Genomic DNA, 113,716 nt, shown 5'->3' with positions numbered 1-113,716 from the left:
TAGCCCTCATAATTCCGCCGCCGAGGATACTTGATCCCTTGCCGGAACACTGTCGCCTTATGAAGGTCCAATCCTGTGGCCCTGCTGTCCGCAGGAGCCACGTGTCCCACACCCTCGGCGTCGATCCAATGGAAGACGTCCCTGCCAAATGTCTTAGGTGGCGCCTGAGCGCGTACGGAAAGCCGCCTATTTCCGGGGAAGCTCACGAAGACCACTCTTCGCATGAAAACGAAGTCGTCCGGTTCCTGGTTGGGTTCATCCAAACCACCCGCAAATCTTTTTGATCTCAAACGCCCTATGCAATGAGAACGGCATGCGCGGCGGGCGAGCGAACCACGGGAGCCGACTTACGCCTACGTCCGCAGGGCGTGCGTCCGCCCGGCCGACGTATCGGATGAATAGTCGAGAATGGACCGACTGAAAGGGAGTGGGCAACGCAGGAAAGGAATCCTGCCGTCATTCGCGACATCTTGGAAAGGTGGTACGGCTAGCGTGCGACCTTCATCACGCTCAGCGACCGCCAAGGGCTGCTGGTTAAGTGCACTGAAATGATTCGCCTACATGTCCATTATACGGCTGGGCAATAAGGTTGTACCGCCTACGTACATAACTCTCTCTCTTTGCCTATGGGGAGTATCTTCATTGTCATGGGGAAGCCCAGCCAACAGAGACCCAGGACGGGCCCGAGGTATGAGCCTCGCGCCATGCTCATCAACCCCCGAGAGTTTGGCATGAAGCTGCATCCGGAGTTCGTAAAGGAGACCGGGGCGAACGTTACCCAGGTTTCCGGCGCGATGGTTCAGCACTTATTTGCCAAGGGGATACGCGACGCCCTAACGGAGCGCGGCATGAGCGTAGTGACGTTGTCGGAAATGACGGGCTTGAACTACCAGAGGCTTACGCGCATGCTGCGTGGGTCCGTCCTCATGCGCATGGACGACATTGGAATGATTGCGCGCGCAGTGCCGGAGGCATTCGACGCCGTCGTCGGCAGGTACGACCCGCGAGACCGTTTCACGAGCGGCAAGAAGTCGAGACTGGCACAGATTTACGAAGCAGCTCGGCCTCTGAGCCACTCACCAACCCAGGCACCCATGACGCGGAAGCCAAGCCAAGCAACAGACCAGAATCACACCGAAGAATCACAACCCCCCAACGCGTCCCGCCCACCAAGCTACTCGCCTATCATCTGACAACCCCTCAACGGGCGACTCGCGGACTTCCAAGAAAGCTATCTCCCCAAGGCAAGATGTCCCGCCTAGTTACTGGGCCGACCACGTCCGACCGCTCGAAGACTGAGGACTTGCCTTGCTGCTCTTCCACACCGGAAGGATTGGATCCGAATGTAGCCATGCCCAACCTGGGCTGAACCCAGTACCCACATCTCCGTATGCTGGACGGATGTCATCTTCTCCCCTGGCAGTCTTCGGTGACTGGCATGGCAACGCCGGCTGGGCGCTGACCTCCATTAGGTCAGCTGCCCGCGAAGGCGTCCGCACTGCCATTCACGTGGGAGACTTTGGATTTGATTGGCCGGGTGCCAAACGGGGACGGTATGAGGCGAAGCTGAACAAGTACCTGATGGATCTGGGAATCACCATTGTCGTCTCCGGGGGAAATCACGACAACTGGGACACTCTGGAAAAGCTCCTCGTCGAAGACGACGGCTTGGCAACCATCCGATCAAACGTCCGGGTCTTGCCCAGAGGCAGTCGAACCACGATCGAGGGCCTTGCTGTCGGTGGCTTAGGCGGCGCGTTTAGCGTCGATTACGAGCACAGGACCAACGGGAAGGACTGGTGGCCCAATGAAGAACCCACTCGCGAGGAAGCCGAAGCACTCATCGCCGGCGGCCCTCTGGACATCCTGATTTCCCACGACGCGCCTGCAGGCGTTCCGCTGACAGGAGACTTCCAACTCAGCCCAGAACTGATTGAGAAAGCGAACAAAACTCGCGTCCTGCTCAGAGAGGTCGTCGATTCGTTGGCCGTGCCTCATCTGTTCTGTGGCCACTGGCATCAGCGGCGCATACACCAGCTGGTACATCCGAATGGAATGGTTACGAGAGTGGACGTGCTCAATATGGAGAACTCCCGTCATGGGAACGGCGTCCTCGTGTGGCCTGGCCAAGTTCCTCTGCGTATTGACCCGCTTGAAATCCGGAACGCATAGTGAAGTGCTTCCCCGCCGTCGCTGATTTAGAGTATGAGCATGGACGCGGCCGAGTGGGCGACCGAGCTGGCTTACTCCCTTGCCGTTGGGCCAGGAGCACCGTCCTTGCTGACGGTGGCTACTTGTTCCGGACCTGCTGCCAGCAGGGAAGTCATAGAAACGGCCAGGCGAGTAGTCGGCGAGGCAGGATGGCCCGTCTACGAGCTGGTCGCCCGCGAAGTGGCCCCGGACCCGTCTCTTCTGCGTAAGCGCGGCTTCCTGATTCTTCGCGACGTTCGCCAACCGTTGTCCCCGTCGGTGCCAGTTCTCATCGGCGCCCACCAACTGCATATCCGTCGAAACCTTCCCGTCGGTCTGCTCATAGTAGGGTCGCCCGCCGGCATCAAAGCTCTGCGTAGACATACCGGCCTGGGCTTTCTCAGCCGCGCCGAGTGGGTGGTACAGAACTAGCGCGAACCAGCCTCCGATAAAGCCAAATCCCTTGTCCTTGGCATTACGAAACCACTCGGCATTAGCTCGGGGCACGGTTTTCCGCGTCGTCGGTGAGGTACCAGAGCCGTGTCAGGCTGCGGCTACACTCTCACCATGGTGCAGGAGCTACGCAATGACGACGCGGGCCGCTACCTCGTGACCACCGCTACAGGCAGCCATTATTTGCTCGATCTGACAGCCAGAACCGTCAAGCGGCAGATGGCCGCAAGCGCGCCTCTCATCGATTATCTGGACGCGGGGTTCTCGAAGTTGCGCCGCGACGGGGAAGCACTCGAACTGCTCATGCTGGAGTCGTGCGCCGTCGGGGCGTCCGCCCGCTATTGGATCCAGGTCCGCGACGACGAGATCCCTACCCTCAGAATGACTTCGCCTGTGGTGCGGATCGATGCTCTCCTAACTCCGGATGTATTAGCATGACCGCTTCGCCAAACTCGTGAGACATACCTGTTCTACACGCCTAGAGGAGGACCCCGCAAAACTGGCAGCTCGGGTGCCAGGCTGCAAGGTATCAACCCGGCGGGGGCCATCGTGTGGCCCGGCCAGTTTCCTTACGGATTGATCCGTTTGAAATCAGGAGCGCTTAGTGGGCGGGAGCGAGGAGGTAATCGAGTGGGCGCGTGAGATGGCTGACCCTCCTCGCCGTGGGTCAGGAGCACCGTCTTGTTGACCTTCAATACTTGCACGGGACATCCCGCTACCAGGGCATCAATAGAAACGGCTATCCGAGTAGCGTGATTAACGATGCAATGGCGGGAACGCACCGGGGTGATCCCGCGTCCTTCCTGGTAGTTGATCTCGGCGACCGAGGCTTGCGGGATGGGGAATCTGGCGGCCCGGATGAGCTTGTCGATCCGGTGGGCCCAGCGCTGTTGGAGGGCGTCGTCCACGGCGGTGAGGAAGATCTGCTCGGGAGTGAGCTCGTCATTGGCCTCGTCGGTGATCAGTTCCTCGAACCGCACGGCCAGGTGCGCGATGCGCAGGGTCCGGAATTTCTCGTGGTCCTCGCTGGTGAACATCAGCCCTGCCCTCCCTGTCCGCCGCGCCGGTAGTGCTCAGCCGAACGCACGTGCACCGCCGCCCCGATGCCTGCGCCGGAGTCAACGCCACCCGCGGGTTTGCGGGTGGCCGCCGCCGGTGTGACCGTCCTGGGCTTCTTGGCGTCCGAGTCGATGGTGGCCATGATCCGCTTGATCGTGCTGTAGGTTCCCGGGCCCTGACCGGTGTCGAGCAGAACCTGGCAGGCGGCCTCCAGACGGGCCTTGTTCCGCTGGCCCAAGGACTCCAGGATGTTCTGGCAATCCAGATAGCCTTGGGCCTCCACCGCGTGCCGGTCGATGATCCCGGCGATGACCGCCGCGGTGGCTGGCCCGAAGCCCCGGGCGCGGTCCGTGAACCACCGCTTGGACCACAACCCGTCGATACCCCGGTGCCGGGTCGGGGCATGCGCGACATCGGTCGAATACTGGCCCTTCCGGCCTTGCCGCCGGACATGCTCACAGATGACCTGGTCCCCGTCGAAGACGGTGACCGTCGTGGAGGTGACCCGGACCCGCAGGAGCTGCCCGGCATAGGTGTAAGGCACCGAGTAATGCTGGGAATCGCAGCTGACGTGGTAATTCCGTCCGACCTTGAGCTGCTTCCATTCCACCGAATCGAACCCGTCGGCCGGCAGCGCCTGGAGCAGGCCGGACTCATCGGCGGTGAAGCGTTCCCACCGGGTGCTCCCATCGGCCCGGGGAATCCGCTCGTTGATCTCGACCAGCCGGGCCCCGATTGCCGCGTTCAGGGACTGCACCGTGGTGAAGACCTCCTCGGCCAGATAGCCGATCACCCGCTTGTTCACCACGTTCACCGCCGACTCGGCCGCGGCCTTGTCGCGGGGGCGTTTCACCCGGGCCGGCACGATCCCCGTCGAATAATGCTCGGCCAGCTGCTGGTACCGGGCGTTAAGCACCCGGGCCGACTCGCCCCGCTTCGGCCGGTGGGTCGAGGTCGCCGGATTGTCCGGGACCACCAGCTGTGGGACCCCGCCGTAGAACGAGAAGGCCGCCACGTGGGCGGCAATCCAGGACGCCGATGTCATGTCCGTGTACCCGTGGCAGAACACCGCCCCGGAATACGGAAGCACCGCCACGAACAGATAGACCCCCGTCACTTCGCCGGTGACCGCGTCCACGACCCCCAGGGTGTCCCCGGCCCAGTCCACCAGCATCGCCCGGCCCGGCTCGTGATGCAGTGTCGCCACCACATCGCTCACCCGGGCATGCTCGGCGAACAGGGCGCAATACTGTGAGTACCCCTACTTCTTCCCGCCGTTCCCGGTACTCGAAGCCAAATACCTGCTCCAGGCCTGCTGAAGGGTGAAGTGCCGGTTCTCCCTCATCGAGGCCAGCACCCGATCAAAGTCCGGTCGCTCGTAAGACTCCGTGACCCTCTTCCGGCCATCGGGAAACAACCGTGCGATCTCCTGCGGGGACATCGCCCCGATCTGTCCCGCGGTGAACCCGTAGGCCGCGATCATCTTCTTCGCCACGGCCACGTCACGGCGTGAACACCCCGCCCTCGCGACGATCTCGTCATAGCTGCGACCAGCAACGGCCAGGGTCATGATGGCCTTGAAATCGGCCATGCTGCCTCCTCACATAGGAAGAGACGGCGCCCAGTGCACCGCCTCACCCACAGCGCAGCACCCACAAGCCACGACAGTACCAACTCACCGGAACAGCAGTACCAACAACCCGGAACGCCAGTACCAACTCACGCTATCTGCCAGGGCATCAGGCTAAGTAGCCGGATTTTAACACAGCGTAAGTGTTCAGAGACCAAATGTTGGCCATAGTCCCGATTAGCAGGCACGCTCCCGCCAGCCAGACTTCCTCAGCTCTGGCACCACAGCAAATTTCGGTACCTACGGTCGGTTCGCGGCGGCTATCCGGAACAAGAACCCACCCGACTACTCGCTTCGCATATCTGCCTCAGGGACTGTCCGATAAACGGTGTGTCGAGTCCGGCCGGTTTTCATTGTTGAGTGGTTCTTTCGAACCGGCCAGCGAAGGTAATAGCGAACGCGTTTAGCGCAGGCTTCCACCTCATCACCCAGCGTGCACGGCCACCGCCGGTTGGATCAAGAGATCTGGTGACCAGGTATAGGCATTTCAGGGCAGCGGTCTCGTTCGGAAAGTGCCCGCGGGCCCTCACCGCCCTTCGGTAGCGTGCGTTGATCGACTCGATCGCGTTCGTCGTGCAGATGACCCGTCGGATCTCCACGTCGTACTCCAGGAAGGGCACGAATTCGGCCCAGGAGGATTCCCAGAGCCGTACGATGGCCGGATACCGCTGGCCCCACTCGGCAGTGAATTCGGCGAATCGGTCCTTCGCCGCCTGCTCGGACGGGGCCGTGTAGACCGGCTTGAGCGCCTTGACGATGCCGTCGCGGTGCTGGCGTCCGGCGTAGCGGAAGCTGTTGCGGATCAGGTGCACGATGCACTGCTGCACCACCGTCCGCTCCCACGTGGTCGTGATCGCCTCCGGCAGGCCTTTGAGCCCGTCGCAGACGGCGATCAGCACATCTTCCACGCCCCGGTTCTTCAGCTCCGAGAAGACCTGCAGCCAGAACCGGGCACCCTCGCCACCGTCGCCGGCCCAGATGCCCAGGATCTCCCGCTCCCCATTGGTGGTGACGCCCATAACGACGTAGAACGGGGTGTTGCGCACCTGCCCGTCACGGACCTTGACCACGACCGCATCAACGAACAGCACCGGATAGATCGGATCCAAAGGCCGGGCCGACCATTCGGCCAGTTCTCCGGCGACTTTCTCCGTGATGCGGCTGATGGTGTCTTTAGAGACTCTGGCCCCGTAGACCTCCTCGAAGTGGGCGGCGATTTCCCCGGTCGTCAGCCCCCGGGCAGAGAGGGAGAGCACGATCTGGTCGATCCCGTCCAGACGCCGTTTCCGCTTGGGCACGATCACCGGTTCGAACGACCCGTCCCGATCCCGGGGCACCTCAATCTCGACCGGACCGATCTCGGTCAACACGGTCTTTGACCTGGTGCCGTTGCGCATGTTGGCTGCGATCGGTGTCTGGCCGTGCTCGTGGCCGAGGTGCTCTGTCAGCTCGGCTTCCAGAGCGGTCTCCAGCACATTTCTCGTGAGTTGGTTCAGCAGCCCGCCCGGGCCTACCAGGCTCACGCCCTGTTCCTTGGCCTGCGCGAGCAACCGCTCCGCAAGCTCCTTCTGATCGATGATCTCTCCCGTCACAGGATCGATCATCACCCCTGCCATCTCGGACGTGGACTCTGACACGGCCGTCTCCTTTCGGATCAGGCCGGACTCCACACACCGTTATTCAGACAGTCCCCTGCCTCAGCCCTGGAACGCCAGGATCCGTAACGATTAGCGGCCGCGGTCCAACATGGCGCGTTTTCCGATCAGCTAGTAGAGAGTGAGTGTGTGCGTAAGGGCCACCAAAGCCCTCAGCTGCACTATAAGTGGAGTACTAGAGCACTACCCACGCTTTTCGATACACACCGAGGCATCGCCGGGCTTGGTGCGATGGTTTGGTAGCTAGGGCGTAGAAAGATACGCTTTTCAGGTCTCTTTGGAGAGCCGCCACCAATAAGGCAATGCACTCCGTATTTCGGATTGCCATCATGGCCATTGATGCATGATCAGTTGTGCTCGGCGGGAACGGCAACGGATGAGTGTGCCACTCACCAACGTATCCGATCATCGGGTCCACCTGATGCTGTAGGTATGCCGCAAGTACCTCTTGGCCTTTCCTAGAACGACGCACATACCGTCCGTGCGAAGCCCACTCGTCAGCAACCGTTAGAGCGTCCTCGACTACCAGCCCGGCCATTGTCCGGTACCCCACGAGGATGCCTCCTTGCTCCCTATTTCGGGATGCGCGCGCGGCGGCCCGTAATCGATCTCCTGCCTGATCACTGAGTCTCAGCTCAGGCGCCGCCGGCCTCACTTGAATTCCCTGACTTCTCCAGCCGGTGACGCCGGTTCGCCGGTCAAATACCCAACAATGTGACGCACGGCCATGGCAGCCGCTTCCGCAACTGCAAATGGAGGCGTCGGAGAAACCGGTTCGCCGCAACCTCCCTCGAAGACTTCAGATCCCAGGTGTGGGAGCACCTTGGTCATCGGAATAGGGGGTGCTTGCGCAAGGGGCGGTACGACGTCAACGCGCTGCGTTCTGCCGTCATTCTGCAGGCACGTCGTGAGGAATCTGATGCCGGTGATATTTGCGGCCGCCTCAAGCATCGCAGTGACCGCACCGTCACCCGTTGCATCGACAACAAGATGGTCCCCCTCAAGCACCTGCAGTGCTTCCTGAGGTGTAAGGAGACCGTGCTGAACATCGATGATTTCAGCCCAGTTATATAGGCGCTTGCTAAGTACACTCTTCACTGCTGAGGCTTTGTTGACGCCGAATTGATCCGGCTCAGCGACAAAGTGTCGGGTCATATTGCCAGGTGTAAGGTAATCCGAGTCTTGAATCGTTAGGTGTCCAATACCCGCGCGCGATAGCCCGTCGCAGATGTGGGATCCAAGAGCCCCCGCGCCAACTATGTAAACGTGTTTGCCCCCCAGTTCACCGCTCGCTGGGCCGGAACGCAGCCGCATTGAGGATCGGTCGAATCCTGCGGAGGGCGCGAACCAAGGGTCGCGGCCCGCGTTCGGGAACGTAATCGCCACGACGCCCTTCTGCGCCGACCGGTGGTATTGGATGAGCAGGACGTCGAGACGGCCGCGTTCAATCTCTTTTCGCAACGTGGCGGACTCTGCGAGTCGGTCAAAAAGACTGTCCCAGTCCTGAGGCGGTGCAGTCAGCTCGCCGAGGTTAGCCACGAAGCCCGTTAGTTCTCGGGTTCTCTTCCTTGCGGCCTTACCAGCGCCATGAAGACGAATCGCCCTTGCGCCCTCGCTCCGGAAAGTGACATAGCCTCCGACAAACCGATCCAAGTCACCATAAACAATTAGCCTCTGGTCCGCAGGCAGTCCAAGGTATGCTTCCAAGTCCAGTGCCGGTGGATCGTCAGGCCAGCCCTGGCTGTTCTTCTCAAACCATTGATCGATGCGTTCAAGGAACGCATCTGGGTCAAGCCACGGACTTCGGTTACGGTCACGGCTCGTGTAGAGGCAGAGTCCCCCATCAGGTTCCTGATGCCATGTCCTCGGATGGAAAAGGCTTGTAGTAACTTTCGGCGGCAGGTAAGGAAACCCTTCTGTCAGTGAGACGGAAAAGTCGCTGTGTACGAGAACAACCTTCATTGTCCCTCCCGCTGACACCTCGGTGGTCAATCGCATCCCACGTTGCACGAGATTGTCTATGAAGGTCTCGCGTACGTACCCGATGTAGTCGTGCCACTGCACGTGGTTTTCGGTCAGCCGAATCGTAGGTCTCCCGCGGTTGTTTGCTGGTTTCCCGGCTTGCTCCCCTCGGCGTAGTTCCGCTTATTGCCTTGTTTGTCGTATCCGGAGGGCATCGGAAATACGTTAGTGAAGTCGTCATTGGACCCCAGGATCCCCTGGAGGAGGAGGGCAGCCTTCCCCGCTTCGTCATCACCCATGTTGTAGGCTGCGCGAGCATCTATGGCTGCGGACGAGAACTTATCGCGAGCTGTTTCAAAGTCCGCGTCCTCATCGAAGACTAGGACCTCCCCATCTCTGGAGGGGTCAGGCATCTGGAAACCTTCATCAGCCATGCGACGAAAAACCTCCGCGACGCCTTCAAGAGCTGACGCGAAGAATTCGCCCATGGAGTTTCCGGTAACGAGTCCGTCTTCGCAGGCAGTAAAAAGCGCCATTTCGACTGTGAATCCGCCGAGTTTGGCCCTGCCTAACAAGGTGCGCCGAGATTGACGAAGCAGTTTTACGCAGGGAACATACATCTCGCCATATTCGGCGTTCTTATCTTCCTTCAGCTCTGTCATCTTTATCGGGTTGGTCTCAATCCAGCCTCCGTTACGAACCGGAATTTCCCAGGCGGTTCCAGCCTTGCGGGCTGGAACGATGTCTACAAACAAACCGTCCGAGTCAGGCATGAGCACGGTGACGGACCGATCGAACTTCGTCACGCTCGGGGAGCTGTACTGGTCTCTAAGGACGTCGTAAACGCGGTCGATCACATCAGACGCCGCGAGTCCAGTCGGATAATCTTCAAGGCGACAAAACATATCTACATCGAAGACTCGCCGAATGGATACACGGCGGCCGTACGAGCCGATGAGAATCGGGGAGATGCCCCATTCCGAAAGTTTTTCGTCCTCGGCGAGAACCCGGCCGATCTCGTCATGGGCGGCCGGGGCGTTTTCCCAGTCCCCTTCGCTCGGTTCGACGTTAGACTGAGCGGTTTGGAAGGCTGTAGCAAGTTCAGGCATCTCTATTTCTCCTTCATGAGGGTGGATTTCTTAGCCCGATCGATTGCGTGCGACTGTCCCCCGTTGCGGATGTTGCGTCCAGCCAACTCATAGAAACGGCTGGCCGGGGCGTCGGCGGTATGCCGGATTTCCGAGTATCGGTCCGAAAGTGCCCGGAGTTCATCGCGGGCAGCACCAATCTCCATAGTGGCCAGGTCGACGAGAAGCAAGCGGCGAGCGTCCTCCTGAACATCAAGGAAGGCGTTCGCGCAGGACTGCGCTCGTTGGGCGCGGCGTTCAGCCGTTAAGACCGTCGCGGTGCCACTAAGGAGGGCGGCGACTAGCGCCGCCCACCCTACCCATTCAATCGGCAAAGCCTCGCTGATTCCGGCACCACCCGAGGCGACACCAAGAACGCCCGCAGGGATCCCGATTGCGAGGTTACATCCGCGCCAATATTTGCCCTGCTCAAATTGCGTTTGGGAAGACCACCGCGCATTCTCTTCGATGCGTGATAATTCTTCGCCAATAGATACGAGTTCTTGAGGCACATTCCCTGGCACAGCAAAGTGGGAGTCGGTGCCTGGCGACAAGGACCTACCCCTGCGCTTGAACGGGTTCAATAGCCACATCCTCGCATTCAGTCTTATAGAGAGACCCAGGACAACCCTCAAGAAAGGCGGGCAGAGGCTGGGTCAAGTGCAATGGAACGTTGGGTCCAACTTGAGTGAACCAAATCAACCAGCCTGAAGCCTCTCAGTGGCGTCACGCAACTGCCCGAGCGTCAGTATCGGCAACTAGCCCGGCCGACGCCAAAATAGCGGGACGGGATCGCCAACTTGGCGAATCGCCACCAAGCCTCCGATCTCCCGCCAAGTCAGCCGACCGTGCGAAACATCTGGCCAAGTACCACGAAACATGGCCATCTAAGTTGGAAAATGGCCATGTACCGCGGAACCTCACAGGAGTCCCTTGTGTCAGATCCGAAAGGTATCGCGGCAGGGGTCCTAGAAGTCCCAGTCCTCGTCTTCGGTGTTAACAGCCTTCCCGATCACGTAAGACGAACCTGACCCGGAGAAGAAGTCGTGGTTCTCATCAGCGTTCGGGGACAGTGCCGAGAGGATGGCCGGGTTCACGTCGGTGACGGACGCCGGGAACATCGCCTCGTACCCCAGGTTCATCAGGGCCTTGTTGGCGTTGTAGTGCAGGAACTTCTTGACGTCCTCGGCCAGGCCCACGCCGTCGTAAAGGTCATGTGTGTACTGGACTTCGTTCTCGTACAGCTCGAACAGCAGCTCGAACGTGTAGTCCTTGATTTCCTGGCGCTTCTCCTCGGAAACCCTCTCCAGGCCCTTCTGGAACTTGTAGCCGATGTAATAGCCGTGCACGGCCTCGTCACGGATGATCAGGCGGATCAGGTCTGCGGTGTTCGTCAGCTTGGCGCGCGAGGACCAGTACATGGGCAGGTAGAAGCCCGAGTAGAACAGGAAGCTCTCCAGGAGCGTGGAAGCGACCTTCCGCTTCAGGGGGTCATCACCCTGGTAGTAGTCCATGACGATCTGGGCCTTCTTCTGAAGGTTCTCGTTCTCGGTGGACCAGCGGAAAGCCTCGTCGATCTCCTTGGTGGAGGCCAGCGTGGAGAAGATGGAGGAGTAGCTCTTGGCGTGCACGGACTCCATGAAAGCGATGTTCGTGTACACGGCCTCTTCATGCGGAGTCAGCGCGTCCGGGATCAGGGAGACGGCGCCCACAGTGCCCTGGATGGTGTCCAGCAGGGTCAGCCCGGTGAACACGCGCATGGTGAGCTGCTGCTCGGCCGGCGTCAGCGTGTTCCAGGACTGGACGTCGTTGGACAGCGGCACCTTCTCCGGCAGCCAGAAGTTGTTGACCAGGCGGTTCCAGACGTCGACGTCCTTGTCGTCCTGGATGCGGTTCCAGTTGATGGCCTCGACGTGGCTAAGCAGCTTGACCTTCTCGGTCATGTCATCCCCTATGCGTTGGGTGGTTTTCTCTAAGTTAAAGCGTACGACGGCGGGCGGGCACCCGCCGTCGTACTGGCACATTTAGTTGAAGACTAAAGCATGCAGGAAACGCAGCCCTCAACCTCAGTCCCTTCCAGCGCGAGCTGGCGGAGACGGATGTAGTAGATGGTCTTGATGCCCTTTTTCCAGGCGTAGATCTGGGCCTTGTTGATGTCGCGCGTGGTGGCGGTGTCCTTGAAGAACAGCGTCAGGGACAGGCCCTGGTCCACGTGCTGGGTGGCGGCGGCGTAGGTGTCGATGACCTTCTCGTAGCCGATCTCGTACGCGTCCTGGTAGTACTCCAGGTTGTCGTTGGTGAGGTACGGCGCCGGGTAGTAGACGCGGCCCAGCTTGCCTTCCTTACGGATCTCGATCTTGGACGCCACCGGGTGGATCGAGGAGGTGGAGTTGTTGATGTAAGAGATCGAGCCGGTAGGCGGCACGGCCTGCAGGTTCTGGTTGTAGATGCCGTGCTCCATGACCGAAGCCTTCAGCGCGCGCCAGTCTTCCTGCGTGGGGATGTGCACGTTCTTGAAGAGCTCACGGACCTTCTCGGTCTGCGGCACCCATTCCTGCTCCGTGTACTTGTCGAAGAACTCGCCGGAGGCGTACTTGGACTTCTCGAAGCCGCCGAACGTCTGGCCGGTCTCGATGGCCAGCAGGTTGGAGGCGCGGATGGCGTGGTACACCACCGAGTAGAAGTAGATGTTGGTGAAATCCAGGCCCTCTTCGGAACCGTAGTGCACCCGCTCGCGGGCCAGGTAGCCGTGCAGGTTCATCTGGCCCAGGCCGATGGCGTGGCTCTGGTCGTTGCCCTTGGCGATGGACGGCACCGAGGTGATGTTGGACATGTCCGAGACTGCCGAGAGGGACCGGATGGCCGTCTCGATGGTCAGGCCGAAGTCCGGGCTGTCCATGGTCTTGGCAATGTTCAGCGAACCAAGGTTGCAGGAGATGTCCTTGCCGGTCTCGTCGTAGGACAGGTCATCGTTGTACGTGGTGGGCTGGGAGACCTGGAGGATTTCCGAGCACAGGTTGGACATGATGATCTTGCCGTCGATCGGGTTGGCCCGGTTCACGGTGTCCTCGAACATGATGTACGGGTAGCCGGACTCGAACTGGATCTCGGCGAGCGTCTGGAAGAACTCGCGCGCCTTGATCTTGGTCTTCTTGATCCGGGAGTCGTCCACCATCTCGTAGTACTTCTCGGTGACCGAGACGTCGGAGAACGGCATGCCGTAGACGCGTTCGACGTCGTACGGGGAGAACAGGTACATGTCCTCGTCCCGCTTGGCCAGCTCGAACGTGATGTCCGGGATGACGACGCCGAGCGAGAGGGTCTTGATGCGGATCTTCTCGTCCGCGTTTTCGCGTTTGGTGTCCAGGAACCGGTAGATGTCCGGGTGGTGGGCGTGCAGGTACACGGCGCCGGCTCCCTGGCGGGCACCGAGCTGGTTGGCGTAGGAGAAGCTGTCTTCGAGGAGCTTCATCACGGGGATGACACCGGAGGACTGGTTCTCGATCTGCTTGATGGGCGCGCCCACCTCGCGGATGTTGGTCAGCGCGAAAGCCACACCGCCGCCGCGCTTGGACAGCTGCAGGGCGGAGTTGATGGAGCGGCCGATCGACTCCATGTTGTCTTCGATGCGGAGCAGGAAGCAGGAGACCAGCTCGCCGCGCTGCTTCTTGCCGGCGTTCAGGAAGGTGGGAGTGGCCGGCTGGAAGCGGCCCTCGATGATCTCATCCACCATCTGGAGGGCAAGCTGCTCGTTGCCGCGGGCCAGGTGCAGGGCAACCATGCAGACGCGGTCCTCGTAGCGCTCCAGGAAGCGCTTGCCGTCGAACGTCTTGAGTGTGTAGGACGTGTAGAACTTGAACGCGCCCAGGAACGTCTCGAAGCGGAACTTCTTCTTGTAGGCACGGTTGAACAGTTCACGGATGAAGTTCATCGTGTACTGGTCCAGCGTCTCGCGCTCGTAGTACTGGTTCTTCACCAGGTAGTCGAGCTTCTCTTCCAGGTCGTGGAAGAACACGGTGTTGTTGTTAACGTGCTGCAGGAAGTACTGGTGGGCGGCCTCGCGGTCGGCCTCGAACTGGATCTCGCCGCTGGGACCGTACAGGTTCAGCATGGCGTTCAGCTCGTGGTAGCCCAGGCCCTTGTAGGCGGCGGGCATCTCGGGCTTCTGGGCCCTGGTTACTTCTGTGTCTGCGACAGTCGTGTCCAAAACGTATCCAATCCTTGGTTGACCCGGGTGACGTCTTCCGGCGTTCCCATAAGTTCGAATCTATAGAGGTGGGGTACCTGGCATTTGGCGGCGATGATGTCCCCCGCCATGCAGTAGTTGTCCCCGAAGTTTGTGTTGCCGGCACCGATGACCCCGCGCAGCAGCTGCCTGTTCTGCGCGTTGTTCAGGAACCGGATGACCTGCTTGGGAACGGAACCTTCTCCCCCGGTGCCGCCGTAGGTGGGCACCACCAGCACGTACGGCCGGGTGGCGAGCAGGGGTGCGTCCTTGGCCAGGAGCGGAATCCGGGCCGCGTCGCGGCCAAGCTTGGAGACAAAGCGGCTGGTGTTCTCGGACGCCGAGGAGAAATAGATAAGCTGGCTCTCCGTAACAACCGCCGGGACCGGCCCTGAAGATGCCACGCGCTGAGCCACGTGGAAATCCTGGACTGCTGGTGCTGCCGTAAGAGTCACCTCGGCTGGTTGTTGTTTGTCGGCAGGGAAAGGCCTTAAGCCACGGAGGAAACGGCGGAGAGGGCCAGTTCCTCGATCTTGTCCGGGCGGAAACCCGACCAGTGGTCCTGGTCCGTGACCACAACGGGTGCCTGCATGTAGCCCAGTGCCTTCAGTCGCTCGAGGGCTTCGGCGTCCTGGGAGATGTCAACGCTCTGGTACGTGATGCCCTTTTTGTCGAGAGCCCGGTAGGTGGCGTTGCACTGAACACAAGCAGGCTTGGTGTAAACCGTTACGGTCATGATTCCTGTCCCCTTTTCTGGAAAAACTTGCTCGTCCGGTGTTCCCGCCCAAGCTGTATGTAGATACTACATCTAGTGCAGTCGCCTCTTCGGAACCCCAAGATGATGTATTACAAGTATGTCATTTAATGCACCGTTAATCCACAGGCAAGGTCCCTCAAAATGTCCGGAATCCCGCCAAATTCGTGGACTGAATCCACACCCTGTGGAGTACTTAGCCACATTTAACGCCCAGCGTGTCGCTGGAAAGACGGCGTGTCGCGGCCCCTGCCGAGGGGCTGCTGGAGGGGTCCGTGGCACAGGAAAGGGGCCCCGAAGTGACCTTCGGAACCCCTCCTGGTGATGAAACGCACGACGACGGCCGCCGCCTTATGCATGAAGCGCTAGAGCAGCGCCTCCCGGCGGTCCAGCACGATTTGCTGCACGTCCAGGTAGCCGGACTGGAATCCGGCCCGCGAGTAGCAGAGGTAGAACAGCCACATCCGCTGGAACACGGCATCGAAGCCCAGCTCCCCCACCTCGCGGGACCGCTCCAGGAACCGTTCCTCCCACAACCGCAGGGTGGCGGCGTAGTGGTCCCCCATGCCCATCCGCTCCCGCACGCGCAGCGAGGTGTGCTGCTGCGTCACGCCCTCGATGGCGCGGACGGACGGCAGGAACCCGCCCGGGAAGATGTACTTGTGCACCCACGTATACGCGTTGCGGGTTGCGAGCATGCGGCCGTGCGGCATGGTGATCGCCTGGATGGCCACCTTGCCGCCGGGGGCCAGCACCCGGTCGATGGTCTGGAAGTAGATGGGCCAGTACTCGTAGCCCACCGCCTCGATCATTTCCACGGACACGACGGCGTCGTACTCGCCCTCCACCGCACGGTAGTCCTGGAGGGCCACGGTCACACGGTCCGCGTAGCCGGCCGCCGCGATCCGTTCCTGCGCCAGCGCCTGCTGTTCGCTGGACAGGGTCACGGAGTAGACGGTGGCGCCACGGGCTGCTGCCCGAAGCGCCAATTCACCCCAGCCGGTGCCGATTTCCAGGAGCCTGGTCCCGGCTCCGACGCCGGCCTTGTCCAGCAGCCTGTCGATCTTTGCCTGCTGGGCTTCGGCCAGCGCCTCCCAGCCAACCGAGGCGAGCGGCCCGGCGTCGGACGGAAACAGGGCCGCCGAGTAGCTCATGGTGGTGTCCAGGAAGTTGGAGAACAGGTCGTTGGACAGGTCGTAGTGCCGCGAGATGTTGCTGCGCGTATTCTGTTCGGCGTTCCGTTCCTGACGGGGCGTGCGCGGCAGGTACAGCGAGCGCAGCTTCTGCAAAGGAGTGGGGATGAGCGTGTCCACCGACGCCGCGAACACCTCAAGGACGCCAGCCAGGTCGCTGGCTTCCCAGTCTCCGGCCATAAAGGATTCGCCCAGCCCGATCAGGCCGTTGTCGCCGATCCTGGCTTCGAACGCCTCCGGCCGCATCATGGTCATGACCGGCGCGTCCGGACAGCCGGTGCCCAGCACGGTGCCGTCCGGGTACTCCACCCGCAGCGGCAGCCGCTTCACGGCTCCTTTGAACAGGAGGCCGGCGGCTTTGCCGGCCACGGCAGCCTTGGCGCCCGACGGCGGCTGGGCCACTTCCGGCCACAGGTCCGGATCGATGGTGGCGGGGGACGCCGGCACGCCGGCCGCGGTCCAGGCTGCGGGTGAGTGCGCGGGGGCTTTGCCGGCAGCTTCGCCTGCTGCCATGAGTCCAGCCTTATCGGCGGATGTGCCTGCTGCCTTGCCTCCGACATAGGCCGCAGTTGCTTGGTTGTCGTCCGTCATTGTCATTGAACTGCCTCCTGTGAGGGGTGGTGTGGCCGGGCGACGACGGGCAGGCGTCTTGCCCAGAGTGTAATGCCCTGCACCCTGATGAGTGCGGAAACCAGCAGCGGCGCGGCCGGCACCGCAAGGGCGGCCGCAAGGATGTTCCGGAGGGTGGCGGGCCGGCGGATGCCGTCCATGCTGGCCACGAAGGGCCGGTGGCCCTCGCGCTCCAGCACGATGGACACCGCCAGCCGCTCCCCCGGCGCAGGCAGCTTCATCCGGTACTGCCCGCTTACGTCGTTGAAGGGTGAGACATAGAACGCCTTGGGCACCGAAGCCCGGCCGGCCGCATCCGTCCGGAGCAGGTAGCAGTGGCGCTCCCCGTACGTGTTGTGGACCTCGGCCACCACGCACTCGAGCTCACCGCTGGTGCGATAGCACCAGAACAGCGTCAGGGGGTTGAAAACGTAACCGAAAACCCTGGCGCTGGTCAGCATGTGGATAGCGCCGCCGTCGGGCTCTATGCCCTGGGTGCGCAGGTAGCGCTCCACGTTGCTGCGGATGCTGGCATGCGGATCCCCGAGATGGTCACCGGCCTTGAACACGGCCAGCGGCCGGAGCAGGAACGGTAGCCGCGGGAGCTCGTCCACATCCACGAACCAGCTGTAGTTGCGGTACGAGAACGCGTTCTTCAGCGGTGTGCGCCGCACGTGTGAGATGGACGTGCGGTAGAGGGCTGGGGCAGTGGTCATGCGGGTTCCGCCGCGGACAGCAGTTCCCGTTCCCCGCCGTCGCGGGAGCCGGGCAGATCGGCAGCTTGGGCAACGGGCCAGGAACGGCCCAGCGCCTCGGCGGCCCGCACGCCGGACAGCGCGCCGTCCTCATGGAAGCCCCAGCCGAGGTAGGCACCGGCGAACGCGATGCGGTTGTCACTGAGGCCCGCGATTGCCTGCTGGGCCTGCAGCGACTCGGGGGTGTACTGCGGGTGCTCGTACACCATCCGCTTGAGGACCCGGTCATCCGCAATCAGCTCCGACTCCCCCAGGCTCACCAGGTAGGGCATGCCGTCAGCCGGGCTGAGCCGCTGCAGCCGGGTCAGGTCGTAGCTCACCAGGACCTTGTCCGGCCGGGCTTCGCAGGACGGCAGGCGGTAGTTCCAGGAGGCCTTGGCATTGTCCGAGGCGGGCAGGACGGCCGGGTCCCGATGGAAGACAGTGTGGTTTACGGAGTACGGCATCCCGCCCAGCGCTTCCTTTTCGGCAGGCGTGGCATCGGCCAGGAACCCGAGGGCCTGCGCAGGATGGGTGGCGATGACAACCGCCTCGAAATCCTCCACGCCATGTTCCGTCACCAGCTCGACGCCGAGCTCGTGGCGCCGGACGGCGGTCACCGGCGTGTTGAGCCGGACATCTGCCAGCGTGGCCGCGAGCTTCTCGACGTACCTGGCCGAGCCGCCGCTGACCGTCCGCCACTGCGGCGAGCCTTTGACGCCCAGCATGCCGTGGTGGCCCAGGAACGTGAAGAGGTAGCGGGCGGGGTACGCCAGCGCGGTGGTGGGGTCGCAGGACCACACTGCGCTGACCACCGGGGTCATGAAGTGCGAGATGAAATAGGAGCTGAATTTTTCGCGTTCCAGGAACTCGCCAAGGGTCTGCTCAGGTGCGGCCAGTTCCGGGTTGACCGCGGAAACGGGTGTGGTCTCCAGGAGGGCCCGGGCCTTCCGGTAGAAGCGGGTGACCTCGAGGAGCATCAGCAGGTAACGGCCCCGCAGGAGGCTGGAGGGGCGGGCGATGATGCCGCGTCCGCCCTCGCGGGCCCCGGCGTACTCCAGGCCGCAGCCGTCGCACCGGATGGACATGCTCATTTCAGAATCCTGCGTCTCTACCCCCAGTTCGGCGAACAGCCGCAGCAGAGTGGGGTACGTCCGTTCATTGTGCACGATGAAGCCTGTATCGACGCCCATGGAGGACCCGTCCGGCTGCGGCAGGTCATGCGTGTGCGCGTGCCCTCCCAGCCGGGAATCCGCTTCGAACAGCGTGACGTCGTCCTGCCGGTTGAGGACGTAGGCGGCAGTCAGGCCGGCCACGCCGCTGCCAATGACGGCCACCCGCCGTCGCCCGCCTCCGCTTACTGCTGGGTTAGGTGACAATGTATGCTCCTCTGCTGAACATTTGCCGTTGGGCTGGGTATGCAGAGGGCAATTCGGCACCAGGTGCCCCGCGGATGGGTGGGATGGGCGGCAGTTTTTTCGGCGGGTGCCGGCGGAGTACTGTGGGCGGGTGGTAAACCCGGTACACCTGAAGACCCTCCTGGAGGTCACCCGGCTCGGTTCATTCGCAGCCGCAGCGGCAACCCTGGGCTACACGGCCTCGGCCGTCTCCCAGCAGATGTCCGCCCTGGAACGCGACACCGGCGTCGTCCTGTTCCAGCGCTCGGCGCGCCGCGTGGTGCCCACGGAAGCCGCCGTCGTCATGACCCGCCACGCTGCCAAGGTCCTCACGGACATTGAAGCCCTGATGGCCGCTGCTTCCAGGACGCAGGATTCAGCCAGCCAGGAACTAAGGCTGGGGATCTTTCCCAGCCTGGCCACCTATGTCCTGCCACGGATCCTGAAGAACCCGTCGTGGAAGAACCTGGGCATCGACCTGAAGGTGTCCGTGGCTGAACCCGGGCAGACCATCCAGGGGCTGCGCACCGGCGGTGACCTGGACCTCGCCGTGGTCTTTCAGGTTGGCCAGACCGGTTTTGCGTGGCCGAACACCATCAACCGGCAATGGATCGGCGACGACGACTTCCGGGTGGTGCTGCCCGCCGGATGGGGCTTCCGCTCCGATGCCAAGGTGGCGGCTGACCATCTCTCCGAGATGCCGTGGATCATGCACCACCCGGGCACCAGCGACGCCATGGTGATTGAGCGACTGTTCGCCGGCTGCAACCTGCATCCGCGGGTGGTGGCGCACAGTGACGATTTCCACGCGAGCCTGGAGATGGCCGCCGCGGGGCTGGGCGCGGCTTTGGTGCCGGAACTCGCGCTGCGGAACAAGCCGGCGGGCGTGGTGGTGCTGGACGTTCCCGAAATCCGGCTGGCCCGGAACGTCTTTGCGCTCCTGATCAATGAGCGGAAGACCGCCCGGGTCCAGCTGTTCGTCGACCTCCTGGCCGAGACGCTCGCCGGGATGCGCACCGCGGTGAATTAGGCCCGAACGCTGGAATGCACCGCTGTTCGGGTCTATGTTGAAACTATGAGCAAGGTAGCGAGCCGGCACTTTGGAGAGATTGAGCTCAACCACGGCAGGGATCACTTGATCGCCGCGAAGCATGAACTGCGCGGCCACCCGCTGGAACTCGACCTGAACGTGACCGCCCACGACCACTTCGACGAGGCCGCGCTGCACAAGGTGGACTACCGCCTGCGGTTCCTGCCCGAGCTCGTGGACGAGGTCCGGGACATGATCGCGGAAGAACTGGAGCAGGAAGGCACCAGCCCGCAGGAGTACCTGCACTTCCACTGCAACGCCCTCAAGGATGAGCACCTGCAGAAGGTCTTCGGGATATCAGACCGCAGCCAGCTCACCAACGAGGTGTTCCTGAAGGCCCTGAAACTCGGCCACGTGGGCATCTACCCCGGACAGCCCGAACGCTACTTCGTCCTGGACTTCACCCTGGGTGAGCATTTCACCGACGAGGTGCTGGTGGCCTCCGCCGACGAAGACGGCGTGGTGGACGACGAAATTGTGTGGGAGTCCTAGGTTTCGACGGGCTCGACCATCAAACAAAAGAACGACGTCGGCAGGTCACCTGAAGTGACCAGCCGACGTCGTTCTTTATGTACTTACTTCGCTGACTCCAGCAGGCCGGCGCGGACTGCCTGGGTTGCCTTGACCAGGTTGCGCAGGGACTCTTCGGTCTCGGCGTAGCCCCGGGTCTTCAGGCCGCAGTCCGGGTTGACCCAGAGCTGGCGGGACGGAACGTGCTTGACGGCGGTGGCCAGCAGTTCGGTGACTTCACCCTCACCCGGCACGCGCGGCGAGTGGATGTCATAGACGCCCGGGCCAACGCCGCGGCCGAAGCCGTGGGACTCGAGGTCGTGGACAACCTCCATGCGTGAGCGGGCTGCCTCGATGGAGGTCACGTCCGCGTCGAGGCCGTCGATCGCGTCGATGATCACGCCGAACTCCGAGTAGCAGAGGTGGGTGTGGATCTGGGTGGCGTCGGCTGCACCGGCCGTTGCCAGGCGGAAGGAATCCACGGACCACTTCAGGTAGTCGGCGTGGTCTGCCTTGCGCAGCGGCAGGAGCTCGCGCAGCGCGGGCTCGTCCACCTGGATGACCTTGATGCCGGCAGCTTCGAGGTCGGCGATTTCGTCGCGCAGGGCCAGGCCAACCTGGTTGGCGGTTTCGCGCAGCGGCTGGTCGTCGCGGACGAAGGACCAGGCGAGGATCGTGACCGGGCCGGTGAGCATGCCCTTCATCGGCTTGCTGGTCAGGGACTGTGCGTACTTGGCCCACTCCACCGTGATGGGCGCGCTGCGGGTGACGTCGCCCCAGAGGATGGACGGCCGGGTGCAGCGGGAGCCGTAGGACTGGACCCAGCCGTGGACCGTGACGTCGAAGCCCTCAAGGTTCTCGGCGAAGTACTGCACCATGTCGTTGCGCTCGGGCTCGCCGTGCACCAGGACGTCGTAGCCCAGCTCTTCCTGGAGTTCAACGACGCGCTTGATCTCATCCTTCATGAGCTGTTCGTACTGCTCGTTGGTGAGGTCGCCCTTGTTGTTGCGGGCACGGGCCGAACGGATCTCCGAGGTCTGCGGGAAGGAGCCGATGGTGGTGGTGGGCAGCGGCGGCAGGTGCAGCGCCTGTTCCTGGGCGGCCTCGCGGACCGGGTACTCCGAGCGGCTGAAGTCAGCGGCGGTGAGCGCCTCGGTGCGGGCACGGACGTCCGTGCGGCGGACCCCTGCGGCGGTGGCGCGGGAAGCAATCACTGCTGTTGCCTCGTCAATGGCGGCCTTCGCGGAAGCGGGGTCGGCCAGGTAGGACGCGAGGGTCCTGACCTCAACCGCCTTCTGGTCGGAGAACGCCAGCCAGCTGCGCAGCTGTTCGGAGAGCTGCGTCTCCTCGGCAACGTCATGCGGCACGTGCTGCGTGGAAGTGGAGGTGGAGACGGTGACCTTGCCTGCAGCTGCCTTCAGGGCGTCCAGCTTGGCAGCCGAAGCGGCGAGGTCGTTGCGCCAGATGTTGTGGCCGTCAACGACGCCGGCAACCAGGGTCTTGCTGCCCAGCCCGGCGAGTGCCGCGGCGGAAGGAACGGCGCCCTTGAAGACGTCAATGTGCAGGGCGTCGATGTTGGTGGCTGCGAGGGTGCCGAGCTGGCCGTCGAGCGAACCGTACGGGGTGGAGACGAGGATCTGCGGGCGGTTCGCTGCAGCGGTGAGGACCTCGTAGGCGCGGGCCACGGCTGCTTCGATTTCGACGGCCGGGGTGTCCTGGTCAACGACGAGTGCGGGTTCGTCCAGCTGGACCCAGCTGGCGCCGGCGGCGGCGAGCTTCTCGAGCAGCTGCACGTAGACGGGCAGGATGTCCTCGAGACGGGACAGCGGCGCGAAACCGGCCGGGGCGCCGTCGGAAGCCTTGGACAGCAGCAGGTACGTGACCGGGCCAACGATGTACGGGCGGGTTTCGATGCCGTTGGCCAGGGCGAAGGCGAACTCGTCAACCTTCGCGGTGGAGGCCAGGCTGAACCCGGTCTCCGGGCCGATTTCCGGCACCAGGTAGTGGTAGTTGGTGTCGAACCACTTGGTCATTTCCAGCGGCTGCTGTTCCTTGTTGCCGCGGGCAAGGGTGAAGTAGCCGTCGATGTCCAGCTGTCCCTCGGCGTTGAGCAGCTTGCCGAAGCGGGCAGGCACGGCGCCGAGGTGGGCAGTGGTGTCCAGGACCTGGTCGTAGTAGGAGAAGGTGCCCGGTACGGCTGCGGCTTCCGTGAGGCCGAGTTCCTGCAGGCGCCTGGCGATGGACAGCTGGATGTCATTGGCGGCGGTGTCCAGGGCGGCGGCGTCGATCTTACCGCCCCAGTAGGCCTCGACGGCTTTCTTGAGTTCGCGGCGGCGGCCGATGCGGGGGTATCCCAGCAGGGAAGCGGCGGGAAAGGGCGTGGTGGCGTTGTTGATGTCAGTCATGGGAATCTCCTGGGGAGTTGGAATGTGTGCGGAAGGCCCGTTGGAGGGCGCACAGCTGAAGGGTGTTCAGCTAAAAAGCGTTCAGCTAACAGCCGTTGGGCTTTGGCTAGCTCAGCTGGCGAGCTGGCCGGCCACGGCTTCGCGGCGGCTGGAGCGGGTGCGCCGCGGGAGGGCCAGCTTGTCCAGCACGTCCAGGGCACTTTGGTGTTCGTTGAAGGTGTAGAGGTGGATGCCCGGCGCTCCGGCTTCCAGGGCTGCGTTGGCAAGGTCCACGGTGGCGCTGACGCCGATCCGCATGCGTTCCGCGTCGCTGTCCGCCGCGGCCATGCGTTCCAGCAGTTCGGGAGCCGGCTCCACGCCTGTCAGCTCGCCGAGCCGCTTCAGGCGGCGGAGGCTGGTGAGCGGCATGACACCGGGGATGATCGGGATGGTGACCCCGGCCCGGCGTGCCCTCGTCAGGAGGTCGGCATACTGCTCCGTGTGGAAGAAGACCTGCGTGATGGCGAAGTCCGCTCCGGACCGCTGCTTGGCGAGCAGCACCTCGACGTCGTGCGCTTCGCTCGGTGACTCCGGGTGCCGGGTGGGGTAGGCAGCGACGCCGACGGCGATCTTCCCGGCGCAGAGCAGGGCGGACCGGCGCTGTTCAACCCGGCGGATCAGTTCGATCAGGTCCTGCGCATAGCGCAGCGACCCTTCGGCCGGTTCGCCGCCGTCCCTGGGCAGGTCGCCGCGGAGGGCAAGGATGCCGCGCACGCCGGTATCCAGCAGCTCGCCGATGATTCCCGCAAGTTCCTGGGGCGTGTTGCCCACGCAGGTCAGGTGGGCCAGGGGCCGGAGCGTGGTTTCCAGGAGGAGGCGGTTGATGAGCTCGACGGCGGTATCCCGGTTGGAGCCGCTGGCACCGTAGGTGACGGAAACGTAGTCCGGTGCGGTGGTTTCCAGTTCCCTGATGGTGGTCCAGAGCGTTTCCGCGGCTGCCGGCGAACGTGGCGGGAACAGCTCGTAGGAAAGCGCCACCGGAGCGGCGTCGGAAAGATTCGGGTGCGTTTCAATAAGGCTTGGTGGCGACATTTGCGTCCTTGGCTTTGGGCCATTGACGGCTGCTGTCGGCAAATGCGACGGCGGGCCGGCAATGAATTGAGTTTGGGGAACACGGAAGGACTCCACGAGGACGCAGCCGCGGCTGGTACGCCCTGAAATGAAGTTGTCCGTGAGCAAATGTCAGGCCCACATGGGGGCACCCACACCCTCCACACGGAGGATCGCTGACACGTTACCGGGGTAACTTGTATAAGACTCTATGAGCGGCCGGGCACGTATTCAAGTTGGCCTCCGAATTAAGACTCAGTTTTACGCCCTCTTTTGGATCTTTTCGGAATTTTGTTCGTTGCGCCCGGCGCTACCAGGGGCGCTCCGGGCCGGGCGCATATTCAGTGTCCCCCAGGTATTCCTCCCGTTCGCGGCCGCTGTTGCGTTCGCGCTGGCCCTGCCGGGCGCTGTCCTCCAACTGCTGGAGCTGGCTCTGGCTCTGCAGCGGCGAAGCCTGGCCGTCCTCACCGGGTGTGTCCTCCGCCGGTCCTGCGTCCGGCGCCGGCTTGTTGCCGGCGGCCGAGAGTTTTTCCTGCAGGCGTGCGTCAGCTCCCGCCAGCCGGTCCCCCGTCCCGCCGGGCTGTCCCTCGGAAAAGCATCCGTCCGGTGCTGCTTCCGCGGCTGCGAGTGCCTCCCTGAACAGGCCGGCCGCCGGCGCGGGTTCACCTGCCTGCAGTTTTTCGTCGCCGAGGCGCTCGATGGCCAGGACCAGGTTCACCCTGATGACGCAGGCTTCGGCCGACTCGGACCGGGCCGGGGGAACAAGGTCCAGCGCTTCCTCGAAGCGGAGGCGCGCCGCGGCGAAATTGCCGTCAAGGACATCGGCATCCCCGGCGGCGAAGGGCGCCTTGTGGGGTTCGATGAGGTTTGCCGGCTGCAGGGCGTCCGCGGCGGCCCGGACGGATGCCGCGTCGGCGGCGTCGAAGGCGTCCGCTGCCCGGCCTCCCAGCAATCCAAGGCTGAGCAGTTTGACGGCGATGCACACGGCCAGGACCACCGGCAAGGCGGACCACGCGAGGAGGCGGCGGCGCCGTGCCGGCCGGCTGCCCGCGTCGCGCTCGAGGGACGTCACCCGTCCTCCGCCTTTCCATCCTGGGATCGCCGGCCGGCCGAGGCCGGGACAAGGGCCCGCACTTCACGGAGCCGGCGAATAATCACGATGGCCTCCGCCAACCCCAGCACGAAGGCACCGGCCGCGAGGATCCAGTACAGCTCGGTCCGCCCCGCCAGGGATCCGTCACTGCCCGGGCGTTCGAGCGTGCCCCCGGATTCGGGCACCGCAGGGCGGGCATCCTGCATCATCGGCGCAACGGGGTCGCCGGACGACCGGTGGACATAGGGAACGCCCAGCTGCCCTGCGAGCTCCCGCAGCCGGGGCTCATCAATCCTGGACAGTGCATCCCGAGGCTGCGCCTCCCCGCCGGCACCGGCGGTGCTGTCCTGGACATAGGGGGCGTCCTCGCCTTCCGTGGAACCTCCGGGGCGCTCCTGCCCGGCGCTTTCCCGCCCGGTGTTTTCGCGCATCCTTCCGCCGCCCGGTGTGCCGTAGCCCAGCACTGCTCCCCCGGCCACCAGGCCATCCGCCAGGTCCAGGGCTTCCGGTTCCTTCGGGCTGGTGTGCTCGCCATCGCCAAGGTAGTAGACGAGCCGGGGCCGCTCAGGGTGGCTCTGCCGGGCTGCGGTGAGGCGTTCGGCCAGCACCTTCCGGGCTGCGGTGATGGTGCTTCCTTTGGCATAGGCCGTGACCTGCGGCTCCAGCACAGAGATGATGGTTTCCAGCGCCAGGGTATCGGTGGTCAGCGGCATCCGGACATGGGCTTTGGTGTCGAAGGTGATGACGGAAAAGCGGGCGCCGGGCAGTTCCTCGGCGATGGCCGCGATGTCCTGCCGCACTCCCACCATCCTGGGTCCGGCGTTGCCGTAGTCCTCCGCGACCATGCTGGTGGTGGTGTCCACCACAAAAAACACGTTGAGGTCGGCGGTGGCTGCCTGGGCCGTGCCGCCCGGCAGTCCGGGGCGCAGCGCCGCGCCGAGGAGGAGCAGCACCAGTGCGCTTCGGGGCATCCAGGCGCGGACGTTGGCTCCCGCACTTCGCTCCGCAGCCGTCCGCACAGCAGTCCCCGCTCCCCGGTAAAGCCGCCATCCCAGGAACCCTAGGACCGCCACCATGACGGGAAGCAGCAGCCACCAGGGAAGGATCGGTTGCAGGGTCATGGCCGCAACCGCCAGCCGGCGACGGCGAGGACCAGCCCGGAGAGGAGGGCCGCGGTGAGCGGCAGTCCCGGCTCGTCCGAGACGACCGCCCGCGGCGCGCCCTGAAGAGCCGACTTTTCCGTTTCCTCGACGCCCCGCACGACGCCCGGCACAGCTTCGGGGTTGTCCAGGGCGTAATAGGCACCGCCCGTGGATTCCGCCGCAGCCCGCAACTGCTCCCCTGGCTGATCCTTGCCTGGGCCGTAGTCAAGGTCACCCGGGTTCAGTGCATACACGCGCACAGCCCTGTCCCTGGCAAGGGCGGCCGCTTCCCCGAGGGTCATGATGGGGTCTCCGGAGAGAAAATTGTCCGTTGCCAGGACCACTGACCGCGAGCGCGCCGGTTGGCCGGATGGGCGGTTGATGCCGGTGTCCCGGTTTCCGGCCTGTTCCGTCCCGCGGGGGAAGCTGGTGAGGCAGGACGCCAGGCCGTCGCCGATCAGGGAGGAGCCCCGGCCGCTCCACGTCCCGTCGAGGAATCCGGAACTGCCGGGTTTCCCGTTGAAGGCGTCCCGTGCGAGCTGCAGCTGCTCCCGGGCGTAGCCGTAGTCGTCGGTCAGAGGAAAAACCTGGATGGCCGTGCTGTCAAAAACGGTCAGGCCGATGCGTTCGCCGTCGAATTCGGCGGCCAGTTCCGAGAAGACGTCCACCACGGCGGCGTCGGCACTGCTCATGGAGCCCGAAACGTCGAGGCACAGCATGATGTCGCGGTTGTGCTGTTCCGGCCGGATGGTGGCCACCTCGGCGGGTCGTGCCGCCGCCACAGCCGTGGAAACCAGCAGGGACGCGCAGGCGAGCGCGGCCACGGCGAGCCAGCGGCGGTACCGCCGCACGGCTAACTGGTACTCCGGCAGCACGGTGAGCCGGTCCGCATGGGCCACCGGCCGGCGTCGTGCGTTGGCATTCCTGTCCGGCCGCAGGGCAGCCCATAGGGCAGCGACGGCTGCCACGGCGGCCAGCGGCAGCAGCCACCACCACATCAGTTCCATGCCTGCACCGCCTTGCGTGCCGCGGCCGCGGAGCCTGCGACGGAGGGAAGGGGCTCGGGACCGAACTCGGCCGGATACAGCTGCCCGAGGGCGGATGCGGCGGCCGGCAGCGGATGTTCCGCGAGGTCCGTCCGGGTCATGCGGGGCGCATCCACTCCGGTGGCGTCGCGGATGAATTTCCTCAGCAGGAGGCTGATTTCCTGGTGGGAGTCCCGGGCGCTCCGCTTTCCGGCGGCGGCGTCACGTTCAACGTCATCGATCCTCTGCAGGTACGCCGCCTTGAGTCCTGCCAGCTCCGTCAGGCGTGCAGGTCGCTGGCGGGCCTGCACGCCCAGTGGCTTGCGGGTGGCGGCAAACACGAACGCGTACCAGGCGGCAACCATCACCAGCAGTCCTGCACCGGCCCAGCCCCAGACGGGGGCATACTCCAGCGGTCCGTAGAACTCCGGTTCAGCCTGCACGTCGGTGCCTTTCCAGGAGGGCGAACAGGGCCGTCACCACGCCCCCGGTTCCGGCCACTTCGCCTTCCGTGATCCCGGCCTGGCGCAGCATGGCCCTGCGCCCGGCGTCCCGTTCTGCCACGGCGTTGGCATAGGCCGCGGCGACTGCCGGGTCCCGGGCAAGGTGCGCAAGAAGGGGGCGGGAACCGCTGACGCTGTAGGAATCAGGCAGGCCCTGCTCCGGCTGAAGGAGCGGGTCCCCAGGGGCCAGTCCTGCGTCCCGGACCGTGAGCCAGAGGACCTCGTGCTGGGCCCGAAGCCGGCGCAGCAACTGCCCCAAGGCCGGGCTGGCCGCAAGTTCGTCGGCAACGACGAACAGCAGGTTGCGCCCCTTCACCTTGCGCGCCACATAGTGGAGCTGGTCCTCGATCCTGCTGGGCGCAGCGTCCAGCGTCGCCGCCGAGTGCACCTGCCGCAGGAGGCGTTCCAGATGGGCCTCACCGCCTTTGGCGGGCAGTGACGTTGTGCCCCCGGAATCGCCGCACACCAGTCCCACTACGTCACCGTGCCGGTGGGCAAGGTACCCCATGACCCCCAGCGCCATCACAGCGATGTCCTTCTTGGTTTCCCCGCTGTAGGCTTCCGCGGCCATGTTGCGGCCCGAGTCCGTGACCAGGATGACGCTCTGCCGGCGGACCGCCACGTACCGTTTGATCAGCGGCGAGCCGTGCCGGGCCGACGCCTTCCAGTCGATGTCGCGGACTTCGTCGCCGGGAACGTAGGCACGGAGGTCATCGAAGTCCAGGCTGCGGCCGCGGAACACCGAGCCGTATTCGCCGTCGAGCATGCCGCGGGCCTTGCGGTGCGCGAAGATGGCCATGTTGGACTTCACCCGCTGCAGGAGGCTGGTCACGCCGGCCTAGGGGGTCTGGACGGCAGCGACGACGGCGTCAATCACCGTTTCCACCCGTACATCTTCCGCCACAGCGTCAAAGTTCAGGATCAGGCGGTGGCGGAGGACCCGGTGGGCGAGCGTTCTGACGTCCTCTGGAATGACGTGGTCCCTGCCGTTCAGCAGGGCGACGGCCCGCGCAGCCTGGCTGAAGGCGATGCTGGCCCGGGGGCTGGCACCGAACTCGATGAACCCGGCCAGCCGCGGGTCGATGTACTGCCCGGCGTTCCGGGTGACGAAGACCAGCCCCACGATGTAGTTGATGACGGCAGGGTCTACGTAGACGCGCCGGACGAGTTCCTGGACCGCCGTGACGGCCTCCAGCGAGGCTGCGGCGGGGGGCGCCTGCTCCGGCGTGTACACCCCCGCATCAATGCGCCGGATGATTTCCGCTTCCTCCGCCGGGGAGGGATAGTCCAGCACGTCCTTGAGCATAAACCGGTCCATCTGCGCCTCCGGCAACTGGTACGTGCCTTCCTGCTCGATGGGGTTCTGGGTGGCCAGGACAAGGAAGGGCGAGGGCAGCCGGTATTCCTGGCCGCCGATGGAGGTCTGGCGTTCCTGCATCGCTTCGAGCATGGCGCTCTGCGTTTTGGCGCTGGAACGGTTGATCTCGTCCAGGAGGACAATGTTGGCGTGCACCGGTCCCAGTTGGGTGATGAAGGTGCCCTTGGCAGCGTCGTAGATCTGGGTTCCCACGATGTCACTGGGCAGCAGGTCCGGGGTGCACTGGATCCGGCGGAACTCTGCGCTGACGGCTTCCGCCACCGTCTGCGCGGCGGTGGTCTTGGCAAGCCCGGGGACGCTTTCCAGGAGGATGTGGCCGCCGGTCAGCAGGCCAACCAGCAGTGATTCCCGCAGCCTTGCCTGCCCCACCACCTTGGCCTCGAAGCTTCTGGCGATGTTCGCCACAACCTGCTGCGCCCGGGCCAGTTCCGCGGGTTCAATTCTTGCGGACGCGCTGGTTGAAAGCACTCGGACTCCCCCTGGTGGCTGAACTGGGCTTTGCTGCCGGACCGGCTGCACTCCGCCGCCATCCTATCCAAGAACGGGGCTGCACTTCCGGCAATGGGGAGCCCTCCCCATCACGGGCGCCCGGGTCTATCCTTTTGACATGAGCGAGCTTCCAGCCAGTTACAAGGAGTTTCTCGCCGACAAAAGCGAGATGTTCATCAGCACTGTCAGGCCTGTCCTGCTGCAGTCCGCGGCGGACAAGCTGCACGGGGTCCGGGTCATCTACAATCCCGGAGCCACAGGCCACCAGGCGCACTTGGACGAAAGCCTGCCGTACGGAGTGGTCATCGAGGACATCGACTGACTCCTCCTGCCCCGGGAAAGTCGCTTGGCAGGGGCCGCCATGGTCCGTGCCGGGCTGCAGCCGTTGCCGGCGGTGATGCGAAACCGCTCTGCCCGGCTACCCCCTGACGGCTCCGGACAAGGCAAACGAACCGTCGGCGCCCCTGGCCACAATGACGTAGAGCACCAGCACCGGCAGGGAATACAGGATGGAGAACGCGGCCAGCTGGCCGTACGCAACAGCCCCGTGCTGTCCGAAGAAACTGAAGATGGATACCGCGGCGGGCTGCCGTGCCTCGGACAGGAGCAGCACGAACGGCACAAAGAAGTTGCCCCACGCCTGGATGAACACAAAGATGAACACCACGCCCAGCCCCTGCCTCATCAGCGGCAGCACAATGGTTCGGAGCGCAGCCATCCGCGTTGCACCGTCCACCCAGGCGGCTTCCTCCAGCGATGCCGGCACGCCGTCCATGAAGTTCTTGGTCATCCAGATGGCCATGGGCAGGGTGGTGGTGGCCATGAAGAAGATGGTGGCGGGCATCGAGTCGAGCAGCTCGAACTGGACGAAGAGGCCGTACACCGGGACCATGATGGCAGTGATGGGCAGGCATGTTCCGAAGAGGACGGTGTACATGAACGGCCGGTTGAACCGGGACTGGTAGCGGGAGAGCGGATAGGCAGCCAGGACGGCTGCAACCAGGGTCACGGCGGCCGTACCCCCGGACAACACCACGCTGTTCCACAGTGGCCGGAACAGCAGTTCCGGGGTCAGGACGGCGGCGAAATTGTCCGCGCCGGCTTCCGCAGGAATCCTTAGTTCATGTCCGGCTTCGGCATCGAGGGACGCCAGGATGAGCCAGAGCAGCGGCAACAGGAAGCCGGCTCCGATCAGGAGCAGCACCACGTCAGCCGGAGTGCTGCCGGCCCGGCGCCGCTGCCACCTTCCAGTGGTGGCCGGACGCGTGCGGGCTGTCCTGGCGGGAGCGCTCATGGATTCCGTTCCCGGAGCAGCCGGACGTACACCAGGCCGAAGACCGCGCCAATGAGGATAAGCACCGAGGCCACCGCTGTCCCGTAGCCAATGTCCCCGAATTTGAAGGCCTCCTGGTAGGCCAGGACAGGAAGCGTGGTGCTCGCGTTGGCCGGTCCACCGGCAGTCATCACCCACACCAGCGTGAACACCGCCAGCGTCTGCAGCGTGATCAGCATCAGGTTCGTGGTGATGCTTCCGCGGATCATCGGCAGCGTGATGAAGGCGAGCCGCTGCCAGCCGTGCGCGCCGTCCATCTGGGCCGCCTCTGTCACCTCGGCCGGAACATCGTTCAGGGCCGCACGGTACACCAGCATGGAAAACGCGGTTCCCCGCCACACGTTGGCGAGCGTTATGGCCACCATGGGAAAGGCGTAGAGCCAGTCCGGCCGGCCAAGCCCCAGGCTCCCCAGGAGCTGGTTCAGCGTCCCGTCGCCGCTGAAAAAGGCATAGGCGGCAAAGGCAGCAACGATCTCGGGAAGGACCCAGGCAGCCACCACCGTGGTGCCAACGACCGTGGACACCACCGGCCGGGCCCGGCGCATCAACACCGCCAGGGCGAGCCCCAGCAGGTTCTGGCCCAGTACCGCCGAACCACCGACAAACACCACCGTGAGGAAAAGCGAGAGCGGGAACACCGGGTCCGCCAGCAGCCGGCCGTAGTTGTCCAGCCCCACCCATAAGGGGTTGCGGGCGCTGCGCCCGGTCAGGCCGGCGTTGGTGAGGGACGCGTGGAAGGCCCAGAGCACGGGTCCGGCAAGAAAGACGAGGAGGAGCAGCACAGCAGGAAGGACCGGCAGGTATCGAAACAGTTGCCGTGCCGTGGCGGGTAGCTGCAACGGGCTACTTCCGGACGGTGTTGTCGCCGCCCACGATCCCGGCCACGGCTGCGTCGTACTCCGCCGCTGCCTCCTGGGGGGATTTGTTGCCGGTGATGACGGCTTCCGTGGCCTCCTGGACGGCCGCTGAAATCCGGGGGTAGTCAGCAGTTGCCGGCCGGTACCGGGTCACCGAGACAAGCTCGGATACATCCCTGACGAACGGGTTGGCATCCAGGTACACCTTCTCGGCAGCCACGTCCTTCCGGACGGCAATCTGCGAGCTCTCCACGGTGAAGGCCAACGAATTCTTCTTGTTGAGCGCCGTTGAGAGGAAGTTGAAAGCCAGTTCCGGTTCCTTCGTCCCCGCCCCGAGCGCCAGGGTCCAGCCGCCCGACATGCTCACGGCACCGGGCGCCTGGCCGTTTTGGGTGGGGAAAGGGGCCACGCCGATCTCCTGCTCGTAGCCGGGCCACTCGTAGGAACCGCCATCCTGCCAGAACGACGGCGCGTAGGAGCCTTCCACCGTGGCCCCCATTTTGGCGTTCGGGAACCATTCACCAAAGACCTTTTTCCAGACATTCGCGTCCAGCGCTTCAGCCGGCGAAACCGCCAGTTGCTCTTCATACAGCGTTTCAAGGAATCCCAGCGAGTCCCGGAAACCGGCGGACCCAACCACCCATTTGCCGGCATCTTCGTCATACAGGGCAGACCCCGTCCCGTACAGCAGCTCGTAGAAGCTTTGCATCACAGAGCCCTCGCCGGTGCCCTTGCCCGCGTACATGTTGAACGGGATCACCGTGGGGTCGTTGGCCTTGATCTTCCGGGCGGTGTCCAGGATGTCCTGCCAGCTCCGCGGCTGCCAGGGAAGGCTGATCCCGGCATTTTCCAGGACCTTCCGGTTGTACCAAATGGCGCGGGTGTCCGTGCCCAGCGGCACCGCGTACGTCCCGCCGTCGTCCGCGCGCCCTGCCGCCTTGGCGCCGTCGTCGAACGTATCCCAGTCCGCCCAGCCCTCAAGGTGGCTGTCCAGCTTGAGGAGGTAACCGGCGTCCACGTCGGAGCGGACCTTGAAGGTGTCCTCGTAAAACACGTCCGGTGCCGTGGACGGCGACCGGAGGGCAAGCGCCAGTTTGGTGCCGTAGTCGTCGTCGTTCGCCTGGATGGGCTGCAGCTCGACCTTGACACCCTGGTTCGCCGCCTCGAACTCCTGCTTGGCGGCCTGGAGCATGGTATCCAGGGCGGTGAAGGAGTCCGTCTTCTGGTAAGCCACCTTCAGGGTCTTGGAAGCACCCGCCGGATCAGCCGGGTTGCACGCCGTCAGGACAATCATTGCCGAAGCGATGAGGGACATGGTCTTCAGCGACTGGCGACGCATGGTGCTCCATTCGGTCAATGGCTGCGGTCCCCGTTGTCAGCGGGCCCCCAGCCGCGGCAATAAGCAAATGCTAGATGGACGCCCTGACCCAGGCAAGGCACCGCCGGCGGCGCACCGGTCAACTTTCCAGGAGGAGCCGCTGGGCCCGGGGCGCCAGCGTATATTCCAGGACCAGGGAGGCCGCTCCGATGGCTCCGACGTCCTCTCCTACCCCGGTGCCCACCACCTCGATGGGATGGATGAGCCGGGTGTCGCTGTTGGCCTCGAGCAGCGCCGGAATCTTCTCGAGGTAACGACCGGCCAGCCGGCTCCAGAAGGGCCCTCCGAACACCACGCGCTCAACGTCCAGCGTGTTGGTGACCACCGAGGCGGCACGTGCTACCCGCGCTGCGGACTTGTCGATGATGGCAAGGGCCTGTTCGTTTCCCTCGTCCGCAAGGTCGCACAGCCGGGAAAAGCTTTGCTGGATCTCCGCGCCGCTGTTCCCGGACCGCGTGCCGTCCAAAATCCCGGCGGCCTCCGCTTCGGCCACCAACACCTGCGGGATGCAGGTGGACTTCACGCAGCCGCGCAGGCCGCAGTCGCAAGGGGGTCCGTCCGGGTCCACCACGATATGGCCGATCTCGCCGGCGTTTCCGGAAGTTCCCCGGACAACCTCGTCATTGAGGACAATGCCGCAGCCGATGCCGGTGCCCATGTACATGAAGACGAAGCTGCCGGAGCCGCTGGGGCCGCCGGCCCACGTTTCCGCGACGGCGGCGCTGGTGACGTCCTTGTCCATCAGGACGGAATAGCCCGTGGCTTCGGAAAGGGCGCTGCGCAGTTCCACCCGGTCCCAGCCGGGGAGCAGGGGCGGATCCACCACGGATCCGCTATCAAGGTCGATGGGGCCGGGAGCAGCCACGCCGAGTCCGGCGATCCTCTCCCGGTCCACGCCGGAGTCCTCCACCAACTGGGCGATCTCCTCAGCGATGGTGGAAATAACGGCCGACGGATCGTTGCCGCCGGGGGTTTTGATCCTCGAGTGCCGCACCACTGCGCCCACCAGATCCAGGACCACGAAGGTGGTGACAGCGGGATCCAGGTGGACACCCAGCGCGAACACACCGCCGGGGTTGAGCCGCAGGATGGTGCGCGGCTTGCCGGGTCCGCTGCCTTCCTTGCCCGCCTCCACGATGAGGTTCTGGTCAAGGAGGCGCCGGGAGATGTTGGAGATGGTCTGCGGTGAGAGGCCCACAATCTGGGCCAGCTCCACCCGGCTCAGCCCGGCGGAAGCCCTTCGGATGGCGTCCAGGATCACCGTGAGGTTGAAGTCCCCCATTTTGGGCAGGTTGGTTCCGCGCCTCGGTGAGGATTGGCGGATCTCAGTCACGGCTTCCCCTAAACGTCTTTGGCCACGTACTTGTGGTGATGCTTGAATCGTACGTTACGCGTGGTCACAGACCCATAGGGCGGGCACGACGGCGCGGCGCGGCAAGGGCGGTCCTCCCCCTGGGCGGAGTGGGGCCGGCCTGTTCCGCTTATCCATCGCCGCGGCGGGTGCTCAACGTCACCGTGAACTTGGGGTTCCTGCCTTTCACGGCGGTAGGCCCAACGTGCCGCTCCAGCGCGGGCAGGTAGGGCAGGTGGCGGTTGAAGACCGTCCACAGCTCGCCCCCGGGCGCGAGGACCCGTCCCGCTGCCTCAATCATCTTCAGGCCTGCTCCAGCATGGACCCCGGCGCCGACGTGGAACGGCGGGTTGAGCAGGACCAGATCCACGCTGCCTGCCGCCAGGCTGCTGAGGGCGTCATCCTGCAGGACGGTGATTCGGCCTTCCAGCCCGTTGGCTTGTGCCGTTGCCTGCGCGGAGGCCACTGCTGCGGCGGACTGGTCCGTGGCGGTCACTGCTGCCCCAGGGTGCTGCCGGGCGTACATGGCGGCAAGGATTCCCGTGCCGCAGCCCAGGTCGACGGCGTGCCGGGCCGCCTTCATGGCCGGGAGGAACGTCAGCAGGAACCTGGTACCGATGTCCAGTTTGGTGCCGGCGAACACTGCCCCATGGGCGGCGACGTCGAGGTCGAGCTCGGCGAGGTGTTCGACGACGGGATAGTTTCCCTTCCCGCCCCCTTGCGGACCGCATGCCAGTATCACGCGCGACTTCTGCCTGGCGAGCTGCGGCTGGACGGAAGAGAAGTGGCGTTCCAGCACGGCGTTCATGCCGAGTGACATGTGCTTGACCCGCCCGCCGGCCAGGAGCGTAACGTCCGGTGCCGCGTAGCGGGCCACCGCGGCGGCGATCTCGTCCAGCTCAGCCAGCGTCTTGGGCAACTGAAGCAGTACTGCCTGCGCCCCGGCCAGGAGTTCCGGGCCAAGCGGCAGCTGGGTGAACCCTGGCTCCCCGTCCGTGGAACCGGCGGGCATCCCCGCCGGGGCGGCCGGGAGCAGGCCGGCGCTACGGAGCCCGGCCGCGTTGAGCTGCAGGGCGCGCTCCCCGGTGATCAGGTCCTGGTGGACCCGTACGGAGCCCGGGTTGAGCGCGGCGATGGCCCCGAGCGTCAGCGCACCGTACCGGTCCCCGATGACGGCCACTGCGCTTCCGGAAGCCACCAGTCCCCCGGCTGCCTCAAGCAGGAGCCGGTCCGTGGCGTCCCACGCCTGCAGGTTGGGTGCTTCCACATCCGGCCTGCGCCGGAGTGCTGCAAAGAGATCCCCAAGACTGTTTGATGCCAACTGTTCCCGCTGCTTTCCGTTGTTCTGGTTGCACGTGCCGCTGCCCGGAACTGCTGCCGCTCATTCCAAAGCCGTCCGCAGGCTTTCCCGGCGGTCCCGCCGGGCGCCACCCGGGCCGTCCCCGGCGTCGAGCATTACATAGCCGGAGCCACGGCGCTGAAGGTGACAGGCAGCGGAGAACCCGGCCGGCCCGCACCAATGACGATGACGTCGGTTCGGGCAGAATTCACCTCCCCAATGATAGTCGCGCGAGGTATTCCGGCCTTAGTGTTGGCCCATGGAGACGGGAGGAGCACCATGACCACAGCTACCGGGAATGCATCGCGGCTCGCCAGGGCCCTGGCAGTAGTGCTTGGCACTGAAGAAATACCCCTGCGCCTCCGCGCTTGGGACGGTTCCGAGGCAGGGCCGGCGGGAGCGCCTGTCCTTGAGTTCCGATCCCGCCGCGCCCTGCGCCGGATCCTGTGGTCCCCGGGCCAGCTCGGCCTGAGCCGTGCCTATGTGGCTGGCGAGATCGACTCTCCCGGGGACATTTTCGCAGCGTTCGCGGCCCTGAGCTCGGCGGGCAAGTTCGCGGAGCCGGGTCCGTTCCGGCCGCTCACCGCCGGTGAAGTCTGGACGCTGCTGCGCACCGCGGTCCGGCTGGGCGCCCTGGGCCCCAACCCTGCACCACCGCCGGAGGAGGCAAGGGTGGCCCGGAGAGGTCCCCTGCACTCGCGCCGCCGTGACTCCGCAGCCATTTCGCATCACTATGACGTGGGCAACGACTTCTACGCCTTGGTGCTGGGACAGTCCATGGTCTACTCCTGCGCCGTGTGGCCCGAAGACAGCGACCACCCGGAGCAACCGGATGCCGGGAGCCGGCTCGCCGACGGCCTGGACGCCGCGCAGGAGGCCAAGCTGGACCTGGTATGCCGCAAGCTTGGCCTCCGGCCGGGCATGCGCGTGCTGGATGTCGGCTGCGGCTGGGGCAGTTTTGCCCTGCATGCGGCCGGGAAGTACGGCGCAACCGTTGTGGGCGTGACGCTGTCCAAGGAGCAGGCCATCCTGGCCCGGAAACGGGCCGCAGACGCCGGACTGACCGAACGGGTGGACATCCGGGTCCAGGATTACCGGGACATCGGGGACGGTCCGTTCGATGCCATCAGTTCGATCGGAATGTCCGAGCACGTTGGGCGGGAGCAGACCCCCGGTTACGCCGCTGCCTTGTTCGGCCTGCTCCGGCCGGGCGGGCGGCTGCTAAACCACGCGATCTCCTGGAATGCCGGTCCCACCAAACCCGATCCGAATTCCTTCATCCCCCGTTACGTGTTTCCGGACGGGGAGATGATCAGCCTCGGCGAGATGGTTTCCGCCCTGGAAGCATCAGGCTTCGAGATCCTGGATGTGGAGGCACTGCGGCGCCACTACGCGTTGACCCTGCGCGCGTGGGTCCACAGGCTGGAGGCAAACTGGGATCAGGCTGCGAATCTCAGCGGTCTCGGAAGGGCCCGGGTCTGGCGGCTTTACATGGCTGCAAGCGCACTGGGTTTCGAAGGCGGCCTAACAGGCGTCAACCAGGTCCTGGTACAGCGGCCCGGCGGCGACGAACCGCCGCTGCGGCGTACAGCGTGGCTTTGACTGCCTGAGCCGTGGGCGGACACAGGGTCGTGCCCCCGGAACCGGGCCCTTAAGCAAAAGGGACGATCCCGTGGGGATCGTCCCTTTTGTGCCGGTGGAGCTGAGGGGACTCGAACCCCTGACCCCCTGCATGCCATGCAGGTGCGCTACCAGCTGCGCCACAGCCCCGGACTTTACCGCTCCCGGTTTACCACCTCGAAGCAACCTGTTCAGCTTAATGCACTTTCGCCGCTCACGCCAATCGGCCTGGTCCGCCTTGCGGCCGCATCGGCTCCCAGCCGGGGCAGGTAAAGCACACAAAAAAATCCGCCGGAATCGCAGTGATTCCGGCGGACCGTCCGGTGGAGCTGAGGGGACTCGAACCCCTGACCCCCTGCATGCCATGCAGGTGCGCTACCAGCTGCGCCACAGCCCCGAACTATTGCCGCTCCTTCAAGCTTTTCGGCTTTCCCCGAAGCAACTCAAATATCTTAGAACAGCAATTCCGAAAATTCCAAATCGGGCATATTCCGCGTGGTTCCGCGGATTTACTCGCTCTCGGACGCAGCAACGGCCTTTACGGAGGTGTCGTCACCGAGCTGCAGGTCAACGACGGGGCAGTCCTTCCAGAGGCGCTCCAGGGCGTAGAAAACGCGGTCTTCCTCATGCTGGACATGGATCACAACGTCCGAGTAGTCCAGCAGTACCCAGCGGCCGCCGGAACGGCCTTCACGGCGGACAGGCCGCAGGTCCTGCTTGGCGAGCTCTTCCTCGATCCCGTCCACGATTGCGTTGACCTGCCGCTCGCTGGGTGCGGAGGCAATGAGGAAGACGTCGGCCAGGGCGAGCCGCTCGCTGACGTCCAGGGCAACGATATCCTGCGCGATCTTGTCCGCGGCTGCCTTGGCGGCGGCGCGGGCTATGGTGATGGATGATTCTGATGCAGTCACGTGACTCCTTGTTGGGTGGAAACTCTAAGTGGCGGAACGCGGCTCAGCGGGACATGCCGCTGATGATGAGGATGATGCCCGAGACCAGGGCCACGATTCCGAATGCCAGGATGCAGAACTGCAGGACCCTGTTCCGCTGCGCCCGGGCCAGTCCGGCCGTGGCAGCGTCCAGGGGTTCCAGGCCGTAGGCCGACCTGGCGGGGATCCGCGGGAGGTCCTCAAAGAGGTCCTCCGCCTGGTTCGCGTCGGTCATCACGGGCCGCGGACGGGCGGCCGCCCGGGCTGCGGCTTCCGCCCTGGCAATGACGTGGGAGCGGCCCGAACCGGCATCGGGTGCGGCCGGACGCTGAGGGCCCGCAGGGCGCCGTTTCTTGGCTCCGGGCGCCGTAACCTTCGACCCCGGACGGGTGGTGACCGGGACATGTGAGGTTGCGGGCGGCTTCATGACCGGCCGGTCGATGCCGGGAACCTGCACGAACTCCAGCGGGGTGACCATGGCAAGGTTGCTGGCCGTCGATGGCGCCGGGCGCTGGCTTGCCGGGCCGGCCTGGTCCCCGGCGCCGGGTTCCCGCGCCGGGCTCTGGGCAGGATCCCTCGACGGCGCAACCGGGGCTCCGGCCTGCTCGGCCAGCTTCTGCTTGGCAATGGCGCGGCGGTTCAGGATGGCCGCACGTTCGGCCAGGGCGATCTGCTCCGCCAGGATCTCCGGGTCAACCGCTTCCGGGTCCAGGGAGGCGATGTGCTCCATCTTGGCGATCTGGTTCTTGGCCTGCTCGGCGAGCAGTGCCCGTGCCGCCAGGGCCTGTTCAACCGTCATGCCCGCAGGGGCTGCAGGACCCGGCTCCGCACCGGAGGGTTTCTTGCCGTCCTGGGCAGCCCGCTCCCCCGCGCCCCGGCCCTCCTGCACCTGAGCGGCGGCATCGGTCTGGACGGACGACGGCGGCACAACGGGGTTGGCCGCGGTCAGCGCCTGTTCCTTGAGCTGCTGCAGGCGGAGCTGGCGCCGGGTGGGTGGCCCTCCGGCAGAGAGCTGGCCCTCTTTTTCCTCCAGCTCCTTAAGGGTGCGCAGGGCTGCGCGGTCGCGCGCCCGGATCTGGGACGACCGTTGAGTGGAGGTTTGCTCGGACACAGCAGCAGCGGGCCCGGGGGCCGAAGGGGTGGCAGCAGGCGGGTTCGCGGCAGGGGAAAGCTGCTCCGTGCCGGCGGGCACGGGCTGTTGGGCATCCCTGGCCTTCCGGAGTTCCCGGCGGCTGCGGATGGGGGGCTGTTCCTGACTCATTGAGAACTCATTCAGTACTGGCTGGTTCACGTGCTTGGGAAGTTGGGACATCGCCGGCTTCCACGGCGTCGGCGTACAGGCCGTACTTGGCGATGTACTGGACAACGCCGTCCGGCACCAGGTACCAGACCGGGTTGTTCGCCGCCACGCGCGTGCGGCAGTCCGTGGAGGAGATGGCCATGGCCGGAACCTCAAGGAGGCTCACGTCAGCGCGTCCCATCCCGTCGAGGACATGGCCCGGCCTGGTGACTCCCACAAAGTGGGCGAGCGACCACAGTTCGTCGATGTCCTTCCAGGAAAGGATTTGTGCCAGTGCGTCCGCTCCGGTGATGAAGAACAGATCAGCGTCGGGACGCTGGGCGCGGAGGTCCCGGAGGGTGTCGATGGTGTAGGTGGGACCTGGCCGCTCAATGTCTACCCTGCTCACAGTGAAGCGCGGATTGGAGGCCGTCGCGATGACTGTCATGAGGTAGCGGTGCTCGGGCTCGCTGACGTGCTGGTGGGACTTCTGCCACGGCTGGCCGGTGGGGACGAAAACCACCTCGTCCAGGTCGAATTCCGCCGCCACTTCGCTGGCTGCGACCAAGTGGCCGTGATGGATGGGATCGAACGTCCCGCCCATCACGCCAAGCCGCAGCCTGCCGGTGGCACCCGAGCGGTGCAGGGCGCGGGAAATGTTAGCGGCCCTGCCCGTGATCGTGCTTGTTGGGGTGCTGGCGGTGCGGGTCCGCGTGCTCCTCGGTTGCTGCGTGGCGGTTGCCCAGGTTGGAGTAGGACAAGGTGATGAACATCAGCACCAGCAGGAGGGCGAAAATAACCACCCCGAAGACCCACGGCTCAGCCCACAGCGGCGCGAGTTCGTGTTCTCCGCCTTCGGCGACGGACGTGGCAATCTGCTGGAACAGCATTTTCTCCCCTTGGGCTCAAACTATTGTGGCAGCGGAAAGCTCCGCCGTTTCTGACTTCTGGTCTATGTTACCGTGCGCTACCCGCGCACCTGGCCCTCGCCCTGCACGATCCACTTCGTGGTAGTGAGCTCGGTCAGCCCCATGGGGCCCCGCGCGTGCAGCTTTTGGGTGGAAATGCCCACCTCGGCGCCGAGGCCAAGCTCCCCGCCGTCGGTGAACCGGGTGGAGGCATTCACGATGACGGCAGCAGAATCAACCTCGGCGATGAACCGTTCTGCGTTACGGAGATCGTTGGTGAGGATCGCCTCCGTGTGGCCCGTGGACCACGTACGGATGTGCTGCACGGCCTCGTCCAGGCTGTCCACCATGGCCACCGCGAGGTCCAGGTCCATGTACTCCGTGCCCCAGTCCTCCTCAGTGGCAGGTTCGGACTCGATGGAGGCGGGCAGGGCCGCGCGGACCCGCTCGTCGGCATGCAGCCGGACCCCTGCCTGGCGGAGCGCGGCTGCCACGGCAGGAAGAACGGGGGATCCCGAGTGGACCAGGAGCGTCTCCACCGTGTTGCAGACGCTGGGCCGCTGGGTCTTGGCGTTGAGGAGGATCTCGACTGCCATATCCTCGCTGGCCGATTCATCGATGAAGATGTGCACGTTCCCTTCACCGGTCTCGATCACAGGCACGGCCGAGTTGACGACAACGGTCTGGATGAGCTCCCGGCCGCCGCGGGGAATCAGCACGTCCACCCTGCCGCGCGCCTTCATGAGGACGTTGGCACCTGCGCGGCCGTACTGGTCGACTGTCTGGACGGCGTCGGCAGGCAGGCCTACGGACTCCAGCGCTTCACGCAGTACCCGCACCAGCACCTCGTTGGTAGCTTGGGCGGCAGTGCCGCCGCGCAGGATCACGGCGTTGCCGCTCTTGAGTGCCAGCCCCGCAATGTCCACGGTGACGTTCGGCCGTGCTTCGTAGACTGCCGCCACCACACCCATGGGCACGTTCACCTGCCGGAGGCGCAGGCCGTTGGGAAGCGTCTGCCCGCGGACCACGTTACCCACGGGATCGGGAAGGTTGGCCAGGTTTTCCAAAGCTGCCACGAGTCCCGAGATGCGGGTTTCCGTCAGGGTAAGGCGGTCCAGCATGGCGGCGGAGGTGCCATTGGCTTTTCCTGCCGCCACGTCCATGGCGTTGGCCGTAAGAATGGCCCCGGTGTTCTCCTCCAAGGCTGCGCCGACGGTACGGAGGGCGCGGTCCTTCCAGGCCCGGTTTGCCATGGCCATACGGCGCGCGGCGTCACGGGAGCGGTCCGCAATGGCATGGACTGCTGCCTCAATATCGCCCGAAGACAGCGGGGAGTCAGCCGGCACCTGCGCCACGGATGAATTAGCCGGCTGCGCCTCGGTGGCGGCAGTATCTCCGGGATTTTCAGCAGTCGTGTTGTGGATCAGGGCCTCAGTCATGTTCCAAGTTTAGGCGAGCGGGAAGCTCAAACCAGCACCAGGTCATCAACGTGAACAACTTCGCGGTCATAGCCGCTGCCCAGCGCCTCACCCAGGTCCCTGGTGGACCGGCCAAGCATCTGCGGCAACTCCGCTGACGAATAGTTCACCAGTCCCCGCGCAACCACGGTGCCGTCGGCAGCTGCTATCTCGACGGCGTCGCCCGCTTCAAATTCACCGTGGACGGCGGAGATGCCTGCGGGAAGCAGCGAGGTGCGGTGGTGCCGCACAGCCTTGACGGCGCCTTCGTCCAGCACCAGCCGCCCTTGGACGGAGGCGACGTGCGCCAGCCACAGGAGGCGGACGGGCTTGCGGGCACCGTTGACCGTGAACCAGGTGCCCACGTCCTCGCCGTTAAGGGCAGCCGCCGCGTTAGGGGTGGAAGTGACAAGGGCATGGATGCCGGAGCCGGCTGCCATGGTGGCCGCTTCCACCTTGGTCAGCATCCCGCCGGTGCCCACGCCTGCCTTGCCGGGCTTCCCGATGGAGACGCCATCCAGGTCCGCGGGACCCGCAACGAGCGGGATCCGCTTCGCGCCAAGTGACGGCGGGCCATCGTAGAGGGAGTCGACGTCGGACAGCAGCACGAGCGCATCGGCCCGGACCAGGTGGGCAACGAGGGCAGCGAGCCGGTCGTTGTCACCGAAGCGGATTTCATGCGTGGCCACGGTGTCGTTTTCATTGACCACCGGCACCACGCCAAGGTTGAGCAGCCGGTCCAGGGCGCGGAAGGCATTGGTGTGCTGGCTGCGCCGCATGAGGTCTTCGGCGGTGAGCAGCACCTGGCTGACCGTCACACCGTGCGCCCCGAAGGCCTGGGTGTAGCGGGCCATCAGGAGGCCCTGCCCCACGCTGGCAGCTGCCTGCTGGGTGGCAAGATCACGGGGGCGCTTGGCAAGGCCCAGGGGTGCCAGGCCCGCGGCGATGGCACCGGAGGAGACCAGGATGATTTCGGTGCCGGTGTTGCGTTTGGCCGCCAACGCGTCAGCCAGGGCAGTCAGCGCCTCTTCGGAGATGCCGCCCTTGATGCTGGTCAGCGACGACGAGCCAACCTTCACCACGATCCTGCGGGCGCTGGCGAGCACGCTCCTGTCCACGGACCGCGCCAGCGGCACCGCAGCTGCCGCCCTAGAACTCATCGCCTGCGTCCAGTCCACTCTCCTTGAGCGGCTTGGCGACCCGGCGGCCGCTCACGGACTCGGTCCAGATGCCGGCCTTGCGCTCGGCTTCAAGTTCGGCGCGGGCGGCCGCCCTGGCGTCCTTGCGTTCCTGCTGCTCTTCACGTTTCTGTCCGCGCGTGGGGCGGTCGCCGATATCGGCAAACCGGACGTCGGTGCCGCGCGGCGAGGCCAACAGTTCCGCACCGGCCATCATGGTGGGCTCCCAGTCGAAGACAACGCCGTCATCCTCGCCAATAACAACTGTGTCGCCGGGCTTGGCGCCCTGCTTGAACAGCTCCGTCTCCACGCCGAGCTTTGCCAGGCGGTCAGCGAGGTAGCCGATGGCTTCCTCGTTGGTGAAGTCCGTCTGCTTGACCCAGCGCACCGGCTTTTCGCCCAGCACGCGGAACAGCGGCTCAAGGCCCTTCTCTTCCCGGCGGATCCGGAAGCCTGCTTCATTGACCGCGCGGGGCTTGATGACAACGGGCTGCACCTTGGGCGGCGCAGCAGCCACCGCGTCCCGGGCCGCCTGGACGATTTCGGCCATGGCAAAGCCCAGCTGGCGGAGGCCCTCGTGGCTAGTTGCCGAGATTTCAAAGACCCGGTAGCCGCGGGATTCCAGTTCGGGGCGGACGAACTCGGCCATGTCCTTGCCGTCCGGCAGGTCCACCTTGTTCAGTGCCACCAGGCGGGGGCGGTGGTTCAGCGGAACCACTTCACCGTCCTGGCCCGCGTAGCTCATGTCCACGGCGTACTTTTCGAGTTCGGCCTCGATAACGGCCAGGTCCGAGAGGGGGTCCCGGTCAGCCTCCAGCGTTCCGCAGTCCAGGACATGGACCAGCGCCGCACACCGCTCCACATGGCGGAGGAAGTGGTGTCCGAGGCCCTTGCCCTCACTGGCGCCTTCAATCAGCCCCGGCACGTCTGCAATGGTGAAGCGGACATCCCCGGCCTGCACTACGCCCAGGTTGGGAATCAGGGTGGTGAACGGGTAGTCGGCGATCTTGGGCCGCGCCGCGGACATGGCGGCGATAAGGCTGGACTTGCCGGCGGACGGGAAACCCACCAGGGCAATATCCGCAATTGACTTCAGTTCCAGCACAATGTCGCTGGACTCGCCTTCGATGCCGAGGAGGGCAAAGCCGGGAGCGCGGCGCTTTTGCGAAGAGAGCGCGGCGTTGCCCAGGCCGCCGATGCCGCCCGCCGCAGCCACGTACTCGGTGCCTTCGCCCACGAGGTCGGCGAGGACGGTGCCGTCCTTGGACTTGACCACCGTGCCGTCCGGAACGGGCAGGATGAGCGTCTCGCCGTTCTTTCCGCCGCGCCAGTCCCCCATGCCCGGGCCGCCGTTGGTGGCGTGGCGGTGGGGCGCGTGGTGGTAGTCAAGGAGCGTGGTGGTCTGGTGGTCCACGCGAAGGATCACGTCGCCGCCGTTGCCGCCGTTGCCGCCGTCGGGACCACCCAGCGGCTTGAACTTCTCACGGTGGACGGAGACGCACCCGTGGCCGCCGGTACCGCCGGATACGTGCAGTACTACCCGGTCTACAAAGCTGGCCACGTGGATCTCCTCAGTGCTGTTTCCTGGACACCCAAGGGCGCCAAGACGATTGTAATGCGGTTAAAAGAACAGTGGAGCGGACCACATGGCCCGCTCCACCGCTTCAGAACTGGTTGTTACTCTGCAGCTGCAGCAGCAACGATGTTGACGACGCGACGACCGCGGCGGGTGCCGAATTCAACGGCGCCCGGGGTCAGGGCGAACAGGGTGTCGTCGCCGCCGCGGCCAACGCCGGCGCCCGGGTGGAAGTGGGTGCCGCGCTGGCGGACGATGATCTCGCCTGCGGAAACTACCTGGCCGCCGAAGCGCTTGACGCCGAGGTACTGTGCGTTGGAGTCACGACCGTTGCGAGTGGAGCTCGCACCCTTTTTATGTGCCATCTGAAATGCCTGCCTCTAAATTCTGGGGAATCTGCTGAAAAACCTGAACAGTAACGGAAGGTTACTTGATACCAGTGATCTTGACCTTGGTCAGTTCCTGGCGGTGACCCTGGCGCTTCTTGTAACCGGTCTTGTTCTTGAACTTCTGGATCACAATCTTAGGACCACGGAGGTCCTGGAGGATCTCAGCCGTAACAGTTACCTTGGCCAGGTCAGCAGCGGCGGAGGTGACCTTGTCACCATCAACCAGGAGCAGTGCGGGCAGCTGAATGGTGCTGCCAGCTCCACCGGCGACGCGGTTCAGGGTAACGAAGTCTCCAACGGAAACCTTCTCTTGGCGGCCGCCTGCGCGGACAATCGCGTACACCACTTGGGAACTCACTTCTCTCGACGTTTATTACAAATTTGCGTGCGGAACCCGGTTCCATAATTGGTTGGGCTCTCGCTGTGCCTCAACGCCGTGGGGTCATAACCCAAGTGTTGGCGTAAGCACCGAAGATCTAGAATACGCTAGTTTTGGCTTCGGCCGCAAATGAGGCTGGTTCCGGCGGGTTGTCTGTGATAGGTACCACAACACATTTCCTTGGCCGGGGGGTGCCCCACCATAGTACCGGCGCGGCGGCCGTCCGGACGTCAGGAATGAAGGCGCGGCGCGTCGAAAAATTCAACTTCCAGGCGGCAGGACTGCCTGAATGCCGTGGCCATGGCGTCCTTCTCATGCGCCGGAGCGGTGCGCCCCGCACTGTCCACAATGGCAACCGCCCTGCGGGTGGCCGCGGCGAAGTCCTCATCCGCGTATGTGCGCAGCCACTCCGCGTAGGGATGGCCCGCCGGCTCCCCGGCAGCCACGAACTGTGCGTGGAGCGTTTTGCCCACCTCCGCGTACAGCCAGAAGCAGGGCAGGACGGCTGCCGCCAGCACGGCATAACTGCCCGACGCCGATGCCGCCACCAGGTGGTCCACGTAGGACTTGGTCACGGGTCCCAGCTGCGGCTCAACGGTCCGGGTACTGAGCCAGGAGCGGTGCAGTTCAGACTCGACCTCCAGGCATTGCGCGGCGGAACGTGCCCAGAAGAGTTGCTCTGCCTCGGTGGGGGCCAGGGCACTTGTCCGCGCGAGCACCCGTGAATAACCGTTGAGGTAGATGGCGTCCTGGGCCAGGTAGTAGCCAAACTGTTTCTCGGCCAGGTCCCCGGAGGCCAGGTCCCGGATAAACGCCAGGGAATAGATGGCTTCCAGGTGCTCCTCCGCTTCAGCCCACAGCCGCGCCGCGAAGCTGCCTTCAGCAGGCTCCGGCTGAAGGTGGTGGAAGTGGTGGACTGGTCCGTTGCCCGTACCCACCTGCAGCGACTCCGAGGCCTCCAGCGCGCCGGACAGCCAGGGCTTGACCTCCCGGAGGGCTGCCTCCCAGTCCCCCAGCCGCACCTGGACTGTGGCCATGGCTGATGACAGTGAACAACCGGTGCCGTGGCTGTTCAGCGTTGCCACCCGCCTGCCCGGGACCACCACCACGTCCTGGCCAAGCGTGCCTGCAGTGTTGACAAGGGCGTCGGGGCATTCGTCCCCGGCCAGGTGTCCGCCCTTCACAAGCACCGTCGCCCCGGTGGCGGAAGAGAGCTCGCGGCCCTGTTCCAGGGCGCCTTCCCAGCTCTCCTGCACGTTCCCGCCCACCAGCATGGCAAGTTCAGCCAGGTTGGGCGTGATGAGGTGCGCCAGCGGCAGCAGCTCACGAAGTGCGGCTTCGGCGGATTCCTGCAGGAGCCGGTCACCGCTGGTGGCCACCATGACAGGGTCCAAAACCACGACGCCGGGACGGACTTTTTCGAGCCACGCCCGGACAGCTTCGATCACCGCGACATCACCCAGCATCCCGATTTTCACGGCGTCGATGCTGATGTCCTCACTGAGCGCGTCAAGTTGCCGGGTGAGGAAGGCAGCAGGGGGTACGTGGACGCCGCGTACGCCGCGGGTGTTCTGTGCGGTGAGGGCAGTGATGGCGGCCATTCCGTAGCCGCCGTGGGCCGCGATGCTTTTCAGGTCCGCCTGGACGCCGGCTCCGCCGGACGGATCCGAGCCCGCGATCGAGAGGACCCGGGGCACGTGCCGCCGCTGGCCGGACTGTGCTGCAGGGGCAGGGGCGCCCTGAGGGGTGGCAGCGGGCAATTCGAGAGTTGAAGACAAGAGACATCCCTTCGCCGGTGCTAGCCGGACAGGTTCAACGGGTGTGGATCTCAGCCGGCTCTGTGCGCGGCACCCCGTGTCGGTTCACCAGCCTAGCTTTTTTGCGGTACGCAGGGCGAAGGTGACGCAGTGCGACTGGTGCGGCCTTAAATGCCGGATGCCCGGCCGTCCACACGTGGTGGGCGGCCGGGCATCCAGCGTGTCGCGTGCGGTGGCCTAGAGTTCCGAAGCGGGAACCCCGACACCCAGGATGATGGGCTCCGCGGCAGGCTTGGCGTTGCCTGGCGCAGGGGCACCTGCCTGGTCAGCTTCCGGCGCCTTTGCAGAGTGTGAATGCCCTGCCGCCGCGGCGGGGACATTCTCGTGCTGCTCGACGGAGGTCTCGTTGGCCGCACCCTGGGCGCGGCTGGCGCTGCGGTTGCGGCGCGCCCGGCGCGGGCGGGACTGTTCCAGGGTGTGGTCGGAATAGTCCTTTTCGCGCAGCGCATGGGCAGCCTGCAGCGGCTCAGGCCGGACCTGCGGCGACTCCGCCTGCGGTGCCTGGACGTGCTGCGGTGCTCGGACCTGCTCCGGTTCCCGCTGCTCCTTTACCGGCGCCCGCCGTTCGGGCTGACCGGCTGCGGCTTCCGCGGCAGGGGCAGGCTCACCGAGGTGGGCGAAGGCTTCGGCGAGCCGGTCCAGCGTCAGGGCCGGCTTCGGCTGCTGCTCCTCCGCGTGCTCCACGAACGGCAGGGCAACCTTCTCCCCGCCAAAGGTGAGGACGGCGGCAGGCCGGGAGGCGTCGCCGTCGTGCTTCTCAGGTTCCGCCGGCTGGACCTGCGGAGCCTGCCGGGCCGCGGCTACCTCATCGTCGTGCAGGTGGGCGGCGTGTGCTGCCGCAGCAATATTGGCAAGGGCAAGCCTGGTGGCTTCGGCCTTCGCGTGCCGCTCGGCGTCCGTGGGGTCGGGGTGGACCGTGTGCACGTGGAGGGCGGCTGCAGGAGCAGCGTCCACCTGCTGGCCGCCGCGGCCACGGCGGCGCTTCCGGTCAGGACGGACGCCGGGCTGGCTGCTGTCCCCGCGCTGGGCCTCAGCGCGGTGGCTTTCATTCCGGACGTCCGGGCGGGCGTCCGAGCGCTGAACGTGGTGTTCGGCCGCCACGATATTGGCCCGGCGGTGCTCCACGGGGTCATCGTGGGTCACCACACCGCGGCCGGCGCAGGCCTCGCACTGCTCGCCAAACACTTCAAGCAGCCCGGTGCCCATCCGCTTGCGGGTCATCTGCACCAGGCCAAGGGACGTGACTTCGGCAACCTGGTGCTTGGTGCGGTCGCGTCCCAGGCACTCCACCATCCGACGGAGGACGAGGTCGCGGTTCGATTCCAGGACCATGTCGATGAAGTCGATGACGATAATGCCGCCGATATCGCGCAGGCGGAGCTGGCGTACCACTTCCTCCGCAGCTTCCAGGTTGTTCTTGGTGACCGTCTCTTCAAGGTTGCCGCCGCTGCCGGTGAATTTGCCGGTGTTGACATCCACAACAGTCATGGCCTCGGTGCGGTCGATCACCAGCGAGCCGCCGGAGGGCAGGAAGACCTTCCGCTCCAGTGCCTTGTGGATCTGTTCGTCGATCCGCCATGCGCTGAAGATGTCCTGGTCCTTGGTCCACTTCTCGAGGCGCCCCACCAGATCGGGAGCAACGTAGGTGACGTAGGCCTCAATGGTGTCCCAGGCTTCCTCGCCGGAGACGATCAGCTTGGAGAAGTCCTCGTTGAAGACGTCGCGGACCACCTTGATGGTCAGGTCCGGTTCGCCGTACAGCAGTTCCGGAGCAAGGATCTTGGTGGAATTCGACTGGCTTTCGATGCCTTCCCACTGGGCCCGCAGCCGGTTGATGTCGTGGGTCAGCTCTTCCTCGGAGGCGCCTTCCGCAGCGGTCCGGACAATAACGCCGGCCTGCTCGGGGAGGCGGTCCTTGAGGATCCGCTTGAGGCGGTTGCGTTCGACGTCGGGCAGCTTGCGGGAGATGCCGGTCATGGAACCGCCGGGAACGAAGACCAGGTAGCGGCCCGGCAGTGAGATCTGGCTGGTCAGGCGCGCGCCCTTATGGCCCACGGGGTCCTTGGTGACCTGCACCAGGACGGTGTCGCCGGACTTGAGCGCGTTTTCAATGCGGCGCTGCTTGCCCTCGAGGTTCACGGCCTCCCAGTTGACTTCGCCAGCGTACAGGACGGCGTTGCGGCCGCGTCCGATGTCCACGAAGGCTGCTTCCATGGACGGCAGCACGTTCTGGACCTTGCCCAGGTAGACGTTGCCGATCAGGGAATCCTGCTGGGTCTTGGAGACAAAGTGCTCGGCCAGGACGCCGTCTTCAAGGACGGCAATCTGGATTCTGTCATCGCGCTGGCGCACGATCATCTGGCGGTCCACGGACTCCCGGCGGGCCAGGAACTCGGCTTCGGTGATGACGGTGCGGCGGCGGCCCGTGTCGCGCGATTCGCGGCGGCGCTGCTTCTTGGCCTCCAGGCGGGTGGAGCCCTTGACGCTGGTGACCCGGTTGCTGACCGCGGGTTCTCCCACGGGGCGCGGGGCGCGGACGCGGGTCACCGTGTTGGGTGGATCGTCGTCTCCCCCGCCCGTCAGTTCAAGGTCCTGGTCGCCACGGCGGCGGCGGCGCCGACGGCGGGACGTCACGCCTTCGTCGGCCTGCCCGGCGGCTTCCTCGTCGGCGTCATCGGCAGCATCGGTCTCGGCATCGGAGCCTTCGGCGTCTTCGCCGTCACGCTCGCCAGTCCTGCTGCGGCCGCGGCGGCCGCGGCCACGGCGCCTCCTGCGGTTACCGGCATCGTCCGAGTCGTCCTCGGTGTCCTCTTCTTCAGCTTCTTCCGTGGCGGCCGGCGCGGGCCGGACAACAGCGCTGAGATCCGGGGCCTGGAACAGGACGGAAGTGGCGGAACCTGGCTCCAAAAAGAGGGAGCCGAAAGGGCTTGCCGGGGCGGTGGAAGCGGCAGGGGCGGCTACGGGTTCCGCGGCAGCATCGCCCTGGGCCGCTGCCTCGGCGGCGGGCGGGCCCTGCACGCGAGTGCCGTTGTCCTGCCCGGCTGCGGAAGGCAGGACCGCAGGTTCCGGTGCGGCCGCTTCGGCTTCAGCTGCGGCGACTGCCGGGTCAGCGACGGCTGCTGCTTCCGCGGCAGGTGCGGCTTCGGCGGGTGCGGCTTCGGCGGGCGCACTCTCTGCCTGCGCAGCCGCAGCCTCCACCGCAGGGGCGGAGGTCTTGCGGGTGGCAACCCGCCGGCGTCGGACGGGTTTTGCGTCCTCCGCGGCGGCTTCAGAAGGCGCGCCGGCCGCGTCGCCGGCAGCGGCAGGGGCGGCTGCCTCCTCGGCGAAGGCCGGAAGCGGCTCAGCCGGGTCAACCTTCTTCCTGGAGCGGCTCCGGCGGACGGGTGCCTTCGCCTCAGCGGCGTCGGTAACCGGCACTGTGTTTACTGCGTTCGCGCCGGATTCGGCGGCGCTGGCCCCTGCCTGCACGGAATCTGCGACCGCGGTGCCTGCCGCAACGTCTGTTTCGGCGATCAGGGCGTCACTGGCCTTGGGAGCGGCTTTCCGCCTGGTCCTCGTGGCCTTCTTCGGCTCGGCCTCGGCACCCGTGGCCGCGGCTTCATCATTAACGGCTGAAACTTGTTCATTATCCATATGTGGCAACACTCCTGCCCCTGACGTACCGCCACATCCGGCACCCATTGGGGCACATATTGTCAAAACCCGCAGGCGTTGACAGAAGTCAAGTGGATACCCCCAGGTTCGCACCGGCAGTGGGGTGCGGCAGCCCGTGGGGGCCGGCAGGATGTTCAAAAACCCGTTGTTCCACGTGTCACAACCAGGTGCCGCCCAATGGAGTTGCGGGAGGCCGGATTGACAGATCCAAAGCCTGCGCTGCTCATCATTGGCGGTCTTGCGAACAAGCCACCGGACCGGAATCCGAATGTGGATCGGGTTCCAGCCACGTTCATTCTCTCATACCCGGACTATTCCACGGCGGAAGAGGCGCTGCCTGTTCCCTCCCTGAAGGGTCTTTCCAGCCGCCGGCGTTACAATCGGGCAAGGAGCACCCGATGAAAAGGACGCCTTGCCAATGCCCAGCATTTCCCCCGTCAGCGGCACCCACGCGCCGGAACGGACTCTTGACCCGGACACCAGTGCGGCTGGAGCCCGCCCGCCCATGACCCGCAACCGACCCCTCGGCTGGCTGCTGGTGGTCACCGGGGTGGTTGGCTGGCTCGCGTCCGGAGCACTGGTCCTGGAGAAGCTGGAGGTCCTCAAGGACCCTAACCACACCACGGTGTGCGATGTGAACCCTTGGATCTCCTGCGGCCAGGTGATGCAGACGTGGCAAAGCTCGCTGTTCGGCTTCCCCAACATGTTCATCGGCATCGTGGCGTTCGCCATCACCATCACGATGGGAATGGCGCTGCTGGCCGGCGCCAACTTTGCCCGGTGGTACTGGCTTGGCCTGCAGGCCGGCGTCACGCTGGGCTTCGCGTTTGTGGTGTGGCTATGGTCGCAGGCGCTGTACGTCATCCACATCCTGTGCCCGTTCTGCATGATTGTGTGGGCGGCAATGATTCCGCTCTTCGTGTGGGTGACCATCCGGAACATCAGCGCGGGCGTGATCCCGGGACCTGCCAAGGCCGCCCGCATCCTGGGCGACTCCGGCTGGATCATCACCGCACTGCTCTACGTGGCCGTTATCGCCACCATCTTCTTCGCCTTTATCCAGGTTTTCGCCGGCACGTCAGGCTTCTAGGCCTGCGGACGGGAAAAGCCCCTGGTTCCGAAGAACCAGGGGCTTTTTGCTGTCCCCGGGCGGTCAGCCCTGGAACCAGATCTTGATCTCGCGCTCCGCGGAATCGGTGGAGTCGGAGCCGTGCACCAGGTTCTGCTGGACCTTCAGGCCCCAGTCACGGCCGAAGTCGCCGCGGATGGTGCCGGGGGCCGCCGTGGTGGGATCGGTGGTGCCGGCAAGGGAACGGAATCCCTCGATGACCCGGTGGCCCTCGAAGATCGCCGCAACAACGGGGCCGCTGAGCATGAATTCCACGAGGGGCTCGTAGAAGGGCTTGCCGACGTGCTCCTCATAGTGCTGCTCCAGGAGTTCGCGCGAGGCGTCGACCTTCTTGAGTTCGGCCAGTGTGTAGCCCTTGGCTTCGATCCGGGCCAGGATGGCGCCGGTGAGGTTGCGGGCGACGCCGTCGGGCTTGATCAGGACGAGGGTGCGCTCAGTGGTCACGACTGCTCCAATGCGTTGGGATGGGTTTCGGGGACAAGTCTACGGGGACTTTGCCTACGGGGACTGCGGCTGCTGCCCCGGTCCAGCCGCCTGGTCCGGGTGCGCCGCCTCCCACTCCGCCTGCGCGCGGGCGCGCTCCCCGGCCTCGCGGTCCAGCCGGATTCCGGTGCGGATGCCGTACCACCAGGCCGCTGCGAACAGGGCGCCGACCAGGAACATGGCGGGCTCGAAGATGCCGGTCAGGACCAGGACGAGCTGCAGGATCCAGCCCAGCCCGATGCCCCAGGGCCTGGTGAGGAACGCGCAGGCCACGATCATCACGACACTGAGCCCGATCCCCACACCGAGGATGAGGGCCGGCGGGAACTCCCCGCGGCGAAGTCCGAACACTGCCAGGGTGGCGAAGAACATGACGAAGGCTTCCAGCAGCAGCACGGTGGATGCGAACATCACCTTGGTGGAGCGGCGCTTCCTGGGCATGCCCGGGCGCCACTCACGCTGGGCTTTGGTCAGCTTGGGCACTCAGGCCTCCGTCTTTCCGAGCAGGATCCGGGCCTCGGCAACGAGGGTGATGGAGCCTGTCACCAGGACTCCCCCGGACAGGTCGTCGTTGGCTTCGGCGCGTTCCACTGCCCACTCAAGGGCGTCGTCGAGCTTCTCCGCGATGTGCACGTTGTCCTCGCCGAAGCCAAGCTCAACCGCGAGTTCGGCCAGTTCCGCGGCAGGGACTGCCCGCGGGGAGTTCGACTGGGTGAAGCAGAATTCCTCCGCGATCCCGCCCAGCGACTCCTTGAGCTGCCGGAGGATCTCCTCGGCGTCCTTTTCCTTCAGCACCCCCACTACCGGAACCAGCCTGGTGAAGTTGAAGGCTTCCTGCAGGGCGGCAGCCGACGCCTTGATGCCATCCGGGTTATGGGCTGCATCCACAATGATGGTGGGCGCGGTCCGGACTACTTCAAGCCGGCCCGGCGACGTCACGTTGGCGAAGCCTTCCTGCAGCACGTCGAAGTCGAGTTCCTTTTCGCCCCCGAAGAATGCCTCGATCGCGGCCACGGCCACCGCGGCGTTCTGCGCCTGGTGTGCGCCGTGCAGCGGGACCAGGAGTTCCGGGTACCGGCCGGCGATGCCCTGGATGCTCACCATCTGCCCGCCCACCGCCACGGTCCGGGACTCAACGCCGAATTCCACGCCTTCGAAGCGGAACGGCACGCCCACGTCCTTTGCCTTCTCCAGCAGGACCTGCGCCGCGTCCAGGGGCTGCGCGGCGCTGATGAGGTAGCCGCCCGGCTTGATGATTCCCGCCTTCTCGTGGGCGATGTCCTCCGTGGTGTCGCCCAGGAGGTCCGTGTGGTCAAGGGAAATGGGCGTGATGACGGAGACCTGTCCGTCGCCCACGTTGGTGGCATCGGTGATCCCGCCCAGGCCAACCTCGATGACGGCCACGTTGACCGGCTGGTCCGCGAAGATTGCGAAGCCCAGGATGGTGAGGCATTCGAAGTAGGTGAGCCGGGGCTGGCCCTCGGCTTCAAGCTCGGAGTCCACCATCTCCAGGTAGGGACGGATTTCGTCCCAGATCCGGACGAACGTCTCGTCGGAAACCGGGTGGCCGTCGATGCTGATCCGCTCAGTGACCTTGGACAGGTGCGGGCTGGTGTACCGTCCGGTGCTGAGGCCATGGGCCCTCAGCACCGATTCGATCATGCGGGCGGTGGAGGTCTTGCCGTTGGTGCCGGTCACGTGGATGATCGGGAACGCCTTGTTGGGCTCCCCCAGCACGTCCATGGCGCGGAACAGGGGCGCGAGGCGCGGCTCCATCTTGTTTTCCGGCGCCCTGCCCAGCAGTTCGGCGTAGACGCTCTCTACGGAAAATTCGTCAGTCATGGATCAGGCCTCTACTTTTTCGACGGCGACGGCCGGCTCGGCGGCGTCCGAAGGTTCTGCCGCCAGGTCAACGGTGAGGGTCTCACCCTTGACCAGGTCGGCGTTGGCGAGCAGGGCGTCCACGACGTTCTGCCGGGCAGCCACGGTGGTCCGGATCCGGTCGCTGACGTTCAGCCCGGCGTCCTTGCGGGCCTGCTGGATGGCGCGGATCATGTCCCGGGCCAGTCCCTCTGCTTCCAGTTCCGGGGTGACCTCGGTGTTCAGGACCACAAAGCCGCCCCCGGGAAGGACAGCGGCTGCACGTGACCCGGCACCCTCTGCGGCTTCAGCCACGACGGTTTCCAGGACGTATTCCTGCGGCTCGAGCTCGAGGCCGCCGGCGGTGACCACCCCGGCGTCGCTGACGGACCAGTCACCGGACTTGGAGCCCTTGATGGCCTGCTGGACGTTCTTGCCCAGGCGCGGGCCGGCAGCCCGTGCGTTGACCACGAGCTTCTGCTCGATGCCGAACTCCTCCGGGGAGGCGGCCTCGGCGTCGAGCAGGCGGACCGAGCGCAGGTTCAGTTCATCGGCGACGACGGCGGCAAAGCCTCCCAGCGCGTCTGCACCGGGTGCCACGACCGTAAGTTCCTGCAGCGGGAGGCGCACGCGCAGGTTCGCGGCCTTGCGCAGGGAGGACCCGGTGGAGCAGATCTGCTGTACGCGGTCCATCGCCTCGACCAGCCCCGGGTTGGCCGGGAACAGCCCGGCGTCCGGCCAGTCGGCCAGGTGCACGGAGCGCCCGCCCGTGAGCCCGCGCCAGATCTCCTCGGAAACCAGCGGCAGCAGGGATGCGGCTACGCGGGCGACGGTTTCCAGCGCGGTGTAGAGAGCGTCGAAGGCGTCGACGCTCTCGTCGAAGAACCGCTGCCGGCTCCGGCGGACGTACCAGTTGGTGAGCATGTCCAGGTAACTGCGCAGTTCGTCGCAGGCGCCGGAGATGTCATAGCTGTCCAGCTGGGCGGTCATATTGCGGACCAGCTCGCCGGTGTTGGCGAGCAGGTACTGGTCCAGTGTGTCGGCGTAGCCGTCATAGCGCAGCTTCGCGTCGTAGCCCGCCCCGCCATTGGCCGCGTTGGTGTAGAGCGTGAAGAAGCTGTACACGTTCCACAGCGGCAGGATGACCTGGCGGACGCCGTCGCGGATTCCCTGCTCGGTGACCACGAGGTTGCCGCCGCGGAGGATGGGGCTGGACATCAGGAACCAGCGCATGGCGTCGGAGCCGTCGCGGTCCAGGACCTCCGACACGTCCGGGTAGTTGCGCAGGCTCTTGGACATCTTCTGCCCGTCAGAGCCCAGCACGATGCCGTGGCTGATGACGTTGCGGAAGGCCGGCCGGTCGAACAGTGCCGTGGAGAGGATGTGCAGCATGTAGAACCAGCCGCGGGTCTGGCCGATGTACTCCACGATGAAGTCGGCGGGGTTGTGGGTGTCGAACCAGGCCTCGTTCTGGAACGGGTAGTGCACCTGGCCGTAGGGCATGGAGCCGGAGTCGAACCAGACGTCCAGGACGTCCTCCACGCGGCGCATGACGGACTGGCCCTCTTCGGGAGTTCGGGGATCGTCCGGGTTGGGCCTGGTCAGTTCGTCGATGAACGGGCGGTGCAGGTCCACCTGGCCGTCTTTGTTCAGCGGCAGGCGGCCGAAGTCCGCCTCGATCTCGGCGAGCGAGCCGTAAACGTCCGTGCGGGGGTATTCGGGATCGGTGGACTGCCACACGGGGATGGGGCTGCCCCAGTAGCGGTTGCGGCTGATGGACCAGTCGCGGGCGTTCTCCAGCCACTTGCCGAACTGGCCGTCCTTGACGTTGCCCGGGATCCAGTTGATCTCCTGGTTCAGCTCGGACATGCGGTCCTTGAACTTGGTGACTTCCACGTACCAGGAGGACACCGCACGGTAGATCAGCGGGTTGCGGCAGCGCCAGCAGTGCGGGTAGCTGTGCTCGTAGCTGGCCTGCTTGACCAGCCGGCCCTGGGCACGCAGCACCTGCGTGATGGGCTTGTTGGCCTCGAACACCTGCAGGCCCGCGATGTCGTGCAGGTCCCCGTGCTTGAACAGCGGCAGGAACCTGGCGCCTTCGTCCACGGAAAGGATCACCGGAATGCCGGCTTCCTCGCACACCTTCTGGTCATCCTCGCCGTAGGCAGGCGACTGGTGGACGATGCCGGTGCCGTCACTGGTGGTGACGTAGTCGGCAACCAGGATCCGCCAGGCGTTCTCCATGCCGTACTTTTCGTTGTCTGCGAAGTCCTGCCACAGCGGCTGGTACGCAAGCCCTTCGAGTTCCGTGCCGGTGTGGGTGGAAACCACTGCGGCCTGGGCGGCCTCGAAATCCTCATAGCCCAGGTCCTTGGCGTAGTTGCCCACCAGGTCGGCCGCCAACAGGAAGCTTCCCGTGACGGGCGCCTCCGCGGAGGCAGCCTTGATGCCGTTCGGGCCGGCAGGCAGCACAGCGTAGGTGATGGAAGGGCCGACGGCGAGCGCCGCGTTGGTGGGCAGCGTCCAGGGCGTGGTGGTCCAGGCGAGGGCCTGGACGCCGGCAAGCTGCCGGGACAGCTCCGAATCCCCCGCGGTGATGGGGAAGGTCACCGTGACCGTCTGGTCCTGCCGGTTCTTGTAGACGTCGTCGTCCATCCGCAGCTCATGGTTGGACAGCGGTGTCTCGTCCTTCCAGCAGTACGGAAGAACCCGGTAGCCGTTGTAGGTCAGGCCCTTTTCGTGCAGCTGCTTGAAGGCCCAGAGGACGGACTCCATGTACTCCACGTTGAGGGTCTTGTAGTCGTTGTCGAAGTCCACCCAGCGTGCCTGGCGGGTGACGTAATTGCGCCACTCGTCGGCGTACTTCATCACGGAGGCGCGGCAGGCGTCATTGAACTTGTCGATGCCCATGGCTTCGATCTGGGTCTTGTCCGTCATGCCCAACTGCTTCATGGCCTCAAGCTCGGCGGGCAGGCCGTGGGTGTCCCAGCCGAAACGGCGCTCCACGCGCTTGCCGCGCTGGGTCTGGTAGCGGCCCACCAGGTCCTTGGCGTAGCCGGTCAGCAGGTGCCCGTAGTGCGGCAGGCCGTTGGCGAAGGGCGGGCCGTCGTAGAAGACGAACTCGTTGCTGCCGGGCTCGCCGCCCGGGGCGTCCGCGCTGCGCTGGTCGATGCTGGCCTGGAAGGTGCCGTCCTGGTCCCAGTACTTCAGGATGCGCTCTTCGATCTCCGGAAACTTCACGGAGGCGGAAACAGCGGCACCGCCGCTGGACGACGCGCTGGCAGAAGTGGAGGCTGAGGCCTTGGGGTAATACGTCATGTCGACATCCTGGGTTGAGCTTGGCGAACTGCCGGCCTGCGCCGTGCTGTTCCGTTCAGGATGCGAGGACGGCTTGCCGTGTTGTCCGCCGGACCCCACGCTCACCGCGGTACCACCTCACTTACCGTCGCTGCGTGTTCCCCGAAGGGAACTGGCGCCGCGACGGCCGCTCATTGACTGCTGTGACGGGCTTACCCGTCCGGTTCTACTGGCGCGTACCCCGTAACGGCAGTAGGCGTGTTCTTCCGGAAGCTCACCGGTGATTGCCGGGTCGACGCTGCTCGTTCCAGTTTAGGGTCCCGGGACTGCGGATGTCGAAACACCTTCTGGTTCCCGGCCGGGGCGCTTCCCGGTGGACTCTGGACGCGGGGCTCGGCAAGGGAAATACTTCAGTTATCACGGTCCACTGGGAGGGCACCATGAGCGGCGAGAACAAGATGACGGATGCGGGTCCGGTCGGGTTGATTGTTTCCATCCAAGATGCCCGTCGCGAAGATGCGGTCAACGGCCATCTTGCCTGGGGTGAATTGTTGTCCCCGCAACTGGTGGCCGTGCGGGGCAGCACCGCCTGGGCCCGCGATCCCTTGGCCCGCTTTGAGGTCCTGCTGGCTGCACCGGAGGACATACCGCTGGATGCCGGAGCTATCGAACGGATTAAACCGAGGCGGATTGAACTCATCCCGCCGACTGTCGAGGGCACCGAACGCGGCGCGTTGATTTGGCTTGCCCAGTTTTCCGCCTTCCCTGCCCCTTACGCGGAGACGCTCGGCCCGCAGGATCCTGCCGAAGAGGCGGGCCCCGATGCTATGCAAGTTCCGCCCGCCTGGGATGCCGCTGCGGTCCTGGGACCGGTAGCTGCACGCGAACAGGAGCTGCGCCAGAACCTGGTCCAGCCTTCCCCGGACTCCGGGGAAGGGGAATTCCGAATGTGGTGGTGCTTCATCTTCGGCGGCTGCTGATGCCTCCTATCACAGGCTCCGCCCGCCGCAACTGGAAGGAGGCCGGTGATTTTGCGGCCCTTCTCCTGTGCTTCGCGCTGGAGCTGTTGCTGTCATGGGACAAAGTAGCGGCACCTTTTCCGGGCGGCGCCTGGCTGGTGCCCTGGCTGGTGCTGCTCCTCTACGCGCCGTTGCCGTTCCGCCGGAAACGTCCGGTGGCGGTTTTCACCGTCACGGCTGCGGGCAGCGCAGCATTGAGCCTGCTTGTGCCCGGTTTCGTGCCGCTGTTCGGCGTCTGGCTGGCTCTCTACACCGTGGCCCTGCTGTGCCCGCGGATCCAGGCAGCGGCGGCGGCCGCGGCGGCGTGCGGACTGATTCTCCTGAACGTCCTGGTGGAGGTTGGCAGGTCCGGCGCCGGACAGGAGTGGGACGTGGCAACGGTAGGCGCCGTGGGCGGCGCCGTCATTACGCTGGCCGTCTTCGGGCTGGGCCGGTGGGTGGCCTGGAGTGTTAAACAACGACGCCGGGCGGCCCGTTATGCCGCTGAACGTGCCATCCGTGACGAACGCTCCCGCATCGCCCGCGAACTGCACGATGTAGTGGCTCATGCCGTGAGCCTCATGGTGCTACAGACCGCCGGCGCCGCACGCATCATGCAGGCAAACCCCCGGCAGGCCGCCGAGGCGCTCGAGAATGTTTCGTTGCTGGGGCAGCAGGCTGTGGTCGAACTGCGAAGGATGCTCGGGCTGCTCTACGATGGCGCTCCGGCCGCCTCCGCGGATTCCTGGGGGCAGGGCGGCGGACCCGATGCCCGGGACCTGCCGAGCATCTCCAAGCTGGAAGAATTGGTCAAGGAATCGGAGCGGGCTGGACTGGCCGTGGAGCTACAGGTGACCGGGGCGCCCGTCCTCCTGGAGCCGGGCGTTGACCTGTCCGCCTACAGGGTGGTCCAGGAAGCCCTCACGAATGCGTCAAGATATTCGGCGGCAGGGCATCGCGCTACCGTATCGCTCCACTGGCAGGCCTCCGGCGTGCAGCTGGAAGTCCGCAACCGGTGCCTTCCGGGGGCATTGCACCACCCGCTGTCGAGCGGTCACGGGCTGGTCGGGATGGCTGAACGGGCAAAGGCAGCGGACGGCTGGGTAAAGACTGGCAGGCGCGGCGACGAGTTCGTGGTCCAGGCGGGATTTCCCGCCGGCGCCCCTTCGCGACGCGGGACCCCGGCGGTTCACGGTGGACGCTGAGGACCAGCGGCAGATCCGCGTCCTGCTCGTGGACGACGAACCCCTGGTCCGCGGCGGCCTTGCGATGCTTCTGGGAGCCGAGCCCGGCATTGTGGTGACGGCCGAGGCAGGAAACGGCCGCGAGGGTGTGGCTGCCGCCCGGTGCGGCATCGCGGACGTCGTGGTCATGGACCTGCGCATGCCGGTGCTCGACGGCGTTGCGGCGACGCGGGAACTGGCATCGGACGGTTTCGTACCGGGAAACAACGCCCTGCCAGTGCTGGTGCTGACCACCTTTGACGGGGACGAGAAGTTGTACGCGGCGCTGCGGGCGGGCGCCTCCGGATTCCTGCTCAAGAGCGCAGCGCCAGGCAGCCTTGCGGAGGCGGTCCGGTCCCTGGCCCGGGGTGACGGCTGGCTTGATCCCGCCGTCACCCGAATGCTGATAACGCAGTTCGCCGGCAGGACACCGGATGTCCTTCCGGCCCCTGCGGAGCTGTCCCGGCTTACCCGGCGCGAGCGGGAAATCCTGGCCATCATCGCCACTGGCCTGAGCAATACCGAAATTGCCGCCGCGCTGTTCCTCAGCGAGGGGACCGTCAAAACCCATGTGGGGCGCATCTTCGCCAAGCTCGGGCTGCGGGACCGCGCCCAGGCCGTGGCCTTCGCCTATGAAAGCGGCCTGGTGCGGCCCCGACTTGGGCCGTAATCGGAAGGCACCTGCGGGGACAGGCCCGGTCTGACCGGGTCTGTCCCCGGCCATAGGGATTTCCGGGGCCATACCCCTCAAGAGGTACTGCACAAATAAGGCAGGAGCCCGACGATCCCTGCTTCCGGAAAGCGCAATGTTGAGGCATCGAAGGGGCCTCAACCGGAGGCCCCCGGGAGCCCTAAGGAGCAGTCATGAACAGCACAGCAGCCGCCAACCCAGAATTCATCGCCCCGCCTGCACGGAAGAGGCGCCGCGTCATCCGGAAGACAGTGGCCACGGCGGCGGTCGCCACAGCCCTGTCGGGCGCCGGAGTCGCAGCAGCACAGGCGGACGGCCTGCTGGCACCGGGCGCCTCCACGTTCGTCAGCACGAACCTCTGGGGAGCATCCAGGATCTGCGTGACCAACTACGGCGCCAACTGGGGCAGCTTTACGCTGTACGCCAGCTTCGCCAATCCCGAACAGAACTGGGTGCCCGCCTACAGCACGCGCTGCCGCGATGCCTGGTGGTTCGGACAGAACGTCCGTGTCCAGAACACCGGGTACACGATGGAATACGCCTACCGGGCGTTTTGACCAGGCGTCAGGCCCCCTTCCGGATCAGTTTGTAGTTTGCTGCCTGCGCCACCGGGCGGACCACAATCTGGTCGAGGTTGACGTGGTGCGGAACGCTCACTGCGTACCGCACCACTCCGGCCACGTCACCTGCAGTGAGCGGCTTCTCCACCCCTTGGTAGACCTTGTCCGCGGCCTGCCGGTCACCGAGCCGGTTCAAAGCGAACTCCTCCGTCTGGACCAGCCCCGGTGCCACCTCGATGACCCGGACGTTGTGCTCGGCTTCCTCCAGCCGAAGGGCCACGGTCAGGGCGTGCTGGGCGAATTTCGCCGCGTTGTACCCGCCGCCGCCCTCATAGGCTGCCAGCCCCGCCGTGGAGGTCAGGTTGAGCACCGTCCCTTCGCCGGAGGCGCGCAGCATCGGCAGGAACGCCCGGGTGAGCTTCATGGTGCCCAGCACGTTGACCCGGTACATCCACTCCCAGTCCTCCGTGTCGGCTGCTGCGATGGTGTCGGCGCCCCTGGCACCGCCGGCGATGTTGATCAGCGTGTCGATGCCGCCCGCTTCGGCCACCTCCGCCACAAGCCGGGACACGTCGTCGTCCTCGGAAATGTCGGCGGGGACTGCGACGGCGCCGGTCTCCTGCGCCAGGGCGGCGAGGCGATCCGCGCGGCGGGCGACCGCAAACACGGTCCAACCCTCCGCCGCGAGGGCACGGACGGTGGCCTCTCCGATTCCGCTGCTTGCGCCGGTCACCAATGCTGCTTTTTTCTGCGAAATGTCAGTCATGGCACCACCCTAACCGGGGCTGCCGAACGGGCGCCTCCCGATGAGTCGGCGGATGAACCGCAGCTCACGGGGTGCCTCATGGACGCAGGGCGGGCGGAAGCGGCGGGACATGAAACAATTGGCAGATGGCTGAAGACAAACAGGGTACAGACACGCCCACCACCACCCCCATCAACGTTCCGGACAAGCCGGCCCTCGAGGGCCTCGAAGCTGCGCTCACGCAGCGCTGGCTGGCCGAGGGGACCTACAAGTTCAATCGGGAGACCACCCGGGACCAGGTCTATTCGATTGACACTCCCCCGCCCACCGCTTCCGGTTCACTGCACGTGGGGCACATGTTCTCCTACACGCAGACTGACGTGCTGGCGCGCTACCAGCGCATGACCGGAAAGAACGTCTTTTACCCGATGGGCTGGGACGACAACGGCCTGCCCACCGAGCGCCGGGTCCAGAACTTCTACGGCGTCCGCTGCGACCCCTCCATCCCGTACAACCCTGACTACCGGCCGCCGGCGCAGCCGGCGAAGAACCAGCGGGACTTCGACGTCGTCTCCCGAAGGAACTTCATCGAGCTCTGCGAAGAGCTGGCGGTTGAGGACGAGAAGGTCTTCGAAAACCTCTTCCAGACACTGGGCCTGTCCGTCGACTGGGAGCTGACATACCGGACCATCGACGACAACTCGCGGGCGGTCTCGCAGCGCGCGTTCCTGGCCAACCTGGCGGCGGGCGACGCCTACATGGCCGAGGCACCCACCCTTTGGGACGTAACCTTCCGTACCGCAGTGGCCCAGGCCGAACTCGAAGACCGCGAGGTCCCCGGAGCCTACTACCGCTACCCGTTCTTCACCGAGGACGGACAGAAGATCCACATTGAGACCACCCGTCCCGAACTGCTGGCTGCCTGCGCCGCACTGGTGGCAAATCCCGACGACGAACGGTACCAGCCGCTGTTCGGCAAGAAGGTCACGTCGCCCGTCTTCGGCGTCGAGGTTGAGGTGAAGGCGCACCCGCTCGCCAAGGCGGACAAGGGCTCCGGCATCGCCATGGTGTGTACGTTCGGTGACCTGACCGACGTCACCTGGTGGCGCGAACTGCAGCTGCCCACCCGCGCCATCGTTGGCCGGGACGGCCGGATCGTCAGCGAGGCTCCCGAGTGGATCACCACCGATGCCGGCCGCGAGGCCTTCGCCGCGATTGCCGGCAAGACAGTCTTCAGCGCCAAGGAAGAAGTGGTGAAGCTCCTCACCGCCGCAGACCTGCTTGAGGGCGAGCCCAAGAAGATCATGCATCCCGTGAACTTCTACGAAAAGGGCGACAAGCCCCTGGAAGTGGTCACGTCCCGGCAGTGGTACATCCGCAACGGTGGACGCGACGAGGACCGCAGGGAGCGGCTCATCGCACGGGGCCGGGAGATCGACTTCCATCCTGCCTTCATGCGTTCCCGCTACGAGAACTGGATTTCCGGCCTGAACGGTGACTGGCTGGTTTCCCGCCAGCGCTTCTTCGGCGTGCCCATCCCCGTCTGGTACCCCCTGGACGCCGACGGCAACCCGGACTACGACTCCCCCATCGTGCCCTCCGACGGGCAGCTGCCGGTGGACCCGGCAGCGGACGCCGCTCCCGGCTTCGACGAAAGCCAGCGCGATGTTCCCGGCGGCTTCACCGGTGACGCGGACATCCTGGACACCTGGGCCACGTCCTCCCTGACTCCAAAGATCGTGGGCGGCTGGAAGCGCGACGAAGACCTCTTCGCCAAGGTCTTCCCCTTTGACGTCCGGCCTCAGGGCCACGACATCATCCGGACCTGGCTGTTCTCCTCCGTGGTGCGCGCGGACGCCCTGGAAAACAGCGCGCCGTGGAAGCACGCCGCCATCTCCGGTTGGATCCTGGACCCGGACCGCAAGAAGATGTCCAAGTCCAAGGGCAACGTGGTGGTACCCACCGACGTGCTGGAGGAATACGGCTCGGACGCTGTCCGGTACTGGGCCGCTTCGGCCAAGCTCGGTGCGGACACAGCCTACGAGATCGCCCAGATGAAGATCGGCCGGCGCCTGGCCATCAAGCTGCTCAATGCGTCCAAGTTCGTCCTGAACCTGGGCGCCACGGAGGACTCGGTGCTGTCCGCTGACCTCTCCGTCCTCACCAATCCGCTCGATCGCGCGGTCCTGGCACAGCTCGCCGACGTTGTGGCCCAGTCCACGAAGGCCTTCGAGAACTACGACTACGCACGGGCGCTGCAGATCACGGAAAGCTTCTTCTGGCAGTTCACCGACGACTACGTGGAGCTCATCAAGGACAGGGCCTATGGGGCTCCGGGCGAAGCCGAACAGGCCTCGGTGCTGGCAGCCCTCGCCACCACCCTGGACGCCCTGCTGCGGCTCTTCGCGCCGTTCCTGCCGTTCGCCACTGAAGAGGTGTGGAGCTGGTGGCGCAAGGGCTCGGTCCACCGCGCCGCGTGGCCGGCCGCCCTGGCGGTGCCGGGCGGCGACACCACCATGCTCGCAACGGTTGGTGTTGCCCTCAGCGGTGTCCGCAAGGCCAAATCCGAGGCGAAGGTGAAGCAGCGCACGGAAGTCCTGACTGCGACCATCACGGCTCCAGCTGGACTCGCAGGGCAACTGAATGCCGGCCTGGCCGACCTGAAGGCAGCCTCCAACGCCCGCGAAATTTCTATAGTGGTGGGCGAGGGCGAGCTGGCTGTCACCGGTGTGGAACTGGCCGTCACGGAGGAGCCGGCGAAAGCATAGCCGCAGCCTTGGGCCCTGTTTTCGGGCAAAGGGGAAGCCCCATCAGCGTTTTGCCGTTGGTGGGGCTTCGACTTTTCGGCCATCCGGTGACGTCTTGATGGTCTGGCAGAATCCGCCGATCTTCAGGTCTTCCTACGTTCGTCACTTGTAGCTTGCATCCTGACTTTGCCGATGGCTGCGTCGAATGCATATCACTGAATCTTTGGTTTCTGCGTCCCACTTCTTTCGAAGTGGGTAAGAACTATTGTTGTCCCGGCTACCGCGATGCGCAAGAGCCCCGGCTGAACTACAAACGAGTAGTTCGGCCGGGGCTCTGGACACTCCCGCCGGGGCTTCCGGAGGGGCCGGGCCTAGTTGAATTCCGGACGTTCGGTCCTGCTCCGCTTCAATTCGAAGAAATGCGGGTAGGAAGCAATCGCGGTGGTGGCGTCCCACAGCTTGCCGGCTTCCTCGCCCCGCGGGATCCGGGTAAGCACGGGACCGAAGAATGCCGTCCCGTTGAAGGCCACAACCGGCGTTCCAACGTCCTGGCCCACCCGCGAGATGCCTTCCTCGTGGCTGGCCCGGAGCTGGCGGTCGTAGGCGTCGGTGGCGGCGGCTCCGGCCAGTGAAGCGGGAAGGCCGCATTCAGCAAGTGCTTTGGCGATCACCAGGTCGCGGTCCTTTTCGCCCTGTTCATGGATCAACGAGCCCATGGCGTCGTAGAGTGGCTTGACCGTGCCCCTGCCGTGTTCCTCCTGGGCCGCGATGATCACCCGGACCATACCCCAGGCGTTGTCCATCGATTCGCGGTAGGCAGGTTCCAGGTCCCGGCCTTCGTTAAGGACGGCCAGGCTCATCACGTGCCACTCCGTCCCGATGTCGCGGACGCCCTCCACTTCGCCTATCCAGCGCGAGGTGATCCAGGCGAACGGGCACAGCGGATCGAACCAGAAGTCGGCCGTGTTCTTAGCGGGCTCAGTCATAGGGAATTCCTTCGCTGGTCTCAGTGGCGCGGGGCAGCCACGACGTGTAAGGGCTACTGCGGGTAACGGCGCTGTGCCGGGAAGTCAGGCAGACTTACGGCGCTTGGCGACGTGGGGAACGATGGTCGGTTCCGCACCCCTCAGCACGACGTCCTCGGTGATGATCACGCTGGCAACGTCTTCGCGGCTGGGGAGATCGAACATGACAGGAAGCAGCACTTCCTCCATGATGGCCCGCAGCCCCCGGGCGCCGGTGCCGCGCTCCAGCGCCTGCTCCGCAATGGCGTCAAGGGCTGTGTCGTCAAACACCAGTTCCACGCCGTCTATCTGGAACATCTTCTGGTACTGCTTCACAAGGGCGTTCTTGGGTGTGGACAGGATCTGGATCAGGGCATCGCGGTCCAGGTTGGAGACGGTGGTGATCACGGGAAGCCGGCCGATGAACTCGGGGATCAGGCCGAATTTCAGCAGGTCCTCGGGCATCACTTCACCGTAGGAATCCACCTTCTTGCTGGCCTCGTTCAGGGGGGCGCCGAAGCCTATGCCCTTCCGTCCGGACCGCGACCCGATGATCTCTTCCAGGCCGGCAAAGGCGCCCGCCACGATAAAGAGGACGTTTGTGGTGTCAATCTGGATGAATTCCTGGTGCGGGTGCTTCCGGCCGCCCTGCGGCGGGACGGAGGCAACCGTGCCTTCCAGGATCTTCAGGAGCGCCTGCTGGACGCCTTCGCCGGATACGTCGCGGGTGATGGAGGGGTTTTCGCTCTTGCGGGAAATCTTGTCGATCTCATCGATGTAGATGATGCCCTGCTCAGCCTTCTTCACGTCGTAGTCGGCGGCCTGGATGAGCTTGAGGAGGATGTTCTCCACGTCTTCACCGACGTACCCGGCCTCGGTCAGGGCCGTGGCGTCAGCTACGGCGAAGGGAACGTTCAGGCGGCGGGCGAGGGTCTGGGCGAGGTAGGTCTTGCCACAGCCGGTGGGGCCGATGAGCAGGATGTTGGACTTGGCAATCTCGACGTCGTCGTGGTGGCCGCCGTCGGCAAGGCTTCCGGATTTAGGGGCGTGGCCGGCCTGGATCCGCTTGTAGTGGTTGTAGACGGCGACGGCGAGGGAACGCTTGGCAGGCTCCTGGCCAATGACGTACTCCTGCAGGAAATCGAAGATCTCGCGCGGTTTGGGAAGTTCGAAGCTTCCCAGGTCAGCAACTTCCGCGAGCTCCTCTTCAATGATCTCGTTGCAGAGCTCAATGCATTCATCGCAGATGTAGACACCGGGCCCGGCTATGAGCTTGCGCACCTGCTTTTGGCTCTTTCCGCAGAAAGAGCACTTCAGCAGATCCGTGCTCTCGCCAATCCGAGCCATATGTGAACCCCTTAGTATCCTGCTGCCAGGCAGCCTTGCTCCGTTGCTGGAATCTCCACCGGGCCTGCACGGACCGGTTGTGACACCATCCACTCTAGGTCACATTCGCTTCCCAGGGTGGAAGGAAAAGGCCGGTGGAGCCAAATGATTGGCCCCACCGGCCCATTACTTTACCGTTACCGGCTGATCGCCTGCGGTTTGATCTTCCGTGAATCCAGGACCTGGTCGATCAGGCCGTACGTCTGCGCTTCTGCCGCGGTGAGGATCTTGTCGCGCTCGATGTCGTTGTTGACCTGCTCTGACGTCCGTCCCGAGTGGTGGGCGAGCGTGTCTTCCAGCCAGGAGCGCATCCGCATGACTTCGGCTGCCTGGATCTCCAGGTCTGAGGCCTGTCCGCCCTGGCCGCCGGACAGCGCCGGCTGGTGGATCAGGACGCGGGCGTTCGGGAGGGCCAGGCGCTTTCCGGGAGTACCTGCCGCCAGCAGTACGGCAGCGGCGCTTGCGGCCTGGCCGAGGCAGACCGTCTGGATCTCGGGGCGGATGTACTGCATGGTGTCGTAGATGGCCGTCATGGCGGTAAAAGAGCCGCCGGGCGAGTTGATGTAGAGGGTGATGTCGCGGTCCGGGTCAGTGGACTCGAGGACCAGCAGCTGGGCCATGACGTCATCGGCAGAGGCGTCATCCACCTGCACACCAAGGAAGATAATGCGGTCTTCGAAGAGCTTGGTGTAGGGGTCCTGGCGCTTGAAGCCGTACGGAGTGCGTTCCTCGAACTGGGGCAGGACATAACGGCTGGTCGGAAGGTTACCGGCAGTCGATCCGAAGTTGTAGGTCATTTTTGTTGCTCCTGATCTAAGTTTTCTCTGTGCCGGATTACTGTTCGGACGCTGACTCGCCGGAAGACCCGTTGGCCGTTCCGCCGCCACCGGATACAGAGCCGGCGTGGGCGGCGATCTTGTCGAAGAAGCCGTACTCCAGGGCCTCGGTTGCCGTGAACCACTTGTCCCGGTCGTTGTCCTTGAGGATGGTCTCGACGGTCTGGCCGGTCTGCTCGGCCGTCAGTTCCGCCATGACCTTCTTCATGTGCAGGATGAGCTCGGCCTGGATCTTGATGTCCGAGGCGGTGCCGCCGATGCCGCCGGAGGGCTGGTGCATCAGGACGCGGGCGTTGGGGGTCGCGTAGCGCTTGCCCTTGGTGCCGGAAGACAGCAGGAACTGTCCCATCGAGGCGGCCAGGCCGGTGGCTACCGTGACGACGTCGTTGGGGATGAACTGCATGGTGTCGTAGATGGCCATGCCTGCCGTCACCGAGCCGCCCGGGGAGTTGATGTAGAGGTAGATGTCCTTGTCCGGGTTCTCGGCGGACAGCAGGAGCAGCTGCGAGCAGATGGCGTTGGCGTTGTCGTCACGCACCTCTGAGCCCAGCCAGATGATCCGCTCTTTCAGGAGACGGTTGTAGATGTAGTTGTCCTGGGCTGCGGGATCGACAGTAGCCATCCGGGGGGACTCTGCGTGCTGTGACATGTGTACTTACCTCTCGCTGGTGACGGTGACATCACTGAAAATCACTACTTGGACACTAACCGGTTTCAGCGGTGTTTTGTTCGCGCATCCGCGGCTGTTCGCTGACGGCGCACGATCGGCAGGGCCGGTGCGAAGCAGCAGGATCCAACGCAAACGGCCCCCGGATCCAATGATCCGGGGGCCGTCCACTCAGTGGCTCTTAGGCCTGGGCCTTGGCCTCTGCCGTGTCTTCCTCGACGGCTGCCTCGGCGGTCTCAGCCTCGGCCTCGACAGCTTCGGCTGCGGGAACTTCCTCTTCGCCGCCGGGACGGACGAAGTCGCTCAGGTCCACGGCCTTGCCCTCGGTGTCGGTGACCTCAGCCTGGCCCAGGACGACGGCCAGCGCCTTGCGGCGGCGGACCTCGGAAACCATCATGGGAACCTGGCCGCTCTGGTCGATGATCTGGGCGAACTGGTTCGGGTCCATGCCGTACTGGCTGGCGGTGGTCACGATGTAGTCGATCAGCTCGTTCTGGCTGACGTTGACTTCTTCCTTCTCGGCAATGGCGTCGAGGATGATTTCGTTCTGGAAGGCGCGGGCCGTGTTGGCACGAACCTCTTCGCGGTGCTCCTCGGTGTCGTGCTCGCCTTCACCGTGCCCGCTGCCCTCCTTGAAGTGGGCCTCGAGCTGCTCTTCAACGACGGAGTCCGGAACGGGAACCTCAACGAGCTCAACGAGCTTGTCCAGGACCTTGTCGCGGGCCTCGACGCCCTGCTCCACAACCTTGGAGTCTGCGGCCTGCTTGGCCAGGTCTTCGCGCAGTTCGGCGAGGGTGTCGAACTCGGAAGCCAGCTGGGCGAAGTCATCGTTTGCCTCGGGGAGTTCGCGCTCCTTGACGGCCTTGACGACGACCTTGACCTGGGCGGCTTCGCCGGCGTGGTCGCCGCCCACCAGAGTGGTGTCGAAGATGGCGTCTTCCTCGGCGCTGAGCCCGGTGACGGCTTCGTCGAGCCCGTCGAGCATGGTGCCGGCACCCACCTGGTAGGACAGGCCGGAAGCGGAGTCAACCTCTTCGCCGTCGATGCTGGCGGTGATGTCGATGGTGAGGAAATCGCCGTCCGCGGCGGGGCGGTCCACGGACTTGAGCGTGCCGAAGCGGCCGCGCAGTTCGTCGAGGGCCTTGTCCACGTCCTCGTCGGAGGACTCGGCCGCAGCAACTTCAACCTTGATGCCGGAGTAGTCCGGGAGCTCGATCTCCGGGCGGACGTCCACCTCGGCAGCGAACTTCAGTCCGCCGTCCGTTGCGGAGGGGTCCGGGACCTCGGTGATCTCAACCTCGGGGCGGCTCAGGGGGCGGATGCCGGATTCCTGCACAGCGGCCTGGTACCAGCCGTTGAGGCCTTCGTTGATGGCAGTCTCCAGGACGTAGCCGCGGCCGACGCGCTGGTCGATGAGCTTGGCGGGGACTTTGCCCTTACGGAAGCCCGGGACCTGGATCTGCGAAGCAACGGTCTTGTAGGCCGAGTCGATGCTGGGCTTCAATTCCTCAAAGGGGACCTCAACATTGAGCTTGACCCGCGTGGGGGTGAGGTTCTCGACAGCGCTCTTCACGGTCTAAGTACTCCTGGGATTGTGGGATGGGTTTCTGCAAACGCAATGTTTTGTCCAGGCCGAGTGGTCCGGGCCGCAGAGTCGGGGTGACAGGATTTGAACCTGCGACTTCCTGCTCCCAAAGCAGGCGCTCTAGCCAAGCTGAGCTACACCCCGTTAGTGCACAGGCAAGTCTACGGTGATCCGCGCCCAGTTTGCACATTTGACACGTAGCCCATGGATTAGGTTTAGTTGTATCCGGCTTGAACAGCCAGCCCGGAGTTGCAGGCCTGCTAATATTGCAGATGCAGTTCTTCCGGGGACGTAGCTTAATGGTAAAGCCTCAGTCTTCCAAACTGATTACGCGGGTTCGATTCCCGTCGTCCCCTCCAAACAGACAGGCCCCTCCGAAGAGGGGCCTTTCTTTTTAATCCGTTGGGCCCCGGTGCCGGCAAGCCATCGTGGGGACTTTGCCGGCAGCCCCCGTTCACGCCTGCTGCTGGCAGAAGGGGCACCAATAGAGTTTGCGCCCCGCCAGTTCAGCAATCAGCACCGTGGTGCCGCAGACCCGGCACGGCATCCCGTCCCGCTTGTAGACGTAATGGGCATTGTCCCGCGCCGGGAAGGTCCCGCTTTTCAAGGCGGCGGCGGTTGCCTTGCCGCTTTCCGACCAGTACCTGGGCGTTGTGGTGATGATGCGGCCGTCGGCAACGCCGTCGTTCATGACGGTCACGACGTCGCGCCACAACTTGCGTGCCTCGGCGTCGGGCAGTGCGGTTCCCGGCAGCCAGGGATCGATACGCCGGCGGAAAAGGACCTCGGCGCGGTAGACGTTGCCGACGCCGGCGATGATCTTTTGGTCCATCAGGAGTGCAGCCACCGGAGTTTTCCGGCCCTGCAAATTGGCCGCGAACCGTCCGGCGTCGCCCCGCAGGTTCCGCAGCGGGTCCGGCCCCAGCCGGGCGAGGACGGCGTCAGCCTCTGCCGCGGTAATCGCCTCGCAGGTGGTGGCACCCCTCAGGTCGGCCCACCCGTTGCTGCTGGCCAGCCTGACCCGCACGGCCCCCACGGGGTCCGGCGGACCGGCATAGGCGCTGCCTCCGTTCGTGCCGGCGCCGTCGCCGTCGTTCGCGTCCGGGAACGTCTCCCGCTCCCCCACCCGGCGCGGGGCACCGATGCTGGAGGAGCCGGCGAACGTGCTGTCGCCGCCAAAACTCCAGGCACCGTACAGGCCCAGATGCACATGCAGCACCAAGGTGTTGTCGAAGTGCAGGAACAGGTGCTTGCCGTGCGCCTCGGCCACGAGCAGGGTGCGCCCATCCAGGAGCGCGGCGCCTCCGCTGAACCGGCCCTGCGGGCTGGACACAGTGAGCCGCCGGCCGCCGAATACGTCCCCGAACTGCCGCGCCAGGCGGCGGACGGAATGCCCTTCGGGCACTACTCGATGACCTCGCCGGTTGCTTCGTAGGCGGCGATCTTGCCGATGCGGCGGACGTGGCGCTCGTCATTGCTGAAGGGCTCGGTCAGGAAGGCCTCGACCAGCCGGGTCGCTTCCTCCACCGTGTGCTGGCGGCCGCCGACAGCCACGACATTGGCGTCATTGTGCTCGCGGGCGAGTGTGGCGGTCGAGTGGTTCCAGGCCAGGGCAGCCCTGACGCCCTTGACCTTGTTGGCGGCGATCTGCTCCCCGTTGCCCGAGCCGCCCAACACGATGCCCAGGGCGTGGATGCCTGCCTGCTGGTCGGCAACCACGGCAAGGGCGGCATTGATGCAGAAAGAGGGGTAGTCGTCCTGGGCGTCGTAGGCCTTGGGGCCGTGGTCCACCACCTCATAGCCCTTGGCTGTCAGGTGGGACACCAGGTGGGCGCTCAGTTCCATGCCCGCATGGTCGGTGGCGATGTGGACCCGCGGGAAGGCAGGGGATGATGTCACGAGCAGAATCCGTTCGGTTGGGGGCGCAGGCAGCCGGCCGGGACGGCGCAGGCCAGGGTCAGGACAACACGGTCAAGAATACTAGGACTCCGGCTGGCCGGGAGTCGGCGCCGCCCCGCCGCCGGGCCGGGCCCTTTCAGCAACCCGCGTCAGTACCTCGGCCAGCCTCGCCGCCGAGGCAGTACTGCCCCCGCTCACCGCGAGGCGCTGGCCGTCGGTTTTGCTGACGACGACGGCGGGACCGCTGCTGACGAGCATGGCGGCAGTGCCGCCGTGGTGCCGGTAGCCCCACCCCCCATAGTCTGCGGCCTTCACCTCGGCGGCGGTAGCGCCCGAGATGGCTCCGGCCGGGACGTTCATGACCGGAACGATGCCGGCCAGCAGGACTTTCAGGCCGCGGCGGTCGGCTTTGATGCGCGCGAACAGGAACGCCGCGCCCGTCGCCGCGAGGAGCACGAGGAGCGCGCCGAGCCAGGGCACGGCAACGGCGATAAGGGCAGACGGAAGCAGCGATGCGATGGCGATCATGACGAATACCGAACTGCGGGCATGGACCCAGAGCCGGATGTCGTCCCGTGTCAGGTCGGGGTCAGCCTCCCTCGCGATGGCCAGTTGAAGGGCCCGGTCGTCGTCCGGTGACCACTGCTGGTCCGCTTTGAAGGTAAAGGCAACAATCACGCCGAGCGACAGGGCCGCCCCGCTTCCGAGTGCCAGGACGGTCATGTCCACATGGGATTCACGGGCGTCCGCCAGCCCTGCCTGTCCCACGATGCCGGCAGCGAGGGCGCTGGTGACGAAGAGCGTGAAGAACATCCCGGCGCCCATCATGATCCGGCGCATCAGCACGGGCCTGCTGACGGGCACGGCCTGGAAGAGGACCAGCCAGCCGCCGGCCAGGATCATTAAGGCTCCTGCCGTGACGTAGGCGCCGAAGGGCGCGAAGGAGGCGCCGCCGTCGTCCGTCCACCGGATGGCGAGCGGCTCCGGAAGGTCCGGCCGGATCAGGAAGGCGCACACCACGAAGGCCGCCGCCACCAGCAGCGGGAACCCCACCACAAACCGAAGGGCTTTCGTGTCCATCGACTCCATGAACTTTCCCATGATTTAACGCTACTCCCACGGCCGGCCGGCGGCTTTCCGCCTCACGCGGCAGCCATCCCGGGCCGTGCTACTTGCCAAGGCTGGCGGAATGCAAGAATGAACAATGCCGCCGCTGGGCACGCCAGCAGGCAGACGCAACCTTTCTGGAGGCCCCACTTTGCCAGGTATGAATCTGACGCGAGCTGAAGCCAGCGAACGTGCCGAACTGATCGCCGTCGAATCCTATGACGTCAGCCTGGACCTGACCCGGGGCGGAGAGGTCTTTGGCAGCACCACCACGGTGAAGTTCAGCGCGACGCCAGGGTCCTCAACATTCATAGACGCAATCACACGCGCGGTGCACAGCGTCACCCTGAACGGCAAGAGCCTTGATCCGGCCACAGTGGCGGACGGCGTCAGGATCCAGCTCCCGGACCTCGAGGAACACAACGAACTCACGGTGGTGGCCGATGCCCCGTATATGAACACCGGCGAGGGACTCCACCGCTTCGTGGATCCGGTGGACAACGAGGTCTACCTCTACACGCAGTTCGAGGTTCCTGATTCGCGCAGGATGTTCGCCGTCTTCGAGCAGCCGGACCTGAAGGCAACCTTCACGTTCACCGTCACGGCCCCCTCCCACTGGGACGTCATCTCGAACTCGCCCACGCCGGCGCCCGTGGAAACCACCGCAGCGGACGACGGCGGTGCCCGCTCCGTGTGGGCCTTCTCCCCCACTCCCCGGCTCTCCTCTTACGTCACTGCGCTGGTTGCCGGCCCCTACCAGTCGGTGCGCAGCGAGGTGGCCAGCTCGGACGGCCGCGTCATCCCGCTCGGCGTCTTCGCCCGGAAGTCCCTGATGCAGTACCTGGACGCGGACAACATCTTCGAACTCACCCGGCAGGGCTTTGAGTTCTTCGAGGCGCAGTTCGGCTGCCCCTACCCGTTCGAGAAGTACGACCAGCTCTTTGTGCCCGAGTTCAACGCCGGCGCCATGGAAAACGCCGGCGCGGTGACCATCCTGGAGGGCTACGTCTTCCGGGGCAAAGTCACCGACGCGCAGGTGGAACGCCGGGCCATCACCGTCCTCCACGAACTCGCGCATATGTGGTTCGGCGACCTGGTGACAATGCGCTGGTGGAACGACCTGTGGCTCAACGAGTCCTTCGCCGAGTACATGTCCCACCTGGCAGCCGTCGAGGCGACGAAGTTCACCAGCGCCTGGACCACGTTCGCCTCCGTTGAGAAGTCCTGGGCCTACCGCCAGGACCAGCTGCCCACGACGCACCCCATCTTCGCCGAGATCAACGACCTGCAGGACGTGGAGGTCAACTTCGACGGCATCACCTACGCCAAGGGCGCTTCGGTGCTCCGCCAGCTGGTGGCGTGGGTGGGCCCGGACCAGTTCATGGCCGGCGTGCGCGAGTACTTCGCCAAGCATTCCTGGCAGAACACCGAGCTGGGCGACCTGCTGGTGGAACTGGAGAAGGCCAGCGGCCGCGACCTGGATGACTGGGGGCGGCAGTGGCTGGAAACCGCCGGCGTCAACACCCTGAAGCCGGAGCTCGAGGTTGACGGCGACGGCCGGCTCACGTCCTTCGCCATCGTGCAGTCCGCCGTGGACGATTGGCCCACCATCCGCCCGCACCGGCTCGCCGTGGGGTTCTACAACCTTAACGACGCCGGCAAGCTGGAGCGGGTGCACCGCGAGGAACTGGATGTCGACGGCGGGCGGACCGAAGTTCCGGCGCTGGTGGGGCTGGTCCGGCCGGACCTGGTCCTGGTCAATGACGACGACCTCGCCTACGCCAAGGTGCGGCTGGACGAAAAATCGCTTGCGACGGCGACCGCCCACCTGAAGGACTTCAGCCAGAGCCTGCCGCGGACGCTCGTGTGGAACTCGGCGTGGGACGCTGCCCGGGACGGCGAAACCCCGGCACGGCGGTACGTGGAGCTGATCCTGGCCAACGTGGCCGCCGAATCCGATTCCTCGGTGATCCTGGTCCAGCTCCGCCAGCTTGCCACCACCCTGAACTTCTACGTGGCCGAGGAACACCGCCAGGCGACCGCGGTGGCTGCGGCGGACCGGCTGTGGGAACTGGCGTCCGAGGTGCCGGGCGGCTCGGACGCGCAGCTGCAGTTCGTGAAGTCGTTTGCGCTGCTGGCCGGCAGTGCCCCCCAGCTGGACAAGGTGGCGGGCCTCCTTGACGGCTCCCTGGTCCTGGACGGGCTGGGTGTTGACCAGGACCTGCGCTGGGAGCTGGTCGCGTCACTTGTGGTGGGCGGACGCCTCGGCCAGGACGGCATCGACGCGGAACTTGCGCGGGACAATACCTCCAGCGGCCAGAATGCCGCTGCCCTTGCCAAGGCCGCCATCCCCACGGCGGAGGCGAAGGCAGCCGCCTGGGATTCCATTGTGGTCAAGGGCGAGCTCTCCAATGCACTGCAGGGCTCCGCGGTCACCGGCTTCATGCGCGTGCTGGACCGGTCCCTGCTGGAGCCCTACGCCGAAAAGTACTTCGAGGCAGTGCCGCGGATCGTCGAAACCCGCACCCACGCACTGGCCCAGCAGATCGTCGTCGGACTCTACCCTGCGCTGCTGACCAGCCAGGCAACCGTGGACCGGACTGACGGCTTCCTGGCGGCGCTTCCGCCCGCAAGCGCCGCGCTGCGGCGCATGATGCTGGAAAACCGCGACGGCGTTGCCCGGGCACTGCGGGCGCGCGCTGCGGATGTCCTTCCCGGCGAAGCTGTGCCTGCATCATGAGCCTGCACGAGCACCGCTATGAGCTGACGGTCCGGTGGACGGGCAACTCGGGCAGCGGGACGGCGTCCTACCGCGGCTACTCACGCGACCACGACATCCTTATTCCGGGGCTCCCTGTCCTCAAGGGCTCCGCGGACCCCACCTTCCACGGAGACCGGGAGCGGTACAACCCGGAGCAGCTGCTCCTGGCGGCACTTGCCCAGTGCCATATGCTCTCTTTCCTGCACGTGGCGGTAAAGCACGGCGTGGTGGTCACGGACTACCGGGACGAGGCCTTCGGGCTGATGACCCTGAACCGGGACGGCAGCGGCCAGTTTGAACGCGTGACGCTCCGGCCGCACGTGACCGTGGCCGATGCGGCGCAGGTGGAGCTGGCCGGCCAGCTTCACCACGAGGCGAACCAGCTGTGCTTCATCGCCCGCAGCGTGAACTTCCCGGTGGAGCATGAACCGGTGACAGTGGCGGCTTAGGACGGCAGGCTGGCGGCGAGGCGCGCCTCGGTTCCGGGGGACAGCCCGGCCTTCCGGGGCCTGTCCAGCCCTCGCGCCCGCTCGTCCCGCAAGGTGTCCTGCAGCGTCTCCCGCCACGGCCGCAGCTGCAGCCCGGCAGCGACGGCTGCCCGGTTGCTCCGCGCCATGAAGCCCTCATGCCCGGGCGGGAGCCAAAGCGGCAGCGAGTCCGGGCCTGCCCAGTAGTTGACGCCCTGGTTCGCAAGCCACTCTTCTTCCGCCGGAAGAACCTCGCCGTCGTGGCCGGCGGTTTCCCTGGCGGCGGCAAGATACGTTCCGAAGGCCACCTGCCCGCCCAGGGCGTTCAACGCTCCGGCCACGCCCTTCCCGGCCGCCCGGAGGATCCAGGCAGCAAGGTCGCGGACGTCGATGACCTGGGTCGGATGGTCGACGGCGGGAACCACCACCGGCTTGTTGTTCCTGGCGAAGCGGGCCGGCCAGTAGCCGTAGCGGTCCGAGCTGTCCCCCGGGCCGCCGATCAGGCCGGCACGGCAGAGGTGGGCTTTTCCGCCTGCCGCTTTGAGGGTGGCGGCCTCGATGGCCGCCTTCGACTCGCCGTAGTTCTCCGGAGTGGAGGGAGTTCCCGGCGCCAGGGGCTGCAGGAGCGCTGCATCCTCAGTTTCGTTTGCATGAGAGGCGTCGGCGTAGACGGAGCAACTGGAGACGAACGTCCAGTGCGCTGCCCGGTGTGCGAGGGCGTCCAGGGCTTCGGCGGCGGGGACGGGATCCCGGGCCACGTCCACCACCTCGTCCCACTCCCCCTCGGCGCCCGCGTAGGCGTCCGCGCCCAGTGAACGGTCCTCCCTCAGCCACGTGGTTCCCGCTGGCGGGGCCGCCGCGGAACCTCGGGCAAGGCAGGTGACGTCGTGTCCCGCCGCCACCGCCTGGCGGGCAATTTCTGCGGACAGGAAGGCTGTTCCGCCGAGGACAAGAATGCGCATGTTCAGACGCTACGGCGATAGTGTTGAGGAAGAACAGAGCCTTCCGCGCCGGGCGTAACCGGCGCTGCGGCATCCCTTCCCGGCGCAGCCGAAGAACAGCAGGAGTACTTCCCCCTTATGGTCAGCACGTTGTCGATCCTTCCGTCCACCGCCAGCCAGCCGGACGGCATCAGCGTCACGGGCATCGTGATCAGCCTCGGCGTCGGCGTCGCCATCTGGCTGGTAGCCACGTTCGTGATTTCCCGGATCACCAGGCGCGTGGCGGCAGGCAGCAACTTCTTCAAGAAGCCCACCTTCAAATGGGCTGCCCCTGCCTTTAGGGCCCTGGACCATGAACGGCGCGTCCAGCGTGCGGAAACCATCGGCTCGCTGCTGAACAGCGTGGTTGGCGTGCTCGTGGTGATCATCACCGGCATGTACGTCCTGCAGAACCTGGACATTAACATCGCACCCCTGCTGACGAGCGTCGGCATCCTGGGTGTGGCCATCGGCTTCGGTGCCCAGCAGCTGATCCGCGACTTCCTGGCCGGGATCTTCATTACCATTGAAGACCAGTACGGAATCGGCGACGTGATCGAGACCAGCGAGGTTGTTGGCGTGGTGGAGTCCATGGGCCTGCGCATCACGCGCGTCCGCTCGGACGACGGCGCTATCTGGTACCTGCGCAACGGCGAGATCCTGCGCGTCGGCAACCGTTCGCAAGGCAACTATGTGCCGCTGCACGAGTCGGAGGACGGCACTACGGACCAGGGCACGGATCATGCCGAACCCAAGAAGACTGACCAGAAGGCCGGAGACTAGGAATGACAATCCCGAGCGATCCCCAGCGGCCGCAGCTGATGCAGAACGATCCGTTCAGCAAGCCCGGCTACACCGACAACTTCTACGATGCCGTGGGCGGGCATGAAACCTTCGTGAAGCTGATCGACGTCTTCTACGACGGCGTGGCAACCGATCCGCTCCTCCGCCCCATGTATCCGGAAGAGGACCTGGCGCCGGCGAAGCGCAGGTTCCTGATGTTCCTGGAACAGTACTGGGGCGGGCCCACCACCTACGGCGAGGAGCGCGGCCATCCCCGGCTCCGCATGCGGCACATGCCGTTCAAGGTGACGCCCGAGGCCAAGGACCGCTGGCTCTTCCACATGCGTGCCGCTGTGGATGCCCTGGAACTGCCGCCGCTCTACGAGGGAACGCTGTGGGACTACATGGAGCGTGCCGCGCTGTCCATGGTGAACAGCCCCGGCTGATGTTGCCCTAACCGCCGTTAGAGCAGCGCGCTTCCGGTCCGCGCGAGCACGTGGCCGCGGGTGCCTGTAAGCCGGAACCAGCGCCCTGCCCGGTAGAGCTTCTGGTCGCCGTCGGCCAGGAACCCCAGGGCCAGGGCGGCGAAAGCGGCTCCGGCCGGCAGGCCGGAGTCGTCCAGTTCCCTGCCCCAGACGGCGGCACGGGCGTTGTTGACGATCAGCGCCCCCGGCTTGTCAGGGACGATTCCCGCCACTTCCGCGATTCCTGCTTCTGCGGCTTTCCGCAGCGCGGCATCGCTGCGTGAACCCATCAGCTCCCACCCGCTCCGCGGGGCGCCCACCCCGGTCCAGGACTCGGTGACGGTGGACGGCGGAACCGGCAGCTCGACGTCGTCCGCCCCCGCCCGCGCCAGGCGGTCCAGGACGGCGGACAAGGACACTGTCACATCCGTCGCCGAAGGTTCCGCGAGGGCCATGGTCCGCAGCCCCAGAATGGTGGGAGTCGATTCACCCAGCAGCCTCGGCCGCAGCACGCAGACGTACGCGGCGAGGACGGAACCTGCAGCCTGAAGCCTGATGGCGCCGTCGTCAATTGATTTGGCCCGCGTAGCGAAAGTCTTCAGGTCAGCGAGATCCTGGGGATCGGCGAAGCGGAAGGACGAGGTGAGTAGATCAGACACACCAAGAACACTACCCGCTGGACCTTTGTTGAGCGGTGCCGGGGGGCCGTCTAGAGTCAAACCATGACTGAAGCCGACGCCGAAATCCTGGCGCTCCCCAGCGGGGACCCCACCTCATCGCTCATCTCCCTCCTTGACCTTGGTGAGCTGGAGGGTGCCCGGACGGACGAGGACATCTTCCTGGGTCCGTCCCAGCAGCAGCCCCACCACCGCGTGTTCGGCGGCCAGGTGCTGGCACAGTCGCTCATCGCGTCCATCAGGACGGTGGACCCGGAACGTTTTGTCCATTCCATGCATGGCTACTTCCTGCGCCCGGGGGACGCGAACAAGCCCATCACCTTCGGCGTCCAGCGCCTGCGGGACGGCCGGTCCTTTTCCGCCCGGCGGGTCCATGCGTACCAGGAGGGCGTGCCCATCCTGTCGATGATCGCGTCCTTCCAGGGCGAGGACGAAGGCGTGGAGCACGAGTCCACGATGCCCGGCGGCATCCCGGACCCGGAGTCACTGCCAAGCACCGCCGACCTGCTCGGCAAGTTCGACCATCCGGTGGCACGGCACTGGGCCTACGAGCGGCCGTTCGATATCCGGCACGTCGATCCCCCCTTGTACGTGTCGGCTACGGGCAAGAGGGAAGCGCGGAATGCGGTGTGGATGAAGACCTTCGGGCCGATGCCGGACAACCCCAACCTGCACCGGGCAGCCCTGGCATACGCCAGCGACTACACCCTCCTTGAGTCCATCCTGCGGCGCCACGGGCTGAGCTGGATCACGCCAGGGATGAACGTGGCAAGCCTGGACCATGCCATGTGGTGGCACCGGCCTGCCCGCGTGGACGAATGGCTCCTGTATGTCCAGGAGTCACCCAGCGCCCAAGGGGCCCGTGGACTCGCGACCGGCAAGATCTTCAACCAGGCGGGGCAGCACGTTGCCTCCGTCGCGCAGGAGGGAATGATCCGCGTGCCTACCGACCTGAAGAACAAAGTGGTGGGCGCTTTCCAGTCGAAGCTGATGGAGCACCAGATCCGCAAGGCCGGGCGGGACTAGCACCACCCGGAACTCCGCCTTCAGCGGGAAGACGAACAGGCCGGCACCCAGTGGGGGTGCCGGCCTGTTCGTCTTTGTGCGCTCTGCGCCTGGTGTCAGTCGCGGGTGAGGCGGCGGTGCGTGACGCGGTGCGGCTTGGCGGCGTCCGGGCCGAGGCGCTCCACCTTGTTCTCCTCGTAGGATTCGAAGTTGCCCTCGAACCAGTACCACTTGGAGGGGTTTTCCTCGTCGCCTTCATAGGCCAGGATGTGCGTGGCCACGCGGTCCAGGAACCAGCGGTCGTGGGAGACCACCACGGCGCAGCCGGGGAACTCGAGCAGTGCGTTTTCGAGGCTGCTGAGGGTTTCGACGTCGAGGTCGTTGGTGGGCTCATCGAGGAGCAGCAGGTTGCCGCCCTGTTTGAGGGTCAGCGCCAGGTTCAGGCGATTGCGCTCACCGCCGGAGAGCACACCGGCCTTCTTCTGCTGGTCCGGGCCCTTGAAGCCGAAGGCGGCAACGTAGGCGCGGGACGGCATTTCGACGTGGCCCACCTGGATGAAGTCCAGGCCGTCGGAGACAACTTCCCACAAGGTCTTGTTGGGGTCGATGCCGCCGCGGCTCTGGTCCGCGTAGGAGATCTTGACGGAGTCGCCGATCTTCAGGTCACCGCCGTCGAGCGGTTCCAGCCCCACGATGGTCTTGAACAGCGTGGTCTTGCCGACGCCGTTGGGGCCGATGACGCCCACGATGCCGTTGCGGGGCAGGCTGAAGGACAGGCCGTCGATGAGGGTGCGGTCCTCGAAGCCCTTCTGGAGGTTCTTCGCTTCCAGCACCAGGCCGCCCAAGCGGGGTCCCGGCGGGATCTGGATCTCTTCGAAGTCCAGCTTGCGCGTGCGGTCCGCCTCCGCGGCCATCTCCTCGTAGCGGGCCAGACGGGCCTTGGACTTGGTCTGGCGGCCCTTGGCGTTGGACCGGACCCACTCAAGTTCCTCGCTGAGGCGCTTGGCCTGCTTGGCGTCCTTCTTGCCCTGGATCTCCAGTCGGGCACGCTTCTTCTCCAGGTAAGTGGAGTAGTTGCCCTCGTAGGGGTAGAGGTGGCCGCGGTCCACTTCGGCGATCCATTCCGCGACGTGGTCCAGGAAGTACCGGTCGTGGGTGACGGCGAGGACTGCACCCGCGTAGGTGGACAGGTGCTGTTCGAGCCACAGCACGCTTTCGGCGTCCAGGTGGTTGGTGGGCTCGTCCAGGAGCAGCAGGTCCGGCTTCTGCAGCAGGAGTTTGCACAGGGCTACGCGGCGGCGTTCACCACCGGAGAGGTTGGTGACGTCGGCGTCCGCGGGCGGGCAGCGGAGGGCGTCCATGGCCTGCTCCAGCTGCGAGTCCAGGTCCCAGGCGTCCGCGGCATCGATGGCTTCCTGCAGGTGGCCCATTTCCTCGAGGAGGGTGTCGTAGTCAGCGTCGGGGCTGGCCATTTCCTCGGAGATTTCGTTGAAGCGCTGGATCTTGCCGTAGATCTCGCCCACACCCTCCTGGACGTTGCCCAGGACGGTCTTTTCCTCGTTGAGCGGGGGCTCCTGGAGCAGGATGCCCACGGTGTAGCCGGGGCTTAACCGGGCCTCACCGTTGGAGGGAGTGTCCAGTCCGGCCATGATTTTGAGGATGGTGGACTTACCGGCACCGTTCGGGCCCACAACACCGATCTTGGCGCCGGGGAAGAAGGACATGCTTACGTCGTCAAGAATGAGTTTTTCGCCAACGGCTTTGCGGGCCTTGGTCATTGTGTAGATAAATTCCGCCATGGTTCCAAATCTAGTGGGTGGGCAGGCATATCTCACATTCCGCGCAACAGGCTTACGAGCCTACAAAGCACTTCCCGCTCGCCAGGACGGGCAACACTGTCACTGTCACGGCGCCGTCGCGGACCTGGCCGATCACGCAGTCCTGTCCCTGGAGCACGGCCGCCTCGATGGCATCCGCTTCAAGGCCGGTGGGGGTGCGGCTCTGCGAAACCTCCAACGCCGCGGGGGCGATTCCCGCGCCTGTGAGGGCTTCCGTGACTTGTGCGGTGGCGGGTTTGGGCGATCCCGCGGCCAGCCTGGCCAGCGCCTCTGTCACGGTCCTCTTGGCCGTTTCAGTGGCAGCCGCCGCTGCCGCGGCGGATGCGGTCCCGGATGTGTCCGCCAGCGGTCCGGCGGCATTTGTCTGTGTTGCTGCAGCCCGTGTTTCCGTTGCTGCGGGGCCGGCGGAGGCTGCAGCAGTGGATGTTGCACCCGACAAGGTTCCGCTGACGCAGCCCGATAAACCTGCCGCCAGCACTGTGGCGGTTACGGCCGCCAGCAACCGGCGCGCGGCGCTGGGCGGGGCAACTCCAGGAACGGCAGCTCCAGGAATGGCAGCTCCGGGAACGGTGGCTCCGGGAACGGTGGCTGAGGGGCTGGCCGATGAGGCACCGGCTGTTGAGTTCTGCCGGTGGTCAGGGGTATGCCGCATGGTGTCATTCTGCCATGCGGCCTGGTCCCGGCTCCGCAACCTGGGCGGACAGTGCACGGCCGGGGGGTGCCGCGGCACTGCCCGCCAAGGAACCGGGGGAACCGTTGATAGGGGACGCTGATATGGAAAACCTAGACTCCGGATTCGGCGAGTTCCCCCGTCTCCAGGTCCAGTGACACGAGGCTGCCGTTGCTGTCCTCGATGTACGCTGCGGCAGGATCGCCGCCGTCGGGATCGTCGTCGCCGTCCTCCGGTTCGTCGAACGTTCCCTCAGCGCCGGCCCGGTGCTCGGCGTCGAGGGGCGGCGCCGGCTCCACGAGCGAGAGGAGCGGTTTTGTGGAGGACCGGATGAAGTTGGCCGTACCCCACGTCAGGTCGTGACCCACGGCGTCGGCGTCAATGGTGTGTGAGTAGAAGACCCTGCCGTCCCTTTCCCAACTGCGGATCTTCAGCTTGCCAACCACGATGACCGGCTGGCCTTTCCTGATGCTGCAGCCCATGCTTCCCGCGAGGTGGCGATAGCCCTGGACCAGGAACCAGTTCGTGTGGCCATCCGTCCAGGTGCCGGATTCCTTGTCGAACCGGCGCGAAGTGGAACCGATACGGAAGGAGGCTGTGGCAACTCCCCCTGGAGTTGTGGCGCTCTTGATCTCGGTGGCAACGAAGCCCCGAATGGTTATTGTGTCGCTCATCTTCACGTCCTGTCGTCAATGGTGGTGCCCTAGCAGGCAAGACCAGCATGGCGCCGGCGCTGGCCGCCGGGGAGGCAGGGGTTCGCCTATGTGCATAACCTGCGCCTGCGGCTGCCTGTGGAGGATTAGTGAGCCGCCGCAGGTCACTGACGACGCCGGGACTTCGGGCAATGTAAACTTTTTGAGGCGCCGGACTTCAGCTCCGGAATCCATTGCCTCAGTAGCTCAGGGGATAGAGCAGCGGCCTTCTAATCCGCCGGTCGGGGGTTCGATTCCCTCCTGGGGCACCCATGGGCAAACGCCCCGGTTCACGGACCGGGGCGTTTGGGGCCACACGTGCCGTCAGGGTTTCAGGATTGCAGCCGGTGCGGCGCTTCCACCAGAGAGCGAACCACGCTGCCGGCAGCGCCCAGCAGGGCTCCCGCATCCCCTACCGCGGAGATGGTGACGTGCGCCGGGGACAGCGCACCCGGCGCGTACTTGGCAAGGCTGTCCAAAAGCGGCCCGCGGAGCCACTGGTCCAGGACGGCAAAGTGTCCGCCAAGCACTACAGCCCTGATGTCCACCACGCGGGACGTCGACGCCACCGCCACGCCCAGCGCCGTCCCGGCCCGTTGGACGGCGAGCAGGGCAGCGGGGTCCTCAGCGCCGAGGGCGCCCAGCAGGCGGGCCATGCTCTCAGACCTTGACCACCCCTTCGCGGCGATACCGGCAGCAGAAAAAATTGCATCCTGCCCGGCTATCGTCTCCAGGCACCCCGTCCCGCCGCAGGAGCAGCGGCCCCCCTCCGGCTGCACAACGATGTGGCCGACCTCCCCGGCGTTGCCTTCAGGGCCGGTGAAAAGCTCCGAATTGATCACCAGGCCGCCGCCGACGCCCACCTCGCCGGAGACGAACAGGAAGTCCCGCCTTCCGTGGGAGCCGTAGGCCAGTTCCGCGAGCGCGGCAGCATTGGCCTCGTTGAAGAGGGAGACCCCCAACGGCACGTCGGGAAGCAGCCGCCCCATGTCCAGCTTCGTCCCCAGCCAGCCCAGGTTCGGGGCGGCGGTCACGGTTGAACTGCCGGCGTCAACGAGGCCGGGTACGGCGAGCCCTCCGCCGAGGACCTCAACACCCGTAGACGCGGCCGCCTTCCGGACGTCGGCGGCGAGCGCGGCGAGTGCGGACAGCACGGGGGCGCTGTCGCTGTCGCGGTTGTCCCGTTCCCGGATTTCCTGCACCACCAGGGTTCCGGAAAGGTCGGTCACTCCGGCCGCAATATAATCGACGTTGATTTCCATACCCATGACACCCCGCGCCGGATTCAGTTCCAGCCCGACCCCCGGCCGGCCCCGCTCCCCCTGCCGGCTCAGGCCGACCTCGCGCAGGAGGCCGGCGCCCAAAAGGTCCAGGACGATGCTCGAAACAGAGGCTTTGGTGAGCCCTGTGGCCGCGGCCACCTGTGCGCGGGTCGGATGGGTGCCGGCCGGTGCCTGCGCCACCCTGGCAAGGACCAGGGCGAGGTTGTTCCGCCGAACGTCCGCCATGTTCCCCGGGCTGGCGGCGTCGGACAGTGCAGTGGCAGGTGCGGTACTGGCCATGGCCGTTCTCCTCGGGCTGGAAGCGGGGCCGTCCCTCACGGGCCCTTCGCTATTGACCCTAGCGTAGACTCGCTTATATAGTTCAAGCACTAAACTAATAAGGCCGCAACCGGCGAAAATCGAGTGCAAGGACGCATCATGACTCTCTCCCCCACCCCCGCTGACAAGTTCACCTTCGGCCTCTGGACCGTGGGCTGGACGGGCGCCGATCCGTTCGGTGTGGCCACCCGCGCCGCCCTGGATCCCGTGGAGGCGGTCCACCGGCTGGCCGAACTGGGCGCCTACGGCATCACCTTCCACGACAACGACCTGGTCCCCTTCGACGCCAGCGCCTCGGAACGTGACCTGATCCTCAAGAACTTCAAGGCAGCCCTGGCCGAGACCGGCCTGAAGGTCCCGATGGTGACCACCAACCTGTTCAGCCACCCGGTGTTCAAGGACGGCGGCTTCACCTCCAACGACCGCTCCATCCGCCGCTTCGCCCTGTCCAAGGTGCTGCGCAACATCGACTCCGCCGCAGAGTTCGGCGCCGAAACGTTCGTGATGTGGGGCGGGCGCGAAGGCAGCGAATACGACGGCTCGAAGGACCTCTCCGCGGCCCTGGACCGGATGAAGGAAGGCGTGGACACCGCCGCCGCCTACATCAAGGACAAGGGCTACAACCTGCGCATCGCACTGGAGCCCAAGCCCAACGAACCCCGCGGCGACATGTTCCTGCCCACCGTCGGCCACGGCCTGGCGTTCATCGCCCAGCTCGAGCACGGCGACATCGTGGGCCTCAACCCGGAAACCGGGCACGAGCAGATGGCAGGGCTCAACTTCACCCACGGCATCGCGCAGGCCCTGTGGGCCGGCAAGCTCTTCCACATCGACCTCAACGGCCAGCGCGGCATCAAGTACGACCAGGACCTCGTCTTCGGCCACGGCGACCTCACCAGCGCGTTCTTCACCGTAGACCTGCTCGAAAACGGCTTCCCGGGCGGCGGGCCCCGCTACGAAGGCCCGCGCCACTTCGACTACAAGCCCTCCCGCACCGACGGCTACGACGGCGTCTGGGAATCGGCCAAGTCCAACATGGCCATGTACCTGCTCCTCAAGGAGCGCGCCCTTGCGTTCCGCGCAGACCCCGAAGTCCAGGAAGCCCTCACGACCTCCGGGGTCTTCGAACTCGGCGAGAGCACCCTCGCGGCCGGCGAAACCGCCGCGGACCTGCTCGCGGACACCACCGTCTTCGAGGACTTCGACGCCGACAAGGCCGGCGAACGCTCCTTCGCCTTCGTCCGCCTCAACCAGCTCGCCATCGAACACCTCCTGGGCGCCCGGTAAATCATGGCACTCGTAGCAGGGATCGACAGCTCCACCCAGTCCTGCAAAGTGGTGATCCGCGATGCGGACACGGGAGCATTGGTCCGGCAGGGCAGGGCGGGCCACCCGGACGGGACCGAGATCCACCCGGATCACTGGTGGGCCGCCCTGCTGGACGCACTACACCAGGCCGGCGGCCTGGACGATGTGGCAGCTGTCTCGGTGGGCGGGCAGCAGCACGGCATGGTGTGCCTGGACAGCGAGGGCCAGGTGGTCCGGCCGGCGCTGCTGTGGAATGACACCCGCAGTGCCGGCGCGGCACTGCAACTGATCAGCAATGCGGGCGACGGCGACACTGCCGCCGGCGCCCGCTACTGGGCCGGCGCAACCGGCACCGTCCCGGTCGCCTCGCTGACGCTGACCAAACTTCACTGGCTGGCCGCCAACGAGCCGGAGAACGCCGCCAAAGTTGCGGCAATCTGCCTGCCGCATGACTGGCTGACCTGGCGGCTGGCGGACCACGGGCCAGGCAGCGGTCCGGGAAACCTCGAGGCCCTCGCCACTGACCGTTCCGACGCCTCCGGTACGGGTTACTACTCGACGGCGACCGGCGAGTACCTGCCGGGGCTCCTGGAGTCCTCGCTGGGGCACGTTCCGCTGCTGCCCGGCGTCGTGGGCCCGCTGGGGGTCGTGGGCAAGACACCGGAGGGCGCCCTCCTGGCCGCCGGCGCCGGGGACAACGCGGCGGCGGCACTGGGAGTGGGCGCCGGCGTGGGTGACGTGGTGATGTCGCTGGGCACCTCGGGGACGGTCTTCGCCGTGTCCGATACACCGGCCGCCGACCCGTCCGGGCTGGTGGCCGGGTTCGCCGATGCTTCCGGGAACTACCTGCCGCTGGTGTGCACCCTGAACGCCACCCGCGTTTTTGACGCCACTGCAGCCCTGCTGGACATCAGCATTGCGGAGTTCAATGAGCTGGCGCTGTCCGCCGGACCAGGGGCCGGGGGCCTCACCCTCGTTCCCTATTTCGACGGCGAGCGCACGCCGAACCTGCCCGACGCCACCGGCTCCCTGCACGGCATCACCCGCGGGAACTACACGCCGGCCAACCTGGCGCGGGCCGCCGTCGAAGGCGTGGTCTGTTCGCTCGCGGACGGCCTGGCCGCCCTGCAGCAACAAGGCGTGCAGGCGCGGCGCATCATCCTGGTGGGCGGCGGAGCGCAGTCCGCGGCAGTACAGGAGGCGGCAGCGCAACTGCTGGGAATCAGCATCACCGTGCCGCGCCCGGGTGAGTATGTGGCCGACGGCGCCGCCCGCCAGGCCGCAGCGGCACTCACCGGGGAATTTCCGCAGTGGGCGCTGGACGCCGTCGACCTCCCTGCCGGGCAGGACGGCGGCGGGGTGCTGGCACGGTACCGCCGCTGCGCCTCCCTATATACCTGACACCGGGATACCTGACGCCGGGCCCGCCTGGCGTTTCCACGCGAAAGGCCCGGACCGCACTGTGATGAGTTCACTGCGCGGTCCGGGTCTTTTTGGTGGGGCGCAGGCTCCTGCCAGTTGTGTTGGGAAACGTGGCAGGAGCCCGCGGTCTGGATCAGGTCAGGCGTACGGGAGGACAAGCTCCGCGTAGCGCTCCTTCACCGTGGCCAGGACGGTGTCGCCGTCCGTGTCCCAGATGTCCTGATTGAAGATTTCCACTTCGATGTCACCGGTGTACCCGGCATCGCGCACCCAGGCGCCGATGGTGGCGAAGTCCACCACGCCGTCGCCCATGTAGCCGCGTGACAGCAGCGGATCCGCGGCGATGGGCATGTTGAAGTCGCACACCTGGTAGGACGCAAGGCGCCCCTCCCGGCCGGCGCGCTCGATCTGCGGCTTCAGTTCCGGGTCCCACCACACGTGGAAAGTGTCGACGGCGACGCCCACTGCCGACGCGTCGAACGGCGCCGCGAGGTCAAGGGCCTGCCCCAGGGTGGAGATCAGCGCCCGGTCAGCGGCGTACATCGGATGCAGCGGCTCCAGCACCAGCCGGACGCCGTTCTCCCGGGCGAAGGGGACCAGGTCGGCGAGACGGTCCGCCACGCGCCGGCGCGCAGCCACCACGTCCTTCTCCCCCGGGGCCAGCCCGCCGACCACGAGGAACAGTTCCCTGGTGTCGAGCGCAACGGCTTCGAGGATGGCGGCGCGGTTGTCAGCCAGGGCTGCAGCCTGCCCTGCGGCATCGGGGGCGGTAAGGAACCCCCCGCGGCAGAGCGAGGAGACGCGGAGCCCGGCATCCTTGATCAGGCGGGCCGCCTTGTCCAGGCCGGCTTCCGCCACCCGGTCCCGCCAGGGCCCGATGGCGGGGATGCCGGCGTTGACGCAGCCCTCAACCACCTGGGCCAGGGTCCATTTCTTGGTGGTGGCGCTGTTGATGGAAAGGCGGGCAAAGTCTGCCGTTCCTGACGTGCTGGTCATACGCCCACCCCGTTGATCCGCAGGTAGTCGGACATCCGGAAAGCGGCCAGTGCCGGATCCCGCAGCAGGCCTGCCTTGTCCGCCAGCTCAAAGGTCCTTGCCAGGTGGCATACCGAGCGGCCGGAGTGCAGGCCTCCAACCATCTGGAAGCCGGGCTGCCTGCCGTTGAGCCAGGACATGAACGCGATCCCGGTCTTGTAGTAGAACGTGGGTGCGCTGAAGATGTGCTTTCCCAGTTCCCTCGTGGAGTCGAGGATTTCGCGCGCCTTCGCGGCGTTGCCGGCGTCGTAGTTCTGCAGCGCCACCGAGGCGGCGGGGTAGATGGCCGCGAAGATGCCCAGCAGGGCGTCCGAGTGGCGGCTGCCGTCGCCGTCGATCAGTTCGGGGTAGTTGAAGTCGTCGCCGGTGTAGAGGCGGACGCCTTCGGGCAGGGCCGCCCGAAGGGCAACCTCATGGCCGGCGTCGAGCAGCGAGACCTTGACGCCATCCACCTTGGCCGCGTTGTCCCTGATAAGGCCGAGGAAGGTTCCGGTTGCCGTTGCTACATCGTCCGAACCCCAGTAACCGGCCAGGGCGGGATCGAACATGGTGCCGAGCCAGTGCAGGATGACCGGCTGGTCCACCTCCTCCAGCAGCGTCGAGTACACCCGCAGGTAATCCTCGGGACCGCGGGCAACCTTGGCCAGGGCGCGGGAGGCCATGAGGATCACCTTGGGCCCGGCCTCGCTGACCACGGCGATCTGCTCGCGGTAGGCCTCAAGGACGGCCTTGATGCCGGCCTCCCCGGCCGGCAGGGTGGCGCTGTCCAGCTGGTCGGTGCCGGCACCGCAGGAAACAAGGTCCCGCACCGACTTGCCGGCCGTTGCCGGGTTGCCGGCGGAGACCACCGAGGCTGCCTCGACGCCGGTGCGCTTGATGAGCTGCTGGGTTGCCGCCCAGTCAAGGCCCATGCCGCGCTGGGCAGTGTCCATGGCGTCGGCTACACCGAGGCCGTAGGACCACAGCTCGTGCCGGTAGGCCATGGTGGCGTCCCAGTCGAGCCGGGCGGGCGCGCCGGGCGTGTTGTCGGCCAGGACTTCGGGGATCACATGCGCTGCGGCATAGGCGCGGCGGGCGATGAGCGGCGCCGCTGGCCGGGCCCAGGACGTGCCGCCCTGGAGGCGGTATTCCCGGGTGCCGCCGTCGTGGGAGGGCAGGATGAGTGAGGTCATTAGAGGGTAATCTCCGGGAGGTCGAGGGTGCGGCGTTCGTCGTTGGACTTCAGGCCGAGCTCGGCGAGCTGGACACCGCGGGCGGCGGAGAGCAGGCCGAAGCGGTGTTCGCGGCCGGCGACGACGTCGCGGAGGAACTCTTCCCACTGCAGCTTGAAGCCGTTGTCCAGGTCAGCATTGGCCGGGACTTCCTGCCACTGGTCACGGAAGGATTCCGTGACGGGCAGGTCCGGGTTCCAGACGGGCTTCGGCGTGTGGGCGCGCTGCTGCGCAACGCATTTGTTCAGGCCTGCGACGGCGGAGCCGTGCGTGCCGTCCACCTGGAACTCCACCAGTTCGTCGCGATAGACGCGGACGGCCCACGACGAGTTGATCTGGCCGATGACCTCGTCGCCGCCCGGGGTTTCCAGCTCGAAAATGCCGTAGGAGGCGTCGTCGGCGGTGGCCTTGTATTCCTTGCCTGCCTCGTCCCACCGGGTGGGGATGTGGGTGGCGGTCTTGGCGCTGACGCTCTTGACCTTGCCGATGATGCCTTCGAGGACGTAGTTCCAGTGGCAGAACATGTCCGTAGTCATTCCACCGCCGTCTTCCTTGCGGTAATTCCAGGACGGGCGCTGGGCGGCCTGGATGTCACCTTCGAAGACCCAGTAGCCGAACTCGCCGCGGATGGAGAGGATTCGGCCGAAGAAGCCCTCGTCCACCAGGCGGCGGAGCTTGACCAGGCCGGGGAGGTACAGCTTGTCGTGGACCACACCCGCGGTGACGCCGGATTCCTTGCCGATCCGGGCGAGCTCGATGGCCTCGTCAAGCGTCTCGGCAGTGGGCTTCTCTGTGAAGATGTGCTTGCCGGCCTGCATGGCCTTCTTGAGGGTGGCTGCACGGAGGCTGGTCATGGAGGCATCAAAAACGACGTCGACGGTGGGGTCGTTGACGACGGCGTCCAGGTCGGTGCTCCACTCGGAGACCTTGTGCTTTTCGGCGAGCTCCCGGATCTTGGCTTCGTTGCGGCCCACCAGGATGGGCTCAACCTGGACGCGGGTGCCGTCTTCCAGCGTGAATCCACCGGCGTCCCGGATGGGAAGGATGGAGCGCAGCAGGTGCTGGCGGTACCCCATCCGGCCGGTGATGCCGTTCATGGCAATGCGGATTGTTTTTGTCTCGAAGCCCATTTGTCCTCCACGGTGAGCGAGCAGTTCTACTGAAGTTGAAGCCCTACTGAAGCCGAATCGGGAAAGCGCATTCCCGCTACGTCAATGATGCACGTCCGCAGACTTCTTGGCAAGCGCTTTCCAGTAGCGGTCCGCAACTGCCATAATGTGGTAACGCCTATTGACCCAACAAAGCCGATCAGGAGACGCTGTGGCTGCAAGTACCCTTACCGAGGTGGCGCGGCTGGCCGGGGTATCTCCCGCCACTGCCAGCCGCGTCCTCAACGGTTCCGCACGCAAGCCGGGGCAGGACATCGCGGACCGTGTCCGGCAAGCTGCGGCCTCGCTGGGATACATTCCCAACGCCCAGGCCCAGGGCCTGGCGAAGTCCAGTTCGGGCCTGATCGGCCTGATCGTGCACGACATTGCGGACCCCTATTTCGCCGCCATCGCCCGGGGGGTCCAGGAGGCCGCCCGTGAACAGCGCAAGATGGTGCTGCTGGCGACCACCGGCGGGGCGCCGGCGGAGGAGCGCGAGGCCGTGGCTGCCTTCGCTGCACGGCGTGCCGATTCGATCGTGATTGCGGGATCCCGCTCGTCGCGGGAGGAGGACCGGGACGACAACGCGGACCTTGCAGCGGAGCTTGACCGGTACTGCCGCAACGGCGGCCGGGTGGCGGTGGTGGGACATCCGGTAGTGGGTGCCAGCGCTCCTGAGGGCTACCACGTTGTTGCCGTGCCGAACCAGGAACTCGCCGGCGCCCTCGCAGATGAACTTGCTGCCGGCTGGACTGGCGATTTCGTCATCATAGGAGGCCCCGAGGGCCTCTTCACGTCGGACGACCGCATCCGGGGCTTCCAGGAAGGCCTGGCCAGGGCCGGCCGGGGCCCGGCGGAGATCCTGCGCACCTCGTTCAACCGTGCCGGAGGCTACGACGCGGGCCTCAAGCTGGCTGCCAGGATCAAGGCTCAGCGGACAGCGGACGGCGATGCCCCTGCCACGGCGAAGATGTGCATCTTCGCAGTCAACGACGTCATGGCCATCGGGGCCTCGGCAGCGCTGCGGGCTGAAGGGCTCCGGGTTCCGCGGGACGCCAGGATTGCCGGATTTGACGATATCGAGACGCTGCGGGATTTCCGCCCCGCCCTCTCCACGGTCCGCCTGCCGCTGGAAGACATCGGCCGGCTTGCCACCCGGGCGACGGCCAGCGGCCCCGGCCGCAGCGATGGCCAGGAGGACGACGACCTGCAGCCCGTGAGGGGCGAAGTCACGCTGCGCCGCAGCACGGAGACAGTGGCCTGACCATGGTGTCCGGGCTGACCGCTGTCCCTGCACGTGCCGGCGCCGGAGGCCCGGGGCCCGCCGTCCTGGTCCTGCCCGGCGGCGGCTACGGCCGCCAGGCGGACCACGAAGCGGAGCCGGTGGCCGAATGGCTCGCCGCGCTCGGCATCCACGCCTTCGTGCTGAGATACCGCGTGGCCCCGGACCGGCATCCGGCCCCGCTGGAGGACGCCAAGGAAGCCATGCTGCATATCCGTGGCGGGTCCCATGGTTTGGCCGTCGATCCGCAGCGGGTCGGCGTCCTCGGATTTTCGGCCGGTGGACACCTGGCCGCCACGCTCTCTACCGCCGTGGCAACGGGCTGCGAGCGCTTCGACGTTCCCGGCGCGGTCCCGGACCTCACCGTGTTGTGCTACCCCGTGGTGTCCTACACCACGTCAGTGCACCAGGGTTCGGTGGACAACCTCCTTGGCGGCGCGCCGTCGTCGGACGTCCTTGAGGAACTTTCCGCGGAACGGCAGGTGACTGCCGCCACCCCTCCCGCATTCATCTGGCACACCGCGGATGACGACGCCGTCCACGTCAGCCACAGCCTGGGCTACGCCGGGGCGCTTATGGGCGCCGGCGTGCCTGCCGAACTGCATGTCTTTCCCCATGGCCGCCATGGATTGGGCCTCGCCGCGGAGGAGCCGGGGCCGGACCAGTGGACGCGGCTGTGCGCAGCCTGGCTCGCGCGAGCCGGCTGGACCTCCCCGTGTTTGCGGGCCGGCAGTCCGGACTAGGCCAGGGCCCGGATGGTCCAGGACGCTGAGTGCGTCTCCCCCGGTTTGAGGTGAAGAAGGTCCGCCCCCGAGTTGAAGGCGTCAGGCGGGCAGGTCATGGGTTCAACCGCCAGCCCCAGCCTGTCCGGGCCAACCGGCTTGTCTGCAGTGTGGATCTGGACCCAGGGCCACTCCGCGCCCCATTCCAGTTCCACGCCCGTTCCCGCCGGATCCTTTACGCGGACCCGGGCCAGCCCGGCGGCGTCGCGGGTGATTCCAGTGAAGGCATGGTCAATCCTTACCGGCCCCAGCCGACGGGGACTGCGGAAGTCGAAGCCGCCTTCCTCCACGGTCTTCCTGCCGATGGGGAGCAGCCGGTCAGGCGTCACGTCGAGGAATTCGCGCGCCGGCACTTCCAGCGTCCATTCGTCCAGCATTCCAGGGCCGGCCACCAGGTAGGGGTGGGGACACACGCCGTAAGGGGCGCTGGCGGACCCGGCGTTCGCAGCACTCACCGTGCTGCGCAATCCGCCGGGACCCAGCGAGTAGGAAACGGAGACCTTGAGATCCGATGGGTAGTGCGGGCCTGCGCCGATCGTGCACACCAGGACCACGCGGTCCTCAGCCGCCTCCCGCACCGCCCAGATCTGCTCGGTGGCAAGGCCGTGGAGCGCCGAACCCCGCTCGGGCTCGTTGACGGGAGCCTGGTAATCGGTTCCGGCGTAGGCATATCTGCCGTCCGCCAGGCGGTTCGGCCATGGGACGCAGATAACCCCGCGATAGTCAGGAACCCGGCCATCCGGACCAAAGCCAACCACCAGGTCCCGGCCGTTGTGCTGCAGTTCCCGGAGGGCGCCCCCGCGGGCTGTGACCACGGCGGTGTAGGGGCCGCTGGCAATGCTGTGTTCCGTGGATGGCATGAAAATCCCCTTTGGGGCCGAGACACTTGTGAGCGCTAACCAGCCTAGCGCATGTGTCCTGGCGCGGCACAAGGAAATCCTCCGCTGGATAGAGTTTCCCCATGGCCGAAGCGGATGCGCTGAACAGCGAGGTGCTTTCTGCCGTCCGTCGTGCGCTGCGTGAACGGGCAGATCCGGTTCGGGGTGCCGGGGCGCAGGCATACATGAAGTCCGCCATGCCCTGCCTCGGTGTGCGCGTCCCCGAAGTCCGCCGGATCGCTGCCGAAGCTGCCGGCGGCACTCCCTTCGCGTCGGCCGGCCAGCTGCGCGCCACTGTCCTTGAGCTTTGGCGGAACGCCGCCGCCCGCGAGGAACGGTATGCAGCCATCGACCTGACCGCTGAGCCGCTGGCGGCGGGTGACATGCTGATGCTGCCCGTTTACGAGGAAATGATTCGCAGCGGCGCGTGGTGGGACTTCGTGGACCCGGTAGCGGCGCGCCTGTGCGGCCTGCTGCAAGCCAACCGTGAAGAGATGTCAGAAGTCCTGCTCGGCTGGAGCACCGACCCGGACTCATGGATAAGGAGGGCTGCCATCCTCTCTCAGCTTAAGGCGAAGGCAGCCACTGACACCGTGCTCCTGGCCCAGGTCCTGGCAACAAACATGGCAGACCCGGAGTTCTTCATCCGGAAAGCGATCGGATGGGCCCTGCGCGAGTATTCAAAGACGGCGCCGGAGTGGGTGGCGGCCTTCGTGGCAGAACATGAGGCAGCCCTCAGTCCGTTGTCCCGTAGGGAAGCGCTCCGGCGCCTCCCTGCCCCCGCACCTGACGCATAACGGCGGTGGCAGGCAGATAACCTGGAGTCAGGTTGACGTTCCGGACCGGGAGCGCGGGGATGGTGCAGCATGCCAGGCCTCCAGCCTGTTACCGGCCCGGGCACCGGCCAGCGCGAGGAGCACACCGCCGAAGGCCATCGCCATGAGCCCGTACACCACGGATTCGGGTGGAGCTCCCCTCAGGGCGTGCATCACCAGCGTGCCCGGCACTAATCCCAGGTACCCTGCAACACCGGCACCCATCGCCCACGGCCATGCCTTCGCCATCACCCGTGCGGCCGGTCCCGGCGGCCGCGAAGGTACTGCGGGCCTGGATGCGCCGATGCCCAGGATGATTCCCAGCAGCGGCGGACCGAAACCGCCACCAACGGCGAACAGCAGCAGCGCGAGCCCGATCAGCACCAGGGGCCCCCGCCGGCGGTGTACGCCGGCCACCGCCCAGGCCCCGAACACTACCGCCACCGCCACGGTCACAACGCCCGAAACCAACAGATCGGGTAACACCGTGAAGGCCGGCTCTCCGTCCAGGATTTCGAACGCTTCGTTCCCGGGCCAGGAACGGAACACCGGACCGTCGGGCGCCACCGGGCCCTGGAGGATCTCGCCCAGCCCGTGCTCCACGCCGGCCAGGGCCGCCAGCAGCCCAAAGACGCCCGTCACGGTGCGCAGCGCCTTGCCGGTCGGCGCGTGGCCCGAATTCTGCATCCGGCGCCTCCTTGAAGTGGGGGATGCTTCGACCGTACGGGCAGCGCATCCCCGGCAGCAGGGTCCAAAGGCCCGTCAAGCGGGCCGGACATCAGCGCCGGAGATGGTGGAGGCCACTAAGCCCGGCGAGGGAGCGTCGAGCGTCGCTTCGAACGCGGGACCGACACGCGGCGCTGCCTAGATGATGGGGCGTTCGACGACGGCCTCGTGCGTTTTGCGGAACAGCCGGCGGGTGCGGGGGTCCCAGAAAACCAGGTACAGGCCAAAGAGCAGGCCGGTCACCGCGGCGGCCACTCGGGCGAGGGCCAGTGCGAAGCCGAGGTCCTCGGTCTGAAGGTACGGGAAGACTTCCAGCTGGTCTGAAATGGCATAGATCATGAAGAAGGAGACAACGAAGTAGAGCGCCTTGACCTGCCAGTCATTCCTGATCCCGGTGACTGCAAAGAGCGGTATCAGCCATACGACGTACCAGGCTTGGATGATTGGAGACAGGAGGACAATCGCGGCCAGAGCGAGGGTGAGGCGGCGCATCAGCCGGTCGTAGTCACCGCGGAAGATCTGCCAGGCGACAATGCCCACGGCAACAAGCTTGCCCACGTTATAGACAAAGCCGGCCAAGGTGGCGCCGTCGAGTCCAAACGAATTGGCCAGGGAGGCAACCACCATTCCGATGAGCCCCACGGGCGCGTACCAGATGGAGATGCTTCCGGGGGCAGAGAGCCCATTGACCCAGCCGAAGCCGAAACCATTGACCAGGCTCATCAAGGCCAGGATGCCGAGGCTCAATGCAGCGGTCAGGCCCCAGAACACGAATTTGCGGAGCCAGCCCGCGTCCCTGCCCGCCCACAGGAGCCCGATGAACGGCAGGAAGACGATGGTGATGGGCTTCACCGCAACGGAAAGGGTTACCAGCACAATGCCGCGGACCACCCGGTGCGTCGCGGAGTAGTAGAGTCCAGCCAGCGCCAGACCGATCATCAGTGCGTCATTGTGGACGCTGGCGATGAAGTTCGTCAGGAACAGCGGGTTCGCAGCGGTGAGCCAGAGGGCCCGGTGCGGATTGATGCCGTGCAGCTCGGCGAGCCGCGGAACATAGATCACGCAGAGGATGACTCCGGCCAAGGCAACCAGCCGGAACAGCATCACGCTTGCCTCCGGCTGGACGTTCGTGGACCACACAACGAACTGTTCAATCCACAGGAACAGCTGACCATAGGGAACGGGGGCTTCCGTCCACATTTTGTCCGCGCCCAGCTGGAAGTAGTTGGACAGAGCCGAGATGCCGTTCTCGTAGGGGTTGAACCCTTCAACCATCAGCCGGCCCTGGCCAATGTAGGCGTAGACGTCGCGGCTGAAGAGCGGCACGCTGAACATCATGGGCAGGCCCCATGCCACAACGGCCATCAGCGTAGCTTTACGGGCCTGCCTGCCCCACACCCTGACCCGCTGCCCCAGCCTGAGCCAGGCACGGACCAGGAGCATGCCTCCTATGGCCAGCAGGACAATCGAGAGGGCAACGCCAACTGCTTCGGCACGCATCCAAATGAACAGCGGCATCCGGCGGAGTTCGGAGACCGGGGCCAGCCAGCCCACGCCCAAGGATCCGATAAGCATGAACATGGAGCCCACGAAGCCGGCAAGGAGCGGGGACCGGGGATTATCCACTTCCGCGCCGCCCGCTGCGACAGTGGCGGCGGGCGCCACCTCCCCCGCCGCAGGCACAGGCGCCGTCATTTCAGGATCGTCCAATCTATCTCGTCTGCGATTCTGCCCGGCGGGCCAACGGCCGGCCGAGGCGCATCCTCACGGGAGCGGGATGACCCGCCGCGTCTTCGAAATCCTAGCATCGGCCGGTGCCCTGAAGGTGTAACGGTAGGCTTGTCCGGTGCCTATATCTAACGAACGCATCGTCTGGATCGACTGCGAAATGACCGGCCTGGACATCAAGAACGACGCCCTGATCGAGGTGGCCGCCCTGGTCACCGACTCCGAACTGAACATCCTCGGCGACGGCGTCGACGTGGTCATCAAACCGGATGATGCCGCGGTGGCCCAGATGAACGATTTCGTCCGCGACATGCACACCAAATCGGGGCTCCTCAAGGAACTGCCGAACGGCAAGACGATGGCCGAAGCGGAAGCCGCCGTCATGGAATACATCACCACATGGGTGCCGGACCCCCGCAAGGCGCCGCTGGGCGGTAATTCCGTGGGGACGGACCGGGTGTTCCTGTCCCGGGACATGCCCGCAGTGGTTGAACACCTGCACTACCGGGTGATCGACGTCAGCACCATCAAGGAACTCTCGCGCCGCTGGTTCGCGAGGGCATATTTCCAGTCTCCGGCCAAAAAGGGCGGACACCGCGCACTGGGGGACATCAAGGACTCCATCGACGAGCTCCGTTATTACCGGGAGGCCGTGTTCGTGCCTGCACCGGGACCGGACAGTGCCACTGCCCTGCAGATTGCCCGCCGCATCACATCCGCCGGGGACGCCGGGCAGCAGGAAGGGTAATCTGCGCCACCTTCGACGGAATTTTCCGCAAAAACCCCAAAAGTGGACAAAGCACCCCTGAAGAGCAGGTAAGCTATATGAGTTGCCTTTCCAGAGGGCCGGTACGCCGGTAAATCTGCAGGCACATGGTGGGCTTAGCTCAGTTGGCAGAGCGCCTGGTTGTGGTCCAGGAGGTCGCGGGTTCAACCCCCGTAGCTCACCCTCACGGGACGGTATGTGCAGCCGTCCAAGAAGGAGGCCGCACCGGAGATCCGGTGCGGCCTCCTTCTTTTTTCGCCGTTTGCACACTTGCACCTGGCACGAGACACCGCTGAAGGACCGCTAAAGATGACCGTTCTGCCAATCACCATCTGGGGAGAACCCGTACTGCACCGCCGGGCTTCCGAGGTGGAAGTGTTCGACGACGAGCTGCGGACTTTGATAGCGGACATGTTTGAAACGAACGACGCCGCCAACGGCGTGGGTCTCGCGGCACCGCAGATAGGCGTGGGCAAGAGGATCTTTGTCTACAAATACGCCAACGACGACGGCGCTCCGCCCACGGGCGTACTGGTCAACCCGGTGCTGACCCTGTCAAAGATTTCCGGCGCGGTACCGGACCCGGACGAGGAAGAAGAAGGCTGCCTGTCCTTCCCTGGCGGGCAGTATCCCCTGAAGCGCGCCGAGTGGGCACGTGTTGAAGGGTTTGACGGCTTTGGACAGCCGGTCAGGTTCGAAGCCACCGGCTGGTTTGCCAGGGTCATCCAGCACGAATATGACCACCTGGACGGAAAACTGTACGTCAACCGGCTGATTGACCGCTATGCGCGCAAAGCCATGAAACAGGCCAAGAAGAGCGGCTGGGGCGTTCCCGGACTGACCTGGATGCCGGGCGTCGACCCGGACCCGTTCGGCCACTAGGGCACCCGGTCACTTCGCCGCAATGGTGGGCTGGTCCGGGCAGGACCCCAGCACGCGCTTCATGGCGCCCTTCTCCGCCTCGGTGACCCATAGTCCGTAGGCTGCCTTGACCGATATTTGGCGGGCCACATAGTGGCAGCGGAAGGATTTATTCTTGGGAAGCCAGGTTGCGGCATCGCCGGCACCCTTCTGCACGTTTGCCGGGCCGTCCGCCGCGATCAGGTTCAGCGGATCGTTGGCCAGGCTCTGGCGCTGCTTGGCTGTCAATCCCTGGGCACCCTTCTGCCACGCGTCACCCAAGGCCACGACGTGGTCTATTTGGACTGCCCGGCTGCTGTCGGAGCCCCGCCGGAAGTCCAAGGGCTGCCCGGTATAGGGCTCGCGGAAGGAGCCCCCTGCCACCCGGCACGTGGAACCTTCCATGAACACCACGGCGGTAAGGTCACGCCTGAGCATGTCGTTGCGGGTGTCGCACCCGTTCCGGTCCACGTCCAGCCACGCCTGGCCGAACGCTTCGCGGTCGTACTTGTCCTTCGCGGCCCGGCCCTTGACGGGAAGCCGTTCCAGCGCGGTGACGGCAGTACCGGAGGGCACGGGGTGCACCGGCACAACGGGCTTCATCCAGGCAGGGTCGAACACTGGGGCTTCGGTGGGGCCGGAGGCCGCGGGCTCCGCCAAGGCAAACTGGCCGGCAGTAAAGAACCAGGACAGTGCCGCCAGCGCACCGACGGCGGCCACTGCCAGGATGCCCCACGCCTGCCGCGAGCGACGGCGGGCACGCCGGTAGGCGGACCAGCTCACAGTCATGGGGACCCGGCCCCTTCTCGGACATCATGCACCAGGAGAGCCTAGGCCGCCTCCCGGGTCGCCCCGTTGTTTTCCACAGTGTGGAGGGCAAGTGGCGGCGCTGGTGGAAGTGTCCGCGCGGGGTTACTGCTCGCGCATCACCCTCCGGAGGTCTTCCTCGGCGATTGCCAGCAGTCCTTCCAGCTGGCGCACCCGGTCCTCGCCGACGTCGCCCGTCTTGTAGGCGGCGCGGGCGCCCTCAAGCAGCCGGACGGCCTCCTTGTGGTTGGCTTTGGCGACGTCGAGGGCGTGCTCAAGGGTTGTTTCGTGCTGAAGCGTCGAATTTTTGTCCATGCCACCAGTGTGGTCCCGTTTCCCGGCTGATTCCAGCAGAATCAGCCGGGAACTCGCGGGACCGGCGGCCCCGGCCTAAACGGCGATCGCTGCGAGGGCCGCGGCGGATTCCTTTGCGGGGAAGGACGGCGGGTTGACCCCTGCCATTTCCTCCATCACGCGGACCACCTGGCAGCTGTAGCCGAACTCGTTGTCGTACCAGACGTAGAGGACGACGTTTTTGTCTGTGGACACAGTGGCCAGGCCGTCCACGATGCCCGCGCGGCGGGAACCGACGAAGTCAGTGGAGACAACTTCGGGTGAGTCGATGTAGTCGATCTGCTTCCGCAGGTCCGAGTGCAGGGACATCTCGCGGAGGTAGTTGTTGATCTCGTCCTTGGTGGTCCCGTTCTCCAGGCGGAGGTTCAGGATCGCCAGCGAGACGTCAGGGGTGGGGACCCGGATGGAACTGCCTGTGAGCTTCCCGAGCAGCTCAGGCAGTGCCTTGGCCACGGCTTTGGCGGCACCGGTCTCGGTGATGACCATGTTCAGTGCGGCGGAGCGGCCGCGTCGGTCACCCTTGTGGAAGTTGTCGATCAGGTTCTGGTCGTTGGTGAAGGAGTGCACTGTCTCCACATGGCCGTGCACGACGCCGAACTTGTCGTTGACGGCCTTCAGCACCGGCGTGATGGCGTTGGTGGTGCAGGACGCGGCGGACACGATCTGGTCAGTGTCCTCTATGGTGCCGTGGTTGATGCCGTGGACGATATTCTTCAGGTCGCCCTTGCCCGGCGCGGTCAGGAGAACCCGTGCCACGCCCTTGCTCTGCAGGTGCTGGGACAGCCCTTCCCGGTCACGCCAGCGGCCGGTGTTGTCCACCACCAGGGCATTGTTGATGCCGAAGGCGGTGTAGTCGATGGTGGCAGGGTTGTCCGAGTAGATGACCTGTACCTGCACGCCGTTGGCCGTGATGGTGTTGGCTTCCTCGTCGATCCTGATGGTCCCTTCGAAGGACCCGTGGACGGAGTCGCGGCGCAGGAGGCTGGCACGCTTGGAGAGATCGTTGTCAGCGCCCTTGCGGACCACGATGGCGCGCAGGCGGAGGCCATGGCCGCCGCCGGCCTTTTCGATGAGGAGGCGGGCCAGAAGCCGGCCGATCCGGCCAAAGCCGTAAAGCACCACGTCGGTGCTGGTGCGGTCGTCGCCGCCGCGCTTGCCCACAACGTCGGCAAGTTCCGCGCGGAGGAATTCTTCCAGCGTGGCGCCGCTGCCCTCTTCCTTGAACTTCTGGTTCAACCGTGCGATGTCGATCGCAGCAGCACCGAGCTCCAGGCCGGCCAGGGTGTTCAGCAGCGGCGCGGTCTCCTCCAGGAGCAGCTCGTCCTTGCTCATCCGGCGTGCAAAACGGTGCGCCTTGAGGATGTTCATGGTGGACTTGTTGATCAAACTCCGGCCATGGATGCTGGTGACCACGTTGTTTTCGCGGTACAGCCGGCCGATCACCGGAATCATGGCCTCGGCGAGGGCCTCCCGGCCCATCCACGTATCAAGACAAGAATCTGACGTCTGGCTCACAGAAATACCTTCCTCGGTTCAGCCGTGTACGTCCTCGTACACGGATGTCGGCCACCACATGTTGTGCAGGGGCACCCGCGCCTGCAGGGGTCGGCCCCCAGGCGCCTGGATCGCGTGCAAAGAAAAACCGCCGGCTGCGAACGCAACCCCGGCGGAAGAACTCCTGCGTCCGGTCTCCATTCTAAGTTGGCCGGCCCCCCTGAACCGGCCGGAACCACGTGAAATCACTCACAGGGAACGGCCTTGCGCCCGGGGCATCAGTTGTGGATGGCCGAATAGAGATTGAGGCTGGCCGAAAACACAACCCACGAAAAATAGGGCAGCATCAGGAGGCCGGCAGCCGGGCTCACCGGACCGAACCGCACAACGAGGAAGGCGAGGGACGCCGCCAGCCCGGCAATCACCAGGAAAGCAGCCCAGAGTGCAGCGGCTCCAAATACCGGAAAGAGCCCGAAGAAGGCCAGCGGCCACGCGGCGTTGAGCACCAGCTGGACAAGGTACCCGGCCAGGGCGCCTCCCCTCAGCTCCCCTTTCCGCCAGACGAGCCAGGCGGCAACCGCCACCCCCGCGTAGAGCAGCATCCACATGCTCCTGAACATCCAGCCCGGCGGCATCCAGGGAGCCTTGACCGACCCCGCGAACCAGCCGCCGGAATTCAGGATGATGGGGACCGACGCCAAGGCCCAGGCTGCAGCGGAGAGCGCAAGGAACCCGGCCAGGGCAACAGCCTGCCGTCCGCGGGCGGAACCCTGCGGTTGGGCGGCTCCATAGCCGGAGGGCGGGTCAATATTTGCGGGCACGGTTCAGGATCCCCAACACAACTCTCAAGGTCAAACCGGAATGGGTGGATGGGTTGACCGATACGCCGGGTTCTGTGCTCCCGCCACGTTGCCGGTGCGGGAGTAGCGGCCATCCATCTACGAGCGCCGTTGCCGGCGCCCTCCAGCGGCCTACCCGGACACTCGGGCGGGCAGCCCTCAAACGTGTCCTGTCTGGCCTTGCTCCGGGTGGGGTTTACCTAGCCTTCCCGGTCACCCGGGAAGCTGGTGGTCTCTTACACCACCGTTTCACCCTTACCTGGTTCGTGCCGCTTTCAAACCGGCGCGACCCAGGCGGTCTGTTCTCTGTGGCACTGGCCTGCGGGTTACCCCGAGTGGGCGTTACCCACCACCCTGCCCTGTGGAGCCCGGACGTTCCTCGAGCCACTTGCGTGACGCGCGGCCGCCTGGTCAACCCATCCAGGTCCAGTCTACCGGCGCGGTGCCGCATTCCCTGCGCCGGTAGGATCGGACGGTGCTGATTCTGCTCCCCCCTTCCGAAGGCAAGACGCCCGCGATCAGTGGTTCCGCCGTCGATTGGCCTTCCCTGAGCTTCCCGGACCTGAACTCCTGCCGCGCCAAGGTGCTCGACGCACTGGGGGCGGTGAGCGCGCACGAGGACGCCCTCGCGTTGCTGGGGGTCGGGGCCTCGCTGAAGGACGACGTCGACCGCAACACCCGGCTCCACGCTGAACCCGCGGCTCCCGCCCACCAGATCTACTCCGGCGTGCTGTACGACGCACTGGGCTACAAGACGCTCACCCCTGTGCAGCGGCGCAAGGCAGACGAGTCGGTGCTGGTGATCTCCGCCCTCTGGGGCGCCATCCGCTTCGGCGACAGCGTGCCCGCCTACCGGCTGTCAATGGGGACGGCGCTGCCCGACGTCGGCCGCCTCGCCTCGTTCTGGAAGCCGCACCTGTCCAGTGCGCTGGCGCCGCTCACCGAGGGGCAGCTGCTGGTTGACTGCCGGTCCAGCACCTACGCCGCAGCGTGGGCGCCGCCGCCGGCGCAGACCGTTACGGTCAACGTGTTCACCGAAGTGCAGGGCGTGCGGAAAGTGGTGAGCCATTTCGCCAAGCACACCCGCGGCGAACTGGCACGGCACCTGCTGGCCCGGCGGGGCAAGGCTCCAGCGACGCCGTCGGACCTTGCAAAGGCCGCCCGGGAAGTGTGGCAGGCAGAGCTCGTGGACGGGTCAGCGAGGAAACCCCACGCGCTAAACATCATCCTGCCGGGCTGATTCCCCCGCCCCTCCCCCAACTAGGTAGCGCTAAGTGTCGTTATGAGCCGCCAAAACGACACTTAGCGCTACTTAGTTGGGTCAGGCCCACTCCTCCGAGCGCACCAGGATGGCGCCCGAGTCCGGGCAGAAGACGATGTCGTCGGCCGCGGCTGCCTTGATCTCGGCCAGGTCGCCGGGGCTCAGCTTCATGCCTGACGCTTCGGACGTGCCGTGGAACAGCCGGGCGGCGCCCACGCCCCGCTTGGCGAGCGTTTTTTCGTAGACGGCGAGCAGGCCGGCGTCGAGCCCAGCAGCGAATTCGGCACGGCGGGTGCGGAGCCCGCTCGCTTCCGCCTCCACCTCAGCCAGTTCCGCATCCAGCTCGGCGCGGATGGTGCCGAAGGATCCCTGGATATCGTCCACGATCCCCTGCTGCGCCGCCTGCCTGGCGCGAAGGGAGTCCAGCCGCTCCATTACCTCGAGTTCGATGTCCTCAAGGTCCGAGCGACGCTTGTTGAGCGAGGCGATGTCCTTCTGGAGGGCCACCAGGTCCTTGGACAACCCGGTGCCGCTGTTCAGCCGCGCCTCGTCCCGCTGGATTCGCGAGGCGACCTGTTCCACGTCCGCCTCGGCCCGCTTCAGTTCGGCCTCGGCGTCATGGACAGCCACCTTCGCCGCACCAAGCTCGCCATTGGCAACAGACAGGGCCGCCTCAAGGTCCTTGATGCGGGGATCGTTTTCCAGGGAGCGGCGGCGGTTGGCGAGCGACTTAAGCTTGGCGTCCAGCCCCTGCAGCTCAAGCAACTTCAACTGTTCCGCCGGTGCTGCCTTCGCCACATTTACCTCCGCTTGATCCCTACCGGCCGGGGCCGGGCACCTGATCGGCGCTTCCTAGACTCTAGCGCGTGGCCTGCTCCCCCGCCTCGCTGCGTCGCCACCGGACCTCGCACTCAAGGCCTAGCCCGGGGTCAGGATGAAGTCCCAGGGGTCGCTGTTGGTAGTGCTGACCCGGATTTCAACGTCATGGCCCTGGTCGGCGAGGACATTGCCCAGCGCAGCCGCAGCGGCAGGCAGCCACAGCCACTCGCTGGCGAAATGGGACACATCCACCAGGTAGGGCCGGCCGTTCAGGGCGGCCTCCCGGGCTTCCGACGCCGGGTGGTGACGCAGGTCAGCGGTGACATAGACGTCCGCGTTGCTGGCTCTGACCTCATTGAAGAGGGAGTCCCCGGCACCACCGCATACGGCGATGCGCCGGACCAGGCCGTCCTTGTCGCCGGAAACCCGCACTCCCCCGGCAACGGACGGGAGGATCCCGAACACGCGGGCCGCAAAATCGCCGAGGGTCATGGCCTCCGCCAGGTCCCCCACCCGCCCGATGCCCTCTTCAGGGAGGCCGTTTGCGGCCACCGTGAGCGGGGCGGCGTCCTGGAGGCCGAGCGCGTCGGCGAGGACGTCGGATACGCCGCCGACGGCGGAATCACCGTTGGTGTGGACGGTCAGCAAAGCGGTGCCGGACTCGATCAACCGGTGCACTGCCCGGCCTTTGGGGGTGGTGGCGGCGACGCTGGTGACGCCCTTCAGGAGGAGGGGATGGTGTGTGATCAGGAGTTCCGCGCCCCACTCCACCGCCTCCTCAATGACTTCCAGGGTTGGGTCGACGGCGAACATCACCTTGGTGACGGGCGCGGAGGGATGGCCTGCCACCAGTCCCACTTCGTCCCAGTTCTCTGCCAGGGATTCGGGCCACAGCTCTTCCACGGCCAGGAGCAGTTCACCCAGGGTGGGCGCCTCCGCGGACTCCGCTGCCCCAGGCCCGCCGGAGGGTGCGCCGCCGTTGCCAGTGCCGCCGTCGATGTTGTCCGGGCCGGTAACGTCGGTGTCCGCAGGTTCCATAGTCTTAGTTTTACCCCATCGGGCCGTCCGGACCGCACGTTTACAGCCGCCGCCCCTGGACGGCCCGGGAATCTTCCCGCGCCCCCAACCATTGAAGAGGTCATGAAAACTTTTGTTTTAGGCGGAGGCTGCTTCTGGTGCCTCGACGCCGTTTACCAGAAGACCAAGGGCGTCAGCTCGGTGGTGTCCGGCTATACCGGGGGCCACGATCCGCAACCGGACTACTACTCGGTCTGCAACGGCACCACCGGCCATGCCGAGGTTGTTGCCGTGACGTTCGACGAGGAGACCATCCCGGCGGAGGTTATCCTGGACATGTTCTTCGCCCTGCACGATCCCACCACGCTGAACCGCCAGGGCTACGACGTCGGCACCCAGTACCGTTCGTCGATGTTCTATGAGACCACCGAAGAGAAGATCCTCTTTGAGGAAGCGATCGACCGGAACCAGGCACTGTGGGCCCATCCGATTGTCACGGAGGTCAGCCGGCTGCCCCGCTTCCATGTCGCGGAGGAGTTCCACCAGAACTATTACGCCAAGCATCCCGAACAGGGGTACTGCCAGGTGATCATCAACCCCAAGCTCGCCAAGGCCAGGAAATATTACTCTGCATGGCTTAACGCTTAGCCACGCTTACGCGGCCTCGTTAGGCTGACCTCAGTATTCACCCCTCAGAGATAGGCGTATGTACATGGCACGGATCTATGACGATGTGACACAGCTGGTCGGCGGGACCCCGCTGGTCAAGCTCAACCGGCTCAGCGAGGGCCTGGATGCCACCGTCGCCGTCAAGCTTGAGTTCTACAACCCGGCCAACAGCGTCAAAGACCGTATCGGTGTTGCCATTGTCGATGCCGCCGAGAAGTCCGGTGCACTGAAGCCCGGCGGAACCATTGTTGAAGGCACGTCCGGAAACACCGGCATCGCCCTGGCAATGGTGGGTGCTGCCCGCGGCTACAAGGTCATCCTCACCATGCCGGAGACCATGTCCACGGAACGCCGCGTCATGCTGCGCGCCTTTGGCGCCGAGATCGTCCTGACTCCGGGTTCCGAGGGAATGCGCGGCGCGGTGGAGAAGGCCCAGGAAATCGTGGCCAACACCGAGAACTCCATCTGGGCACAGCAGTTTGCCAACGAAGCCAATCCCGAAATCCACCGCACCACCACGGCGGAGGAAATCTGGGCGGACACCGACGGCGCAGTGGACATCTTCGTCGCGGGCGTAGGCACCGGCGGAACCGTCACCGGCGTCGGCCAGGTCCTCAAGGAGCGCAAGCCCGGCGTCCAGATCGTCGCGATCGAGCCCAAGGACTCCGCCATCCTCAATGGCGGCGCACCCGGCCCGCACAAGATCCAGGGCATCGGCGCCAACTTCGTGCCTGAAATCCTGGACACCAACGTCTATGACGAGGTCCTGGACGCCACGCTTGAGGATTCCGTCCGGGTGGCCCGCGAGCTCGGCGTCAAGGAAGGCATCCTGGGCGGCATCTCCTCCGGCGCCATTGTCTGGGGTGCCCTGGAACTGGCCAAGCGTCCCGAAAACGCGGGGAAGCTGATCGTGGCTGTTGTCTGTGACTTCGGTGAGCGTTACATCTCCACCGTCCTCTATGACGACATCCGCGGCTGATCCAGCCGCTGTTCGCCCGTTTCCTGTAGAAAGAACTTTGTGGGCTTTTTCGCAAGACTAAAGGAAGACCTCGACGCCGCCCGGTCCCACGACCCGGCGGCTCGGGGTTCTTTTGAGAACTTTTTCGCATACTCCGGCCTGCATGCCATCTGGATCCACCGGCTGACGCACTGGCTGTGGCAGAACCCGGGGTTGCGTTTCCCTGCCCGGTTGATCTCGCAGCTGGGCCGGTTCCTCACCGGAATTGAGATCCATCCGGCTGCCACCATCGGCCGCCGCTTCTTCATCGACCATGGGATGGGCGTGGTGATCGGAGAGACTGCCGAGATCGGCGAGGATGTGATGATCTATCACGGAGTCACCCTGGGCGGCCGCTCCCTGGCCCGGATCAAACGCCACCCCACCATCGGTGACCGGGTAACCATTGGTGCCGGCGCCAAGATCCTGGGGCCAATCACCATTGGCCGGGACAGCGCCGTGGGCGCCAACGCGGTGGTGGTCAAGGACGCGCCGCCGGAATCGATTGTCACCGGCGTCCCCGCGAAGTGGCGCCACCGGGATGCCCAGCGTGAAACCAAGCCTGCGGTGGACCCGGCAGAGTACGACATCGAATACCGGATCTGACAACAGAAGCCGCCAACCCTGGCCGTGTCACCAGCGCCAGGCAAAAGCCAAAGGCCGGCAGTTCCTGAAACTTCAGGAACTGCCGGCCTTTGGCTTTAACCGATAGTGGAGGCTAGTGCGTGTCCACGGCTTCGATCTCGGACTTGTCCTCGCCCCAGAGGGTGTGGAAAGTGCCCTCGGAGTCGACGCGGCCATAGGTGTGGGCGCCGAACAGGTCTCGCTGGCCCTGGATCAGGGCGGCAGCAACGCGCTTGCGGCGCAGGCCGTCGTAGTAGGCCAGCGAGGAGGAGAACACCGGAACGGGGATCCCCAGCTGGACGGCGGTAGCGACGACCCGGCGCCATGCCGGCAGTGCCTCGGCGATGGCCTGCGTGAACGCCGGAGCGAACAGGAGGTTGGCCGGCTTCTCGTCCGCTGCGTAGGCCTTGGTGATGTCCTTGAGCAGCTCGGCGCGGATGATGCAGCCGGCCCGCCACAGGGAGGCGATCTCGTCCAGCTTGAGGTCCCAGCCGTACTCCTTCGCTGCCGACGTCAGCATGTCCAGGCCCTGGGCGTAGGAAACAAGCTTGGACGCGTACAGTGCCTGGCGGACGTCCTCGACGAACGTCTCCGGGATCTCCACGGATGCCTCGTTGCCGGCCAGCAGCTCCTGGCCCAGCTTGCGCTGCTCCGTCTGGGAGGACAGGGCGCGTGCGAAGACGGATTCGGCGATGCCGGAAACCGGGGAGCCGAGCTCCAGTGCGGAGATGACGGTCCATCGGCCGGTACCCTTCTGGCCGGCCGCGTCCACCACGACGTCGACGAACGGCTTGCCGGTCTTGGCGTCCACGTGACCCAAAACCTCGGCGGAGATCTCGATCAGGAAGGAGGAGAGCTCGCCCTTGTTCCAGTCCGCAAAGATCCTGGCCTGCTCGGCAGGCTCAATGCCGGCACCGGAACGCAGGAGGTCGAAGGCTTCGCCGATGACCTGCATGTCGGCGTATTCGATGCCGTTGTGGACCATCTTGACGAAGTGGCCGGCGCCGTCGGTTCCCACCCAGGCGCAGCACGGTTCGCCGTCCACCTTGGCGGAGATCTTTTCCAGCAGCGGGCCCAGGGCCTTGTAGGACTCCTTGGAACCGCCGGGCATGATGGAGGGGCCGTTGAGCGCGCCCTCTTCGCCGCCCGAGACACCGACGCCCACGAAGTGCAGGTCCTTCTTGGCAAGGGCAGCTTCGCGGCGGCGGGTGTCCTCGTAGTGGGAGTTACCGGCGTCGATGATGATGTCGCCCGGTTCCAGGAGCGGCTCCAGCTGTTCGATGACTGAGTCAACAGGCTTGCCGGCCTTGACCATGATCAGCACGCGGCGCGGCTTCTCCAGGGAATCGACCAGTTCCTGCAGGGTTTCCGTCCGGACAAAGTCGCCTTCCGAGCCGTACCTTTCCAGCAGGGCGTCGGTCTTCTCGACGGAACGGTTGTGCAGGGCAACCGTGAAGCCGTTCCTGGCGAGGTTGCGGGCGAGGTTGGCGCCCATCACCGCGAGGCCGGTGACACCGATGTGTGCAGACATCAAAACTCCAATTCGTACGTTGCGCGGATGTGCAGGGCTCCCGTTGCGTCGGAAGCACGATTGCAGACCAAGGGTCTTAATAAAGCATATATATTCGGGAGGTAACAGGAAAGTAACGCCCACCTTGTGGAAGCGTTTGTGTCGCTGCGGTCCCGGCCGGCCGCCTTCCGGCCAACCCGTTCACACTAGGCTTAGCTGCATGACCAGCAGCCTGCACCACCGTGCCATTGAGAATCTTGGCACCCGAATTGTCTCAGGGGAGCTGCCTGCCGGCCATATCATGCTCGCCGAAAACCTTGAGGATGAACTCGGGGTGTCCAGGTCGGTGATCCGCGAGGCCGTCCGCGTGCTGCAGTCCCTCGGCCTGGTGGAGACCACCAAGCGGGTGGGCATCCGGGTATTGCCCCCGAGCCGCTGGAATCCCTTCGATCCCCAGGTCATCCGGTGGCGCCTGGCCAGTGACGCCCGCGGCGCGCAGCTTCGGTCACTTGCTGAGCTGCGGTCCGCCGTGGAGCCGGCCGCGGCCGAGCTGGCCGCCCAGAACGCGCCGGCGCCGCTGCGGCTGGAGCTGGTGGACGTCGCCCGTGCAATGCTCGACGCCGGCCGCAAGGGTGACGTGCCCCGCTTCCTTGAGCTGGACATCCAGTTCCACTCGCTGCTGCTGTCCGGCTCGGGCAACGAAATGTTTGCGAACCTCATGGGCCAGGTGGCGGAGACCCTGACGGGCCGGACCGTGCACGGACTGATGCCGGACCATCCGCACGAGGCCGCGCTCCAGTGGCACATGGACGTGGCGGAGGCAATCGCCCGGGGCGATGCTGCCACCGCCCGGGAGTCGTCAGACAAAATCATGAGGCGGACCATGTCCCAGATGTCCGATACGTGGACCGAGCAACCCCGCGTCTTCATTCCGGTGCAGCGCTGACACCGCTGCGTCGACTTTTTGTTTCCAGAGGTTCACGGTATATTCAACTCAAGCCCTCCACCGCGGCATCCCCCAATAGTCGCGGTGGAGGGTTTTCCAATGCCCGGAGCCCGCCGCCGGCCGGCGCGATTCGCCTAGGCAGCGTCGGCAAGGGCTTCCCTGAGACGCCAGCCCCCACCCAGCCCGTCCCGCTCAAGGAGCATGGTGGTCAGGGCGGAGCCGGCGTTCCTTCCCAGCCTCACCTGAAGCTGCAGGACCTCGACATCCACACGGCTGAGGCCCTTAGGCATCCTGCGGCGCGTCTCCCACCATTTGACATGCTCAAACCACCGGACCGGTTCCGCGCCCACAGCCCATTCCCTGCCATTGCAGAGCACCGCCGCGGGCCTGCCGTCCGTCCCCGTCCGCACAATCACGTGTTCCATTCCTGCAAGCTATGGCAGGGGTCGGACATTCGGGGAAGAGCCCGGATTCCTGGCGGGGCGGAGCAACGCAAAAGCCCCGCCACTTCCACCTGAGGGCGGAAACTGCGGGGCTTGCGTGTGGGTCCTACCGGGATCGAACCGATGACATCCACGGTGTAAACGTGGCGCTCTACCAGCTGAGCTAAAGACCCAAAGTGGCCGGACCGGGCACTGCTGCGCCCTGACCAACGAACATAGACTCTACCCGACATCGGCCCCCGAATGCGAATCGACCGCTGAAGGGCAGCCTGCGGCCTGCCCTTAGACGGGCGGGAGCTCCGACGCCAGCCAGGTCAGCGATTCACTGACGCCCGCCTCAAGCTTGATGGTTGCTTTGTCATCCCCGCGGGTTGCTCCCCTGTTGATAATGACCACCGGTTTGCCCTCCTTGGCGGCGTGCCTGACAAAGCGCAGGCCGCTCATTACCGTCAGTGACGATCCCGCAACAACCAGGGCTGCGGCATCATCGACCATCCGGTAGGAGATTTCGACCCGGTCCTTGGGCACGTTCTCACCGAAGTACACGAAGTCGGGCTTCAGCATTCCTCCGCAGGCGGGGCAGGCCGCCACCACAAAACTGCTGATCAACGCCTGGTCTTCCACCGTGGAATCGGCGTCCGGTGCCATCTCCACCAGCCCCGTCTGTGCCGCCCGGTCCAGGAAATCCGGGTTCAGCTCCTCGAGGATTCCTGCCAGCAGACGCCGCGTATAGGTCCGGCGGCAATTCAGGCAGACAACCTGGTCATACCTGCCATGGAGGTCGACGACGTTAACGCTGCCGGCGTCCTGGTGCAGGCGGTCCACATTCTGGGTGATGAGGCCGGTGAGGTGTCCCCTGCGTTCAAGCTCCGCCGCGGCGAGGTGGCCCTGGTTCGGATCCGCGCGCCGCAGGTGGGACCAGCCGATGTGGTTCCTCGCCCAGTAGCGCTGGCGGTTGGCGGACGCCTTGACGAACTCCTGGTAGGTCATGGGCGAACGAGGGGGCGAACCGGGTCCCCGGTAGTCCGGGATCCCGGAGTCGGTACTGAGTCCGGCCCCGGTGAGCAGCGCGAAACGGTCCCCTGCCAGTACGTCCCGGATCCGGACCAGGACGTCAAGCTCTTCTGCGGACGGGGGTCCGGCAGGCACTGGCGGCATGCTCGCGAAGCCTGTGAGGCCCACACCATGCCGCTGCCCGCCCACGTGGAGTCAGGCCTTTTCGAGCCCGGCAAGTGCCATGCGGTATTCCCCGAGGTCCCGGGCCTGGCCCCGCGGATTCACCACGCTGTACCGGATGGTTCCGCCCGCATCGATGATGAAGGTGCCCCGCCGTGCCATGCCGCTGTCGGCGTCGAACACCCCATACAGCCTGGCGACCTCGCCGTGCGGCCAGAAGTCCGCGAGCAGGTCGAAGCTGTACCGTTCCTGGGCAGCATAGGCCCTGAGGCTGAATTTGCTGTCCATTGAGACGGCCAGGACGGTGGCGTTCGCATCCTGGAACAGCGCGAGGTTATCCCGCAGTTCGCAGAGCTCACCGGTGCAGATACCGGAGAATGCAAAGGGATAGAACACAAGGACCACGTTCTGGCCCCGGAAGGAGGACAACCTGACCGGCTCACCGTATTGGTTAACGAGTTCGAAGTCAGGTGCGGCCCCACCGACCGCGGGGACAGCTACGGCGGCAGCGGCAAGCGCTGCCGTCACTTGTTCTTCCTGCTCACCAGCCGCGTTGCGCTCCAGTCCTTGGACACGCCCGCTGAGGTGGTAACGTGCAGCCCGGCCGTCGGCGCTGCCTCCTGGATGTCTGCCGGGGAGACATATCCAGCCCGGCCGGACTTGGGTGTCAGCACCCACACCACGCCGTTTTCGCTCAGCGTGGTCAGCGAATCCATCAGGCTGTCAACGAGGTCTCCGTCGCCGTCGCGCCACCAGAAGATGACGGCGTCCGCCACTTCATGGTCGTCCTCGTCCAGCAGCTCAGAACCGGTGAGGTCCTCAATATCGTCACGCAAGTCGAAATCGACGTCGTCGTCGTAACCGAACTCCTGAATCAGATCCCCGTTCTTGAAACCCAATTTTTCCGCCACATTTACCGAAGTGGCGGCGTCGGCCTCGCTCACGTGTACCTCCAATGCCTCATATATGCAGTGCGCATAGTGATTTCCATTACTCCCAAGCCAACACCCTTTGTGCCTGAGCTTCAAGCTGCCGCCCCCGCGATGCGCCATATTCTGCGTCACATCAGGTTCGTCCAGCCCGCTGCCCAGCGGCTTTTCGTCACACAACCAGTATGACGGCGAAATACAACTGGGCCGCCCAAGCCGCGGCTACGCATCGCGTAAGGGACAGAGTTAGAGTGGCAGGTGACAACTATGCCTGCGGGGCAACAACCCTGTAACTCCAATGCAGACGTAGGAAAACTTAGGACCCTGCCCGGCACACATGACCGGGCTGTTGTAACCGATACGTCGCACACGGCGTACGTACGCCGGGCGGTCACCCTGCCCGGCCTGAGTGCGCCACCAATGCGCGCAAAGAGAGGTTGGACGTGGCTGCAGGAGAAGATACCTCCCATATCCTCAGCGGGTTGACTAACCAGCTGCCTGATCGTGATCCCGAAGAGA

General features: G+C 65.6%; 106 protein-coding genes, 7 tRNA genes, 1 other RNA gene, 1 pseudogene and 1 riboswitch (1 of these 116 cut by a window edge). Of the genes and pseudogenes, 33 read left to right on the top strand and 82 right to left on the bottom strand.

Translation table 11 applies throughout. The annotated features are described in order from the left end of the window. Positions 1-263, bottom strand: partial view of a TnsA-like heteromeric transposase endonuclease subunit gene (locus PV768_RS14935; RefSeq protein ID WP_321213713.1) — the beginning only. 565 nt of this gene lie to the left of the window's left edge; the window shows 263 of its 828 coding nt (coding positions 1-263); it begins with the start codon at positions 261-263; its stop codon lies off the left edge, out of view. 441 nt (positions 264-704) lie between these two features. On the opposite strand from PV768_RS14935, the gene PV768_RS14930 reads away from it, so the two are divergent. The 3 genes from PV768_RS14930 (at position 705) to PV768_RS14920 (ending at position 3,081) form a co-directional block, all read left to right on the top strand. Beyond that, entirely contained in the window at positions 705-1,193 is a 489-nt protein-coding gene (locus PV768_RS14930; protein WP_321213714.1) for a helix-turn-helix transcriptional regulator, read from the top strand. A gap of 208 nt (positions 1,194-1,401) precedes the next feature. Next, the gene (locus PV768_RS14925) at positions 1,402-2,172 is read left to right on the top strand and encodes a metallophosphoesterase family protein (RefSeq protein WP_321213715.1); all 771 of its coding nucleotides are present in this window, start codon (positions 1,402-1,404) and stop codon (positions 2,170-2,172) included. 585 nt (positions 2,173-2,757) lie between these two features. After that, positions 2,758-3,081 (top strand): hypothetical protein, encoded by a 324-nt coding sequence (locus PV768_RS14920; RefSeq protein WP_321213716.1) that lies wholly within the window; start codon positions 2,758-2,760, stop codon positions 3,079-3,081. 131 nt (positions 3,082-3,212) lie between these two features. Here PV768_RS14920 and PV768_RS14915 read toward each other — a convergent pair whose 3' ends face one another. The 16 genes and pseudogenes from PV768_RS14915 to PV768_RS14840 form a co-directional block, all read right to left on the bottom strand. Continuing rightward, positions 3,213-3,680, bottom strand: coding sequence for a hypothetical protein (locus PV768_RS14915; RefSeq protein WP_321213717.1), 468 nt, complete (start codon positions 3,678-3,680; stop codon positions 3,213-3,215). Further along, on the bottom strand, positions 3,680-4,336 hold the full coding sequence (locus tag PV768_RS14910; protein WP_421093417.1) for a Mu transposase domain-containing protein: 657 nt from the start codon (positions 4,334-4,336) through the stop codon (positions 3,680-3,682). The genes PV768_RS14915 and PV768_RS14910 overlap by 1 nt, the downstream gene beginning before the upstream one ends. Positions 4,337-4,339: 3 nt before the next feature. Continuing rightward, a pseudogene (istA, locus tag PV768_RS14905) lies at positions 4,340-4,951 on the bottom strand (IS21 family transposase); the annotation flags it as partial. Between the two features lie 12 nt (positions 4,952-4,963). After that, entirely contained in the window at positions 4,964-5,293 is a 330-nt protein-coding gene (locus tag PV768_RS14900) for a hypothetical protein (protein ID WP_321213719.1), read from the bottom strand. A gap of 389 nt (positions 5,294-5,682) precedes the next feature. Further along, entirely contained in the window at positions 5,683-6,936 is a 1,254-nt protein-coding gene (locus PV768_RS14895; RefSeq protein WP_041653295.1) for an IS256 family transposase, read from the bottom strand. Positions 6,937-7,162: 226 nt separating this feature from the next. Next, positions 7,163-7,642 (bottom strand): Mov34/MPN/PAD-1 family protein, encoded by a 480-nt coding sequence (locus PV768_RS14890; RefSeq protein ID WP_409339681.1) that lies wholly within the window; start codon positions 7,640-7,642, stop codon positions 7,163-7,165. Beyond that, entirely contained in the window at positions 7,639-8,949 is a 1,311-nt protein-coding gene (locus PV768_RS14885) for a ThiF family adenylyltransferase (RefSeq protein ID WP_321213720.1), read from the bottom strand. Before PV768_RS14885 ends, PV768_RS14890 begins: the two co-directional genes overlap by 4 nt. 113 nt (positions 8,950-9,062) lie before the next feature. Then, complete coding sequence (locus PV768_RS14880; protein ID WP_421093414.1) at positions 9,063-10,058, bottom strand: SMODS domain-containing nucleotidyltransferase; 996 nt, start codon at positions 10,056-10,058, stop codon at positions 9,063-9,065. A 2-nt stretch (positions 10,059-10,060) separates the two neighbouring features. Next, positions 10,061-10,588, bottom strand: coding sequence for an SLATT domain-containing protein (locus PV768_RS14875; protein WP_321213722.1), 528 nt, complete (start codon positions 10,586-10,588; stop codon positions 10,061-10,063). A gap of 456 nt (positions 10,589-11,044) precedes the next feature. After that, positions 11,045-12,019 carry a class 1b ribonucleoside-diphosphate reductase subunit beta gene (nrdF, locus tag PV768_RS14870; protein ID WP_056079660.1) on the bottom strand — a complete coding sequence of 325 codons (975 nt, stop codon included), beginning with the start codon at positions 12,017-12,019 and terminating at the stop codon, positions 11,045-11,047. Positions 12,020-12,111: 92 nt separating this feature from the next. Then, complete coding sequence (gene nrdE, locus PV768_RS14865) at positions 12,112-14,232, bottom strand: class 1b ribonucleoside-diphosphate reductase subunit alpha (RefSeq protein ID WP_421093416.1); 2,121 nt, start codon at positions 14,230-14,232, stop codon at positions 12,112-12,114. A 20-nt stretch (positions 14,233-14,252) separates the two neighbouring features. Continuing rightward, positions 14,253-14,717, bottom strand: a complete 465-nt coding sequence (nrdI, locus tag PV768_RS14860; RefSeq protein ID WP_421093413.1) for a class Ib ribonucleoside-diphosphate reductase assembly flavoprotein NrdI — start codon at positions 14,715-14,717, stop codon at positions 14,253-14,255. Between the two features lie 74 nt (positions 14,718-14,791). Then, on the bottom strand, positions 14,792-15,037 hold the full coding sequence (gene nrdH, locus PV768_RS14855) for a glutaredoxin-like protein NrdH (protein WP_013601222.1): 246 nt from the start codon (positions 15,035-15,037) through the stop codon (positions 14,792-14,794). Positions 15,038-15,420: 383 nt separating this feature from the next. Further along, a complete protein-coding gene (locus tag PV768_RS14850) occupies positions 15,421-16,845 on the bottom strand; it encodes a class I SAM-dependent methyltransferase (protein ID WP_421093412.1) in 1,425 nt (474 codons plus the stop codon). Then, entirely contained in the window at positions 16,842-17,573 is a 732-nt protein-coding gene (locus PV768_RS14845) for a DUF1365 domain-containing protein (RefSeq protein WP_421093411.1), read from the bottom strand. Before PV768_RS14845 ends, PV768_RS14850 begins: the two co-directional genes overlap by 4 nt. Continuing rightward, a complete protein-coding gene (locus PV768_RS14840; protein ID WP_421093410.1) occupies positions 17,570-18,970 on the bottom strand; it encodes an NAD(P)/FAD-dependent oxidoreductase in 1,401 nt (466 codons plus the stop codon). The genes PV768_RS14845 and PV768_RS14840 overlap by 4 nt, the downstream gene beginning before the upstream one ends. Positions 18,971-19,100: 130 nt before the next feature. On the opposite strand from PV768_RS14840, the gene PV768_RS14835 reads away from it, so the two are divergent. Beyond that, positions 19,101-20,018 carry a LysR family transcriptional regulator gene (locus PV768_RS14835; RefSeq protein ID WP_104998187.1) on the top strand — a complete coding sequence of 306 codons (918 nt, stop codon included), beginning with the start codon at positions 19,101-19,103 and terminating at the stop codon, positions 20,016-20,018. Positions 20,019-20,063: 45 nt separating this feature from the next. Continuing rightward, complete coding sequence (locus PV768_RS14830) at positions 20,064-20,570, top strand: DUF2004 domain-containing protein (RefSeq protein WP_157241985.1); 507 nt, start codon at positions 20,064-20,066, stop codon at positions 20,568-20,570. 83 nt (positions 20,571-20,653) lie between these two features. On the opposite strand, the gene metE is transcribed toward PV768_RS14830, so the two are convergent. From metE to PV768_RS14790, 8 genes are all read right to left on the bottom strand, one after another. Further along, the gene (gene metE, locus PV768_RS14825; RefSeq protein ID WP_421093409.1) at positions 20,654-22,993 is read right to left on the bottom strand and encodes a 5-methyltetrahydropteroyltriglutamate--homocysteine S-methyltransferase; all 2,340 of its coding nucleotides are present in this window, start codon (positions 22,991-22,993) and stop codon (positions 20,654-20,656) included. A gap of 111 nt (positions 22,994-23,104) precedes the next feature. After that, positions 23,105-24,064, bottom strand: coding sequence for a methylenetetrahydrofolate reductase (locus PV768_RS14820; RefSeq protein ID WP_157241983.1), 960 nt, complete (start codon positions 24,062-24,064; stop codon positions 23,105-23,107). Positions 24,065-24,392: 328 nt separating this feature from the next. Then, positions 24,393-25,154, bottom strand: a complete 762-nt coding sequence (locus tag PV768_RS14815; RefSeq protein WP_421093408.1) for a hypothetical protein — start codon at positions 25,152-25,154, stop codon at positions 24,393-24,395. Further along, positions 25,151-26,296: a vWA domain-containing protein gene (locus tag PV768_RS14810; RefSeq protein WP_421093407.1), complete on the bottom strand. Its 1,146-nt coding sequence runs from the start codon at positions 26,294-26,296 to the stop codon at positions 25,151-25,153. The genes PV768_RS14815 and PV768_RS14810 overlap by 4 nt, the downstream gene beginning before the upstream one ends. Then, on the bottom strand, positions 26,293-27,324 hold the full coding sequence (locus tag PV768_RS14805) for a VWA domain-containing protein (protein ID WP_421093406.1): 1,032 nt from the start codon (positions 27,322-27,324) through the stop codon (positions 26,293-26,295). Before PV768_RS14805 ends, PV768_RS14810 begins: the two co-directional genes overlap by 4 nt. Then, positions 27,315-27,785, bottom strand: a complete 471-nt coding sequence (locus tag PV768_RS14800; RefSeq protein WP_421093405.1) for a hypothetical protein — start codon at positions 27,783-27,785, stop codon at positions 27,315-27,317. Before PV768_RS14800 ends, PV768_RS14805 begins: the two co-directional genes overlap by 10 nt. Further along, complete coding sequence (locus PV768_RS14795; RefSeq protein ID WP_421093404.1) at positions 27,775-28,677, bottom strand: DUF58 domain-containing protein; 903 nt, start codon at positions 28,675-28,677, stop codon at positions 27,775-27,777. The genes PV768_RS14800 and PV768_RS14795 overlap by 11 nt, the downstream gene beginning before the upstream one ends. A 6-nt stretch (positions 28,678-28,683) precedes the next feature. Beyond that, entirely contained in the window at positions 28,684-29,691 is a 1,008-nt protein-coding gene (locus tag PV768_RS14790; RefSeq protein WP_421093403.1) for an AAA family ATPase, read from the bottom strand. 139 nt (positions 29,692-29,830) lie between these two features. Here PV768_RS14790 and PV768_RS14785 point away from each other — a divergent pair, with 139 nt between their 5' ends. Then, the gene (locus PV768_RS14785; RefSeq protein WP_157241980.1) at positions 29,831-30,034 is read left to right on the top strand and encodes a hypothetical protein; all 204 of its coding nucleotides are present in this window, start codon (positions 29,831-29,833) and stop codon (positions 30,032-30,034) included. 96 nt (positions 30,035-30,130) lie between these two features. On the opposite strand, the gene PV768_RS14780 is transcribed toward PV768_RS14785, so the two are convergent. The 5 genes from PV768_RS14780 to PV768_RS14760 form a co-directional block, all read right to left on the bottom strand. Next, complete coding sequence (locus PV768_RS14780; protein WP_421093402.1) at positions 30,131-31,006, bottom strand: carbohydrate ABC transporter permease; 876 nt, start codon at positions 31,004-31,006, stop codon at positions 30,131-30,133. After that, a complete protein-coding gene (locus tag PV768_RS14775; protein ID WP_421093401.1) occupies positions 31,003-31,884 on the bottom strand; it encodes a carbohydrate ABC transporter permease in 882 nt (293 codons plus the stop codon). Before PV768_RS14775 ends, PV768_RS14780 begins: the two co-directional genes overlap by 4 nt. A gap of 4 nt (positions 31,885-31,888) precedes the next feature. Continuing rightward, a complete protein-coding gene (locus PV768_RS14770; RefSeq protein WP_421093400.1) occupies positions 31,889-33,241 on the bottom strand; it encodes an extracellular solute-binding protein in 1,353 nt (450 codons plus the stop codon). Positions 33,242-33,359: 118 nt separating this feature from the next. Beyond that, entirely contained in the window at positions 33,360-34,562 is a 1,203-nt protein-coding gene (locus tag PV768_RS14765; RefSeq protein WP_157243127.1) for an ROK family protein, read from the bottom strand. A 199-nt stretch (positions 34,563-34,761) separates the two neighbouring features. Continuing rightward, entirely contained in the window at positions 34,762-35,952 is a 1,191-nt protein-coding gene (locus tag PV768_RS14760; RefSeq protein ID WP_421093399.1) for a class I SAM-dependent methyltransferase, read from the bottom strand. A 297-nt stretch (positions 35,953-36,249) separates the two neighbouring features. Between PV768_RS14760 and PV768_RS14755 the strand changes: the two genes are divergently transcribed. Continuing rightward, positions 36,250-37,572 (top strand): class I SAM-dependent methyltransferase, encoded by a 1,323-nt coding sequence (locus tag PV768_RS14755; protein WP_421093398.1) that lies wholly within the window; start codon positions 36,250-36,252, stop codon positions 37,570-37,572. 95 nt (positions 37,573-37,667) lie between these two features. Here the strand turns inward: PV768_RS14755 and PV768_RS14750 are convergent. The 13 genes from PV768_RS14750 to PV768_RS14690 all read right to left on the bottom strand — a co-directional run bounded on the left by PV768_RS14750 (position 37,668) and on the right by PV768_RS14690 (position 51,135). Continuing rightward, positions 37,668-37,740 (bottom strand) — tRNA-Ala (locus tag PV768_RS14750). A 174-nt stretch (positions 37,741-37,914) separates the two neighbouring features. Then, positions 37,915-37,987, bottom strand: a tRNA-Ala gene (locus tag PV768_RS14745). 112 nt (positions 37,988-38,099) lie between these two features. Then, positions 38,100-38,501 (bottom strand): ribosome silencing factor, encoded by a 402-nt coding sequence (gene rsfS, locus PV768_RS14740; protein ID WP_321213738.1) that lies wholly within the window; start codon positions 38,499-38,501, stop codon positions 38,100-38,102. A gap of 43 nt (positions 38,502-38,544) precedes the next feature. Then, positions 38,545-39,780, bottom strand: a complete 1,236-nt coding sequence (locus PV768_RS14735) for a hypothetical protein (protein ID WP_421093397.1) — start codon at positions 39,778-39,780, stop codon at positions 38,545-38,547. A 7-nt stretch (positions 39,781-39,787) separates the two neighbouring features. After that, positions 39,788-40,417, bottom strand: coding sequence for a nicotinate-nucleotide adenylyltransferase (nadD, locus tag PV768_RS14730; protein ID WP_255428835.1), 630 nt, complete (start codon positions 40,415-40,417; stop codon positions 39,788-39,790). A gap of 40 nt (positions 40,418-40,457) precedes the next feature. Continuing rightward, the gene (locus PV768_RS14725; protein WP_157241972.1) at positions 40,458-40,688 is read right to left on the bottom strand and encodes a hypothetical protein; all 231 of its coding nucleotides are present in this window, start codon (positions 40,686-40,688) and stop codon (positions 40,458-40,460) included. 77 nt (positions 40,689-40,765) lie between these two features. Then, entirely contained in the window at positions 40,766-42,145 is a 1,380-nt protein-coding gene (locus PV768_RS14720) for a glutamate-5-semialdehyde dehydrogenase (protein ID WP_421093396.1), read from the bottom strand. A 26-nt stretch (positions 42,146-42,171) separates the two neighbouring features. Then, complete coding sequence (gene proB / locus PV768_RS14715) at positions 42,172-43,323, bottom strand: glutamate 5-kinase (protein WP_321213742.1); 1,152 nt, start codon at positions 43,321-43,323, stop codon at positions 42,172-42,174. Further along, entirely contained in the window at positions 43,313-44,902 is a 1,590-nt protein-coding gene (gene obgE / locus PV768_RS14710) for a GTPase ObgE (protein WP_421093395.1), read from the bottom strand. The genes proB and obgE overlap by 11 nt, the downstream gene beginning before the upstream one ends. A 116-nt stretch (positions 44,903-45,018) precedes the next feature. Next, positions 45,019-45,282 carry a 50S ribosomal protein L27 gene (gene rpmA / locus PV768_RS14705; protein WP_009372867.1) on the bottom strand — a complete coding sequence of 88 codons (264 nt, stop codon included), beginning with the start codon at positions 45,280-45,282 and terminating at the stop codon, positions 45,019-45,021. Positions 45,283-45,343: 61 nt separating this feature from the next. Then, a complete protein-coding gene (gene rplU, locus PV768_RS14700; protein ID WP_066276623.1) occupies positions 45,344-45,652 on the bottom strand; it encodes a 50S ribosomal protein L21 in 309 nt (102 codons plus the stop codon). Between the two features lie 263 nt (positions 45,653-45,915). Then, entirely contained in the window at positions 45,916-47,463 is a 1,548-nt protein-coding gene (thiD, locus tag PV768_RS14695) for a bifunctional hydroxymethylpyrimidine kinase/phosphomethylpyrimidine kinase (protein ID WP_421093394.1), read from the bottom strand. Then, positions 47,453-47,550: riboswitch (TPP riboswitch) on the bottom strand. It overlaps the preceding gene by 11 nt. Before the next feature lie 129 nt (positions 47,551-47,679). Beyond that, positions 47,680-51,135, bottom strand: coding sequence for an Rne/Rng family ribonuclease (locus PV768_RS14690; protein WP_421093393.1), 3,456 nt, complete (start codon positions 51,133-51,135; stop codon positions 47,680-47,682). A 439-nt stretch (positions 51,136-51,574) separates the two neighbouring features. Here PV768_RS14690 and PV768_RS14685 point away from each other — a divergent pair, with 439 nt between their 5' ends. Further along, on the top strand, positions 51,575-52,246 hold the full coding sequence (locus PV768_RS14685) for a vitamin K epoxide reductase family protein (protein ID WP_421093392.1): 672 nt from the start codon (positions 51,575-51,577) through the stop codon (positions 52,244-52,246). A 63-nt stretch (positions 52,247-52,309) separates the two neighbouring features. Here the strand turns inward: PV768_RS14685 and ndk are convergent, their stop codons facing one another. The 4 genes from ndk to ileS are packed head-to-tail and all read right to left on the bottom strand — an operon-like array spanning position 52,310 to position 57,946. Then, positions 52,310-52,729, bottom strand: a complete 420-nt coding sequence (gene ndk / locus PV768_RS14680; RefSeq protein ID WP_228403670.1) for a nucleoside-diphosphate kinase — start codon at positions 52,727-52,729, stop codon at positions 52,310-52,312. A 54-nt stretch (positions 52,730-52,783) separates the two neighbouring features. After that, positions 52,784-53,251, bottom strand: a complete 468-nt coding sequence (locus PV768_RS14675) for a DUF4233 domain-containing protein (RefSeq protein WP_421093391.1) — start codon at positions 53,249-53,251, stop codon at positions 52,784-52,786. Continuing rightward, positions 53,252-54,610: a bifunctional folylpolyglutamate synthase/dihydrofolate synthase gene (locus PV768_RS14670; protein ID WP_421093390.1), complete on the bottom strand. Its 1,359-nt coding sequence runs from the start codon at positions 54,608-54,610 to the stop codon at positions 53,252-53,254. A 3-nt stretch (positions 54,611-54,613) separates the two neighbouring features. After that, positions 54,614-57,946, bottom strand: coding sequence for an isoleucine--tRNA ligase (ileS, locus tag PV768_RS14665; RefSeq protein WP_421093389.1), 3,333 nt, complete (start codon positions 57,944-57,946; stop codon positions 54,614-54,616). 419 nt (positions 57,947-58,365) lie between these two features. Here ileS and PV768_RS14660 point away from each other — a divergent pair, with 419 nt between their 5' ends. The 4 genes from PV768_RS14660 to PV768_RS14645 all read left to right on the top strand — a co-directional run bounded on the left by PV768_RS14660 (position 58,366) and on the right by PV768_RS14645 (position 61,394). Beyond that, positions 58,366-58,905: a hypothetical protein gene (locus tag PV768_RS14660; protein ID WP_321213746.1), complete on the top strand. Its 540-nt coding sequence runs from the start codon at positions 58,366-58,368 to the stop codon at positions 58,903-58,905. Beyond that, positions 58,905-60,128 carry a sensor histidine kinase gene (locus tag PV768_RS14655; RefSeq protein ID WP_421093388.1) on the top strand — a complete coding sequence of 408 codons (1,224 nt, stop codon included), beginning with the start codon at positions 58,905-58,907 and terminating at the stop codon, positions 60,126-60,128. The genes PV768_RS14660 and PV768_RS14655 overlap by 1 nt, the downstream gene beginning before the upstream one ends. After that, the gene (locus PV768_RS14650; RefSeq protein ID WP_421093387.1) at positions 60,118-60,816 is read left to right on the top strand and encodes a response regulator; all 699 of its coding nucleotides are present in this window, start codon (positions 60,118-60,120) and stop codon (positions 60,814-60,816) included. The genes PV768_RS14655 and PV768_RS14650 overlap by 11 nt, the downstream gene beginning before the upstream one ends. A 194-nt stretch (positions 60,817-61,010) precedes the next feature. Next, positions 61,011-61,394 carry a hypothetical protein gene (locus PV768_RS14645; RefSeq protein ID WP_421093386.1) on the top strand — a complete coding sequence of 128 codons (384 nt, stop codon included), beginning with the start codon at positions 61,011-61,013 and terminating at the stop codon, positions 61,392-61,394. Positions 61,395-61,401: 7 nt separating this feature from the next. Here PV768_RS14645 and PV768_RS14640 read toward each other — a convergent pair whose 3' ends face one another. Beyond that, positions 61,402-62,163 (bottom strand): SDR family oxidoreductase, encoded by a 762-nt coding sequence (locus tag PV768_RS14640; RefSeq protein WP_421093385.1) that lies wholly within the window; start codon positions 62,161-62,163, stop codon positions 61,402-61,404. A gap of 125 nt (positions 62,164-62,288) precedes the next feature. Here PV768_RS14640 and valS point away from each other — a divergent pair, with 125 nt between their 5' ends. Further along, on the top strand, positions 62,289-64,910 hold the full coding sequence (gene valS / locus PV768_RS14635) for a valine--tRNA ligase (protein WP_421093384.1): 2,622 nt from the start codon (positions 62,289-62,291) through the stop codon (positions 64,908-64,910). 350 nt (positions 64,911-65,260) lie between these two features. On the opposite strand, the gene PV768_RS14630 is transcribed toward valS, so the two are convergent. From PV768_RS14630 to PV768_RS14605, 6 genes are all read right to left on the bottom strand, one after another. Beyond that, a complete protein-coding gene (locus PV768_RS14630) occupies positions 65,261-65,875 on the bottom strand; it encodes a DsbA family protein (RefSeq protein ID WP_157241962.1) in 615 nt (204 codons plus the stop codon). Between the two features lie 84 nt (positions 65,876-65,959). Next, the gene (gene clpX, locus PV768_RS14625) at positions 65,960-67,240 is read right to left on the bottom strand and encodes an ATP-dependent Clp protease ATP-binding subunit ClpX (protein WP_157241961.1); all 1,281 of its coding nucleotides are present in this window, start codon (positions 67,238-67,240) and stop codon (positions 65,960-65,962) included. A 176-nt stretch (positions 67,241-67,416) separates the two neighbouring features. Then, positions 67,417-68,076 carry an ATP-dependent Clp protease proteolytic subunit gene (locus tag PV768_RS14620; RefSeq protein ID WP_157241960.1) on the bottom strand — a complete coding sequence of 220 codons (660 nt, stop codon included), beginning with the start codon at positions 68,074-68,076 and terminating at the stop codon, positions 67,417-67,419. Between the two features lie 37 nt (positions 68,077-68,113). Further along, positions 68,114-68,737, bottom strand: a complete 624-nt coding sequence (locus tag PV768_RS14615) for an ATP-dependent Clp protease proteolytic subunit (RefSeq protein WP_157243122.1) — start codon at positions 68,735-68,737, stop codon at positions 68,114-68,116. A gap of 226 nt (positions 68,738-68,963) precedes the next feature. Beyond that, positions 68,964-70,355, bottom strand: a complete 1,392-nt coding sequence (tig, locus tag PV768_RS14610; RefSeq protein ID WP_323057034.1) for a trigger factor — start codon at positions 70,353-70,355, stop codon at positions 68,964-68,966. Positions 70,356-70,436: 81 nt separating this feature from the next. Next, positions 70,437-70,511: transfer RNA gene (locus PV768_RS14605), tRNA-Pro, on the bottom strand. A gap of 141 nt (positions 70,512-70,652) precedes the next feature. Here PV768_RS14605 and PV768_RS14600 point away from each other — a divergent pair. Beyond that, positions 70,653-70,726: transfer RNA gene (locus PV768_RS14600), tRNA-Gly, on the top strand. 95 nt (positions 70,727-70,821) lie between these two features. Here PV768_RS14600 and PV768_RS14595 read toward each other — a convergent pair. The 3 genes from PV768_RS14595 to PV768_RS14585 form a co-directional block, all read right to left on the bottom strand. Beyond that, on the bottom strand, positions 70,822-71,772 hold the full coding sequence (locus tag PV768_RS14595) for an Fpg/Nei family DNA glycosylase (protein ID WP_323057033.1): 951 nt from the start codon (positions 71,770-71,772) through the stop codon (positions 70,822-70,824). After that, positions 71,772-72,266 (bottom strand): ribose-5-phosphate isomerase, encoded by a 495-nt coding sequence (locus PV768_RS14590; protein WP_321213754.1) that lies wholly within the window; start codon positions 72,264-72,266, stop codon positions 71,772-71,774. The genes PV768_RS14595 and PV768_RS14590 overlap by 1 nt, the downstream gene beginning before the upstream one ends. Positions 72,267-72,347: 81 nt before the next feature. Then, on the bottom strand, positions 72,348-73,367 hold the full coding sequence (locus PV768_RS14585) for a hypothetical protein (RefSeq protein WP_321213755.1): 1,020 nt from the start codon (positions 73,365-73,367) through the stop codon (positions 72,348-72,350). Positions 73,368-73,533: 166 nt separating this feature from the next. Here PV768_RS14585 and pepN point away from each other — a divergent pair, with 166 nt between their 5' ends. Further along, positions 73,534-76,113, top strand: coding sequence for an aminopeptidase N (gene pepN, locus PV768_RS14580; protein WP_421093383.1), 2,580 nt, complete (start codon positions 73,534-73,536; stop codon positions 76,111-76,113). Then, positions 76,110-76,583 (top strand): OsmC family protein, encoded by a 474-nt coding sequence (locus tag PV768_RS14575; RefSeq protein WP_157241957.1) that lies wholly within the window; start codon positions 76,110-76,112, stop codon positions 76,581-76,583. Before pepN ends, PV768_RS14575 begins: the two co-directional genes overlap by 4 nt. Here the strand turns inward: PV768_RS14575 and PV768_RS14570 are convergent. After that, positions 76,580-77,563 (bottom strand): NAD-dependent epimerase/dehydratase family protein, encoded by a 984-nt coding sequence (locus tag PV768_RS14570; protein WP_321213757.1) that lies wholly within the window; start codon positions 77,561-77,563, stop codon positions 76,580-76,582. The genes PV768_RS14575 and PV768_RS14570 overlap by 4 nt on opposite strands. A gap of 117 nt (positions 77,564-77,680) precedes the next feature. Between PV768_RS14570 and PV768_RS14565 the strand changes: the two genes are divergently transcribed. Beyond that, a complete protein-coding gene (locus tag PV768_RS14565) occupies positions 77,681-78,364 on the top strand; it encodes a mechanosensitive ion channel family protein (protein ID WP_157241955.1) in 684 nt (227 codons plus the stop codon). Between the two features lie 2 nt (positions 78,365-78,366). After that, positions 78,367-78,810 carry a globin gene (locus tag PV768_RS14560; protein WP_157241954.1) on the top strand — a complete coding sequence of 148 codons (444 nt, stop codon included), beginning with the start codon at positions 78,367-78,369 and terminating at the stop codon, positions 78,808-78,810. 17 nt (positions 78,811-78,827) lie between these two features. On the opposite strand, the gene PV768_RS14555 is transcribed toward PV768_RS14560, so the two are convergent. Beyond that, on the bottom strand, positions 78,828-79,487 hold the full coding sequence (locus tag PV768_RS14555) for a hypothetical protein (protein ID WP_321213760.1): 660 nt from the start codon (positions 79,485-79,487) through the stop codon (positions 78,828-78,830). Positions 79,488-79,550: 63 nt separating this feature from the next. Here PV768_RS14555 and PV768_RS14550 point away from each other — a divergent pair, with 63 nt between their 5' ends. Continuing rightward, on the top strand, positions 79,551-80,531 hold the full coding sequence (locus PV768_RS14550; RefSeq protein ID WP_421093382.1) for an acyl-CoA thioesterase: 981 nt from the start codon (positions 79,551-79,553) through the stop codon (positions 80,529-80,531). A gap of 95 nt (positions 80,532-80,626) precedes the next feature. Here PV768_RS14550 and ettA read toward each other — a convergent pair whose 3' ends face one another. The 3 genes from ettA to PV768_RS14535 all read right to left on the bottom strand — a co-directional run bounded on the left by ettA (position 80,627) and on the right by PV768_RS14535 (position 83,692). After that, the gene (ettA, locus tag PV768_RS14545) at positions 80,627-82,309 is read right to left on the bottom strand and encodes an energy-dependent translational throttle protein EttA (protein WP_157241951.1); all 1,683 of its coding nucleotides are present in this window, start codon (positions 82,307-82,309) and stop codon (positions 80,627-80,629) included. A gap of 52 nt (positions 82,310-82,361) precedes the next feature. Continuing rightward, on the bottom strand, positions 82,362-83,000 hold the full coding sequence (locus tag PV768_RS14540; protein WP_421093381.1) for a DUF6993 domain-containing protein: 639 nt from the start codon (positions 82,998-83,000) through the stop codon (positions 82,362-82,364). 131 nt (positions 83,001-83,131) lie between these two features. Continuing rightward, a complete protein-coding gene (locus PV768_RS14535; protein ID WP_321213762.1) occupies positions 83,132-83,692 on the bottom strand; it encodes a single-stranded DNA-binding protein in 561 nt (186 codons plus the stop codon). Positions 83,693-83,906: 214 nt separating this feature from the next. On the opposite strand from PV768_RS14535, the gene PV768_RS14530 reads away from it, so the two are divergent. Further along, positions 83,907-83,979 (top strand) — tRNA-Arg (locus tag PV768_RS14530). A gap of 63 nt (positions 83,980-84,042) precedes the next feature. Here the strand turns inward: PV768_RS14530 and PV768_RS14525 are convergent. Further along, positions 84,043-85,272: an ROK family protein gene (locus PV768_RS14525; RefSeq protein WP_421093380.1), complete on the bottom strand. Its 1,230-nt coding sequence runs from the start codon at positions 85,270-85,272 to the stop codon at positions 84,043-84,045. A gap of 138 nt (positions 85,273-85,410) precedes the next feature. Between PV768_RS14525 and xylA the strand changes: the two genes are divergently transcribed. Together xylA and PV768_RS14515 are read left to right on the top strand one after the other, a co-directional pair. Next, the gene (gene xylA, locus PV768_RS14520) at positions 85,411-86,598 is read left to right on the top strand and encodes a xylose isomerase (RefSeq protein WP_421093379.1); all 1,188 of its coding nucleotides are present in this window, start codon (positions 85,411-85,413) and stop codon (positions 86,596-86,598) included. A gap of 3 nt (positions 86,599-86,601) precedes the next feature. Then, positions 86,602-88,020, top strand: a complete 1,419-nt coding sequence (locus tag PV768_RS14515; RefSeq protein ID WP_421093378.1) for an FGGY-family carbohydrate kinase — start codon at positions 86,602-86,604, stop codon at positions 88,018-88,020. A gap of 159 nt (positions 88,021-88,179) precedes the next feature. Here the strand turns inward: PV768_RS14515 and PV768_RS14510 are convergent, their stop codons facing one another. From PV768_RS14510 to PV768_RS14500, 3 genes are read right to left on the bottom strand one after another with little or no spacing between them, the layout of a single operon-like run. Next, positions 88,180-89,037 (bottom strand): sugar phosphate isomerase/epimerase family protein, encoded by an 858-nt coding sequence (locus PV768_RS14510; RefSeq protein WP_421093377.1) that lies wholly within the window; start codon positions 89,035-89,037, stop codon positions 88,180-88,182. Next, the gene (locus PV768_RS14505; RefSeq protein WP_421093376.1) at positions 89,034-90,248 is read right to left on the bottom strand and encodes a dihydrodipicolinate synthase family protein; all 1,215 of its coding nucleotides are present in this window, start codon (positions 90,246-90,248) and stop codon (positions 89,034-89,036) included. Before PV768_RS14505 ends, PV768_RS14510 begins: the two co-directional genes overlap by 4 nt. Beyond that, entirely contained in the window at positions 90,248-91,417 is a 1,170-nt protein-coding gene (locus tag PV768_RS14500; RefSeq protein ID WP_421093375.1) for a Gfo/Idh/MocA family protein, read from the bottom strand. Before PV768_RS14500 ends, PV768_RS14505 begins: the two co-directional genes overlap by 1 nt. A 190-nt stretch (positions 91,418-91,607) precedes the next feature. Between PV768_RS14500 and PV768_RS14495 the strand changes: the two genes are divergently transcribed. Continuing rightward, positions 91,608-92,699, top strand: a complete 1,092-nt coding sequence (locus PV768_RS14495) for a LacI family DNA-binding transcriptional regulator (protein WP_421093374.1) — start codon at positions 91,608-91,610, stop codon at positions 92,697-92,699. 2 nt (positions 92,700-92,701) lie between these two features. Further along, entirely contained in the window at positions 92,702-93,460 is a 759-nt protein-coding gene (locus tag PV768_RS14490; protein WP_421093373.1) for an alpha/beta hydrolase, read from the top strand. On the opposite strand, the gene PV768_RS14485 is transcribed toward PV768_RS14490, so the two are convergent. Continuing rightward, complete coding sequence (locus PV768_RS14485; protein WP_421093372.1) at positions 93,457-94,359, bottom strand: aldose 1-epimerase family protein; 903 nt, start codon at positions 94,357-94,359, stop codon at positions 93,457-93,459. The two genes, PV768_RS14490 and PV768_RS14485, sit on opposite strands and share 4 nt — an antisense overlap. Before the next feature lie 101 nt (positions 94,360-94,460). On the opposite strand from PV768_RS14485, the gene PV768_RS14480 reads away from it, so the two are divergent. Further along, complete coding sequence (locus tag PV768_RS14480; RefSeq protein ID WP_157241940.1) at positions 94,461-95,174, top strand: DNA alkylation repair protein; 714 nt, start codon at positions 94,461-94,463, stop codon at positions 95,172-95,174. A gap of 27 nt (positions 95,175-95,201) precedes the next feature. Here PV768_RS14480 and PV768_RS14475 read toward each other — a convergent pair whose 3' ends face one another. Then, positions 95,202-95,879: a hypothetical protein gene (locus PV768_RS14475; protein ID WP_421093371.1), complete on the bottom strand. Its 678-nt coding sequence runs from the start codon at positions 95,877-95,879 to the stop codon at positions 95,202-95,204. A 177-nt stretch (positions 95,880-96,056) separates the two neighbouring features. Next, on the bottom strand, positions 96,057-97,613 hold the full coding sequence (gene mptB, locus PV768_RS14470) for a polyprenol phosphomannose-dependent alpha 1,6 mannosyltransferase MptB (RefSeq protein ID WP_321213771.1): 1,557 nt from the start codon (positions 97,611-97,613) through the stop codon (positions 96,057-96,059). 151 nt (positions 97,614-97,764) lie between these two features. On the opposite strand from mptB, the gene orn reads away from it, so the two are divergent. The 3 genes from orn (at position 97,765) to def (ending at position 99,294) form a co-directional block, all read left to right on the top strand. After that, complete coding sequence (gene orn, locus PV768_RS14465; RefSeq protein WP_323057018.1) at positions 97,765-98,394, top strand: oligoribonuclease; 630 nt, start codon at positions 97,765-97,767, stop codon at positions 98,392-98,394. A 128-nt stretch (positions 98,395-98,522) separates the two neighbouring features. After that, positions 98,523-98,595 (top strand) — tRNA-His (locus tag PV768_RS14460). A gap of 126 nt (positions 98,596-98,721) precedes the next feature. Beyond that, positions 98,722-99,294 carry a peptide deformylase gene (gene def / locus PV768_RS14455; protein ID WP_157241937.1) on the top strand — a complete coding sequence of 191 codons (573 nt, stop codon included), beginning with the start codon at positions 98,722-98,724 and terminating at the stop codon, positions 99,292-99,294. A gap of 9 nt (positions 99,295-99,303) precedes the next feature. Here the strand turns inward: def and PV768_RS14450 are convergent, their stop codons facing one another. The 5 genes from PV768_RS14450 to rnpB form a co-directional block, all read right to left on the bottom strand. Further along, positions 99,304-100,101 (bottom strand): HNH endonuclease family protein, encoded by a 798-nt coding sequence (locus PV768_RS14450; protein ID WP_157241936.1) that lies wholly within the window; start codon positions 100,099-100,101, stop codon positions 99,304-99,306. 123 nt (positions 100,102-100,224) lie between these two features. Next, positions 100,225-100,434, bottom strand: a complete 210-nt coding sequence (locus PV768_RS14445; RefSeq protein ID WP_157241935.1) for a hypothetical protein — start codon at positions 100,432-100,434, stop codon at positions 100,225-100,227. Positions 100,435-100,509: 75 nt separating this feature from the next. After that, positions 100,510-101,988 carry a glyceraldehyde-3-phosphate dehydrogenase gene (locus PV768_RS14440; RefSeq protein WP_370460685.1) on the bottom strand — a complete coding sequence of 493 codons (1,479 nt, stop codon included), beginning with the start codon at positions 101,986-101,988 and terminating at the stop codon, positions 100,510-100,512. A 257-nt stretch (positions 101,989-102,245) separates the two neighbouring features. Next, the gene (locus tag PV768_RS14435) at positions 102,246-102,788 is read right to left on the bottom strand and encodes a TspO/MBR family protein (protein ID WP_321213772.1); all 543 of its coding nucleotides are present in this window, start codon (positions 102,786-102,788) and stop codon (positions 102,246-102,248) included. A 45-nt stretch (positions 102,789-102,833) separates the two neighbouring features. Continuing rightward, an RNA gene (rnpB, locus tag PV768_RS14430) (RNase P RNA component class A) lies at positions 102,834-103,225 on the bottom strand. Positions 103,226-103,281: 56 nt separating this feature from the next. Here rnpB and PV768_RS14425 point away from each other — a divergent pair. Then, complete coding sequence (locus PV768_RS14425) at positions 103,282-104,046, top strand: YaaA family protein (RefSeq protein WP_421093370.1); 765 nt, start codon at positions 103,282-103,284, stop codon at positions 104,044-104,046. Between the two features lie 81 nt (positions 104,047-104,127). Here PV768_RS14425 and PV768_RS14420 read toward each other — a convergent pair whose 3' ends face one another. Together PV768_RS14420 and PV768_RS14415 are read right to left on the bottom strand one after the other, a co-directional pair. Next, positions 104,128-104,865, bottom strand: coding sequence for a zinc ribbon domain-containing protein (locus PV768_RS14420; protein ID WP_321213774.1), 738 nt, complete (start codon positions 104,863-104,865; stop codon positions 104,128-104,130). A gap of 120 nt (positions 104,866-104,985) precedes the next feature. Next, positions 104,986-105,924 (bottom strand): Nif3-like dinuclear metal center hexameric protein, encoded by a 939-nt coding sequence (locus PV768_RS14415; protein ID WP_321213775.1) that lies wholly within the window; start codon positions 105,922-105,924, stop codon positions 104,986-104,988. Between the two features lie 102 nt (positions 105,925-106,026). On the opposite strand from PV768_RS14415, the gene msrA reads away from it, so the two are divergent. The 3 genes from msrA (at position 106,027) to epsC (ending at position 108,175) form a co-directional block, all read left to right on the top strand. Continuing rightward, positions 106,027-106,551 (top strand): peptide-methionine (S)-S-oxide reductase MsrA, encoded by a 525-nt coding sequence (msrA, locus tag PV768_RS14410; RefSeq protein ID WP_157241933.1) that lies wholly within the window; start codon positions 106,027-106,029, stop codon positions 106,549-106,551. Between the two features lie 64 nt (positions 106,552-106,615). Beyond that, a complete protein-coding gene (gene cysK, locus PV768_RS14405; RefSeq protein WP_157241932.1) occupies positions 106,616-107,551 on the top strand; it encodes a cysteine synthase A in 936 nt (311 codons plus the stop codon). 39 nt (positions 107,552-107,590) lie between these two features. Continuing rightward, complete coding sequence (gene epsC, locus PV768_RS14400) at positions 107,591-108,175, top strand: serine O-acetyltransferase EpsC (RefSeq protein WP_421093369.1); 585 nt, start codon at positions 107,591-107,593, stop codon at positions 108,173-108,175. A 112-nt stretch (positions 108,176-108,287) separates the two neighbouring features. Here epsC and gndA read toward each other — a convergent pair whose 3' ends face one another. Then, on the bottom strand, positions 108,288-109,724 hold the full coding sequence (gene gndA / locus PV768_RS14395) for an NADP-dependent phosphogluconate dehydrogenase (RefSeq protein ID WP_157241931.1): 1,437 nt from the start codon (positions 109,722-109,724) through the stop codon (positions 108,288-108,290). Positions 109,725-109,923: 199 nt separating this feature from the next. Between gndA and PV768_RS14390 the strand changes: the two genes are divergently transcribed. Next, positions 109,924-110,649: a FadR/GntR family transcriptional regulator gene (locus PV768_RS14390; protein WP_157241930.1), complete on the top strand. Its 726-nt coding sequence runs from the start codon at positions 109,924-109,926 to the stop codon at positions 110,647-110,649. A 134-nt stretch (positions 110,650-110,783) separates the two neighbouring features. Here PV768_RS14390 and PV768_RS14385 read toward each other — a convergent pair whose 3' ends face one another. The 5 genes from PV768_RS14385 to PV768_RS14365 form a co-directional block, all read right to left on the bottom strand. After that, positions 110,784-111,074 (bottom strand): hypothetical protein, encoded by a 291-nt coding sequence (locus PV768_RS14385; RefSeq protein WP_421093368.1) that lies wholly within the window; start codon positions 111,072-111,074, stop codon positions 110,784-110,786. Between the two features lie 118 nt (positions 111,075-111,192). Then, positions 111,193-111,265: transfer RNA gene (locus PV768_RS14380), tRNA-Val, on the bottom strand. A 109-nt stretch (positions 111,266-111,374) separates the two neighbouring features. Further along, positions 111,375-112,295, bottom strand: coding sequence for an NAD-dependent protein deacetylase (locus tag PV768_RS14375; RefSeq protein ID WP_321213778.1), 921 nt, complete (start codon positions 112,293-112,295; stop codon positions 111,375-111,377). Positions 112,296-112,301: 6 nt separating this feature from the next. Continuing rightward, positions 112,302-112,796, bottom strand: coding sequence for a peroxiredoxin (locus tag PV768_RS14370; protein ID WP_421093367.1), 495 nt, complete (start codon positions 112,794-112,796; stop codon positions 112,302-112,304). Next, positions 112,793-113,212: a DUF3052 domain-containing protein gene (locus PV768_RS14365; protein ID WP_321213780.1), complete on the bottom strand. Its 420-nt coding sequence runs from the start codon at positions 113,210-113,212 to the stop codon at positions 112,793-112,795. The genes PV768_RS14370 and PV768_RS14365 overlap by 4 nt, the downstream gene beginning before the upstream one ends. Positions 113,213-113,716 lie beyond the last annotated feature (504 nt).

Source organism: Pseudarthrobacter sp. CC4, assembly GCF_048957775.1.
Classification (GTDB): domain Bacteria; phylum Actinomycetota; class Actinomycetes; order Actinomycetales; family Micrococcaceae; genus Arthrobacter.
The sequence above is the reverse complement of the archived record's forward strand: the minus strand, read 5'-3'. Positions and strand labels throughout refer to the sequence as shown.

Excerpts from the sequence above, each read along its gene's own strand:
- PV768_RS14515 (WP_421093378.1), top strand. The coding sequence starts at position 86,602 with ATGGCACTCGTAGCAGGGATCGACAGCTCCACCCAGTCCTGCAAAGTG.
- PV768_RS14725 (WP_157241972.1), bottom strand. The coding sequence starts at position 40,688 with ATGCTGTTCCAGCAGATTGCCACGTCCGTCGCCGAAGGCGGAGAACAC.
- PV768_RS14475 (WP_421093371.1), bottom strand. The coding sequence starts at position 95,879 with ATGCAGAATTCGGGCCACGCGCCGACCGGCAAGGCGCTGCGCACCGTG.
- PV768_RS14620 (WP_157241960.1), bottom strand. The coding sequence starts at position 68,076 with ATGACCTACAACTTCGGATCGACTGCCGGTAACCTTCCGACCAGCCGT.
- msrA (WP_157241933.1), top strand. The coding sequence starts at position 106,027 with ATGAAAACTTTTGTTTTAGGCGGAGGCTGCTTCTGGTGCCTCGACGCC.
- PV768_RS14810 (WP_421093407.1), bottom strand. The coding sequence starts at position 26,296 with ATGACCCTGCAACCGATCCTTCCCTGGTGGCTGCTGCTTCCCGTCATG.
- PV768_RS14490 (WP_421093373.1), top strand. The coding sequence starts at position 92,702 with ATGGTGTCCGGGCTGACCGCTGTCCCTGCACGTGCCGGCGCCGGAGGC.
- PV768_RS14920 (WP_321213716.1), top strand. The coding sequence starts at position 2,758 with ATGGTGCAGGAGCTACGCAATGACGACGCGGGCCGCTACCTCGTGACC.
- PV768_RS14830 (WP_157241985.1), top strand. The coding sequence starts at position 20,064 with ATGAGCAAGGTAGCGAGCCGGCACTTTGGAGAGATTGAGCTCAACCAC.
- PV768_RS14615 (WP_157243122.1), bottom strand. The coding sequence starts at position 68,737 with ATGGCTACTGTCGATCCCGCAGCCCAGGACAACTACATCTACAACCGT.
- valS (WP_421093384.1), top strand. The coding sequence starts at position 62,289 with ATGGCTGAAGACAAACAGGGTACAGACACGCCCACCACCACCCCCATC.
- proB (WP_321213742.1), bottom strand. The coding sequence starts at position 43,323 with ATGAGTTCTAGGGCGGCAGCTGCGGTGCCGCTGGCGCGGTCCGTGGAC.
- PV768_RS14450 (WP_157241936.1), bottom strand. The coding sequence starts at position 100,101 with ATGACTGTGAGCTGGTCCGCCTACCGGCGTGCCCGCCGTCGCTCGCGG.
- PV768_RS14925 (WP_321213715.1), top strand. The coding sequence starts at position 1,402 with ATGTCATCTTCTCCCCTGGCAGTCTTCGGTGACTGGCATGGCAACGCC.
- PV768_RS14845 (WP_421093411.1), bottom strand. The coding sequence starts at position 17,573 with ATGACCACTGCCCCAGCCCTCTACCGCACGTCCATCTCACACGTGCGG.
- nrdF (WP_056079660.1), bottom strand. The coding sequence starts at position 12,019 with ATGACCGAGAAGGTCAAGCTGCTTAGCCACGTCGAGGCCATCAACTGG.
- PV768_RS14780 (WP_421093402.1), bottom strand. The coding sequence starts at position 31,006 with ATGAGCGCTCCCGCCAGGACAGCCCGCACGCGTCCGGCCACCACTGGA.
- PV768_RS14660 (WP_321213746.1), top strand. The coding sequence starts at position 58,366 with ATGAGCGGCGAGAACAAGATGACGGATGCGGGTCCGGTCGGGTTGATT.
- nrdE (WP_421093416.1), bottom strand. The coding sequence starts at position 14,232 with ATGCCCGCCGCCTACAAGGGCCTGGGCTACCACGAGCTGAACGCCATG.
- PV768_RS14805 (WP_421093406.1), bottom strand. The coding sequence starts at position 27,324 with ATGGAACTGATGTGGTGGTGGCTGCTGCCGCTGGCCGCCGTGGCAGCC.
- PV768_RS14390 (WP_157241930.1), top strand. The coding sequence starts at position 109,924 with ATGACCAGCAGCCTGCACCACCGTGCCATTGAGAATCTTGGCACCCGA.
- PV768_RS14655 (WP_421093388.1), top strand. The coding sequence starts at position 58,905 with ATGCCTCCTATCACAGGCTCCGCCCGCCGCAACTGGAAGGAGGCCGGT.
- PV768_RS14820 (WP_157241983.1), bottom strand. The coding sequence starts at position 24,064 with ATGTCGCCACCAAGCCTTATTGAAACGCACCCGAATCTTTCCGACGCC.
- PV768_RS14415 (WP_321213775.1), bottom strand. The coding sequence starts at position 105,924 with ATGGAACCTGCGGACACCGACGTTACCGGCCCGGACAACATCGACGGC.
- rpmA (WP_009372867.1), bottom strand. The coding sequence starts at position 45,282 with ATGGCACATAAAAAGGGTGCGAGCTCCACTCGCAACGGTCGTGACTCC.
- nrdH (WP_013601222.1), bottom strand. The coding sequence starts at position 15,037 with ATGACCGTAACGGTTTACACCAAGCCTGCTTGTGTTCAGTGCAACGCC.
- metE (WP_421093409.1), bottom strand. The coding sequence starts at position 22,993 with ATGACTGACATCAACAACGCCACCACGCCCTTTCCCGCCGCTTCCCTG.
- PV768_RS14485 (WP_421093372.1), bottom strand. The coding sequence starts at position 94,359 with ATGCCATCCACGGAACACAGCATTGCCAGCGGCCCCTACACCGCCGTG.
- PV768_RS14535 (WP_321213762.1), bottom strand. The coding sequence starts at position 83,692 with ATGAGCGACACAATAACCATTCGGGGCTTCGTTGCCACCGAGATCAAG.
- PV768_RS14630 (WP_157241962.1), bottom strand. The coding sequence starts at position 65,875 with ATGACTGAGCCCGCTAAGAACACGGCCGACTTCTGGTTCGATCCGCTG.
- PV768_RS14880 (WP_421093414.1), bottom strand. The coding sequence starts at position 10,058 with ATGCCTGAACTTGCTACAGCCTTCCAAACCGCTCAGTCTAACGTCGAA.
- PV768_RS14690 (WP_421093393.1), bottom strand. The coding sequence starts at position 51,135 with ATGGATAATGAACAAGTTTCAGCCGTTAATGATGAAGCCGCGGCCACG.
- PV768_RS14480 (WP_157241940.1), top strand. The coding sequence starts at position 94,461 with ATGGCCGAAGCGGATGCGCTGAACAGCGAGGTGCTTTCTGCCGTCCGT.
- PV768_RS14915 (WP_321213717.1), bottom strand. The coding sequence starts at position 3,680 with ATGTTCACCAGCGAGGACCACGAGAAATTCCGGACCCTGCGCATCGCG.
- xylA (WP_421093379.1), top strand. The coding sequence starts at position 85,411 with ATGACTCTCTCCCCCACCCCCGCTGACAAGTTCACCTTCGGCCTCTGG.
- ileS (WP_421093389.1), bottom strand. The coding sequence starts at position 57,946 with ATGACGTATTACCCCAAGGCCTCAGCCTCCACTTCTGCCAGCGCGTCG.
- PV768_RS14505 (WP_421093376.1), bottom strand. The coding sequence starts at position 90,248 with ATGACCTCACTCATCCTGCCCTCCCACGACGGCGGCACCCGGGAATAC.
- PV768_RS14575 (WP_157241957.1), top strand. The coding sequence starts at position 76,110 with ATGAGCCTGCACGAGCACCGCTATGAGCTGACGGTCCGGTGGACGGGC.
- PV768_RS14930 (WP_321213714.1), top strand. The coding sequence starts at position 705 with ATGCTCATCAACCCCCGAGAGTTTGGCATGAAGCTGCATCCGGAGTTC.
- PV768_RS14540 (WP_421093381.1), bottom strand. The coding sequence starts at position 83,000 with ATGCGGCATACCCCTGACCACCGGCAGAACTCAACAGCCGGTGCCTCA.
- cysK (WP_157241932.1), top strand. The coding sequence starts at position 106,616 with ATGGCACGGATCTATGACGATGTGACACAGCTGGTCGGCGGGACCCCG.
- PV768_RS14885 (WP_321213720.1), bottom strand. The coding sequence starts at position 8,949 with ATGAAGGTTGTTCTCGTACACAGCGACTTTTCCGTCTCACTGACAGAA.
- PV768_RS14645 (WP_421093386.1), top strand. The coding sequence starts at position 61,011 with ATGAACAGCACAGCAGCCGCCAACCCAGAATTCATCGCCCCGCCTGCA.
- PV768_RS14685 (WP_421093392.1), top strand. The coding sequence starts at position 51,575 with ATGCCCAGCATTTCCCCCGTCAGCGGCACCCACGCGCCGGAACGGACT.
- PV768_RS14550 (WP_421093382.1), top strand. The coding sequence starts at position 79,551 with ATGACTGAAGCCGACGCCGAAATCCTGGCGCTCCCCAGCGGGGACCCC.
- PV768_RS14565 (WP_157241955.1), top strand. The coding sequence starts at position 77,681 with ATGGTCAGCACGTTGTCGATCCTTCCGTCCACCGCCAGCCAGCCGGAC.
- PV768_RS14445 (WP_157241935.1), bottom strand. The coding sequence starts at position 100,434 with ATGGACAAAAATTCGACGCTTCAGCACGAAACAACCCTTGAGCACGCC.
- PV768_RS14525 (WP_421093380.1), bottom strand. The coding sequence starts at position 85,272 with ATGGCCAGTACCGCACCTGCCACTGCACTGTCCGACGCCGCCAGCCCG.
- def (WP_157241937.1), top strand. The coding sequence starts at position 98,722 with ATGACCGTTCTGCCAATCACCATCTGGGGAGAACCCGTACTGCACCGC.
- PV768_RS14765 (WP_157243127.1), bottom strand. The coding sequence starts at position 34,562 with ATGGGGGACTTCAACCTCACGGTGATCCTGGACGCCATCCGAAGGGCT.
- ettA (WP_157241951.1), bottom strand. The coding sequence starts at position 82,309 with ATGGCGGAATTTATCTACACAATGACCAAGGCCCGCAAAGCCGTTGGC.
- PV768_RS14570 (WP_321213757.1), bottom strand. The coding sequence starts at position 77,563 with ATGCGCATTCTTGTCCTCGGCGGAACAGCCTTCCTGTCCGCAGAAATT.
- PV768_RS14755 (WP_421093398.1), top strand. The coding sequence starts at position 36,250 with ATGACCACAGCTACCGGGAATGCATCGCGGCTCGCCAGGGCCCTGGCA.
- PV768_RS14850 (WP_421093412.1), bottom strand. The coding sequence starts at position 16,845 with ATGACAATGACGGACGACAACCAAGCAACTGCGGCCTATGTCGGAGGC.
- PV768_RS14585 (WP_321213755.1), bottom strand. The coding sequence starts at position 73,367 with ATGGGAAAGTTCATGGAGTCGATGGACACGAAAGCCCTTCGGTTTGTG.
- PV768_RS14500 (WP_421093375.1), bottom strand. The coding sequence starts at position 91,417 with ATGGGCTTCGAGACAAAAACAATCCGCATTGCCATGAACGGCATCACC.
- PV768_RS14385 (WP_421093368.1), bottom strand. The coding sequence starts at position 111,074 with ATGGAACACGTGATTGTGCGGACGGGGACGGACGGCAGGCCCGCGGCG.
- PV768_RS14900 (WP_321213719.1), bottom strand. The coding sequence starts at position 5,293 with ATGGCCGATTTCAAGGCCATCATGACCCTGGCCGTTGCTGGTCGCAGC.
- PV768_RS14770 (WP_421093400.1), bottom strand. The coding sequence starts at position 33,241 with ATGCGTCGCCAGTCGCTGAAGACCATGTCCCTCATCGCTTCGGCAATG.
- PV768_RS14720 (WP_421093396.1), bottom strand. The coding sequence starts at position 42,145 with ATGACTGAGGCCCTGATCCACAACACGACTGCTGAAAATCCCGGAGAT.
- PV768_RS14895 (WP_041653295.1), bottom strand. The coding sequence starts at position 6,936 with ATGATCGATCCTGTGACGGGAGAGATCATCGATCAGAAGGAGCTTGCG.
- pepN (WP_421093383.1), top strand. The coding sequence starts at position 73,534 with ATGAATCTGACGCGAGCTGAAGCCAGCGAACGTGCCGAACTGATCGCC.
- PV768_RS14640 (WP_421093385.1), bottom strand. The coding sequence starts at position 62,163 with ATGACTGACATTTCGCAGAAAAAAGCAGCATTGGTGACCGGCGCAAGC.
- clpX (WP_157241961.1), bottom strand. The coding sequence starts at position 67,240 with ATGGCTCGGATTGGCGAGAGCACGGATCTGCTGAAGTGCTCTTTCTGC.
- gndA (WP_157241931.1), bottom strand. The coding sequence starts at position 109,724 with ATGTCTGCACACATCGGTGTCACCGGCCTCGCGGTGATGGGCGCCAAC.
- PV768_RS14785 (WP_157241980.1), top strand. The coding sequence starts at position 29,831 with ATGAGCGAGCTTCCAGCCAGTTACAAGGAGTTTCTCGCCGACAAAAGC.
- PV768_RS14735 (WP_421093397.1), bottom strand. The coding sequence starts at position 39,780 with ATGAGTCAGGAACAGCCCCCCATCCGCAGCCGCCGGGAACTCCGGAAG.
- PV768_RS14670 (WP_421093390.1), bottom strand. The coding sequence starts at position 54,610 with ATGACTGACGAATTTTCCGTAGAGAGCGTCTACGCCGAACTGCTGGGC.
- PV768_RS14560 (WP_157241954.1), top strand. The coding sequence starts at position 78,367 with ATGACAATCCCGAGCGATCCCCAGCGGCCGCAGCTGATGCAGAACGAT.
- PV768_RS14510 (WP_421093377.1), bottom strand. The coding sequence starts at position 89,037 with ATGACCAGCACGTCAGGAACGGCAGACTTTGCCCGCCTTTCCATCAAC.
- mptB (WP_321213771.1), bottom strand. The coding sequence starts at position 97,613 with ATGACGGCGCCTGTGCCTGCGGCGGGGGAGGTGGCGCCCGCCGCCACT.